Here is a 96,207-nt window from a genome sequence, read left to right on the forward strand (position 1 = left end):
AGTAATAATGATTTTTAGCACTTCTACTACGCTTATTTTAAGAACTATATTAGCTTATGCATTATCAGGAAAGTTTGCACTTGTTGGTATATGGGCATCTATGGGTATTTGCTATATAATAAATACTTTGTTTAGTTTATATTATTATAAATCTAATAAATGGCAGAAAAACTCAAATATTACACGAGAATAATAATAATACTTTATTCTATAAAGATTAATTTTTTAGTATAAGGTATTTGGAATTTCATATTTTGTATTGTAAAAGTTAAAGTAATTTTAGCAGTACAATTAAAGCTTTTATTTTTTATGCTTCCAAAGGCTGTAGTAAATACATCAATATATTTAGCATTAAACTCCATATCAATATCTTCTGATTGTTTTGAAGGTATTTTTAGAGTTTGAACAGTATTAGCAGTTGCAAAGACTTTATTGTCTGAATTGATTAATTCTACATCTATTCTATCTAATGGAAGTTCAAAAGGAAAATTATTTTTTATATTTAGAAGCACATCTAAAGTAATATCTTTAAAAGTTATGCTGGCAATAGAAGCTTCTTTTACTTTTATATCTGGTTTATTTTCTTCTATATATTCTCTTGTAATTTCTTTTGCTGTATTTTGTAATGTTTCGCATGAAGATAATATAAATAATAAAGATATTAATACGATAGAGATTTTTTTCATAGATTGAACTTCCTTATATTCATTTTTTGTTATTCAGCTTAAAAAATCTATTTTTATTAAATTATATATAATTTATAATAGTATTGCAACTTTTGTATATTAAGATTTCATATTTAAATTTATTTTTTATGATATGTTAATAATATTTAATAAAAATTTTTACTATACTTAAAAAAGTTAATAAAATTTTATTATTATAGTATTGACATTATTTTTATTTGTATTATATTGAGTTTCATTAAAAAAATAATGCAATAGCTCGAGTAATGGATATTCTTTGCAGGTGTATCTGTTGACTAAGAAAGGCTTATTATTAATTATAATTAGCTAGAACGAAAAAAACCCTATGCGGGTAAGCGACGAGTAAACTGCGTTTTATACGTTAACATGTATATACGTAATTTTACGGAGGCTATTGTAAATATACGCATAGGGGGTCGTGTGATGGGCGATAATATTATCGTATCTTTAAAAAATATCAATGTATCTTATGGTGAAAATACCATACTTGAAAATCTCAATTTAGACATAAAAGACAAAGAGTTTCTCACTCTCTTAGGACCTTCAGGCTGCGGTAAAACAACTATACTTAGAACTATAGCTGGTTTTGTTAAGCCAGATTCTGGAGAGGTATTATTTGACGGCAAGGTGATAAATAATACTCAGCCATACAAAAGGGAAGTAAATACTGTTTTTCAAAGATATGCTTTGTTTCCGCATCTTAATGTGTTTGAAAATATTGCTTTTGGTCTTAATCTCAAAAAGGTTCCTAAAGCAGAAATTAAAGATAGAGTTCATCAAATGCTAAAGATGGTGAACTTAGAGAATTATGGAAATAGAAATATCAATAATTTATCAGGCGGTCAGCAGCAGAGGGTAGCTATTGCAAGGGCCTTAATAAACAAGCCTAGAGTTTTACTTCTTGATGAGCCTTTGGGGGCGTTGGATTTAAAACTTAGAAAAGAGATGCAAATAGAGCTTAAAAAAATTCAGCAGTCATTAGAGATTACTTTTGTATATGTTACTCATGACCAAGAAGAAGCTTTAACTATGAGCGATACAGTGGCAGTTATGAAAGACGGAGAGATACTTCAGATTGGCACTCCGCAGGATATATACAATGAACCAAAAAATGCATTCATAGCAGATTTTATTGGAGAGAGCAATATTATAGATGGTATTATGCATGAAGATTATTTGGTTGAGTTTGCTGGTTATGTATTTAATTGTGTTGATAAGGGTTTTGAAAAGTTAGAGAAAGTTGATGTTGTTATTCGCCCTGAAGATATAATAGTAGTTCCTGCAGAAGATGCTAATATATCTGGACTTGTGGAATCTGCTATATTTAAAGGTGTTCATTATGAGATGATACTCGATGCTCATGGTTATAAATGGATTATACATTCTACAGAAAAATGGGAAGCTGGTACAGAGATTGGCATTGATGTGGCTAAAGAAAATATTCATATAATGAAAAGAGAGGAAGAGGAGGTACTTTTATGAAAACAAAAATACCTGCTATACCTTATCTTATTTGGACTTTAGTTTTTATATTAGTACCTTTGGTTTTGGTTATATATTTTGCTTTTACTAATCAGAGAGGCGATTTTACTATAAAAAATTTTGCAGATGTTTCTACATTTGCCCCTGTTATAATGCGTTCTGTTATGCTTGCTTTTGTGTCTACTTTGGTATGTTTGATACTTGCTTATCCATTATCTTATTATATATCAAGACAAAACAAAACAGTTCAGCATGCTTTAATAATGCTTGTAATGCTTCCTATGTGGATGAACTTTTTATTGAGAACTTATGCTTGGATGACTATATTAGAACAAAATGGTTTAATTAACAAGGCTTTAATTTTTTTCGGACTTTCACCTGTAAAACTTATAAACACTCAATGGGCTGTGCTTATAGGAATGATATATAACTATTTGCCTTTTATGATACTTCCTCTATATTCTGTAATGACAAAGATACATAAAAGTTTAATAGAGGCTTCTCAAGATTTGGGTGCTAATTCTTTTAATGTATTTACAAAAGTTGTTTTTCCTTTAAGTTTGCCTGGTATGGCTTCTGGTGTTACTATGGTATTTGTTGCAGCAGTAAGTACATTTGTAATTTCTCGTATGCTTGGTGGTGGTTCAAACATACTTATAGGTGATTTGATAGAGATGCAATTTTTAGGAATGTCTTATAATCCTAATTTGGGTTCTGCTATTAGTTTGGTTTTAATAGTGATTTCATTATGTGCTATACTTCTTATGCAGCAAATTGATGATGATGACGATGTGGAGGGTATGCTATTATGATAAAAAAAATACTCTCTAGAACATATATTGCTTTTATATTTTTATTTTTATATGCTCCTATAGCTATATTAATATTTTTCTCTTTCAATAAAGCAAGAGGACGAGGTGTTTTTACAGGGTTTACTTTAGAATGGTATAATAGACTTTTTTCAAATGATTTGATATTAACTTCTTTTTTAAACACAATTATAGTAGCTGCTGTTTCATCTGTACTTGCTACAATTATAGGAACTATGGCTGCTATTGGAATAAGTTCTTTTAACAAAAAAGTGAAAAGTGCTATTATGGGGGTTACATACATATCTATAATTAACCCTGAAATAGTAACTGGTGTTTCATTAATGCTTTTATTTGTAATAATGAAATTAAAATTCGGCTTTACAACTTTGATACTTGCTCATATTACTTTTAATATACCTTATGTAATATTGAATGTTCTTCCAAAATTAAGACAGCAAGACAGCAGTTTATATGAAGCGGCATTAGATTTGGGATGCACTCCAACTTTAGCTTTTTGGAAGGTTGTAATTCCTGATATATTTCCAGGTATTATAGCAGGTTTTTTAATGGCACTCACTTATTCTTTAGATGATTTTGTTGTTAGTTATTTTACTTCTGGAATCACTTCGCAAACTCTTCCTATAACAATTTATTCTATGACTAGAAAAAGGGTAAGTCCGGAAATTAATGCTATATCTACTGTAATATTTACTATAGTACTTATCACTTTAGTAGTTATTAATATTAAAGAGATAAAGAAAGAAAAATATTTAACGCAGCTCAAAAGAAAATTTAATAAAAATAATTAATAGTTAAAAGGAGAATAACAAAAAATGAAAAAATTATTTTTTAGTTTTGCATTAGTTTCTATGTGTTTTTATTCATTGAATGCACAGACACTTGATACTAGCAAGCTCGATTTAAATTATTATCAGAAGTTTAAAGATAAAAATATGTCTTTAAACGTATACAACTGGGGTGAGTATATATCTGATGGTTCTGATGAATCTATGGATATTAATAAAGAGTTTGAAGAGCTTACAGGTATAAAAGTAAATTATTCAACTTTTGCTTCAAATGAAGAGCTTTATGTAAAATTAAAAGTTGGAGGTATTGCTTATGATATAATAATACCTTCAGATTATATGATAGCAAAATTGATAAAAGAAAAACTTGTACAAAAGATAAATTTCAATAATATACCAGCTGCAAAAAATATAGATAGCAGATTTTATAAACAACTCTATGACCCAACAGGCGAATATTCTATAGCATATACTTGGGGAGTAAATGGAATAATATATAATACAAAAAAAGTAACAGAAGATATAGTAGATTGGAATATACTTTTTAATGATAAATATAAAGGTCAAATACTTATGTATTATAATCCAAGAGATGCTTTTGGAGTAGCACAGGCTTATTTAAATTATTCATTAAACACTACTAATGAAATGGAATTAAGAGAGACTGCAAGAATATTAAAAGAGCAAAAACCTTTAGTTCAGGCTTATGTAATGGACGAAATATATGACAAAATGGAATCAGGAGAAGCTGCTATAGGGGTTTATTATGCTGGAGATTCTCTTTCTATGATAGACAATAATCCTGATTTAAAATTTGTTATACCAGAGAAGGGAGCTAATTTATTTGTAGATGCTATATGTATACCTTCAAATGCTCAAAATGTTGAGGCTGCTGAGCTTTATATAAATTTCTTATGCGAGGCAGAAGTTGCTTTAGCTAATATAGAATATATTAATTACGGCTCTCCTAATAATGCTGCTATAGAGATTATGAGCGAAGAGGTAAAAAATAATCCTTTAATATATCCTCCAGCAGAAGTTCTTGACAATTGCGAAGTTTATATAACATTACCAGATGAAACAAACTTACTTATGGAAGAGCTTTGGAATGAGATATTATCAGATGATTCAACTTACGGCGGTTGGGTTGTTCCTATATCTTTGATTGTAGTTGTAGCTTTATGTGTAGCTATAATAGTCTTGAGAAAGAAGAAGAGAAGAGAAAATTAATAATTATTTTCATAGAAAACAAAAGCATGTATTTTGATGTACATGCTTTTTTATTGCATTTTTATTTTATAAATATAACTATTTTAAAATCTATTCACAAAGATTAATTATTATATATTGTATAAATTATGATTTTAGTGTGTAAAATTGCAGTCTTTTTGGTTCTTTGTGCCAATACCGAAGGCACTTCCTACGGTCGCAAAAGAACTGGGGGTGCTGCACGGTGTGTGCTTCGCAAGGGGCTAGTCCCCGCAAATATTAAAATAAAAAATATATTTTTTAGGAACTTAAAAAAATTTAGTATATCTTTATAAGAAACAACTATATTTTGTTATATAAGTTTATTTTATTCAACTTTTTCCCGCCTTCGTACCAATACCTAAAGATACTTCTTTCAGTCGCAGGCACTTCTTTCGGTCGCGGTGCGGACTTCGTAAAAGTTTTCGACCTTCGGGCACGCTTTGCGAAAGTGCAAATACTTTAATTTTATATGTTTGGAATATAAATAAAATAAAATATAAGATAATACCTGTATTTTAGTTTAAGAAATGCAGTCCTTTTGCTTCTTTGGGTCACCAAAAGAAGTGGGGTGCGGGGCAAAGCCCTGCAAATAATTAAAATAAAAAAGTTAAAAATTATTAGTGCATATTAAAACTATTATTTTTTATCAACTTTTTCCCGCCGCAAAAAGTTGCAAAAAGTGCAAGTATTGTTATTCTATATGTTAATAATATATATAAAATATTAGATAGAAGTGTGTCCTTATTAAATCACATTATGCCCATCTTCTTTCTTTGCGATAACTTAAATCCATAAGCATCATGACCTGGATAAAGTAACGTATCATCTGGAAGTTTGTATATAATATTTGTTATGCTGTTTTCAAGCTCTGCATAATTTCCTGTAGCTAAATCGTATCTTCCTATTCCATAAGCAAATATAGTATCTCCGCAAAATAAATGACCTTCTGTATAATAGCAAACTCCTCCTTTTGTGTGCCCTGGAGTATGTATTACCTTAAACTCTTTGTCTTTTAATTTGAAAGTATCCCCATCATTAAACTTTATTTCTGGACTTTGGCATTTAATTCCTTTTCCAAAATATCCGCTTGCATTTAATTCAGCATCTTGAAAGAAGTCATAATCATCTTTATGTACAGCATGTTTTGTATCTTTATAAATAGTTCTTATATCATCAGCACCAGACATATGGTCAAAGTGCCCATGTGTAAATAATACATTAATAAGTTTTTTGCCTTCTAATAGTTTTGTATAATCATCATATCCAAATGAGAGTTTAGCAATATCTATTATAATAGCTTCATCTTCTACAGAAACTATATAAGAGTTCATTCCATACATATTTGTATTAATACAGCTTACTTTTAATTCACTCATTATTTTACTCCATAATTTTTTTATTTAGATTTATAATCAGTTAAATATATATCTATATTATCAAACATTCCAGTAATAGAATTATATTTTATTATTTTTCTTGAATCATCATTTTCTTCTATATATGCTCCCATTTTTGGAAGGAATATAGAAAAAGGTATGCCTTCAATTTTTACTTCCATCTCATAAGCATTTTTTTGATTATTATTAACGTCTATTTTTTTTATTCCATTATATACAACATAGGCTCTAATTTTACTGTCTGGGCTTGATGTTGGCATAATGATACTCATTTGATTGGTAGAACCTATTGGATAAGCCCTTGCAATTTGATATATTCCATACATAGAAAATATTGCTAAACTTCCAGAATTATTTGCATAATTTATTTTATTTCTTATATCAAATGTATATTCAGTATTTCCAAACTCATAATAATCTATGTTTTTAGCATAAACTGTACGCATATTTTTTAAATCTATTGTGGAGTAAGTTTCTGACTTTCTTACATTAGTTAAAAAACTTTCTTTTAATTTAAAAGGGTCTTTTAATTTATTTGTTACATTTCCTCTAATATAAGTTTCTTTTATATTCCAGTAATTTTTATCAATAGAGGTTTCTGTGTATATAATTATTGCTTTATCTTTTTTTGAAGATATTCCTTTGTAGGTAAAATATTCATTTTTAGGTAAATTTTTTATGTTTGTATATGAGTAATATTGTGCATTTAGAATATTAAATGTAAATACTGCAAAAATAATTATTAATTTTTTCATTGCTATATAATAAACTTAATAGTACAAATTTCAATATACAAAATAGAAAAATATTTACTCCATTACCGCACGCAGAGTGTGTTTTAATATATAAGTTGATTAATAATGATAATTTTTTTTATAAATAAAATATATCTACCGTGCGTTAAACATAATTATAATAACTAATAAAAGCTTGGGCGGGTTTTGCATTTTTTAATGAAACAATAAGAAAAAGTTTATTTATTATTTAAAAATGAAGCAAAAAATATATAGGGTGGGGGATGTAAATAAAATTTATTATATTTAATTGACATATAATAAAAAAGTATTATACTATGTAAAATCAAAATATTTTATACTTATATAAGTTCATAATACGGTTGAACGCTCTACCAATTACCAAAAAATAATTGACTATAAGTTTTTATATCATCATAAAAATAAATGGAGGAATAAAAATATGTCAAGTATTTTTATCAAAAATATTTCTTCTATAGTTACTTGCGATAACAATGATACGGTTCATAACTACACTAATCTACTAATAGAAAATGAAGTTATAACCTATATTGGCAAAGAAGAAAAAAAAGCTGATAAAGTTATTGATGCTTCAGGCTGCTTTATGTATCCCGGACTTATCAATACACATCATCATTTGTATCAAATATTCAGTAGAAATCTGCCTCAAGTACAAAACATGGAATTATTTGACTGGCTTAGAACTTTATACGAAATTTGGAAAAATATAAATAATGATGTTGTTTATTATAGTTCTATTGCTGCAATGGGTGAATTATTAAAAACAGGCTGTACTACTTGTTTTGATCATCATTATGTGTTTCCAAGTAATAACTCTGAAACATTATTAGATTCTCAGTTTGCTGCTGCTAAAGATTTAGGAATAAGAATGTATGCTTCAAGAGGAAGTATGGATTTAAGCAAAAAAGACGGCGGACTTCCTCCTGATTCTGTTGTTCAGTCATTAGATGAAATTTTAAAAGATTGCCAAAAAGCAGTGGAAAAATACCATGATTCTTCACGCTATTCTATGAATATGGTGGCATTGGCTCCTTGCTCACCTTTTAGCGTTACAGAAGAATTATTAAAGCAATCTGCAATATTAGCAAGAGATTTAAAAGTAAGACTTCATACACATTTATGTGAAACTAAAGATGAAGAAAGATATGTTAAAGAAAAATTTAATATGCGTCCTTTGGAATATATGGAATCTTTAGGCTGGGTTGGTAATGATGTTTGGTATGCTCATGGTATTCACTTCAATGAAAAAGAATTAAAATTTTTAGCTGATACTCAAACAGGAGTAGCACATTGTCCTATATCAAACATGAAGTTAAGTTCTGGAGTTTGCAAAATACCTGAAATGCTTGAATTAGGAGTACCTGTTGGACTTGCTGTTGATGGAAGTGCAAGTAATGACGGATCTAGTTTGCTTGAAGAGATGAGAGTTTGTTATTTACTTCATAGACTTAATTCAAGCGATAAAGCTCCTTCAGCTTATGATATATTAAAAATTGCTACTAATGGAAGTGCAAGAGTTTTAGGCCGTGACGATATAGGAAGTTTGGAAGTGGGTAAGGCAGCTGATTTATTTATGATAGATATGAGAAGATTAGAGATGGTTGGTGCTAACTTTGACCCTAAATCGTTATTCGGTACTATAGGCTGGAAAGGAAATGTTGATTATACTATAGTTAATGGAAAAGTGGTTGTTGAAAAAGGAAGACTAATTACTATAGATGAAGAAAAGATGTACAGACTTGCAGATGATATTGAAAATAAATATTTAGATAAATCTAAATAATAAAAGTATTTATTATCCAACAATTTCTCATATATAATAATAAGCACAGTTTTAATATTTAAGGCTGTGCTTTTTTATATATTAATAACTCAATATATTTAGAAAAATAAACTAAATCTAATTATTTAATAATGTAAATTTTAATAATCTTAATTGACATAAAACAGAAATCTTTTATAATATCATTTAGGCAGTTTTACATACTTATATAAGTTCATAATAGGCTGAACGTTTCTACCAATTACCTCAATAATTGACTATAAGTTGCCTTATCTTAAATCAATTGGAGGTATAAAATATATGTCAAGTGTTTTTATCAAAAATGCTTCTTCAATAGTTACTTGTGATGATAATGATGCAGTTCATAGTAATAGTAATATTTTGATAGAAAATGGTGTTATTACTTATATTGGTAAAGAAGAAAAAAAAGCTGATAAAATAATTGATGCTTCAGGCTGTTTTGTATATCCGGGGCTTATTAATACACATCATCATTTATTTCAAATATTTACAAGAAACCTTCCTCAAGTACAGAATATGGAATTATTTGAATGGCTTACAAATCTCTATGAAATTTGGAAAAACTTAAATCATGATGTTGTTTATTATAGCTCTATTACAGCAATGGGAGAGTTATTAAAAACAGGCTGTACTACTTGCTTTGACCATCATTATTTATTTCCGCAAAAAAACTCAGAAATGCTTTTAGATTCTCAATTTAGAGCAGCTAAAGATTTAGGAATAAGAATGTATGCTTCAAGAGGAAGTATGGATTTAAGCAAAAAAGACGGCGGACTTCCTCCTGATTCAGTTGTTCAGTCATTAGATGAAATTTTAAAAGATTGCGAGAGAGTAGTAAAAAAATATCATGACCCATCAAGATATTCTATGAGTATGGTAGCATTAGCTCCTTGTGCTCCTTTTAATGTAACTGGAGAGTTAATGAAGCAATCTGCAGTATTAGCAAGAGATTTGAAAGTTAGACTTCATACACATTTATGTGAAACTAAAGATGAAGAAGTATTTGTAAGAGAAAAATTTAATATGCGTCCTTTAGAATATATGGAAACATTGGGTTGGGTTGGTGAAGATGTATGGTATGCACATGGTATTCACTTTAATGATAAAGAGTTAAAATATTTGGCTGATACAAAAACAGGAGTAGCTCATTGTCCTATATCAAACATGAAGTTAAGTTCTGGAGTTTGCAAAATACCTGAAATGCTTGAATTAGGAGTACCTGTTGGACTTGCTGTCGATGGAAGTGCAAGTAATGACGGTTCTAGTTTGCTTGAAGAGATGAGAGTTTGTTATTTACTTCATAGACTTAATTCAAGCGATAAAGCTCCTTCAGCTTATGATATATTAAAAATTGCTACTAATGGAGGAGCTAAAGTTTTAGGACGTGATGATATAGGAAGTTTGGAAGTGGGTAAGGCAGCTGATTTGTTTATGATAGATATGAGAAGATTAGAGATGGTTGGTGCTAACTTTGACCCTAAATCTTTATTTGGTACTATAGGCTGGAAAGGCTCTGTTGATTATACTATAGTTAATGGAAAAGTTGTTGTTGAGAAAGGAAAACTAATAAGCGTAGATGAAGAGAAAATGTACAAACTTGCAGATGAAACAGAAAATAAATATTTGTCTATAATATAAATTATGTAAAAATATGTTTAAAAATAAATATTTACAATATATATTTTTTTGTACATAATTTATAAAGTTATTATAATAAAAAAACAGAAAGGAATATTATTAATCCTTTCTGTTTTTTAGTTTTATATAAAAATTAAAATCTAACAATATCTCTGTTTATTTCTTTTAGGCTATGAACACCGCACATTGTCATAGCATCTTCAAGCTCAGCGCCCAATTGAGCAGTGTAAGATTTAACACCATCTTCTGCCCCGCCATATACAGCTATAACAAAAGTTCTTGCAATAACAACACCATCAGCACCAATAGCGAGAGCCTTTAATACATCAGCACCGCTTCTAATACCTCCGTCTACTAATATTTTGATTTTTCCTTTAACAGCATCAACAATTTCAGGTAAAACTTCAGCAGTAGAAGGACATTGATCAAGTACTCTTCCTCCATGATTTGAAACTATTATCGCATCAGCTCCAGCCTCAACAGCCTTTTTAGCCCCTTTAACAGTCATTATTCCTTTTATTATAAACGGCCTATTAGCAATTTCTTTTATTTGTCTTAATTCATCAACTGTTTTACTTCCAGCTTTTGGAGTGAGGTTTTTCAAAAAAGGCAGCCCAGCAGCATCAACGTCCATAGCAACAGCAAATGCATTAGAATCTGCAACCAACTTCATTTTTTCTTTTATAACATCCATATTCCAAGGCTTTACAGTAGGGATACCTATACCATTTTGTTTTTTTATCATAGTAGTAGCAGCTATCATTACATTAGGATTAGTTCCATCACCAGTAAATGCGGCGATTTCTGCTTCATTGCATGATTTTACTAATATATCATTATATTCTTCTTCAGTGTATTTTTTCCCATAATGAAGCTGAACTGCTCCAACAGGGCCAGCAAATATAGGATACTTAAATTTTTTTCCGAATAACTCAAAAGAAGTATCAACATCTTCATTTGAAGATATTGTATCCATATTAAGTCTTATATCTCTCCATTTGTCATAGTTTCTAATGGCAACATCTCCAATTCCTTTGGCGCCTGGTCCTGGCATACAGTCTCTGCATACTCTGCCATTACATGTAGCACAAGCCTTACAAAAACCCATGCAGTCTTTTGCAACTTCTATAATCTCTTTATATGTCATAAAAAATTCCTTTAATTAAAACTATATTTTATAATTATATAATATTGAATAAAAAAATAAATAAAATAGTTCTTTAATTAAAAAAATTATTTTTGTTTTAATATATCAATCATTTCTTTTATGAGATTTTTTTCGCTCATAGCAGTCATTAAATGATCTTGGGCATGTACAAAAAGCATAGTAATTTCTATTTTCTCACCATCTGCTTCTCTTGTTATAAGGTTTGTTTGAAACTCATGAGATTTTAAAATGATAGCATCTGCTTCTTTCATTTTTTCTTCTGCTTCATCGAATTTTTTTTCTTTAGCGAGTCTCAAAGCTTCATAAGCCAAACTTTTACTTTCTCCTGCTAAACTAATAATAGGAAACACATTTTCTTCCATAAATTTTTCTTGTTCTTCAGTCATAATCAAGCTCCTAATATAAATTATTTATTTTTATAAAATTGCGGTAAATATTCTTTATTTTGTTTTATTATTTCATCGAGGATAGTTTTAGCAACTTTTCCGCTTACGACTAATGGATTGATAGTTAATGCTTGAAGTGCCTTACCATAATCTCCATGAACAGCAGCCTCTACCGTTAATTGTTCAAAGTTTTTCATAAGCTGCAATAATCCTCTCGCTTCAAGAGGGAAAGGCTTTTGTTTAAGAGGTTTTAATTCATCTTTATAAACATTAACAGTGATTTCAACAGCACAGTCATCTGGCAAACAATCAATAGTACCGTTATTTCTTGTAGATATTATCATTTCAGTACCTGCATTGTTGTATAATGAACTTATAAGCTCGCATGCAGAATCAGAATAATACTTTCCGCCTCTATTATTTAATTCTTCTGGTTTTGTATTCAAATCAGGATTTTTATAAATTTCAAATAGTTTTTTCTCTATTGCTTTTACTTGCTCTCCTCTTGTACCTTTTCCATCTCTATACTCTGCTAATTCTTCTCTAAGCATCTCATCTGTAAGATAATAGTATCTATGATAAGGACAAGGTATCATTTTAGTATCAAGCACCTGTTCTTTTATCCAAGCTATTTCAGTATTAATATTAGCAGGACCATTTTCAAAACCATCTAAATATTTTTCTAAAACTTCCTGAGTTCTATCAACACCTTTATGTATTACTTCTCTTCCCCATAAGAAATGATTTACTCCTCCGGCAACAAAAGTAATTTCTTCATCAGAAACTTTCAATATTTCTGCTACACTTTTTTTCATGTTTACAGGAACATTACAAAGCCCTATCATTTTTATTTCTGGGTGATATTTTAAAACTGCTTCTGTAACTATTCCAGATGGATTAGTAAAGTTTATAAGATAAGCATTTGGAGCTAATTCTTTTATATCCTTACAAATATCAAATATAACAGGTATAGTTCTTAATGCCTTAGCAAATCCTCCCGCACCATTAGTTTCCTGACCTATCATTCCATAACTTAATGGTATCCTTTCATCTCTTATTCTTGCCTCTAATAAACCAACTCTTAACTGAGTAGTTACGAAGCTTGCATCTTTTATAGCTTCTCTTCTATCTAAAGTTGTGAATATTTTGAACTTATCTTTTAATCCTGCTTTTTCTATCATTCTTTTTGAAAGATTTCCTACTATTTCTAATCTTTCTTTTGAAGGTTCTATATCAACAAGCCAAAGTTCATCTACCGGCAATTTGTCGTATCTCTTTATAAATCCTTCTATAATTTCAGGAGTATATGAAGAAGCTCCTCCAATAGTAGCTATTTTTAATTTATTTGACATATTTATACCTCCAGTTTTATTAAGCTTCAAAACCTTTATTTTTTACAAGCTCTCTAAACCAATGCCCTGATTTTTTGATTGTTTTCTTACCGCTTTCTAAATCGCAGCGAATAAATCCATATCTATTTTTATATGAATTAAGCCAAGACCAACAGTCTATAGGCGTCCACATTAAATAACCAAGACAATTAGAACCTTCTTCTATTGCTTTATGAAGCCATTTTAAATGTTCTGTTACAAACTCTATTCTATAATCATCTTCTACTACGCCGTCTTTTATAAATCTCTCTTCATTTTCAACACCCATTCCATTTTCTGTTATGAGCCATCTCATATTAGAATAATTATTTTGAATGTTTTTTGCTATATCATAAATACCTTTGTAGTATATTTCCCATCCTCTGTATGGATTCATAAGCCTATTAGGCATTTCATAAGGCTCGAAGAAGTTTTCAGGCATTAAACTATCTGATTTAAACTCTGTCTCTCTTGCCTTGACTCTCCTTGGCTGATAATAATTTATTCCAAGTAAAGTTATAGTATTTTCTTTTAATAATTCTTTGTCGCCTTCTAAGCATATAGGAGTAAGATTATTTTCTTTTACGAATTTTACTAAATCTTCTGGAAACTCTCCTTTAGCAGCAGGGTCTAAAAAACTTCTATTGAACAACAAATCGCATATATGTGATGCTTTTAAATCTTCTTTATTGTTTTCATCTCTTGGGTAAGAAGGAGTTAAGTTTAATATTATTCCTATATCTCCACTCTTTCCAGATTCTTTAAATGCTTTTACAGCTTTTGCACTTGCTAAGTTCATATTATAAGCCACTTGCACAGCTTTTTTAAATGATACCACTTCAGGATAATGTAATTTATATAAATATCCGCATTCAGCAACAACTATAGGCTCATTGAATGTAAACCATTTTTTTACTTTATCTCCATATAACTCAAACATTTTAGCAGCATATTTAGCATAAAGTTCTACAACTTCTCTGTTTTCAAAGCCTCCTATTTCCTGAAGTTTTAAAGGCATATCAAAATGATATAAACACATCATAGGCTCTATATCATTTTTTATAAGCTCATCTATAACATTATTATAAAACTCAACTGCTTTTTCATCTAACTCAAGAGTATTAAAATCTTTTACTATTCTGCTCCATTGTATTGAAGTTCTTAATACATTATGTCCTGTTTCTTTTATTAATTTTATATCTTCTTTATAATCTCTAAAGAAATTAGATGTATATACTGGACCTACTTGATTATGAAATTTTTTTGGTGCTATTTCAAACCAATAATCCCATATACTTTTATTAGCTTTATCATAAAAACCTTCGCTTTGAGGTCCTGATGTAGAGCTTCCAAATAAAAAATTATCTTTAAATTTGTATTGTTTCATATTATAAAAAACCTCATTAATTTATTTATTATTTGCTTCTTCCTTTTCTAAAGATATTTCATAAGCTTTTAGAAAAGGTCTATACATTAAATAAGAAGTAAATATAAAAATTAAACTTAATATCATAGCTCCAAAGTTTAAATTAGTAGCAAGCAATGCTCCTAAAGGTGCAGGAGTTGTCCAAGGTACTAAAGTAACAACATGACCTACAATATTTAATTTTGTTAATATATAAGCTATTGTTATATTTATTATAGGTATAAATATAAAAGGTATCATTAATAATGGATTCATTACTACTGGTGTACCAAACATAATAGGTTCATTGATATTAAATATTGACGGTACCAATGCCAATTTACCAATAGATTTTATATGTTCATTTTTGCTTCTAACCATTGCTATTGCTAAACCTAATGTTGTTCCTACTCCTCCTATAAGTGCATATAAATCAAAGAAACTTCCAGCCCATATTTTAGTGATTTCTTCTCCTGCTTGTAATGCACTTTGATTAAATGCTAAATTTGATAAGCTTATAGAAGAAATTATAGCTCCAAGTATGTTAGTGCCATGAAGTCCGGCAAACCATAATAAATGCACCAAAAATAGTATTAATATTATTGATGGAAGAGAATCTGATATATGAAGTAATGGTTCAAATATTTTCATAAATAAATCAGGAAGCATTAATAATAAACTTTTTTGTATTATAAGATTAATTGTTTGAAATAAAACTATAACTACTGCTACAGGTATTAAAAGCTCAAAAGATTTAGCTATAGCAGGAGGCACAGATTCTGGAAGTGTAATAATTAATTTCTTATGAACCAAAAATCTAAATATCTCTATAGAAATTATTCCAAATATAATAGCTACAAATAACCCCTTAGCGTCCATAAATCTTACGTCCATTACAGGTATAGAGGTATCAGGAGCTACTAAAAATGATTTTGATACAGCTTCTACTATAGGCACATACTCAACCTTTGCAGATACAAGTAAAAAACCAAATAATGATAAAAATCCGCCTGTTATAGAATTAAGATTATAATGTCCAGACAATGAATAGCCTATTCCATAAACTATAAACATACACATTATACCCATACTCACATTAAAAGGCTGTATTAAATCTGCTCTATATTTTGCCATTAAATTAGCATACCATTCAAAATATAGAAAATTATTTTTATCAGTAAGAGGTAAATTTAATATTAAAAGTATAAATGAACCTACAATTAAAAACGGTACAGCAAATACAAATCCGTCTCTTATTGCATTTAAATATCTATTGCTTGCTATTTTTCCAGCTATAGGAAGTACTTTCTCTTCTATAAAATGCATTATTTTATCATTCATTTTTATGCTCCATTTTTTATTAATGATATTATAATTTTATTTATTAGCTGTTTCTTCTTTTTCTAATGATATTTCATACGCTTTTAAGAAAGGCACATAAATTAAATATGATGTGAATATTAAAACTAAACTTAATATCATAGAACCAATATTTAAGTTAGTAGCAAGTAATGCTGCAAGCGGACCAGGAGTTGTCCAAGGTACTAAAGATACAATATGCCCTATAATATTTAATTTAGTTAATATCCAAGCTATAGTGGCATTAATTACAGGAAGAGCTATAAACGGAATCATTAACACTGGATTCATTACCACTGGAGCACCAAACATTATAGGCTCATTAATATTAAATACCGCAGGCACTATTGACAATTTACCAATAGATTTTATATGTTCATTTTTGCTTCTAACCATTGCTATTGCTAAACCTAAAGTAGTACCAACTCCGCCCATAAATACATAAGAATCAAAAAAACCGCCCGCAAATATTTTTGTTACAGGCTCTCCCGCTTGTAATGCGGCTTGGTTTATTGCTAAATTTGATAAAGTGATTGCTTTTACTATAGCATCAACTATGTTAGTTCCATGTAAACCTGCAAACCATAATATGTGTATGATTAATAATAATATTATTATAGAAGGCAAAGAGTCAGATACATGAAGAAGAGGCTCAAATATTTTCATTACTAATTCAGGTATCATCATAATGAGTTTCTTTTGTATAATGATATTTAATGCTTGAAATAAAACTATAACTACTGCTACAGGTATTAAAAGTTCAAAAGATTTAGCTATAGCAGGAGGCACAGATTCTGGGAGTGTGATAATTAATTTCTTATGAACCAAAAATCTAAATATCTCTATAGAAATTATTCCAAATATAATAGCTACAAATAACCCCTTAGCGTCCATAAATCTAACGTCCATTACAGGTATATAACTATCAGCATCAACTAAAAATGATTTTGCTACAGCTTCCACTATAGGCACATACTCAACTTTTGCAGATACAAGTAAAAAACTAAATAATGATAAAAATCCGCCTGTTATAGAATTAAGATTATAATGCCCAGACAATGAATAGCCTATTCCATAAGCTACAAACAATGACATTATACCCATACTCACATAAAAAGGCTGAACTAAATCACCCTTAAAAGCTTTCATTAAATTATCATACCATTCCATATATAAAAAGTTGTTTTTGTCGGTAAAAGGTAAATTTAATATTAAAAGTATAAAAGAACCTATAATCAAAAACGGCATAGCAAATACAAATCCGTCTCTTATTGCATTTAAATATCTATTGCTTGCTATTTTACCAGCTATAGGTAGAATTTTATTTTCTATAAAAGTCATTAATTTATCATTCATTATCAATCTCCAATAATCCTTATTATTATAAAAAAATTATTCTCTTATTTTAAATCTTTGAGCCATGTTTATATAGTCTAATAAAAACAAATATTCTTCATTAACTCTCCCAACAACATTTGTTCTTCCAGTATTTTTCATATCTTTTAATGCTATTTGCATCTCCCCCGCATAACTTCCATATTTTGAAGAGTCAATAAGTATATCTCCTCTTTTAATATCTGCAGCAGCATTAAATAACTTAAAATCATTTCCTTTATATTTTACCCTAGGGTTTGATGACCTAATAAAATACTCGCTTGCATCAGCTCTGTTTTGATGAAGTTCCTCAAGTACAATTTTTCTCTCTATCTCTGGGATATTGTCTAATAATTTAGCTTTTAATGTTATAAGCCTCTTATCTAAGCTTTGAAGTTTTTCAAATGTTGATTCATTAGCATAACAATTAGCAATAAATACAGCATCTGCCCCTAAGAAAAATAATTCCATAGCCTGTATTTCTATAGGCATATTTCTATGTTCTTCTAAAGTACATATACCGTCATCTACAGGCCAAGGACCAAAATCTGCTTCTTTTGCATTAATAAAGGCTGATGATTTTATAGAGTGCTTTTTAAAACGATTCATGCTTTCAATAAATAGTTTTTTATCTAATCCGCTGTAAGCATGAGGATAAAAATTGTAGCAGCCTATTAAATTTTCTTTATTAGGATAATAATTCATTATAGTATCTATATATGAGGTAGAATTACTCATATTTAATTCTATTTTTAAATCATAATCATTATAAGTCATTAAACTCTCTTCATTTCCGCTAAATCCTAAATCTAATCTTATAGCCCAAGCTCCTAATTTATGAAAAAACTCTAAATTATCATAAGATATTTCCAAAGATTTAAATACCGCTGGAGAAATATCTAAAGTAGTTTTTATTCCTTTCTCTTTGGCATAATTTATAACCTCAGAAAACTCTTTTATAATCTCTTCTTTAGAGTGCTCAACAGATAATAAACACATAAAACATCTTGTAAATCCATATTTAGAAGCTAAGTCTATATAAGATTTATTATCTTCCATTTTTGAATGAAATGGATAAATAGAAATACCTAACTCTCTCATAAAAGTATATCCTAATAATTAATTTATTTTTATATATTATTATTGAACTTTTAAGTTTAAAGCGAAATCTAATATTTTCTCACCATTCATCATACCGTAATCTTTAAAATCTATAACATCTAATGGTTTATTCTTTTCTTTAGCTTTTGCTTGGAATTCTTTAAGTTGGAATTTTACTTGCGGTCCAAGTAAAAATATATCGTAACTATCTAAAAGCTCGTTAAATCTTGCAGTAGATACAGCTTCTATTTCTACTTCAATATTCTTTTTTGCAGCGGACTCTTTCATTTTTTTTACAACCATACTTGTAGACATTCCTGCTGAACATAATAATAAAATTTTAGTCATATATATTTACCTCTTTTTTTATTTTTTATATTATAAAGATAACACTTTATATTAATAACTCAAACAATAAAATTTCTACTTTAATCTGGTAATTTTTTGTGTCTTATTTTTAAATAATAATATATAATATTAATATATTATAAGTTTATATGAGTTATGAAAAGTAAATATATAAAAGAACTATTATCCATTATCTCTAATGAATCATATATCACAGCAGAAATGTTAGCAAAAAAATTGCAAATAAGCGAGAAAACTGTAAGAACAAAAATATCAGAATTAAATAAAGAATTAGAAAATACAGGTATTAAAGTAGTTTCCAAAGCCCGATATGGTTATATTTTGGAATGTGACAGTCATAAAGATATATCAAATATTAATTTTAATGCACATATATTTAATGATTTTGAATATAGATTAAAGTATATATTTGAACATCTTATCAATAATAATAACATATATATAAAATCTGATAACCTTATAAATGCATTGGATATATCTAAAACAACTCTCACAAATACATTAAAAATTATAGAAGATAATATTAGATATTATAATCTAAAAATAGAACGCAAGCCAAATTATGGTATTAAATTAATTGGTAAAGAATTTGATATTAGAAATTGTATAATAGACTATTATTTAAAACAACAAATATATGATAAAAAATATATAAATAAAACTATAGAAAATTTAGTAATTGATTTTATAAAAATAAATGATATAAAATTATCTGAAGTAAACTTAGAAAATTTTATATTATATATTTCTGTATCAATAGAGAGAATAAAAGAAAATAAAAATATAAGTGATTATGATGATAGTATATTAAAAGATGTAAAAAAAGAAGAATTAAAATTAGCAAAAAAGTTATCAAATATATTAGAAAAAGAATTAGATATTAAATTAAATGAAACAGAGATAATTTTTATAGCAATTCATATAGCGTCAAAAAGTTTATTAGCAAATAGCGAAAATTACATTATACAAAATAAATTAGATAATGTAGTTCAAGATATGCTTGATTTGATATACAATAATTTAAAAATAGATTTAAGGGATAATTTAAACTTAAGACTGCTTCTTAACCATCACATGATACCGCTTGATATAAGAATAAGATATAATGTTTTACAAAAAAATCCAATGCTTAGCGACATAAAAACTAATTATTCTTTAGCATATCTAATAGCATCAGAAGCCAATACTGTGCTTAAAACATATTATAATAAAGAAATATCAGATGATGAAGTTGGTTTTTTAGCATTGTTGTTTCAAATAGCTTTAGAAGAAAATAGTGAAGAGAAAAAGAAAATCAATATTTTAATAGTGTGCGGAAGCGGAAAAACTACTTCAAAACTTCTTATGCATAAATATAAAAAAGAGTTTTCTGACTATATAGAAAATATTTATACTACAGATTTAATAATGTTAAAAGATTTTGATTTCTCTAAAGTAGATTATATATTTTCTACAGTGCCTATAGTTTTTCAAGTACCTGTTCCTATTGTGCATATAGGATTATTCTTAGAAACCAATGATATTATAAAAGTAAGAAATGTGTTGGATTTATCTGAAAATGATTTTTTAAATAATTATTATAATAAAAAATTATTCTCTACAAATATAAAAGGAAACAGCAGAGAAGAGATTATAAAAAACATCTGTAAAAATATAAAAAAATATATTAATATACCTGATAATTTTTATGATTTAGTAATGAAAAGAGAGAGTTTATCAGAAACGGATTTTGGAAACCTTGTTGCAATTCCGCATCCTTTTGAAATTGTAACTGATGAAACTTTTGTATTTGTTGCTATATTGGAAAAGCCTATTATATGGTATAAAAATAATGTGCAGGTTGTATTTTTAATTTCTATATCAAATAAAAAAGATGATAATTTACAGAAGTTTTATCAATATACGGTTGACTTCTTATTAAATGAAAAAAATGTTATAAAGCTTATAGAAAATAAAAATTTTGAAAATCTAATGTATTTATTAAAAAATTCTTCAGGAGAATAAATGGAAAGTTTTAAATATACTATTAACAATACAAATAATATACATGCAAGGCCTTTAAGTGAACTTGCAAAAATAGCAAAAGACAGTGAATGTGATGTTAATATAATAAAAGATAATACATTAAAAGATATAAAAAAGATAATAGGTATAATGCAATTAGGATTAAAAGTTGGAGATGAAGTTGTTATAAATATAAAAGGCGAAAATAAATCAAAAGAAAATAAAGCTAAAGAAAATATATTAAATTTTTTTAAAACGAATTTTTAATATATAGTTAAACAATTATATTTTGTTATATGATTTTTTATTCAACTTTTTCCCGCATTCGCACCCATACCTAAAGGCACTTCCTTTGGTCGCCCTGAAGGACTCCCTTCGGTCGCACCACAGGCACTTCCTTTGGTCGCAAAAAGAAGTGTGGTGCTGCACGGTGTGTGCTTCGTTAAGGCAAAGCTCTGCAAATAATTAAAATAAAAAACATATTTTTAATAGACTTAAAAAAATTTAATATAAAAAAAGAGGCTATTATTAAATAATAACCTCTTGCTATATTCACAAATCTAAAAGATTAAAATCTCTTCTTCCTGTCATGTTTTCTTTTATTGTTGTTGTTTTCTTCTTCAACATAATCAGCAGGTTTTTCAAGCAAAGCCTTTCTACTTAAAGAGTATTTTCCTCCCTTAACATCTATGATTTTTACTTTTACTTCATCGCCAATCTTTAAAACTTCTTCCACATTCATAACATGCTTATAAGCAAGCTCAGATATATGACAAAGCCCCTCAACACCAGGCAATATTTCAACAAAAGCTCCAAAGTCTTTAATGTCTTTTACAACACCGTCATAAACTTCACCAACTTCAGGGTCTTTAACATAAGAGTTTATAAGACTAATAGTTTTATCTAAAGTAGGAGTATCTGGAGCAAATATATTAATTACGCCGCTGTCTTGTATCTCAACATCACTTCCAGTCTCTTCAATGATAGCTTTTATATTTTTTCCTCCAGGTCCAATCAATACTCTAATTTTCTCAGGGTTTACATCCATAGTTTTATATTTAGGAGCAAAGTCTGAAATCTCATTAGGGTTAGATATAGTAGCTTCAATTTTATCAAGTATAAAATATCTTGCCTTTTTAGCCTGTTCTAATGCCTCTTTTAATATTTGAGTAGATATACCAGTAAGTTTAATATCAAGCTGGAAAGCAGTGATACCTTTACGTGTTCCAGCAACCTTAAAGTCCATATCTCCCAAGTGGTCTTCAACACCTTGTATATCTGTAAGCACTTTATATCCATCTTTATAAGTAGCAAGCCCCATAGCAATACCGGCAACACTCGCATTAAGAGGAACACCAGCTGAAAGAAGCGACATAGTAGAAGCACAAATTGTAGCCATTGATGAAGAACCGTTACTTTCTAATATTTCAGCAACTACTCTTATAGTGTATGGAAATTTATCTTTTGAAGGAAGCACAGCATTAAAAGAACGCTCTGCTAAATTACCATGTCCAATTTCTCTTCTTCCAGGAGAGCCGTATCTTCCAACCTCACCAACAGAGAAAGGAGGGAAGTTATAATGAAGCATAAAAGTTTTATTTTCTTTTCCGTATATGTCGTCCATTAATTGAGCATCTTTCTCGCTTCCTAATGTAACTATAGATAAACATTGAGTTTGTCCTCTTGTAAATAAAGCAGAACCATGAACTCTTGGAATAAGATTAGTCATTGTGCTTATAGGGCGAATCTCATCTAATGCTCTTCCATCTGGACGCATTCCTTTCTCTACTATTGCCTCTCTTACAATCTCTTCTTCTATAGAATGACAAATGCCTTTAACTTGAGATATTAATTTTTCATCTTCTGTTTTAGTTTTAATATACTCTTCTATTTCATTAAAAGCATTATCCATACTTTCATTTCTTTTAGCTTTATCAGGATTATAATTAGCAGCCTCTATTTTTTCTCTTCCGTATTCAGTAACCATTTTTACTAATTCAGCATCATACTCAAATAATTCCTGTTCTATTTTTTGAGTACCGCAAAGAGCAGCCATTTCGTTTTGCATATCAATATATTTCTGCATCTCTTTATGAGCTAACTCTATAGCACCGATAAATACTTCTTCAGAAACCTCTCTTGCCTCACCTTCAATCATAAGTATAGCATCTTTACTTCCTGCCACTATAATATCTAATTCGCTAGAAAGAAGCTCACTGTTTTTAGGGTTAATGATATATTCACCATTTTTGTACCCTATTCTTACAGCTGCCACAGGTCCTCCGAAAGGTATCCAAGAAATAGTAAGTGCTGCAGATGAAGCTATTAAAGCTAAAGCATCTGTAGGCATATCAGTATCTACAGAAAGAACTGTAGGAATAATTTGCACCTCATTTCTAAAACCTTCAGGAAAAAGCGGTCTTAAAGGTCTATCTATTATACGGGAAATAAGTATCTCTTTATCTCTAGGTTTAGCTTCTCTTTTGAAGAAACCTCCAGGAATTTTACCGCCTGCATAATATTTTTCATTATAATTTACAGTAAGCGGGAAAAAGTCTGATTCTAAATTAGGCTCTTTTGCCGCAACAACTGTAGCTAAAATAGTAGTATTTCCTAATCTTAAAGTTACTGAACCATGTGCTTGTTTTGCTAAAAGTCCTGTCTCTAAAATTAATTCTTCTCCGCAAAATACACTCTTAACTGTTACCATATATTCTCCTTATTACAAAATACCATAGACAGTATTAACTATTCACTATTATCAAGCACTATTATTTTCTTATTTTTAATTTCTGTATAAGATTTTTATAAGCTTCAAGGTCAGTTCTTCTTAAATAATTAAGAAGTTTTCTTCTTTTAGCTACCATTTTAAGAAGTCCCATTCTTGAATGATTATCTTTTGTGTGCTCTTGGAAATGTCCTTTTAAATAAGTTATACGATTAGTTAAAAGAGCTATTTGTACTTCTGCTGAACCTGTATCTTTTTCGTTCTTTCCAAATTCTTTAATAATTTTTAGTTTTTCGTCTGCTGTAATAGACATTTTTTTCTCCTTTTGAAATATTTTCTTACATTGTATTCATCTTTTTCTAATAATGATTTCACTTCTTCTATAGAGTTAACTTTAATATTATCTCTAATATATTTAAGAAATATAACTGTTATTTTTTTACCATATATCATTTTAGAAAAATCTAATATATGGCTTTCTACTCTAAGTTCTTTATTAATATTGCTTACACCTATAAATGTTAGAGCTTTATATAATTTAGCATTGTTTCCTATTTTTACTAAAGAGCTGTAAACTCCCATCTTAGGAACAAATATATTCTCATCTAATTCTAAATTGGCAGTAGGATAACCAATCTTTCTGCCTAAAGCATTACCATGTATTATAATGCCGCTCATACTATAGTATCTGCCAAGCATCTTAGAAACACTTTCAACTTCTCCATTAGATAAACAATCTCTTATTTTACTGCTTGATACTTTATCTCCGCAATGATTAAGAAAATTCACTATATTAACATTAATACTCTTCTCTAAAGCATATCGTTTTATAAAATCAATATCCCCAACTCTATCCTTACCGAAAGCAAAGTCTTCCCCTATAACAATTCTCTTCATTCTATAGTATTCTATCAATCTATTAAAGAACTCTTTAGCCTCCATTGTATAAAATTCTGGTAAAAAGTCAATAACTATTATATAATTAACTCCCAAAGCCTTAATAAAAGATATATTTTCTTCCATGTGATAAATAGATACATTCTTCTTTTTTATTACCATAACAACCGATAATAAATTATATTTTTTAGCCGTATTAACAGTATATTTAATAAGCTTTTGATGCCCCTTGTGAACACCATCAAATTTACCTATTGTAACTACACTATTTTTTTTTATATCTATCTTACAAAAATCATTAATAACAACCTGATTCATTCTATCATTCTTCCATTCTATTATTATGCATTAATATAATATTTATAACTAAAGATAATATTATAACTAATAAAGACAAAACACATACAAACATACTAAAATTAATATAATTATCAGCTAAAGAACTATATTTAAATCTAATAAAGAAAAAGACTACACTTATAATTGTATAAATAATAAACCCTAAAACTATATTATGATATTTAAAACTTGAAAATGATAAGGAACTGCTAATCATGTAAATAGATAATAATAATAGAAATAAAGCAATATATAAAGTGCATATAAACAATATAGATAAATTATTAATACTAATATATTTCAATAATCTATCTAAATAAGATGACATATCAAATCCAAATACAATATTTTCTACTATATTATATATAGAGCTATAAATATTATTTCTGTCTAAAGATACCAAATCCTTATTTACAACATCATTGCTATTTATCTCTAAAACCTTGCTCATAATAATATTGTTTTTTGTGATAATCATATTATCTGCAAAATATAGTTTATTAGAATATACAGTATCTATTAATATTGATCTTCCGTATGCCTCATCGGCATGATTAGCCTTTATCAAGTAATTATCAACTTTGTATAAATAATTTGAATCCCTAATGATATATTTATCAATATTTTCTGCATAATTGAAATTACCATTAAAAAATATTAAATAAGACGGATATATTAAAGCTATTATACTAAATATTATTATAGTAATAAAGTTATATATATTCTTTTTTTTATTAGAAACACCTATAAATATAGAGCTGCATAAAAAAGATAAAAATAATATAGAAAAAATATTATTAATACAGAAAGTTTTTAAAACATTTATATTAAAAGTATATGAATAATTATCCAAATATCTAAATAAGTATATACAAGAAAATATTATAAAAAATATAAATGCAGTAAATAAATTTTTAGCAACTTTCATAACATATATATTATACTATAAAGACAAAAATTCAAGTATTAAAAACAATTAAGCTGATTTAGTATGATTAAATATTCCAAAATTATAAAGGGCATCATTTAAACTTTCAAAAGATTCTATTGAATTTGAAAGTTCCATCAAATCATAATCCGATTTAACAGCTCCATTCATATTTGAAAGCACAATATCGCCATAGAAATCATTATTTAGTTCTTTTTTAAAATCTATAAAATAATTCCATATATCCCTTTCAATAAAAGAGCATTCACAAAGATTAAGTATTATATTATTAATACCTTTAGATAAATATTCAAACATTATATCTTTTATTTTAGGAAGCGATTCTAAGCATATATTCTTTTTTAAATATAGAACTATTACAGAATCTTCTTTTATGAGATAATTAATTTCAAATGAATAATCAATCATATTTATATGATAACAACTTTTTATCTTTTGTCAATAAAAATTCAAAAAATAATATTGTTATTAACATTTAATTGACAAATAAGTATTATCTATTATACTTTAAAAGAAATATTTATTTTTATTAACGGAGTTTTTATTTATGAAAAAAGTAATTATTATAGGAGGCGTTGCAGCTGGGATGAGTGCGGCTGCAAAGGCAAGAAGATTAGATAAAGATGCTGTTATAACAGTTTATGAAAAAACTGAATATGTGTCTTGGGGAGCTTGCGGTATGCCCTATTATGTTGGTGGGTTTTTTGATAATTCTAGTACTATGATAGCAAGAACTGCCGAAGCTACTATAAAATCTGGAATAAACTTAAAAATTAAACATGAAGTATTAAAAATTGATGCTAATAATAAAAGAGTAATAGTAAAAGATTTGGAAAGTAATAAAGAGTTTGAAGATAGTTATGATTCTTTACTTATAGCTACTGGAGCAAAATCTATAATACCAAAAATAGAAAATATTAATATTGGGAATGTGTCTACACTTAAAGAGTTTACAGATGCACTTAATATGAAAGAAAAAATGAAAGATGGAAATATAAAAAATGTAGTTGTACTTGGAGCAGGTTTTATAGCTATAGAGGCAGCACATAATATAAAGCATCTTGGAAAAAATGTGAGAATAATACAGCGTTCTGATAGAGTATTTGGAGCGAAATTTGATAAAGAGTTTTCTGATTTAGCTATTGAAAACATAAAGGCACATATTGATTTAAACTTAAACGAAAAAGTTTTATCATTAGAAGCTGATAGTAATAACAATGTTAAGGCTGTTATTACAGACAAAGGTAAATATGATGCTGATTATGTTGTTGTTGCTATTGGAGTTACACCTAATAGCGATTTAGCTAAAGAGGCTGGGATTAAATTAATGGAAAATGGGGCAATACTTGTTGATAGAGAAGGAAAGACTAATATTGATTCTATATATGCTGCGGGGGATTGTGCTGGAATATATGACAGGGTATTAAATGATGTAAGTTATGCTGCTTTAGCTACTGGTGCTAATAAACTTGGAAGAATGGTTGCTTCTAATTTAATTGGAGGAAATGAAAAGTTTATTGGAAGTTTAGGAAGTGCCTGCATACTTTGTTTTGATTTAGAGATGGCGAGAACTGGTATTACAGAAGAAGAGGCTAAAAAGAGAAATGTTAATTATAAAACTGTTACAGTAAAAGATATTGACCATACACATTATTATCCGGATTATCAGGACTTGCATATAAAATTAGTATATTCTGCAGAAAACAGAAAAATATTAGGAGGGCAAATTGCCGGAAAAAGAGGTGCTGTGCTTAGGAGTGATGTAATAGCTGCTTGTATACATGCTGGACTTACTGTCGATGAACTGGGTATGCTTGATTTATGTTATGCGCCGCCTTTCGCGCGTACTTGGGATTCTTTGAATGTTGTAGGTAATGCTGCAAAATAAAATAATTATAATAACTTTTTTAATATAGGGACAAAGAAATAATATTTTTGTCCTTATATTTTTTATATTTTCAATAATTTTTAAATGCAGGATTTTATTAACCGCACGGTAAACTGATTATGAAAAGCATCTAAATTATAATTATTAAAATACTTTATTTTAAGGCTTTATTATACGTGCGTTAAATTTATTCTTATTTTATTAATACGTTATGTATGTATTATAAATATACTTGAAATAAAAATCAATTTATGATAAATATGTTTTTGTTTGTAGTATTATTTAAAAGGTATTGTAATGAAATTCTATGTCTTAGCATTTATAATAATTACTCTTTCTCTTATATTTTATAATGAAATGACAAAATATTATTTTAATAAAACAATAATAGAAGAAAATGAAGAAAACAATATTTATAACGCAAACTATATGGTAACTGATAATGATATTATTTTAGAAAATAGTTGTAATAACAATAATGTAGAAACTAAACAAATTAAGCGAAGATACTTTGAATTTAGAAGCGATGATAATTACAATATAGATTTTAGAGAGATTTCACAATATTTATTTGCAAGATTAGTAATAATATTTATGATAGGGGCTGCCATACTAGGTATTTTAACAGAGATACTATTTTTTAAAAAAGACTCTTATAAATATTATATTATTGTACTTGCTTTAATTATTATAATGAGTTTAGTTATTATTTATAAAATAAATGAAAACTTGGCTATTCTTAATATGGCTGGAAGTATAGAGAGCATACTAGAATTATCAGCATTCTTTTTAGGCGGTGTAATATCTTTTATAGTATTGCTTATTAGTAAACACCTTAGGGATAAAGATAATAAAAAAAATAATGAATAATTATAAAGATTTAATTCTTATATGATTGATGTATAATAGGATTTGTTTTTCTTATATTCATTTTCTAATTTTTTTAAACACATAACCAGCTATAATTATTAATAAAATTAAAATTAATCCTATAATTAAAGCATCTTTTAATGTAATACCTCCAAATAAAACCATAGTAAAAATATTTGAAGGCCCTAAAATAGTTTCAATAATGTCTTTTTGAATTGATAAAGTTGATTTTAAATTATTAGTATAATTATTTGTTTTATTGCTTATATAGGCATCATTTATGATTGGCGGAGCATTAAAAAAGGCTGCATATAAAAGTATAAGAAAAAATACAAAAGCAACAAGCAATGTCTTTTTTATGTTATCTTCATTTATATTGAATAATGCCGTTATAATACCAATGGCTATAAATATATATTCATAAGTATTTTCAATATTTTTTATTATAAAAAATCCTGACACTCCAAAAAACGCTATTATTAATATTATAGCTATTGCCAAACCTATTACACTATCACTATCTCCTACTGTTTCACCAATTCCTTTAATTAAAAGCAATATTAAAAATACTATTATAAAAGAGCATAAAAATAATGCTGCTATTCTAAATAAATCATTTTCTGGTATATTGATTTTGTATATTAAATTAAAAACAATATCTTTCATAAATATTTTCTTCTTTATCTTTTCTCTTTCTTATCATAACTGCCTTATATTTTTACTATGAATATCTTTCTAAGAAAGTATCTAATATTTTTCTAAAAATTATTGCACTAAATGCTAAATATTCTATTTTACTTTTAGCATTAATAACGCATAAAACTACTATAGTAATAACATTTGCAAATAAAAAAAGTGTGAATAGCAAACCTTTTTTATCCTCTTTCATTGTTCTGTAGAATTTCTTAATTTCATTCTTTGTATTTGGTATAATACCTGTAAATATAGCCAATATAGCATATAGCAAAGAAACTCTCATAAATATAGTATTAAAAAAAGCTTTTGCCGTATAATATCTTATAAAGAAACTATTTTTTATATACGTTGTAAAGTTCACTTTCTTTTCTTCTTTTGATATATTTTTTAAATAAGTTGTTTCTAAATCATTTTTTATATTTATTTCTACTTCTTTTGCAAATCCTATATTTGTATCTCTGTAAGAAAATAATATTATAAGAGCAGGAGGTATTATAATAGGTGAAAACAAAAATATTGCAAAAATTATTATAGATTTTGCAGATTCTTTTTTACTCATTTTTAAACCTTTATAGATATTATGGTTAGAAAAATATAAAGACAATACTTTTTTATTTATGAATATATAAATATTTATATTAGTATAATTTTACTTTTCCATAATCCTCGTCATTATATTATTATATATACCTTTTTTGTCAATACGGTATATATGTTTATTGAATTATAAATTGACTTAATTTATTGTAAGCGTAAAATAAAACTATTAAACAAAAAATTGAAGTAAATATAAAAATGCAATATAATAATTTGATATATATAATTATTAAAATAAAAAAATTAGCATATACTTAAACAACTATATTTTGTCAAAAATAATTTTTTTAAATTCTAAATATCTGCAGGGCTTTGCCCCGCACCCCACTTCTTTTGCCGAATAGGCACCTACTTGGTGGTGCCCCAAAGAAGCAAAAGGGCTATATTTTATCTTAAATTAATAATTTATATTACATGCAAAACAATTTTAGTATGATTTAGTACTAATTTTATATCTTGCACTTTTCGCGAAGCGTACCCGAAGGGTAAAAACTTTGATGAAGTCCGCACCGCGAAGGCTGGAAAAAGTTGATAAAAAATAGATGAAATTAAAATTTTTTAGAATAGTAATAAATTTATGATATTTTCCTAATGATAATACAGGCTATAAAACCAAAAATCACTCCGCTGAAAGCTAAATATTCTCTATTACTTTCCATATATATCACTATTGCTATTAAAACGAATGCTATTAATACCAGAGTAATCAACACTACTAATATTGTTTCTATAGTCTCTCTAATATCTTCTTTTAGTTTTAGCTCTTCATGATAATATTTTTGGGCTATAATTGCGGTAATTGCAAGCGATAATACATAAGTCAGTGTATATACAATTAATACTCTCACACCAATAATTTTCAAATCCACTTTTGAGCTGCTATATTTAGATAATAAAGTTCCTTTTAATAATATTGTTATTGTTTCTTGAAGTACTTCTTCTTTTTCAAAATTTGATGCATTAGTTTGTTTATTATTATCTATTATTTCTTTTTTTTCTTGTATATTTTTATCAGCCTTAGCAAAAAATGATATTGCAGTAGGAGGTATAGTACAAGATAAGAAGAGATATATTATTAAAGCTATTACATTAACTTTGCTGTCATTTTTTTTCTTTTTAATTTTCATTTAACTACTCTTTAATTAAAATTATTTTTTATCATATATAGTTTTTCAATTTTAATGTATATAGTTTTTTTGTAAATACAGTATAGATGTTATTGAATTATAAATTGAGTTAGTTTATTGTAAGCGTAAAATAAAACTATTAAACCAAAAATTGATAAACTTAAAAAATTAAGTATATATTTTTAGAATACTAATAAATTTATGTTATTTTCCTAATGATAATACAGGCTATAAAACCGAAAATCACTCCGCTGAAAGCTAAATATTCTCTATTACTTTTCATATATATTACTGCTACTATTAAAATGAATGCAATTAATGCCAGAGTAATCAACTCTACTAATATTGTTCCTATAGTCTCTCTAATATCTTCTTTTATTTTTATCTCTTCATGATAATATTTTTGGGCTATAATTGCGGTAATTGCAAACGATAATATATAAGTCAGTCCATATACAATTAATACTCTTATACCAAGAATTCTCAAATCCACTTTTGAGCTGCTATATTTAGATGATGAAGTTCCTCTTAATAATAATGTTATTATTTTTTGAAGTATTTCTTCTTTGTCAAAATTTGATGCATTAGTTTGTTTATTATTATTATTATCTATTATTTCTTTATCATTATATATTATTTCTTTTTTTTCTTTTATATTTTTATCAGCCATAGCAAAAAATGATATTGCAGTAGACGGTATAATTAAAGATAAGAAGAGATATATTATTAAACCTATTATATTGATATTGTCTTTGCTATCATTTTTTTTCTTTTTAATTTTCATTTTTATTTAACTACTCTTTAATTAAAATTATTTTATCATATATAGTTTTTCAATTCTAATATATAGACACTTTTTGTCAATGTAAATATATGTTTATAGAATTCTTAACGCACGGTGAATGCCTCTATATATATAATCAAAATAATATTTATAATTAGTTCATTTTTATAATTTAGTTTAGCGTGCGGCAGTATGAATTTTGATTAAAAAAATCATGGAGTACTTTAAAAAACTCTAAAATATATTTGTTTTGTAAACTACAATATATGTTTTATATGTATTATTATATACATAAATATTATTGTTACTACATTAGTAACAATAAATTCTTCGAATTTTATATTGATTTATATAACATACAAATTTATTTTTATAAAAAAAACAAAAAAGGAGATATTATATGAAAGCTATTCAAATAAAAAAATATTCAAAAGATATAAATGTAGAAGTTGCAAATATTCCAATTCCTAATATTTCTGACAATGAAATATTAATTAAAGTAAAAGCAGCAGCAGTAAATCCTCTTGAAATATTAATATTAACAGGTTCTGTAAGACTTATACAGGATTATAAAATGCCATTAACATTAGGCAATGAATGTTCTGGAATAGTTGAAAATATAGGCAAGAATGTAACCGATTTCAAAGTTGGAGATAAAGTTTACACTCGTCTTCCTATATCAAAAATAGGAGCTTTTGCTGAGTATGTTGCAGTAGATAGTAAATTCGTATCACTTATGCCTAGAGATTATGATTTTATTACATCAGCAGCAATACCGCTTACAGCTCTCACAGCCTATCAAGCATTTACTGAAGAATTGGAAGCTAAACAAGGAGAAACTGTTTTAATAACAGGAGGCTCTGGAAGTTTTGGAGAGCTTGCTGTTCCAATTGCAAAATATTTGGGCTTAAATGTTATAGTTTCTGGTAATGAAAGATTAAAAGAACATTTTATTAATTTAGGAACAGATAAATATATTAGTTATAATAAAGAAAATTACTCTGAATTAGTTTCAAATGTTGATTATGTAATAGATACGCTTGGAGCAAATGAATTTGACAAAGAATTATCTGTATTAAAAAAAGGCGGACGACTTTTAAGTTTGAGAACTAGCCCAAATAAAAAGTTTGCTGAAGACAATAATTTTCCTTTTATAAAAAAATTATTATTTTCTCTTGCTGGTTATAAATATGATAAAAAAGCAATGAAAGATGAAAAAGAATATCGTTTTATGTTTGTACGTGCTGACGGAGAACAGCTTCGTAAAATTACAAAAATTGTAGAAGATAAAAATATAAAACCTAAAATATATTCTACAGTATTTAATATAGATAATGCATCAGAAGCTTTAAAAACTGTTATAAAAAAACATACAGACGGAAAAATAATAATATCTATGTAATTGCTTTATATTACTTTTACGCACGGTATGCAGATACTTATACATAATTGAAGTTATAATTTAAAATAAACAAATATTTATAATTCTACTATCCGTGCGGTGAATATATTTTTAAATTTAAATAAATTTAGGGTGGGTATTAAAACAACTGTATTAAATTAACAAAAAAATAATATAAAAACAACTTATAAAAGCAAAAAGCCTAAAGGGTGGGCAGATGTGATTTAAATTTTAAAATCCTTTTTACATACCCCCCTTTATTTTTTATAATTTATTTTGTAATTTACATTTTATTTAAACTTTCTATTTAATTAAAAATTATAGCTCCCGCCCAAGCTTTAATTAAGAATTAGTTTTATCATAAATAATGTTAAGCTTAGACTGCAATGTAACAACAGAATATATATATCCAAAAGGAATTAAAAAAAACAATGACAATACAAGAGCGTTTTCTCCATAACTATCAATATCAGCTTTTTTATACATATCATTAAAAACAATATTTCCATATTTATAAAACCAATATATGTCAAATAATCCGCAAGTTATTATTGATAATATGCAAGCTAATGTTGGAGAGATGTATTCATTTTCCATATAGCTATTAATATCTTTTGTTGTAACGGTAATCCAATAAATCACATATACCCTGCATGTAATTAATGATAATAAAGCAACATTTAATAATGGTTTCTTTTCTATTTTCATAAATATCTCTAAAAGATTTTTTTATTTTAAGTTTAAATAAAAAAGCATATAAGTCAATAATTAATTTTATATTAATTTTTATACTTGTACTTTTTGCTACGGGAAAAAGTTGAATAAAAAAACTTATTATATATTTGAAAACTTTTAAGTTTATCAATTTTTGTTTTTATATTTTGGGGACTAGTCCCCAAACCCCTACTTCTTTTGTTGCCACAAAGAAGCAAAAAGGCTGCATTTTTTAGCTTAAAACGTTGGTATTACAATATAGTTTATACATATTCCAACATACAGAGTAAAACACTCGCACTTTTTGCAACTTTTTGCTGCGGGAAAAAGTTGATATAAAATAATAATTTCAATGTATTCTAAAAATTTTTTAAGTTTATCAAAAACACAATTTTAAATTTATATTATTGTGAGGGCTAGTCCCCACACCCACAGTTCTTTTACGACCAAAGGGAGTCCTTCAGGACGACCGTAGGAAGTGCCTTCGGTATTGGTATAAAAGAACCAAAAGAACTGCATTTAATGAACTATAGCCTTTTATCTATAACAAGATATAAATACTATTTTATATATTCCAAAGATATAGAGCTAAAGCATTTAAACTTTTGATAAGCATAAACATATAACTGAAATAATTTGCACTTTTTGCGACTTTAAAAAAGTCCGCACCGTGACCGAAGGGAGTTCCTGCGACTGAAAGGAGTACCTTTAGATATGGTGCGAAGGCGGGAAAAGAACAACAAAAAATAACAAATTTAAAAAGCATATCTTACAATAATCAATTTTGTGCTTGCAATGTTTAATATATATTGTATCATCATAAAAAAATATTGTATTATAATAATGTCAAAAAAAAATAACTTAGAAAAACAACAACTACTATTACCTATAAGGCATCATTCTCCAGCTTGCTCATATCATTTAAAAAAAGTAATAAATAGTTTTAATCCAGATTGTATATTAATAGAAGGACCAATAGACTCTAATAATTTAATGGAGTTTATGACAGATGAAGAAACCAAAGCACCATTTTGTATATATTCCAGCTATGACAGTGATATTAAATATAGAAGCTACTATCCATTTTTAGATTATTCTCCAGAGTTTGTAGCAATAAAAGAAGCATTTAAAAGAAATATCAACTGCGAGTTTATAGATATGCCGTTTGCTTCTATGATAGAAAATACAGATTATGAATATCAAAAAATAAGCTCTGTATACGATAAAGATGATTTAAAATTTGATATAAATGATTACACAAAAAAACTTACACAAAAATCAGGACTAAGAACATTTCAAGAGCTTTGGGAGAGAGAGTTTGAAATAAACGGCATAGTAAAAACATCAGAAGATTTTTTTAAAAGCGTATATACATTAGGCTATTATATGCGTTTAATAGAACAAGAAGATACAGAAACAAGAAACAGAGAATATTTTATGGCGAGTAATATAAAAAAAGCCATAAAAAAATATAATAGAGTTTTAGTTATTATAGGAAGCTTTCATATGGAAGGCATAATAGCTAAATTAAAAGAAAACATTAATATAGAAGAAAAGCTAAAAAAATATAATAAAAAAAATGCCAATAGCTATTTAATACCATATTCATTTGAAGATGCCGACAGAAGAAACGGATATCAGTCTGGTATAGAGTTTCCTGCATTCTATGATTTTGTTTATAAGAACTTAGAAAAAAATAATTTAAATAGCTATTTAGATACTGTTATGTATTTTATAATAAAAGCTTCAAATATAGATTATAATAATAATAACTCTAGCATATCAGATTGTATAAATGCCTACTACATGGCAGTTAATCTTTCAAAACTAAGAGGCAAAAGCACAGCAGGAGTTTATGAGCTTATAGATTCTCTAAAAACTTCATTTATAAAAGGGGATATTCATTTAGAAAATAAATCAAATATAGATTTTATTATCAAACTACTATCTGGTATAAAAAACGGAAAAGTATCATCAAAAAGTTCAGTGCCTCCTGTAATAATTGACTTTAGAAATTTATGTAAAAAGTTTAAAATTAAATTAGACAACAGCAGCGAAGTAGAAACCATACTTGATATCGTTAAAGATGATACACATTTTCAAAAAAGCAGATTCTTTCATAAAATAAGATTTTTAGATATTGATTTTTGTAGGCTAATAAAAGGACCGGATTATATTAATAGAGTTAATAAAAACTTAGCAAGAGAGATTTGGAAATATAAATATAAAACAAATTCAGAATCTTTGTTAATAGACAAATCAGTTTATGGTGTCACTATAGATGAAGTTTGTATTAATATCATAAAAGAGAAATTAGATAGTAATATAAACTCAAGCGAGATTTCAAAATTAATAATAGAAACTAATATGATGGGAATAGAAGGTTTTTTAGTAAACAACTATTCAAAAATAGAAGATGTCATTTTAAAAGACAGTAATTTTATAAGTTTATGCGAGTGTTTGTATAATTTATATTATTTATTAAATATAGTTGAATATAACAGCATGATAAAAAAAGAATCTTTTGCCAATGACTTAATAAAAAAGCTTTTAAACACAACATTTATTTGTGCTATAAACAATATGGATTATGTAAAGGATTTAGAAGAAGAGGAAGCTATTAAATATTCAAAGCATATAAAAAATCTTTATACTAACATATTAAATGATGCTGATTTAATAGAGGCTTTCACTATAAAAATAAACTCTATATTATCAAACACATTTGGAAGCTCACATATATATGCAGTTTGTTTGGCAATAAAATACAAATTAAAAGCCATCACAACAGAAGAGTTTTCTAACATTATATGCAATTTTTTAGAATCGTCTGACGCCAATGCTATAAGTTATTTTTTATCTGGAATATTTCTTATATCAAGAGACATTTTGTTTGTAAATGATGATATAATAAAAAAAATAGACACTGTTGTAGAAAAGCAAGATGAAGAGAGTTTTTTAAGTATACTTCCAAATTTAAGATACGCTTTTACAAATCTCTCACCAGATGAAATAGACAGGCTTTCTTTATTTTTATCAAAGTTGCATAATAAAAGTAAAGCAGAAGAGATAAATAAAGAATCAGAAGCTGATATATTATTAGACCAAAAAATATTTGAAAAGATGAAAGAATATAAAATATTTAATTAGTAATATTAGTATATACCTAAACAATAATTTTCTATCAACTTTTTTATTGTTCTTTTTCCCGTAGCTACGCGGTGCGGACTTCGTCAAAGAACCAAAAAGTGCAAATGCTATAGCTAATATCTTAGGAATATGTATTAAATATAAAATAATGCTTGTGTTTTAACCCAAAAATGCAGTCTTTTTGCTTCTTTGCGGCAGCAAAAGAAGTGGGGTGCTACCCTACGGGCACGCTTCGCAGGGGGGCAAAGCCCTGCAAATAATTAAAATAAAACACTTAAAAATTTTAGTGTATATTTAGTTTCTCTTCAACGTATTCTTTTTTTATTTTGATAGACTTTTTGTCAGAAGGCAAATCATACATTGAATCAAGCATTACCTTTTCAAATAAAGCCCTTAATCCTCTCGCTCCTGTATGCTCTTCCATTGCCTTTTTTACTATCACTTTTAAAGCCTCATCATCAAAACTCAAATCAACATTATCATACTCAAATAATTTTTTATATTGTTTAATGAGTGAGTTTTTAGGCTCTTTTAATATTCTAATCAAATCCTCTTCTTTAAGCTCTTGTAAAGTAGCAACAACAGGAAGCCTTCCTATAAGCTCTGGTATAAGTCCAAATTTCACTAAGTCTTCAGTTGCAATATGCTTCATTATCTCATCATATTCCAAGTTTTCCATAGAATTAACTTCAGCAGCAAAACCAAGCCCCTTTTTAGAAGTACGCTCTGCAATGGATTTCTCTATGTCTATAAAAGCCCCGCCGCATATAAAAAGTATATTAGAAGTATTTATATCTATATTATTTTGATGAGGGTGCTTTCTTCCACCGTAAGGAGGCACGCTTGATATTGTTCCTTCTATTATCTTTAATAAAGCCTGCTGAACTCCTTCACCAGAAACATCTCTTGTAATAGAACGCGATTCACTCTTGCGAGATATTTTATCTATTTCATCAATATATATTATTCCTTTTTCTGCTAACTTTACATCTCCGTCAGCATTTTGTATAAGGCGAAGAAGTATATTCTCAACATCATCACCCACATATCCGGCCTCTGTAACAGTGGTAGCATCAGCAATAGCAAAAGGCACATTCAAAGCCTTAGCCAAAGTGCGTGCGAGTAAAGTTTTTCCGCTTCCTGTAGGACCTATCAAAAGCACATTAGACTTCTCTATTTCAACATCATTATTAGTGCTGTCTTGCATTATTCTCTTATAATGGTTATATACAGCAACAGATAATATCTTTTTTGCATAATCCTGACCTATAACATATTGGTCAAGTAAAGCTTTAATCTCTTTAGGAGGAAGTATTTTTATATCATATTTTTTATTATTAGTTTTTTGACTGCTATGAGCATTAAAATAATCATTTGCTATGGCAGAACAATCAGAGCATAAATACCCTTCATTTCCTTCTATATATCTGCTTAATTCTTTTAATTCTCTTCCGCATAAAGCACATGCTTCTTTATTAGTTTTCTTAGACATATATCTTCCAACTTTATTATTTGAATTTTATAATATTTTAATTAAGTTAATACATTCTATACTAAAATAAAACTATTTCAATAGAAATTATAAATTATTTATTGTAATTTATTATATCCTTATGTTTTTATTAAATACTACATAGCAGCAAAAGATAATATTTTCATAATTTAATTATATAGCTAAAATGACGAAAATAATTAACTGTATAGTTGTTTAAGGTATAATATGATAAGCATAAAAAGAAGACGTCAAATAAAAGCTACTATTATAGTATCTTCAATAATTTTTATAATTTTAATAGTAACTTTAATAATAGGCTACTATCCTTTTGGGTTACATAAAAAAAATATGAAGAATATAAACATGCCTAAAGATAGTATTATGTATATAAGCGCCAAAAGTATAGATGATAGTATATCCAAATTTACAGGCTCTGTATATGCATATAGAATATCTCATGATGAATCTATGTATGATTTTTCTATAATGATGAGAACTATTGATGCTTTTTTTTATAATTTAAAAAATAATTCAAATTTCTTTATAAAGCAATTTTCTAAAATTTTAACCTCCAGAAATGCTTCCATACTTCTATGGAAATATAATAATAATCTTTCAAATTCAGAATTATTGTATTTTTTTGATGTGGGTAAAATTAATACTTTTTTAGCAAATGTTTTTTTTAATTTGAAAACAGTAAATATAGGAACTATAAAATATGAAATAAAAAAAGAAATGTATAATAATTATAAAGTGTTTGGTATAGTAAACGAAAAACCTTTAGTTTATTTCTCATTTTACAATGGGATTGTAATAATTAGCAAAAATTATTCCAGTATAAAAAAAATTATAGATTTCTTTGATGCTAAAGCGGGGAGCTTTGAAAATATCAGCATATTACAAAACTCATCATTAAATTATAATCCTGATATTTCTTTTTATATAAATAAAAAATCATTTGATGATAATAAATGCGAAGGTTCTATGCTGTTTGCGCCAATAAAATATTTTAAAGATGTATACAACATATATGGAAATATAAAACTGTATGATGATAATGGTAAAATGGATATTTTTGTTGATTATCAATATGGGGCTTCTGATAGGTTTGAACTTTATAATTTAAATAAAAAAATGAATATACAAAATTATTTACCATATCAAAATACTGTTATGTATTTATCTTTAAAATCTTATATATCTGGATTATATCCGCTTGTATATAATGATTTAAAAAATGATAATAATACAAAAATAAAAAAAGAATTATTTAATCTCTTTAATAAAATGAATAACAAATATTCATTTTTAAGTATTATAAGCGATTTATATGGAGAGATGTCATTAGCTTATATAGAATCAAGCAAGATAATTTATCCTGTTATGATATTTAATATAGAAAACTATGACAATATTCTGCCGAAATTAGAAAATGAATTATTAAAAAAATATATTAATATTAGAAAATCAGATAAGCAGTATAATAATAGTTATATATATTCTTATATTTTTCCTAACGGCTCATCTTTATATTATACATTTATAGATAATATATATTTCTTTAGTGAAAATGTGAGAGCTATAGAAGTAACTATAAATAATATGAATAATAAAAAAACTCTAAATGAAATAACAAAGAAGATAGATGATGATAATCCAAACTATATATTTACAATACAATTAGAAAAAGCAAATAATATATTAGAATATTTTAATGTGCCTCTTAGAAATTGGAGTTATCCTAATAATTTAGTAATAGGAAGCAGTATAAACTCAAATCATACACATATAAATATAAACTTTGATGCAAATTTCACAAAATTAAAAAATAATTAATAGTACTATTTAAAATTATAAATTATAATTAATATTATTATTTTTGTTTATAGGATATATAAAAATGTATTTAAAAAATAAGGCAAAAAAAATATGGTTATCCATAGTATCTAATATTGATCATGATAAATTAGAGTCTTTAGTTCTAAAAACTAAAGAAATATTTGATACTATGCAATCATCAGGAAAACTTTATTTGTTTAAAGAGAAAATAGAATTATCTGTTAGTATGATAAAAGACTATGTAAGCGGTAATTATAAAAATGTTCCTTGGAAAGCAATATCGGCAATAGCGGCATCATTAGTTTATTTACTTCTTCCTTTTGATGCTATAGCAGATTTTTTTCCATTAATAGGTTTGCTGGACGATGCTTTTATTATAGGGTTGTGTATAAAACTTTTTAATGATGAGATAGAGAAGTACAGAGAGTGGAAATATGGGATTTACGATTACACAGATATAGATGATAAAAAAGAAGAATATGAAGAAGAAACATCTGAAGAAAACAAAGAATAAAAATTACGCGTCTGAGAGGATTCGAACCCCCAACCGACGGAACCGAAATCCGCTGCTCTATCCAATTGAGCCACAGACGCTTTTTAATTAATAGTAATGATTAATTATCGGTAAATATTGTTTAATCATTAAAAGTTTATAGTTTAGGAGCAAATCTTAAACCTAATTGCAAACCCAAATCAAAACTATCAACGCTGGTATATTCATTATCTATATTACTCTTTTCTGCCAAACCGAAATCATAGCCTAAATAAGCACCAATATTTAACGCCATTTTAGAGCCAAAAAATATAGAATAATCAAAAGTAAGTTTAATATAAGGAATAACATTTCTGCTATACTTTTCTATATCGTTTCTTTTTAAACTTGATGTAACTTTTTCACTTATTCCAAAAATAGTGCCATCCATTTCATAAGTTGCAGTAATAGGTACCTTAACACCCGCGCCAACACCTATAGCAAATTGACCAATATTAATTTTAGGAAGTAAACCAACTTGAAAGCTATGAGTATACATACTTAAATTCATTTCAGTTTTTTGACCTAAAATTTCAGATTCAAGTAAATACATTTTATAGCTGTCATAACTATAACCAAACTCGCCCAATATACTAATACCCAATTTACCAATACCTATCATATATCCAACTTGAGCAGTAACCCCAGAGTCAAAACCAACTTTACCTTTATCAGATAAAGCCTCATAAGTACCTGTAGGCACACCAATAGATAAACCTAAAGGCACATTAATTATAGCTTCGAAGCCGCTTGCGGCAAATACTGTAATATTGCTTATACCTAAAACAGTCAATATTAATAATAGTTTTTTGATTTTTTTCATTTTGTAGCCTCCATAATAGAAATGTTATATTAAAGAGGGAAAATATCAAGTATGATTGTTTTTTTATTTATTATTGCTTTTTTATTAATGAAGGGCGAAAGACGGGACTTGAACCCGCGACATCCAGATCCACAATCTGGCGCTCTAACCAACTGAGCTACATTCGCCATAATAAAGAAAAAAAAGAGTCTTTAATTTAAGACCCTATGCGCGCCAGACAGGAATCGAACCTGTAACCTACTGCTTAGAAGGCAGTTGCTCTATCCAATTGAGCTACTAGCGCATTCGGGATGGTGAGACTCGAACTCACAACCCCCTGCTCCCAAAGCAGGTACGCTAACCAATTGCGCTACATCCCGTTAAATATGTTTTTCAATTATATATTAATTTCTTTTTTTGTCAACTAATTTATTATATTATTTTTATTTGAAAAATATTAAAAACTTGACTTATTGAAAAAAAAATATATCATAAAGCTCTAAAGGTTATAATTATTATGTCTAAATATATAGTTCCAGAAAATGATATTATTAGAACAGCAAATTGGATAAGCAATTTTCTAATAAGAGAAGGTTATAATATAGACTATACTATTGAAAGTTTAAATGAAATTGATAAATTCTTTAAAGAAAAAATAAACAAAATATTAGAAAATGATGACAATAATAGAAACTTTATATTTGCTATAGCGGCATATATTGGTGAAATTATTAAAATACATTTTAATGGTAAGTGGATTATTTCCAGAGAAATTGATTTAGATGATGAAGCTATAGGAATATATTTTAATAATCATGATACTATATATCCGCTTAATATCACATTAGAGTTAATTCAAAAACAATATACTTTAAAACAATATGTAAAAGAAAATTTTAATACAGATATTTGAAAAAGGATTTTCGCTTATGATGAGTTTAAATGAAATTTTAGATAACGTAAAAAAATCGTATATAATGCTTGATTTAAAGGCAAATAATAAACAAGAAGCCATAAGTGAAATGTTAATATATGCAGAGTCTAATGGACTTAGAATAAATATTTCTAAAACTATAGAATGCATGTTTAAAAAGGAAGATATTATATCAAGCGGTTTAGGTTATGGTGTAGCTTTTCCCCATTTAAGGACCAAGGAAGTTCAAGAAAATGAATTAATATTTGCAATATCAAAGCCTGGTATTAATTATTATGCTTTAGACCAAAAACCTGTTCATCTGCTTACTATGTTTTTAACTCCTATAGATAAAAGTGATAAATATTTACAATTATTATCTCTTATGACAAAGATATCAAAATTAAGTATGTATACTGTATTATTATTAGAATCAAAAAGCCAAGAAGAGTTTAAAGATAAATTATCAGATATGGTAAAAGACATTATAGGCGGTAAATAAAATGAAAAAAGTAACAGCTATAATACCTGCAAGATACGATTCTACAAGGTTTCCAAAAAAACTCACTTATGAATTATTAGGCAAACCTATAATCATTGCTGTATATGACAATGTTAAGGCTACTAAAAATATTAATGATGTTATAGTGGCAACAGATTCTAAAGAGATAATGGATATATGCGAAAAGAATAATGCTAAAGCTGTTATGACTTCGGTGCATCATACTTCCGGCACTTCAAGAATAACAGAAGTTGCTAAAAATATAGACTCTGACATTATTATTAATGTTCAAGGTGATGAGCCTTTAATTAATGAAGATGTACTCAAACCTGTTATAGATGCTTTTGATGATGAGAATGTTGATATAGCTACTTTAAAAACAAAAATTGATGATTATAGCCCTTTAATTAAAGATGAAAATGCTGTTAAGGTGGTATGCGATTATAGAGATTATGCGATGTATTTTTCAAGAGCTACTATTCCGCACAAAAGATTTGACCAGGATATATTAGTAAAATATTATAAACATATTGGAGTTTATGCTTTTAGAAGAGAGGCTCTTTTAAAAATAGAAAACTTACAAGAATGTGAATACGAAAAAATAGAAAAGCTTGAGCAGTTAAGATGGCTTTATCATGGAATGAAAATCAAAGTATTAGAGACTAATCATTTTATACATGGAATTGACACAAAAGAAGATTTAGATATTGTTCAAGAGTATTTAAAAAAAGAAGCATTAATAAAATTAGGAAATAATGCTTAAAAAATTTTTTGTTGTTATTTTTAATATACTATTTCCTAATCATTGCATAATATGCAAAAATATTATGCAAAGTGATAATATGAATTATATATGCATAGATTGCATTAACAAATTAAGCTATATTCATAGAGATGATTATATAAGATGCAATCGCTGCGGAAGAATAATAGACACAAAAGATTCAACTTGTATATGCTCATACGAAAACATTTATTTTGATGAATGCAAATCAATGCTTTATTATGATGATAAAACAAGCAATTTAATTCATAAAATGAAGTTTAGCCATAGATATTTAATTTGCAAAGATTTTGCTGCCATGCTTTCTTTTTATTATAAGGACTATATTAATAAATTTGATGCTGTTTCGTTTGTGCCTCTTGGAAAAAATAGACTGCTTGAAAGAGGTTATAATCAAAGCGAACTTATAGCAAAGCACATATCTAAAATAATAAATATACCATTAATAGAAAATATTATAATTAGAAAAAAAGAAAGTAAGCCTCTTAGTATGATAAAAGGAAAAGAGTTGAGAGAGAAAGCAATAAAAAACGCTTTTAAAATAAACAAAAAATATAAATTTGATGGCAACAAAAAGATAAATATTTTAATAATAGATGATGTATTTACAACAGGTTCAACTTTAAATGAGATGTCATTAGAATTAAGAAAATTGGCGTTTATAGAAAGAATAGGAGTACTTACGGTAGCGTCAGCGAGATAGAAACATAAAATAGATTTGTTGCAAAACTTTTTTAGATATTTGCAGAGCTTTGCCTCCCTGCGAAGCGTACCCGTAGGGTAGAACCCCCTACTTATTTTACGACTGAAAGAAATACATATGCTATATACTTAAACAGCTGTATTTTGTAATATAAGTTTTTATTTTATTCAACTTTTTCCCGCAGCAAAAAGTTGCAAAAAGTGCTAATATTTCAATTTTATATGTTTGGAATATTTATCAACAAATATAATATAATACCATTATTTCAAGCCAAAAATGCAGTTCTTTTGCTTCTTTTATACCAATAAAAGAAGTGGGGGTGCGGGGGCTAGTCCCCGCAAATAAAAAAACTAAATATTCATTTCTTTCTTTAAATAATTCGCTTTAATAACAAAGTCCTCATTCTCTCTAAAAAACTCTTCTCTATCCATCTTTAATAATTCACGCATCTCGTCTTTTGCCTTACGCATAATCTCAGCATCTTTTACAATATTTCCAAGCTTAAAATCTGCTATACCGCTTTGCTTATCACCCAAAAATTCACCTGCCCCGCGTAATTCTAAATCTTTTTCAGCTATCCTAAACCCGTCAGTAGTTTCACATATTATATTAACTCTCTCTTTTATTATATCATTAAGCTCGCTATGAAGTATTAAGTAACAATAGCCAAGTTTATCGCCGCGTCCAACTCTTCCTCTAAGCTGATGTAGCTGCGATAATCCAAAACGCTCTGCACCTTCTATTAGTATTGTCGTGGCGTTGGGGTTGTCTATACCTACCTCAATTACTGTTGTTGAAAAAAGCACCTTTATATCACCGCTTGAAAACCTATTCATAATATACTCTTTCTCTTCATCTTTCATTTTGCCATGTATTATTTCTATGTTGATGTTTTCAAAATAGGTTTGCTTGGCTCTTTCAAATTCACTCGATAAAGTTATTATACTGCTGTCATCATTCTCTATAAAAGGAAAAACCACATACCCCTGCTCACCTTTCAATATCCTGCTTTTTAAAAACTTATAACAATGGTCTCTTTCGTATAACTCTTTATATTTTGTAAGCACTCCCTTTCTTCCTTTCGGCATACTCTTAATAATAGATAAATCCAACTCTCCAAACAAAGTTAAAGCTAAAGACTGAGGTATTGGAGTTGCCGTCATTAATAGATAATCAACATTATTTCCTTTTGATAGTAACTTATTTCTCTGATTAACTCCAAATCTCTGTTGTTCATCAACTATTGCATAAGAAAGATTTTTAAATACAACTTCGTCATATAGTATAGAGTGAGTGCCTACTAATATATGCGTTTTGCCTTCTCTAAGTCTTTTTAATGTATATGCCCTTTCATTTTGACTAACAGAAGAAGTAAGTATATCAATCTTAATAACATCTTCTAAGTTAGCATTTTTTATTATTTTTTTAAAAGTATAATAATGCTGAAGTGCTAATATTTCTGTGGGAGCTAAGAAAGCTGTTTGAAAATTAGATTCTGTTGGTATTAATGCTGTTAGAAATGCCACAATAGTTTTTCCAGCCCCAACATCTCCCTGAAGAAGCCTAAATAATTGCCTATTAGAAAACATATCTTTTTTTATCTCTTCTATAGCATTATTCTGGTCGTCTGTAAGTGTAAAACCTAAACTTAATTTTACTTTATCTAATAAATTACTGCTATTATACCTTTCTTCTTTTATAAGTATATTTGGTCTTCTCTCGCTTAAATGTATATACTGAAAAGTTAAAAACTCTTCAAATACTAAACTCTCTCTTGCCTCTTCTAATGCCTCAAAAGATGTAGGAAAATGCATCTCCATTATAGAGCTTACAAAACTTTTTAATCTGTATTTTTTCTTAATAACCTTTGGTATATCATATTGCATATTCTTTTCAAATTTTTCTAATTCGCTTACAATTAAAGTTCTTAATTTTTTTTGAGATAGCCCTTCTGTAAGCGGATATATAGGCACTATTTTTCCGTAGGATAAAGAATTAGAAGAAGGCTTTTCAAACTCCACAAACCTGCATTGCACTTTACCTCTCATATTACGTACAAACTTTCCCGTGAGATACAATTTTGCTCCTTTAGATGCACCTGCAGGAACTCGTCCTCCATATATTGGCACTTCGCATAATGTGATGCCGTCTGTAACTATAATCAATGGCTTTTTTCTAAACTGAAAAGTAAAACTTCCCACATCTATAATTTCAACATACACTACAGAGTTTTTATCCGGATTTTTTAATGCTTCATTTATCTTTAATGTGTTTCTTCTGTCTTCATAAGCTCTTGGAAAAAATGTTATTAAATCATAAAGTGTGAATATATTTTTTTTAGCGAGTGTTTCTGCGTATTTCGGTCCTACACCTTTTATATATTTTATATCTGTAGTGAAAATCTCTTTATTATAGTCTTTCATATATTATCAACCGTTTTGTAGTAAATATATATTATTTCAGCATAAAATTCTATAATAATAAATATAGTATTTTATTAAAAATAAGTTAAAATAAAAAAAATTAGTAATTCTAATACATTAATTTTTATACTTTTCAATAACTCCTAAACATAAAATACATATAATTCAAGTTGATTTTTTATGTATACTATTATATAATTCTACATTAATATTTAGAGAAGGTGCTTATTTTATGGAAAACCCTATAAAAAATATTACAGATATCATAATAGGCGAATGCAGAACTTTTAAACATACACTAAAAGAAATTTTATACGCAATAGTAATAGTGCTGATTATAAACACATTTTTAATACAAAACTATCAAATTCCAACAGGCTCTATGATACCAATTATCATGCCTGGAGACAGATTATTTGCAAATAGATTTGTTTACGGTGTGAAACTTCCATTTACAGATGGGCTTTTAGGTTATAGACTTCCTAAAATAAAATCGCCTCAAAGAGGAGACTTAGTTGTATTTAGAGCACCTCCTTCATCTACTTTTGGATGCGAATCTTCTATGCCGTATTATGAACCTTCTCCTTTTGTGCAGATGCTGAAATTACCTGTAATGATATTTTCACTTACTCCTTTTAATTGGGACCCAAGATTTTTAGTTGCAGATTTTTTAGGCGAAAAACTCACAGGCGGAAATCATCTTGCTCCTGCTAAGTTATTTTTTGGGCTTAAAGCTGTAGATTTAGACCCTAGAAAAGAGTTTGTTAAGAGGGTAATTGCTACTGCTGGTGAAACTGTAGAAATTAGAGAAAAAAAGATAATTATAAATGGAGATGAAATAGAAGATAAATGGGGGTATTTCTATTATGGAGAGAGAGACTTTGTGCCTATTATAGATATATATGGACCTGTTTATGTGCCAAAAAAAGGTGATGTTATAATATTTAAAAAGATAGTCGATAGAGAAGATTATTATAATGACCTTAAATCTTTTGAAGTATATATTAATGATAAAATAGTTAGCGATGATATAAAACTATTTTTCTGGATGAATATATATATACCTTATGCTAAAGACAGACCTGATGAATATATATACAATGTCCCTGAAGATTATTTCTTTGTAATGGGAGATAACAGAGATCAAAGCTGTGACAGCAGAATGTGGGGACTTGTGCCTTATAGACTCATTAAGGGGCAGCCTATGATTGCTTGGATACAATCAAAAAGACCTGATGATGTACCTCAAGGTTTCTTCAAATACTTTATTATAAAATAAGTGAATATATATTATGTATAGCCAAATATCAAAAGATACATTAAAAGAGTTGTTAAAAATTTGGAAAGCAAAAAATATAGATGATTTAAAAAATAAAACTGATAATATATCTTTAATTTCATATAAGTTTTTTCTTTTAAATAAAGAAGAAAAAGAAATAGTTTATTTTGTTATTAACAATTATGATAAAGAAATAAATTCTATAGATATTGCATATTCGCTTAAATATACTCAAAAACAATTACCAGTATTTTTTAATTATATAGATGATATAAAAAAATCTGGGCTTCTATATTTAAAAATGAAAAGAAGAAAGCTTAATGCTAATGATGATACATTAAATTTCTTGCCGAATATTAAAGAATTATTAGAAACAATTATTTTAAAAGAAAACACAAAAAAAATAGAAAATTACATAGATGTTAAATACAACATAGCAACATATAAAAAATATCTAAAGAAAATAATATCCATATACGAAAACGGCGGTATAATAGAAAATACAAAAATAAAAATTACAAATGATGAATTATTAGATTTGTGTAAGGCTAATATAGTTACATTATATTTTGCAAAAGAAAATTCAAAGGCATTTATAGCAATCAATAATATTAATGTGATAAATACAATAGAAAAATCTTTAGAAGATAGTGTGTCTTCTTCTATTTTTATATATAATCATCTTAATATATTAAATGATATAGAAAATTTTATTTATGAAGTAGATATTCAAAAAATAAATGTAGAAAATATTAATTTAGAGTTTTTGAGTAATAATATAAACTATAATACAATAGTTGATATTTGCCTAAAGCTTGATTTGATAATAATAGATAATAAAGGCTTTATATCTTTAGAAAGTGATAATGTAAAGACATTTATATCACTTGATATAGAAAAAAGAAGAGATACTATATTAAAACAAATTTTTAAAAACCATCTGGAATATCAAAACAAAATATTTCAAATATTAGAAGATAATGAAAGCATATCTAAAACTAAATTACTATTAGAATTAAAAGAAAAAAATAATATATCTCCAGAAACTTATAATAATATATTATATACAATGTTTATTTTTGGACTTGTTGAAGCTTCTTTTTATGAGGGAGCTATTATTGCATTAAAAAGCATAAAAGATATAAAAAATAATTCAAAAAAATGTTTTATTAACAGCAATTTTGAAATAACTTTAATTAATCATAATGCTTTTGATGATGATTTTATTTATATGTGTAATTTATATTTTGAGCTTGAAAAAAATGAAAGTGTTTATACTTATAAAATCACAGAAGATAAAATATTAAAAGCAAAAACTATTATAAATGATACTAATTCTAAGTATAGTTTCAACAATTTTTTAGTCAAATTAAAATCTGTATTAAATGAATATTCTCTTACAATTCCAAAGCATGTAGAGAGTAATATTAACAGATGGTATGAGAGAGGAATTATATCTTCAATATATGAAAACATTACTTTGATAAATATAAAAGATAAAGACAAACTTGAAGAGATAGTTTATGAAGCAAACAGAAAAGGAATGAATATAAAAAAAATTAATGATGAATATGCTATATTAAAATATAATTCTGTAAGCAAAAAGACTTTAACAAAATTTTTAAGACAAAGAAGAATAATAGTAACTTTTTAATTTTTGTTATTTATATAAACAATTATATTTTTTAATACAAGTTTTTTATTCAACTTTTTCCCGCCTTCGCACCACAGGCACTTCCTTCGGTCGCTCTGCGGACTTCGTCAAAGTTTTCGCCCTTCGGGTACGCTTCGCAGGGGGCAAAGCCATGCAAATAACTAAAATATAAAACAAATTTTGACAAACTTAAAAAATTTAAGTATAATTTTTCGTAAAAGAGAAATATTTTTATGATAGATTATTTAAATAGAGAAACTTATAATTTTTATTTACCAGAAAATTTAATAGCAACCACTCCAAATTATGAGAGAGACCATTGCAAGTTAATGACAATTAGTAAAAACACAGGAGAAATAGAGCATAGAATTTTCTCAGATATTATTAATTATTTAAACAAAGATGATATATTGGTTCTTAATGACAGCAAAGTAATACCTGCAAGAATATACGCTAAAAAAAATACAGGCGGAAATGCAGAGATACTTCTTCTAAATAAATTCAATAACAGCGAAGATTTATGGGAATGCTTAATAAAAGGAAAAAATATAAAAGAAAATGATGTACTGTATTTGGATTATAGTCATATAGAAAGCATCGGAATAATTGAAGCTTCTATAATAAAAGATAATATATCAACAAAATTAATAAAGTTTTCAAAACCTCTTACTTCCAGTATATTAGATACAATCGGTAAAATACCTCTTCCTCCGTATATAATACAAAGCAGAAAGAAAAAAGGCGAAGACGAATATAATGAAAAAGATAAAGAGTTCTATCAAAATGTATATGCTAAAAATGAGGGAAGTATTGCTTCACCTACTTCAGGACTTCATTTTACCAAAGAACTTTTAGAAGGAATTAAATCTATTGGTGTTACAATTTGCTATGTTACTTTGCATGTTGGCTTTTCCACTTTTAACCCTATAAAAGAAGAAGATTTAAAAAAACATGTTATGCATGAAGAAAAATTTTCTATACCAAAAGAAACTGCAAGTATAATAATAAATGCTAAAAAAGATGGGAGAAGAATAGTGTCATGCGGAACTACTGTGGCAAGAGTTTTGGAAAGTGAATATAATGATTTTAATTTTAATAGATTAGAAGGCTCTACAAATATTTTTATATATCCACCGTATAAGTTTAAATGTGTAGATGCTCTTATTACAAACTTCCACACCCCGCACTCTACGCTTCTTGCTATGGTTAGTGCTTTTGCCGGTTATGATAATATTATGAATGCATACAAAATTGCCGTGGAAAATAATTATCGTTTTTTCTCTTATGGAGATGCTACTTTTTTGTATTAGATATAATTTTGGGATACTTAGTTTTAAAAACTTTAAATATTTAGTTTTGAAACAAGTCTAATATATAGCTAAAAAAGTATATTTTGTTATATGATTTTTTTATTCAACTTTTTCCCGCCGCAAAAAGTTGCAAAAAGTGCAAAATATGAAATTAATATTAAATAATACTAATTATATTTTATAAATATCTAAGATAAAATTATATATTTCAGTTAAAATAAAGCCTTTTGGTTCTTTATGGCAATACCTAAATGTACTTCCTTCGGTCGCCTTGAAAGACTCCTTTCAGTCGCAAAAGAAGCGGGGGCTACACTACGGGCACGTTTCGCAGGTGGCAAAGCCCAGCAAATAATTAAAATAACAAACTAAGTTTTGACAAACTTAAAAATTTCCAGCATATACCTAAACTATACCTAAACAAATTACCATTTGACTTTTTGTATAATTGATTTATCATAATACACAATGCATTTATTGAATATTTTTTATTAGAGGAAAATATGGAAAAGATAAAGATAGAAAATGTAGAGCTTACATTATCTCACCCAGATAATTTAAATATAAAATGGACAGGACAAAATGATTTAGTAAGGCAGATAATGGCTTCTTGGCATATAATATCCGAAGATGACATACCATTGAATCCAAGAATTGTGGGTAAGCCCGGAGCTGGAAAAACTACTCTTTCATATTATGTTGCTAAAGAGCTTCTTAAAAGAGATGTTTATATATTTCAATGTACAGTAGACACTAGACCAGAGGATTTAATAATAATACCTGTAATATCAGAAAATAATACTATAAGCTATCATGCTTCAAGTTTGGTTACTGCGATGATTAAGGGGGGGGTTGCCATACTCGACGAAGGAAACAGAATGAGTGAGAAAACTTGGGCTTCACTTGCTCCGCTCCTTGATGACAGAAGATATGTTGAAAGTGTTATTGCGGGTATAAAAATTAAGGCTCATCCAGATTTTAGAGTGATAGTTACAATGAATGATGATGCGAGTACTTTTGAGCTTCCTGAATATATACACTCTCGTTTGCAGCCTACAATAGAGCTTCCTTTTCCAGATGTTAAAGAAGAGTATGATATATTAAAAATGAATCTTCCTTTTGCTGATGATGAAATATTAAAAATTACTGTTGGTTTTTTACAGAAGTCGCATATACATAATGCTTCTTTTTCTGTGAGAGATGGTATTAGTATGGCAAGGTATGCTATGAAGCTTTATAACAGTAATATTGCTCATAGCAAAGATTCTGCTTTTTTAATAGCTTTAAAATCTGTGCTTGGAAATGAAGGTATTAGAATATTATCACTAAATATTGATGAGAATAACAAAGATGAATAATTTTAAAAATTTAAAAAACAAAAAAGATAAAAGAGATTATTTAAAAGAGAATTATTTTAATAAGTCTATATACTGCGTTACTGCTGAAGATTTTTCTAAGGGAAGAAACAATATTGAAGTAGTAGGCTCTATGCTTGAGGCGGGTATAAAGATTATTCAATATAGAGAAAAAGAGAACCCTAAAAAATATATGCGTGAGAAGTATGAAGAGTGCGTTAAGATAAGAGAGATGACAAAAAAGAGTAATGCATTATTTATAGTAGATGATTATGCTGATTTGGCTTTGGCAGTGGAAGCTGATGGGGTGCATATTGGGCAAAATGACATGCCAATAGAAGTGGTTAGAAAGATTGTTGGCGATGATATGATTATAGGGCTTTCTACAAAAAATATTGATGAGGCTAATGAGGCTTTTAATAGCAGTGCTGATTATATTGGGGTTGGTCCTATATTTGACACTAATACTAAAATTGATGCTGATAATGCTGTGGGTTTTGAGTATTTAGATTATATTGCTAAAAATATTGATATGCCTTTTGTTTGTATAGGAGGCATTAAACTTAATAATATGGATTTGCTTATAGAGCATAATGCAAAATGTTTATGCATGCTCACTGAGATTGTTGCTTCTGATGATATTAAAAATAAATGCGAAACTTTAATAAAAAAAATGCATTCTTAATAATAATATTTTTTATTGTTTTATTTGTTTTTCTATGTATTCTAAAAAATGATAAAGAGGCTTTGTTTATAGATGAGGCTTCTATTGAGGCATTTATTAAAAACTCTAACACTCAAATAATATATGATTATATAAAGTTTAGAGAAGATGTTTTTGTTGTTGGATATAATAATAAAGATTATATAAAAAATGTTTTTCCAAGTGCTAAGTTTATAAGCGAGTTTCGTTTTAGAATATATTCAAAATTAAGAAAAAATATATTATGCTTTTTTAGCGATGATAGTTTAATAGAATATGCTTACAAAAATAAGATATACTATTATAAAGTTGTACTAAATATTAATGACATAAAAAAAGAAGAATATATTACATTAAAAGATTCTAATAATTCAAAAATTTTTTTATCTGTTACAAATAATAATTATACTGAAAATAATATTGATAAAGATTTGATAAAAGTTTTGGACGGCGACACTATAACATATAATAATAATGTTTACAGGTTTATAGGAATTGATGCTCCAGAATTGGAACAAGTTTATGGAAAAGAGGCTAAAGATTATGTTTCTAATTTAATAAAAAATAGTGAAAAAGTGTCTATGCTTGTTTCTTCTTATGATATATTTGATAGGATATTATGTCATATTTTAGTTGATGATGTGCCTTTAGCTTATTATATGATAGAAGAAAAATTAGCAAAAGAGACTGTATTGAAATATGGAGATAATGGTTTTAGTGAAATTGGAAGTAATATAGTTTATTTATCTAAGTTTCAGGAAAGGAGAAAGTTTATAGACCCATCGAGATACAGAAGAGAAAATAGATAGTTTTGTTAATTACTACTTAAAACAATGATTTTTTAGTATATATAAACAATCATATTTTGTTGTATAAGCTTTATTTTATTCAACTTTTTCCCGCCGCAAAAAGTTGCAAAAAATGCAAGTTCTTCTGTTATAGAACAATAAAAAATTGAAAAAATATAATCATTTCAATATATACTAAAATCTTTAAGTTTATCAATTTTTATTTATTTGAAGGCAAAAATATAGTTTATTAACAATATTATAAGTTGTTAATAAAAGTAAGCAATATCATACTGAAATGTGCTGAATCTTGCAGTTGACAAACTTAAGACTTTTAATATAAACTAATATTATGAATAAAAAAATTTTATACTGCAATAAAAATGAATACCCTGCTTTTCCTTCTATAGTGAAATTAGAAAAAGATAAATATTTAGTGAGTTTTAGACTTGCTCCAAAAAATAAAAAAAATTATTCTCATCTTCATTCTTTAAGTAAAGCTATTGTATTGACTTATTATAAAGGCAAAATAATTAATACTACAGAAATAGCCAAAGAAGATGAAGCAGCAAAACAAGATGTGCAGCTTTTTAGAGTTGATGATAACACTATAATTGCCTACTATTTTAGATATACTTTTCACCCGCAAAGCGAAATTGATTTATTAAAAGAAAATACTTTTTTGGAATATAATAATACAATAGCATTATTAAGCGGTATAGGGTACTGTATTAGTTATGATAATGGTAAAACTTTTTCAAAGGCTAATACTATTGTATTAAAAAATGGAATGAAAAACTTTGCGGTAAGAGGCAGCATGGTTAAAGTAAATAATGAAATACTTATGCCTATATATGCTTACAAAAAATATATAAACAAAAATAATTCTAAGTATCAATGCTATATTATATATACTAAAGATTTAATTAATTGGGATATAAAGAGTTTTTTGTGTGAAACTGAATATAGAAAAATTGAAAATAAAAAAAGCAAAATAGAATATGTTGAACCTTCACTTATATATTATAATAATATATTATGGGCATTTATAAGAACGCATGTTAATAATGAATATGCTTTTACTTCTTTAAGTTATTCTCTGGACAATGGAAAGAGTTTTACTAAGCCTCATTTTACGAATATTAAAGGCTATCCTTTGCATCCTTTAAAGATTGATGATGAGAGAATTTTATTAACTTATGGATACAGATTAAAGCCTTATGGGGTTAGAGCAATTTTACTAAACGACTTGAATGATTTAAAAAATTACTCTGATTATGATATACAAAAAAAAGAGATAATTATAGAAGATAAAATGAAAAGTACTGATTGCGGTTATCCTTGGTGTGCTAATAACAACAACAGTATATATTGTGTTTACTATGGATATGATAATAGAGATAAAATAAGAAAAATATTTTTAACTGTATTTACTTTAGATTAAAAATATAGTAGACTTTGTTTTAATATAGGGAGAGAGATTTATGGACGATAAAGATATAATGAACCCTGAAATCTATGAGATAAAACCAGATAATTGGGAAGTTTTAGAAGATGATAAAAATATTAGCTATAGGCTTCTTGCTTATAAATTATCATCTTGGAGTGAAGATACTCATTTAATAGTAAATGTTAATAAAGAAAATAAAACTATTATAATTAATTGGAATAGTAAAGATTTTGTATTTCCTTCTCATAAAGCTTTTTTTAGGTTTGATGATGATTTGCCTGATAATTTAGATTGTAAGGCAACAGAAGATAAACTTTCTTCTATTATATTAGACAGCGATTATGTTTATGAGAGTTTGCTTAATCATAAACTTCTTATAGTAAGAGCATCGCTTGAAAAAAGTAAAACTACAAGAGTTTTTAATATTTCAAAGTTTGCAGAAGTTGTAAGAAAGTAAGTGATAGTAAATAAATATACTTACAAATAAAATATAAAATCATAAAATACTATTTAACAAATTAAAATTCATTTAATTTATTTATATATATTTGAATTATAATAACATCAAAAATAAAAAATATCTTAATTTATTATTTACTTTAAAATCATTTATGATATAACTTCATTATTAATCATTATAATAAAGGATTGTTATGGATTTAGAAAAGAAATTGGAAGAATTTTATAGAGATGTAAGAATGCCTATGAAGCAGGCTGAAGCTAGTAGAAATTTTACATCAATACCTATTTGGGGACTTTCATTAGCTTATAAAATGAATGATATAATTAAATGCTACTGTGAAATAGAAGAAGATAATAAAGAATTAAAAGACAGATACAAACACTTATTAAAAATATATTATTATAATGAATATAAGGAAAAAGATTACAGAGAAAGTTTTGTAATTCCCCATTTAATATTATTTGGAAATTTAGAAAAAGCATTACAAAATATAAATTACAGCACCTATGAATCAGATAAATGCAGACAAATGTATTTTCAAAGACCTATACATAAAATATTTGAATTATTAAATCAATATTTTAATAAAGAGTTTACTGAATATGTTAATAAATATGTAGATATAATAAATTCTAAAGATGCAGAAAAAACATTTAAAGATATGAATAGAGATGCAGTTATACCATTATTTGCATTATGTACTATGGCAAACACTGAAGATAAATATGTAGATATTATTATCAAAGCATTAGATTATATGCCCAATAAACTTGATGCTTTAAATGTTATTGGTCCTATTATAAATAAACATAAATCATTAAGAGATAAATTTGTAGAAATAAATGATGACTCTTTAATTATAGATATTGGTATAGAGTTTGGGCACTATTTTCATATACTAGCTTTTTCAGATAAAGATAAAATGATTGATAAAATATATAAAGATCTTGATTTTCCAAATTATTTTTCAGTTATTGCTAAATATTTTGAAGATTACTTTAATATACGTAAAATACATAACTTCAAAAAACTTTATTTAAATGATAAAGAGGCTTTTTATAAATTATATAATCTTTTAAAATTAGAAAAATACATAACAAGGAGAAATATAAAAATTATATTTATTTTATTTAGTGCAATTTTACTAGAGCATAATGATAATAATTTTGATTTAGAAACATTTAAATTATGCTATCAAATAATACCTAGTATAATTTTAAAATGCTTAAAAAAAGAAGGCAAAAGAGATATTAAGAAAATATCTGATAATATTAAAAATTTAGAAGATGTATTTGATAAAGATAAAAATAAAACATTTAATAATTTAATAGACTATTACACAGGAAAAAAATCTTCAGACATGCTTTACAGATTTAGAGCAACTTATCCTGAAATTAGTTTGAATACAGATATAATGTATGTATTTGCATTATTTAATTTTGAAGATTTATGCGAAGAAACAAAATCATCAAAAAAATTCTGTATAGATGTATTAAAACATTTAACCATACAGCTTGGAATTAGAAAGTACATAGAAACTCAATATGCCCTAACTTCAAAAACATTCAGAGAAATTGTTGATTCGCTTATAAATAATGAAGAATTAAATATAACATTAAAAGAAGTACTTCTTTCATACTATTATGATTATGGTAATTACTATGTGCCGCCTCCATCATTATATAATGATTTAACAGATGAAAAAGATAATACAAAAACTTTAAAAGATTTATTAATAGAAAATTACAGTGAAGAATTAAAAAATATATTAGATGATACAAATTTCATTAAAAAAGAATTAAGCAATGAAAAATTGGCTATTTTAGATATATTAAAATGGGCATATAATCCTAGTTTCAATTATAATAATTTTGAATTAGTTTATACAGTTCTTGAAAGCACTAAAAAAGTAGAAGTTAAAAGAGTTTGTTTAAAAATCATATCTAATAATGAAAATATAACAAGGGAATATGTTGAAAAAGCTATTGATAAGGTAAGAGCTTCAGATTTAAAAGGAGCTTTAAAAACAATACTCAAAAATTGGAACTTAAAAAAATACGGCGATAAATTTAATAGTATTGATGAAGCAATTGAATTTATTAATACATACTATAATACAAGCTATGAAAACAGTATTAAGTTTTTAGAGAATCTCAAATTAGATAAAGTATTATATAAAAATGGAAATAAGGCAGATGAAAGAATTATTAAATATATTTTAATGGAGTATATGAATCTAACAGAGCCTGCAAGACTTAAAGACTGTGATATGCTTGCTGATTTATTAGAAACTAACTCTTTTGAAAAAGTATTAAATGATATATTTGATTATTGGAAAGATACTAATTATGACAGTAAGGAAAAAAATATTTTAATGCCTTACTGTATATACTCTGATAATTCAAAAATAGATGCAGTATATACATTAATAAAAGAATTTGCTAAAGGTTCAAGAACTATATTGGGAGCATTTATTGTAAAATGCATTGCATTAAACGGCAAAAATTATGCTTTAATATTGATTGATAATCTAACAAGAAAAGCACCTACTGCCAAAATTAAAGAAACAGCAAATGAAACTATGAAAAATGCTGCAGAGATTTTAGGTATTTCTACCGATGAACTTTCTGACATAATTATTCCTGATTTTGGTTTTGACAGAAAAGGAAATAAAGTTCTAAGTTATGGAGGAGAAGCAAAGAGAACATTTACTTTAAATATAGATAATAATTTAGAATTAACGATTAAAGATGATGAAAAAAATAAAATCATAAAATCACTTCCAGCACCAAACAGCAAAGATGATAAGGCAGCAGCAGACTTAATTAAAAAAGAATTTAGTACTCTAAAAAAAGAAATAAAAACTTTAATACAATCTCAAAAAATAAGACTTCAAAAAGTTTTAATGAACGGCAGAAAATGGAGTTATGAGAGTTTTAAGAATGTATTTGTTAATAATAGCATTATGAATATATTTGCCTTAAAATTAATTTGGGGTGTTTATGATGATGATAATAAATTAATTAAAAGTTTCAGATATATGGAAGACGGCACTTTCAATACTGCCGATGAAGAAGAATATAAACTTGAAGATACAAACAAAAAAAATATTAGTTTAGTTCACCCTATGGAATTAGATGAAAATACTTTAAATAAATGGCAACAGCAATTATCAGATTATGAAATTACTCAGCCTATAGATCAGCTTAATTTTTCATCTGAAACTTTTGAAACTATAAAAGAAAAAGATATTCAAAATGATGAGCTAACTTCATTTGACGGAGTAACCGTTAAAGTAGGAACTTTGATGTCGCTTGCAAATAAATATGATTTTGAAAGAGGAGAAACAGAAGACGGCGGAGGCTACAGTGAATATATTTTGAAAGATAGTTATTTACAAATTTCAGTACATATAACATTTGACTATATATATTTTGGAATTGAGCCTGATGAAGATGTTAATTTAAATAATATTATTTTCTATGATGAAAGCGATGAGATTCAACCTGTAAAAACTAATCCTTTAAAATTAAATCAAAGGTTTGTTAATTCTGTTTATAATATAGTAAAGAATAATATATAAAAAATAATAAAAAGTAGTACATAAAAAAGGCATTAAATTTATATATAAAAAAATTAATGCCTTTTTATGAATGATTTATAAAAAATTAAAACTCTTTTATTTTTTCACTATTTAAAGTTTTTATTAATGCTTTAGCTATCTCTATAGAAGCAACTACATCATCATAAGAAGCATAACAATAATGACTATGAGCATATCTCGTAGCAACACCCAAAACAACACTAGGACTTCCAAAATTAGTTTTATGATATATTGCACCATTAGTAGAGCCTTTTTCACGCACTATTACTTGATGAGCAATATTGTTTTGTTTTGCTATATTTATAGTGTATTTATTTAATCTTGGGTTTGTAATCATGCCTCCGTCTATTACTCTAAGCTGAGAGCCTTTTCCAATAGCTCCATGTGCTCTCTCTCCATAATAAAAAGTATCATCAGCAGGTGAGCCCTCAAATACTATAACTAAATCAGGCTTTACTTTGTTAGCTGCCACAGAAGCTCCTCTTGCCCCAACTTCCTCTTGAGCTGTCATCATACCAACCAAATTAACATCTAATTTCTCGTCTTTTAATGCTTTTAAAGTCTCTATCACACATACAGCACCAACTCTGTTGTCTATAGCCTTAGCACAAAAACTTTTAGTTCTCTCATCATATCTGAAATCAACATCTGGTACAATAGGGTCTCCTATGCATATTCCAAATATATCTTCTGTTTCTTTTTTAGTTCTAGTACCCACATCAATATACATATCTTTTAATGTAGGCAATTTTTTTCTGTCTTCATCTGTCATAAAATGGGGCGGCTTTGAACCTATAACACCTTTAACATGCTCCCCACTTGATGATTTTACCACCACAGAATTTGATACAATGTTTGGTATATGCCAGCCTCCAAGAGGTATAAAAGATAAAGTTCCATTTTCATTTATATGCTCTACCATAAAACCAAGTTCATCTATATGGCAGTCTAATCCTACTATAGGTTTGCTTTTGTCAATATTTTTTAAACCTAAATACAAATTATTAATAGAATCTCTTTCACTATCTATAAAATTTGCTTTTTCTCTTATAACATTTATTACATCATCTTCAAAACCTGATGGTCCGAATGCATTAGTTAAATCTTTTAATAATGTTATTATATTATTATCCATAAAAAATCCTGAAATAAATTTATGATTAATGATAAATCATTTAAATAAAATATCAATATCTTGTTAATATAATATGTATTAATTTATTTTTTTGATAATTTGATTTTTTAAAATAGTTATTTCTGAAATATGAATTTAAAACTACAATCTAATTTTATAAAATCTGTATTAAAAAGAGGTATTAAATTACTTTAATACCTCTTTTTATTTTTTATGCCTTAGCTAATTCTTCACCTAATTTAATGCATTCATTAATTGCATTATCATCTGGAGTAAGATTTGTAATTAAACCATCTTTTATTAAAGAAGCTCCTGTACTCTTTACGTCTTCCTGCCAATTTCTCATCCATTCACCATCGCCCCAATCATAAGAGCCAAATAAAGCTATCTTTTTATTGGAAAGCTTATCTCTTATTGCATCATAAAAAGGCTGAAACTCGGATTCTTCTAAAACTTCAGCCCCCATAGCAGGACAGCCTAACGCTAATTTTGAATAATTATCTATATCTGAAGTATTAAAATTAGATACGCTAAATGTATCAACCTCTCCTCCAGATTTTTTAATGCCTTTTTCTACATTTTGTGCCATAAGCTCAGTATTGCCTGTAGCACTCCAATATATTACAGCTATTTTATCACTCATTTTATCCCCCATAAATTTAATATTTTATTTACTGTAAGCATACTCTTTATAATCATCCATTATCTCCAATATTCCCTTCCCATTTAAAAATGTAGTTGTATAAAAATCTCTGCATCTATTATAGCTTTCGAAAGTTTTTATAGCTTCATTTTTATTATGATATACTTTCCAGTATCCAGCGTATAAACTATTTTTCCCATAATTATTTATAAAGCCGTATATATCCATAAGAGGATATCCTAAAAATATACCTATCTCATGAGGAAAATCTTTATTATACTGCATCCTATCTTTTAATAGTTCGATACACTTATATAGATTTTTCTCTTCATATCCATAATCTTCTAAAAAATCAAAAATCTCATCATTAAAAATGTATTCCTCAAGCCTTTTTTTGTCATAAACATAAACTATCACTTTATTATCATAATCTTTTATAATAGACACATTTATATTGCGGCTGTTTAATATTTTATTGTATGATGCTATTTTTTTGTAAACATCTTTTTTAGAGTTGTATTGATATGTAAAGATGTTTGCTATTTTTATACCAGAAAGTGTTGGTGCACAGTGGTTAATAATCAATGTATCAAAATTATGCTCTTTCATTGTTAGAGTATTCTAACATATATTTTAAAATTGTCAATAGTTTTGTTAGTATATTCTAACTTTTTAACGGTTTTTTAAATATACCAAAAATATTATATAAAACTTATTATAACACATAGTATTAATGATATTATTATTTGCAATGATAAAAAACCTGATATGAGTTTATTAACTTTTTCATTATCACTATACATTAGTAATATAAAAGGTGAAGGAGATAAAAAATATATAATCATAGATTTTATAAAAATTATATTAATATTTATAATTTTAGAGATAACAAATAAAGTTAGAGAGATTAATACTGCCATAGTAGCAAATCTTACAAAGAATAATTTAATAGCTTTTTTAAATATATTTGGTTTAAATTCAAGTTCAGCCCCTATGCATAATAATATCATAGGAGATAGTGGTTCTGTTAAAAAGGATATTATTCTGTTATATGTTCCTAAGAAATTTGAATTATCTATTTTTTCACCAAGATTAAATAATGCACCTATTATACCTAAAATAAGGCTTATTATTATTGGGCTTTTTATTATAGAGTTTATTATTTGTTTTGTATTTTGTTTTTTTCCTGATATCAAAGTTAAACCTGTTGTAACTACAGTAAAAACGAATATATTATTTACCATATCTATTTGTATTATTGGAAATAGATTATCTTTTCCTATTATTATATTAAGTATAGCTAATGCAAACATTCCGCTTTCAATGCAAGTATTAGTATATGGTATATATTTTTTTATATCATCGCTGAATAATGGTCTATACAAAAATCCTAATAAATATGCTGCAAATATTATTATAAATCCTGCTGCTATTAATACTATAGAATCTTTATTAAATGTGCCATAAATAAGTATATTAAAAAAAGTGAAGGGAAGAAATAAATTAACTGCTAAATTTTTTATAGTTTTTATTCCATCACTGCTAATGATATTTATTTGTTTTAATATTTTACCTAATGCTATTAAAATAAATATTGGAAGTATTAATTCTATGATAGTATACATTTTGATTTCCGTTAATACTTTTTCTATAATATTATAACATAAAAATTATTAATTTTTAAACATAAAAAACTAAAGTTATAAACTATATTTTTAAATAAAATTTCTTTTATCGTGTGTACTTCTTTAAGGGCAAAGTCCTGTAAATAATTAAAATAAAAGAGCTAAAAATTTGTCAGTACATATTAAAACAATAGTTTTCTATCAACTTTTTTATTACTTATTTAAAATAATATATATATCACATAAATAAGCATCAAGTTTTGTTTCATCAATAAACTTAGGATTAGTTTTTATATCTTCATCTTTTATTATAAAGTATTTTAGCCCTATTTTATTAAAAAGTTTTTCTCTAACCATATCATTATTTTTTACTTTTTCTTTTAGTGTTTCAGTATCTCCAAAATGTCCTTTACCATGATATTCTATTACAGCAACAGGTTCATTTATTTTATTTCCTCTTTTATATGTTATTAAATAATCACAATAAAAATCTCTGAATGTTCTCCAAGCATAAGAATCTTCATCAGACTTTAAAAATGCTTTGAAAGATACTTGAGGATGTACATTATAATCTTTAAATGCTTTCACCATAGAATAAAATATTTTAGTTTCTTCTATGTTCATGATTTTTTTAGTAGATATATTTCCAGTTTCCATATCATGGAGTCTTTGCTCTGTTATGTCTTTTGTTTGGTATTCATATTTTTTATTATAATTATTATATCTTTTATTATAGTTTCTATATTCTCTATAGTAATTAGAATCTCTTCTTTTAAAGAAAAATATAAATATTACAATTAATATAAAAATTAATCCAATTAAACTTTCCATAAATAAAAACTCCAATATACTATAAAGTATAGTTCTGTGAAATTATTATTCAAGTATAAATTAGATTTTTATATTATATTTTTCAAATAATTAGTATTTTATTTTTATAAATATATTTGAATTTTTTTATTTTTCTTTTATAATATATTAAACTTTATTTTAGACTTTATATATTCACTTCAATACTTTTTATATATTTAATCTTTAATCCGTATAAAGAATTTTTATAAAAACCTATAAAGGAGAGTTTATTATGGCAGAAAAACAAATACTTAATTTTGAAGCCGAAACAAAACAGATATTAAATTTAATGGTGCATTCTATATACACTCATAAAGAAATATTTTTAAGAGAACTTATATCAAATGCAAGCGACGCTTTAGATAAAGCAAGATTTGAATCTATAACTAAAAGCGATAAATATACTGATATAGATAATTTAAGAATAAAAATAGAAATAGATGAACAAAATAGAACATTGAGTATTATAGATAACGGAATTGGTATGACAAGAGAAGATGTTATCAATAATATAGGCTCTATTGCAAGAAGCGGTACTAAAGCATTTTTGGAGAAAATACAAAAGGATAAAGAAGCTTCAAAAGAAAGCGGAATAGATTTAATAGGGCAATTTGGTGTTGGATTTTATTCTGCATTTATGGTTGCTGATGATATTATAATAGAGACTAAAAATGTTGATAGTGAAAAGGGTGTTCGTTGGGAGAGTAATGGAGACGGTTCTTATTCTATAGAAGATATTGATAAACAAGACAGAGGAACAAAAATTATACTCAAGTTAAAACCAAAAGATAAAAAGTTAGAAGAAGACGGATTTGTTGATGATGATTATTGCAACAGATACACTTTAGAAGGACTCATTCATAAATATTCAAACTATGTTCATTATCCTATTATTATGGATATGCCTATACCAAAAAAGGACGAAAAAGAAATTCAGCAATATGAAGAGAAAACTATTAACTCAATGGTGAGTATATGGCAAAAATCAAAAAGCGATGTTAAAACAGAAGAGTATAATGAGTTTTATAAAGAGCATTTCCATGATTATGCAGACCCATTTGAAGTAATACATACAAAGGCAGAAGGTACTATAGAATATACTGCACTTTTATTTATACCTTCAAAAGCACCTTTTAATTTCCTACACCCAGATTTTGAGAGAGGTTTAGAGCTTTATTCAAGAAACGTGTTTATAATGGGTAAATGTAAAGACTTGCTTCCTGAATATTTAAAATTTGTAAGAGGTTTGGTTGATTCTCCTGACTTCTCACTTAATATTTCAAGAGAGATTTTACAGCATAGCACTCAATTAAAAAGAATAGCATCAAATGTTGAAAAAAAGGTTTTGGAAACTTTAGAAAATATATTAAAAAATGACAGAAAAAGATACCAAGAGTTTTTCAAAGAGTTTGGCGAGTCTATAAAAATAGGAATATATTCAGACTTTAGTAAAAAAGATAAGCTATCTAATTTATTATTATTTGAATCATCAGAAACATCTGACGGAGAATATACAACATTAGCAGAATATAAATCAAGAATGAAAGAAGGTCAGGAGTTTATATATTATGCAGCTGCTAAAGATAAAGCTACAATAGAAAAACTTCCTCATATGGAGGGTATGAAAGATAAAGGTTATGAAGTGCTTTATTTTACTGACAGAGTTGATGAGTTTATGGTTAATATGATGAGAGAGTTTGACGGCACTAAACTTTATTCTATACTTCAGGCTGACAACAATACAGAAAATAAAGATGAAAACAAAGATTCTACTAATAAAGATGTACTTAATGCTATAAAAGAAGTATTAGGTGCTGATAAGGTTGCTGAGGTGAGGGAGACTAATAGGCTTAAAGAGAGTGTTGTATGTTTATCAAATAAAGAAGATTCTATAAGCTTTAATATGGCTAAGGTACTTGCTGAAAGCGGCAATCCTATGTTTGCTATGAAGCCTGAGAGAGTATTAGAAATTAATACTTCGCATGATGTATTTAAAGCAATAGAAAAAGAGTATCAGGCTAATAAAACTTCTGATTTATTTAAGGAGTATAGCGAACTTCTTTATGATGAGGCTTGTATACTTGAAGGACTTCCACTTGAAGACCCTAAATTATTTGCAAGCAGAATGAGTAAGTTAATGTTAAAGTTATAATTAGTTGATTATATTTTTATTGAAGATAGAAATTGGGAGAATATTTTTAAATATTATATTTTTTCAATTTTTATCTTTTAAGAATTTTATTGTAAATTTTTTGAAGCATATGTTTAACATATTTCGTAAAAATAGTTATAATATATTAAAATAATTATTTTCTATCAACTTTTTCCCGTAGCAAAAAGTTTTTACCCTACGGGCACGCTTCGCAGGGGGCAAAGCCCTGCAAATAATAAAAATAAAGAAAGCTAAAAAATGCAGTATTTTTTAAATATATATATTAAATATTGGAGTTAATTTATGAGATTAAAAATTATTACTTGTTTAATGATGTTATCTGTTTTATTAGCATCTTGTTCTAATAATAATGAATCATCTGATAACACATTAAATATCAACCTTGGTCCGCAGACAAAAAGTATAGACCCTGCTATAAGCTCTACTGTTATAGGTTCATACTATATCACTCATGCTTTTGAGGGTTTAACTACAATAGGTAAAGACGGAAAAATGTCTGGCGGAGCTGCTGAAAGCTGGGAGGAGCTTGATGGCGGTTTGAGATACATATTCCATTTAAGAACTAATGCTAAATGGAGCGATGGAAAAAATGTAACTGCTGAAGATTTTGTATATTCTTGGAGGAGAGTTGTTGATCCAAAAACTGCAAGCGATTATGGATATCAATTTGCTCCTGTAAAAAATGCAGAAAAAATTATAGCTGGAGAATTACCTAAAGAAGAATTAGGAGTTAAGGCTATAGATGATTATACTTTAGAAGTTATATTAGAAAGACCTACTGTTTATTTTTTGGATTTGGTTGGTTTTACTACATTCTATCCTGTAAGAAAGGATATTATAGAACAATATGCTGATAAATGGGAAGTAAATGCAGAAACTTATATAGGAAATGGTCCTTTTACAACTATAGAAATTTCTCCTGATGATAGAATAGTAATGGTAAAAAACACAAATTACTGGAATTATAAAGAAGTGTTGCCCGAAAAATTAAACTTCATAATGATGCAAAACCCTACTGCTTCTGTTGCTGGTATAAAAGACGGAACATTAGATTTTTCTAAAGTAGTTCCTACGCAAGATATACCTGTATTAAAGGAAGAGGGTATATTGCAAATAAAACCTTTATTAGGCTCTTACTATTATTGTTTCAGCACTACTAATGAAATTTTAAAAGATGTGAGAATACGCAAAGCTTTAACATTAGCTATTGACAGAAAATATATAGTTGAAAATGTTACAAAAGGCGGAGAAGTTCCTACTAGTGCTTTCGTGCCTTATGGTGTTAATGATGTTGATGGGGGAGATTTTAGAGAGAATGGCGGAGAGTTTTTTGATATAAATGATTATGCTAAAAATGTTGAAGAAGCTAAAAGATTATTAGCAGAGGCTGGATATCCAAATGGTGAAGGTTTTCCTGTTTTAGAGTTTAATACAGACAGCGGATTAAATGTTACAATATTTGAAGCGGTTCAACAGATGTGGAAAGAGAATTTGGGCATAGATGTTCAAATAGTTCAAGAGGAATTAGCTGCTTTCTTTAGTAATAGATATAGCAGATTATTTACTATAGTGAGAGGTGGGTGGTATGCAGATTTTAATGACCCTATTAATTTCTTAGATTTATTTACTACTCCAGCACCTTTAAACTTCCCAACTTTTAGTAATAAAGAATATGATGAATATTTGAGAGTGGCTTTAACTTCTTCCGATAAAAATCTTAGAATGGACGCTATGCATAAAGCTGAAAAGATATTGATAGATAGTTATGCTATAATGCCTATGTATTTCAATACTGAGCCTTTGCTTGTATCAGAAAAATTAAAAGGTGTATATTATAATCCTCTTTCAATACATAGATTTACTTATGCTTATAAAGAAAAATAATTTTTAATAAATTGTATTTTTAATTAAGTTCTTTTACTGCTAAATGAAGTACATACGGTAGTAAAAGGACTTTAATTTTTTTATTACAGTTCTAAAAATGCATATTCTAATATTTTAGAAATATGTATTATAATACCTATATTTTAGACTAAAAATTAAGTTCTTTGTGAATCCTAAACAAAAAAATTAAAAACTAAATTTTGATATACTTAAAGTTTTTAATGTATATAAAAACGATTATTTTATATCAACTTTTTTATTGTTCTTTTTCCCGCATTTTGTTATATGATTTTTTATTCAACTTTTTCCCGCCGCAAAAAGTTTTCGCCCTTCGGGCACGCTTCGCGAAAGTGCAATTTATATGTTGGAATATGTATTAATATAAAATAATATATGATTTTGGATATGCTTAAAAGCTAGTTTTTTTTAATGCAGTTCTTTTGGTTCTTTTATACCAATAAAAGAACTGGGGGTGTGGGGGCAACGCCACCACAAATAAAAAACTTAAAAAATATTTTATTTTCAAGAAAAAAATTAGCACACACCCATTGAGGCAAATCACACAACGCACGCAGAACATAATTTTAACATATAGTAAGTCTAAAATTATAAAGCAGATTTGTAAATAGAATTTAGTTTAACGTGCGGTTAAAATTTTAATTTTTTTAGGTTAATTATCAATTCTATTAATAAGCATTTGTTGAGTTTTGAACTTCTTCAAGTTTATTAATAGCATCTCTAAACATAGTAAAATTGCTTTGCCAGTTGCTTGTTGCTGTGGGTGATATTGATATGTCTTCGTAGGTGTTTTCATTGAAATTATTAATAAAATTAAATCTTATATTTGATATGCTTTTTGTAGTAAAATTGTCAAACTCATTATCATTATTAAATTTATATCTTACTTCTATATCATAATATTTTAAATTACCCATTGTAAATGGAGTGAATACTGTTTTTTGTATGTTTGTTAATTCTAAAGAGCTTCCGTCATCAAACATAAATATTATAGGAGTTGAGCTTGCTACTTGAAAATAGTATGGATATCTATATCTAAACTCTAATGTTAAAGTTCTTCCATATCTTTTGAAAAATCTAAAACTATTTTCACGCATATATTTTTGAGTGTTTTTCCAAGAGGTGAATATATTTATTTTTGATGTGAGTTTATCTCTTTCTGTGATATATGCTCTATTTTTTATAGTATCGTATATTATACTATTAGTGTCCATATTGTTTTGAGCAGATAGCATTAGAGAGCTAAACACTATTAAAATGAATATATACCTATACATAAAAAACTCCAATTTTAAACATTATAACTCCATATAATAAGACGGAATTATAATATGTAAAATTGAATGCAAATATATATTTTTTAATATTCATAAAAATATTTGTTAATAAAGATTTTGATTATTATAAAAAATATAATATTGTTGTTATAAAACTTTTAATATATTTTATAATTTTTTTGACAAATTTTAATTAATTGTGTATTATGTTAATCTAATAATTTAAATATTGGAGTAAAATTATGGATATGTTAGAAAAATCTGAAGATATAATAGCTTATATAAAAAATTCAACAAAAAAAACACCGGTTAAAGCATATATAAAAGGAACTTTATCAAATATAAAAACCAATGCTAAAATTTTTTCTTATGGGGATTTTAATTTTATAGTTGGTGATTATGAAGAGATAAAAAAAATATTAGAAGAGTATAAAGAATTTATAATGGATTATTATTTAGAAAATGACAGAAGAAACTCTGGAGTACCTACTTTAAGTTATTTTAATATTAATGCGAGAATTGAGCCTGGTGCTATTATAAGAGACAAAGTAAAAATAGGTGATAATGCTGTTATAATGATGGGAGCTATTATTAACATTGGTGCTGAGGTAGGAGATGGAACTATGATAGATATGGGTGCTGTATTAGGAGGACGAGCTATTGTTGGTAAGAATTGTCATATTGGTGCTGGGGCAGTATTGGCTGGAGTAATAGAACCTCCTTCTGCTAAGCCTGTTATAGTTGAAGATAACGTTGTAATAGGAGCTAATGCTGTTGTATTAGAGGGAGTTCATATTGGTAAGAATGCCGTTATTGGTGCTGGTGCTATTGTTATAGAGGATGTAGCAGAAAATCAAGTAGTTGCTGGTAATCCTGCTAAAGTTATTAAAGAAAAAGACAGTAAAACTATTGATAAAACAAAATTAGTTGATGATTTGAGAAAATAATTTTAGTTTATTAAATATTTAAATATATATTTTGTTATAGAAGTTTTTATTTTATTCAATTTTTTCTGTTCTTTTTCCCGCAGCTCGCGGTGCGGACTTCGTCAAAAGAACAAAAAGTGCAAGCATTTTTACTCTATATGTTGGAATATGTATTAATATAAAATAATACTTGTATTTTAAGTATAAAAAATACAGTCCTTTTGCTTCTTTGGTTGGGGCACGCCTCCGGCACTCCCTACTGTCGCCCTGAAGGACTCCCTACGGTCGCTCTGAAGGACTCCCTACGGTCGCAAAAGAAGTGGGTGCCACCCTACGGGCACGCTTCGCAGGGGGGCAAAGCCCTGCAATAATTTGAATTAAAAAATTAAAATTTTAGAAAGTGCAATCATTTTTATATTTTATTATTTTTATGAGAGGTTAAATATGCAAAGTTTTAATTTACAGCTTCCTACTAAAGTTATATTTGGAAAAAATGCTCAAGAGAATACTGCTTCAGAAATAAAAAAATTAAATGCTAAAAAAATATTTATTGTTTATGGTTCTAATAGAATAAAAGAAAATGGTTTATTAGATAATATAGAAAACATGTTAAAAAAAGAAAATATTGATTATACTTTTTTTAATAATGTAAAAGCAAATCCTTTACTTTCGCATGCTAGAATTGGAGTAAAAAAGGCTATAGAGTTTAACGCTGATTTAATTTTAGCTATAGGCGGTGGAAGCGTAATAGATACTGCAAAAGCAATAGCTATAGGAGCAGCTAATCCTGATATTGATATTTGGGATTTTTGGACTAATAAAAAAACTTTAGAAAAAACTATTAATGTAGGATGCATACTTACAATTTCTGCTGCAGGAAGTGAAACTAGTACGTCAGCAGTGCTTACTAATGATGAAACTTTAGAAAAGAGGGGACTTAATACAGAGTTTAATCGCCCTAAATTTGCTATAATGAATCCTTCTTTTACTTTTACTTTGCCTTATTATCAAGTGGCATGCGGAATAGTGGATATTATGATGCATACTTTAGATAGATATTTTGCTGATAATTGCTGTAATGAAACTACAGATGCTATTGCTGAGGCATTACTTAGAGTTGTTATAAAAAACGGTGCTATAGCTATGAAAGATAAAACTAATTATGATGCTATGAGTGAGCTTATGTGGTGCGGAAGTTTGTCTCATAACACTTTAACAGGTTTAGGCAATGAGTTTGATTTTATAGCACATAAATTTGGTCATGAACTTAGCGGGCAGTTTGATGTGGCACATGGAGCTAGTCTTTCTACTGTTTGGGGTCATTGGGCTAAATATTGCTATGATTATTCTGATTATACTAAAGAGAGATTTAGAAAATATGCAAAAAATGTGTGGAATGTAGATGATGCTCTTGAAGGAATAAATAAAACTATAGAATATTTCAAACAAATTAATATGCCTACCAATTTTACAGAATTGGGAGTAGGAATTCAAGATGATGATATGCTTGATTTACTTAGCAATAGAACTACAAAAAATGGCAGTTTAACTTTTAAACATTTTAGAGCTTTAAATAAAGATGATGTGTTTAATATATTTAAAAGCTGCAATGTTTGATATTCATTAACAATTTTTAACTTTTTTATTATTTGTGGTGGCGTTGCCCCATGCGAAGCGTGCCCTTAGGGTACACGCCCCCAGTTCTTTTTGTGACCAAAAGAACCAAAAAGACTGCAATTATTTAGCTTAAAATGTTGGTATCATCTTATTATGTATTCCTAAGATATTAGCTATAATATTTGTACTTTTTGTTACGGGAAAAAGTAGAATAAAAAAATTATATGATAAAATATAGTTGTTTTTTATTTTCTTAAAATATATTTATCAATATTCCTTAAATGCTCTTCATAAGTTACAGAGAAAGCATGTTTGCCTGTGCCGTCTGCTACAAAAAATATGTAATCTGTTTTAGCAGGGTTTAATGATGCCTCTATAGCTTTAGCACTGCTTGAGCATATTGGTCCTGGAGGAAGGCCTGTATTTTTATAGGTGTTGTAAGGGTGAACCATACGCAAGTCATCATATTTTAGATTTGGTTTTTCTATATAATCGCCTTTTACCAAAGTCATAGCATAAATTGTTGTAGGGTCTGCCTCTAGTCTTTTATCAATATTTAATCTATTATAGTATACAGAAGCTATTAATTTAGGGTCATCATTAGGGCCCATTTCTTTTTCTACAATAGAAGCCATAGTTAATACTTCATGTACAGTTCTTCCTATTTTTTTGGCTCTATCTTCCAAATCTGGAAACTGTTTGAAAAGTGAATCTATCATATGAGTAACTAATACTTCTGCAGGATTACCCTTTACTATATAATATGTAGAAGGGAATATATATCCTTCCACACTATCAGAAGGAATACTATATTTTTCTAATATTTTTTTATCATGGCATACTTTTAAAAATTCTTCTTTTGTAGTAAAGCCTTGAGTTTCTAAATAGTTAGCTATTTCGTATATATTTTTTCCTTCTGCAATAGTGAGCCTTACCATAGCTTGTTTTCCGCTATTTAAATGCTTCATTATATCTATCATGCTCATATTTTTATTAAGCTCATAATAACCGCTTAAAAGTTTTCTGTCATATTTTAAATGTTTAGCTAATACAACGAATAGTCTTGAATTTCTTATAAGTCCTTGCTCTTGCAGTTTTTTTGATATATTGTAAGCACCTTCACCTTGTTTAATTTCAAAATATACTTTTTGAGAATCTTTTGCTACTGGTGAAGTTGTATATATTATTAAACTAACTATTGATATAGCAAATATTATAGCTATAGAAACTATTATAATTAAAGCTCTTTTCATAATTTTGCATAAACCTTTATATAATTAATTATTGATTAATAATTATAAACAAATAAGCAAAAATTGTCAAAATAATATTTTTGTTTTAGAAGATAGATTATTTAAATTATAATTGTTATAAATTTATCTATTCTATATAAAAAATATTTAATTAGTATAAATATTATTGACAAATAAAAAGCTATAATATAAAATTGGTAAACCATATAATCTTGGTGTATTTATGAACACAACACAACACAACACAACACAACACAACACAACACAACACAACACAACACAACACAACACAACACAAAATAAAATAATTTATTATTTCAATTTTTTAAACAAAATTACTTTTTACCCTTTAATTTTAAAAATCTATTTTACAACTTTATCTTTGTATTATATAAAAAAACACTATCTTTTAATATTCTGTATAAATAATCATTAATATAAATATTTTAGGACTTTAGGTATGAAAAAAATACTATTTACTATTTTACTTATTATAAGTTTATTTGCTTTATCTTGTAAAAATAATTCATCATCTTCTATTGGCAAAATTGGAGAAATTGTGGTTAATCCTTATGGAGTAACACCATTATCAGCAGTTTATACAACAGAAACAGTTAATGCTGCCCCTATAACAGTAACAGTTAAAGGACTTTATGGGGAGCCTGATATAATACATACTTATCCAGCAGGTTATGGCACGGAGTTTGAAATACATGGCATGTTTCCAGAATCTGAAAATATTATTGAAGTTAATGATGGCGGAAGGATTATAACTAAGAATGTCAGTATTGGAACTATATCGTATAATAATATTAATATACAAAAGAAATATGATGTAGAGATTAACAATCTACCAGAGGAAAAATATCCTAATAACCCTGAATTATATTTTATTTATCTTTCTCAACCAAGATTTAATATTGCAATATCTCGTAATGGAATAATAAGATATGTTGAAAATGGATCTTATACTTATAAGATATTAAAAAAAGGTAATGGTTTTATAAAAGCTAGTATAGATAATGATATATATGATTTTTTAGGTAAAAAAATTATAAATTTACAAAATAAGTCTCATCATGATATAATTATAAAAAATAATAATTATGTTTATTTTTCTACTTCCACTTTTGGATCTGAAGATAGATTAATAGAAATTGATAATTCAGGTAATATAATTAAAGAACTTAGTTTTGCTAAATTAATAGAAAATTCATTAGATTTACAAAAATATCCAGAAGACGAAGTAATATTTAAACAAATAGTATTTGGTGAGGATGTAAATAATATATATATAAATAATAATGGACAAAACCAAAGTATAGATTGGTGTCATGCTAATTCTTTGGTTTATGATTCAGAAACTGATATTTTATATGTATCATCAAGGCATAGAGGAGTATTGTCTATAGATTATAGTGAATGGAAATTAATATGGTGGATGGCCGATGAAACATTAGCAACTAAAATATTAGTTGGTTATGGAGGTATACCGTACAATATTCATTTTAAGGATTTAAAATCATTAGAGGCATATAGAGTTAAAGGTGATGCTATAAATGATGGTCCTAAGAATCAACATGCTCTATTTTTACATAAAAATGGTAATTTAGGAATGTTTGATAATCAGGGAGATGAGGATAGTAATCCCAATGGTTCAAGATATGTAGAATATAAAATAATAGGCACTTATGGAAATTATCAAGCCAAAAAAGTTTATGAATATAGATATCCTTCTTTATATTCAAGAATAACTTCAGATGTAGATTTTACAGGTGAAAATTATCAAAATATGATTATAACTTATGGTCTATCTAAAACAGTTATAGAAATACATAAAGATACAAAAAATATTTTGTTTAAATTTATAGTAAATATAACAGATCCAACCTATTTGTATAGAGCAGATAAAATGCCGTTATATTATGATGAGGGAAGAGTTTATTCAGAGGATTGTAATTTGAAGAATCCTAATTAATTTTAATTTTATAAAATAAATGAAGGCTTGATTACAATATCGTGATTGAGCCTTTTTTATCATTCTATATGTAATAATTACATGAAATCATTGACAATTTATAGGTTTTATGATATATTGCATAACTGTATAATTTCTAACAAAATTCAAAAAATAGGGTAAGTATATGAAATACGAAATTTTAGCTCAAAATGCCCGCTTTTTTACAATATCAGCGGCAATTCTAACATTAGCTTTTGCATTCTATTTCTATAAATGGATGCGTAAACAAGATGAAGGTACAGAAAAAATGAAAGAAATAGCTTCGCATGTTCGCTCTGGTGCTATAGCTTATCTTAAACAACAATATAGAGTTATAGCTTTCTTCTTTGCTGGAGCTTTCATAATTTTTGCTATTCTTTCTTATGCTTTAAAAGTACAAAATCCATTCATTCCTATAGGTTTCTTAACAGGAGGTTTCTTCTCAACACTTTCTGGTTTCTTAGGTATGAAAACTGCTACTTATGCATCAGCAAGAACTGCTAATGCTGCTAGCAAATCACTAAACCAAGGTTTAACTATAGCTTTCCGTTCTGGTGCTGTTATGGGGCTTACTGTTGTTGGTTTAGCTTTATTTGATATATCTATGTGGTTTATAATACTTAATGCTTGGCTTGATAATAGTTGGTTTAATACTGACTTCTTGGCTTTAGGTAATATTGCTCGTGATTCTTCAGAGTTTATTTCTGCTAAGATGCACTTTGTTACTACTACAATGCTTAGCTTTGGTGTAGGTGCTTCTTTCCAAGCTTTATTTGCTCGTGTCGGCGGCGGTATATTTACTAAAGCTGCTGACGTTGGTGCTGACTTGGTAGGTAAAGTTGAAGCTGGAATACCTGAAGATGACCCAAGAAACCCTGCTGTTATAGCTGACAACGTTGGTGATAACGTGGGTGACGTTGCTGGTATGGGTGCTGACCTTTATGAATCTTATGCAGGTTCTATACTTGCTGCTATGAGTTTAGGTTCTGCTGCTTTTGGTTATATTAATCCTGATATTAGCCCTATATATGCTGTATCTCTTCCTATGATACTTGCGGCAATTGGTACTCTTTCTTCTATAATAGGTGTATTCTTCGTTAAAACTAAAGAAGGTGCTACTATGGGAGAATTGTTAAAATCTTTAAGAGTTGGTGTTTATGTGAGCAGTGCTATAATAATAGTAGTTGCTTTTATATTAGTAAAAATGCTTCTTCCAAACAATTTAGGTTTATTTGTTTCTATAATTGTAGGACTTATAGCTGGTAACGTTGTTGGTTTCTTTACAGAATATTACACTGCTGCTGAATACAGACCTACTCAATGGGTTGCTGAACAATCTAAAACTGGTCCTGCTACTGTTATAATCGGAGGACTTGCTGTTGGTATGCAATCTACTTTAATACCTGTTGTTACAGTAGTTGTTTCTATTATATTAGCATTTGGTTTTGCTGGAGGTTTCGGTTCTGGTGCTTCTGCATTCTCTCAAGGTTTATATGGTATTGCTTTAGCTTCTGTTGGTATGTTATCTACTTTAGGTATTACATTAGCTACAGATGCTTATGGTCCTATAGCTGACAATGCCGGCGGTAATGCTGAAATGTCTGGTCTTCCTGAGAGTGTTAGAGAGAGAACTGATGCTTTAGACTCTTTAGGTAATACTACTGCTGCTACTGGTAAAGGTTTTGCTATATGTTCTGCTGCTTTAACTGCTATGGCTTTGATTGCTGCTTATATAGAAGAGATTAAAGTTTCTTTGGGCAGAATGATTAATACAGGTAATTTAACTTCTATTAATATCGGTACTATAGAGTATACTGCTAATACACCTGCAGAATTATACCAAAAAATAGTTTACAGCTTACACATGAATGAGTTTATGAATGCTTTCAATATTCACTTGATGAACCCTAAAGTATTAGTTGGTATATTTATCGGTGCTATGTTAGTATTCTTCTTCTGTGCTTTAACTATGAAAGCTGTTGGTCGTGCTGCTGCTGGAGTTGTTGAGGAAGTTAGAAGACAATTTAGAGAGATTAAAGGTCTATTAGCTGGAGAGGCTGGAGTAAAAGCTGATTATGAGAAAGCTGTTCAAATCTGTACTAAATCTGCTCAAAAAGAGATGATTGTTCCTTCTGTACTTGCTATAGTTGTACCTGTTGTTGTTGGTTTTATATTTGGCGTACCTGCTGTTATAGGTATGTTAGTTGGCGGTTTAACTTCTGGTTTTGCTATGGCTGTTATGATGTCTAATGCAGGCGGTGCTTGGGACAATGCTAAAAAATACATTGAAGCTGGTAATTTAGGCGGTAAAAAGATACTTGATGAAAATGGTAATAAAATCACTAACCCTAATCATGCTGCTGCTGTTATAGGGGATACTGTTGGTGACCCATTCAAAGATACTTCTGGACCAAGCTTAAACATTCTTATTAAACTTATGAGCTTAATAAGTGTTGTATTTGCTGGTGCTGTTGTTGCTTTCTCACCAAAAATTCAAGCTTTACTTGGAATAGCTGACCAAATTATTAAGTAATAAATTTTATTAAAAATATAAGCTGTCTGACTTTTATTAGTTAGGCAGCTTTTTTATTTACTATAATTCTTTTTATTATACAATAATTGTTAAATAATGGTAATTTTTATTTATTTATAATACTAATCATACTTAATATTATTAATTTTAGGTATTTACGATATCATTTTTGTTTTGTTATTTTTAATATAAAGTTTCTTGGATTTATTATGAAGTTTGTAAAATATTTTTTATTTGTAACAATTTTAATTATAACTATTACATACAGTGCATTTGCAAGTTTAGAGATAAATTTTCAAGGACATTATGGAATTGCTTTTCCATTTAATTCTATAAAAGTAAATGATAATTATAAAAACACTATTTATGACAGCGTTGATGGTACTTTAGGTTTTGAAGGAACTTTGTTTTTCCAAATAGGAAATTACTTTAAATTATTTGAAGATGATTATACAAGCATTATTAAAGGTGTGAGTTTATTTGGAGATATTGGTTTTAGTATTAATGCTTTGATGTCTGATTATAAAGAGAATAATAATAAATATACAGAGGTACTTGGATTTTATTCTATGCTGGTTGGGGCAACTGTTAAATTAAATTTCAGTAAAATGTCTATAGGATTAGGTACAGGAATAATAGCTCCTTTATATGCTATGGTCGCTTCAAGTAAATATGGCGGGGTTATGTCAGCACCTGATGATTTAGATAATTGGAATGTTAATGATATGAGAAATCTATTTAAAGCTCCAATAATGCCTTATGTAAAACTCACTATTGAAGGATTTTTGTATTTAGTTCCTAATTTTGCTGTTACTCTTGGAGGCTATATGATGTATAATTTTGGTATGCAGTACAAAACAGATGTTGTTAATAATAATTTAGGCGGTAATATATATAATCAATATAATTTCTCTGATTTTTCTATTGGTTTAATTTTAGGTATATCTTTTGGAAGAAGCGACGGATATAATTAAAAAGCTAGGTCATTAGAAGAAAGCATTAAGTTTTTTAAAATTACAAAATAGTAAATTATAGTAAGAATTAAGGCTGCTTAACTTTAATAAAAGTTGGGCGGCTTTTTTATGTGTAAAATTCCAATATTTATAATAATAAAATAAATGTAGTGTATTATATTTATATAATATAAAAATAAAAAATACATATTATATTCTTGACATTAAAGAAATTTTAATATAAACTCGCAAACTACAACAACAATATAAGGATACATTATGAAAAATAGACATTCCATTAGGGTGAAGATGCCTATAGTGATTAGTTTGCTCAGTACATTTTTTTTAGTTTTAATAGTTGTTATATTATCGTTGAGGTCTAACAAAACAATAAAAGAATCTACGTTATCTGGATTTAATAGCACAGTTACTGGTTATAAAGAGATGTTGGATACTTGGTTAGATGACCAGAGAAATTTGATAAGAACTTATGCAGTATCTCCTGTTGTAATATCATATCTTTTAAATAGAGATGCTGTTGATATTAGACCTGTGCTTGCTGAGTTTGAGGCAATTAATGATTTGGTTTTAGATATAGGTTTAACTGATACAAATGGTATAATATTGGATAATGTGAATGGGGTAAAAATAGGGGAAAATATTATTACCATTAGAACTAATATTTTAAATATATTAAAAGCTAACAATAACAAAGCTTCTTTTGATGATCAATTACAAAAATCTGTTGCTGATAATAAATGGTCTTTAGCTGCTCTTTCTGGTGTATTTTATAATGGGGAGCATATAGGAAATGTATATATTATTATGGATTGGGAAGATTTATCTGTGAGGCTTCAGAATTTAAAACTTCCTGAAAGAACAAGGATATTTGCCGTAGATGATGATAGAAATATAGTTTTAGACACTAGAAATGAGCTTAATACCAAAGCTAATGAGGCTTATGAACAAATTATTAATTCTAATCAATTATCTGGGTATATGACTTATATATCTTCTGTAAGTCATGATTCAAGAACGGCTGTTTATACAAGGATAGATAATGTGCCTTGGTATTTAATTATGGCAATGGATGATAAAATTATTTATCAGGCTAATAATGATTCTATAAAGATATCAATAGTTATTTGTATATTATCTATCATTTTTATAAATATTTTTACTTTTTTATATATTAAGAGAGTTACAAACCCATTAAAAGATTTAATGATTCATGCTACGAATATATCTAATGGAAATATAAAAGAAAATATTAGAGTAAATTATAGAAAAGATGAGTTTGGAGAATTAGAAAGAGTTTTTGATTTGATGAGCAGACGATTATCTGAAGTAGTGTCTAATGTAAACAAAGCTTCTGATGAGATAATAGAGGCGGCAGAAAATATGATGGAAAGCAGCAATGAATTGTCTGAAAGAACAGATTCACAGTCATCAAGTTTAGAAGAAACGGCAGCTAGTATAGAGGAAATGGTTTCTAGTATTAAGATATCAGCAGAAAAATCTGTAGCGGGTAAGAATATGATGTCTGAGTCTATTATATTTATTGAAAATGCTGCCAATATAATATCAAAAACAGCTTCTAATGTTGAAGAGGTTTATCATTCCAGTGAAAAAATTAAGGATATTACTAAGATAATTGAGGATATTGCTTTTCAAACTAATATACTTGCTCTTAATGCTTCTGTTGAGGCGGCACGTGCAGGAGATCAGGGTAAGGGTTTTGCCGTTGTTGCTTCTGAAGTAAGAAACCTTGCTCAAACTACTCAGGCTTCTGTAAAAGATATTACTGATTTAGTAGATAATACCACACAAAAAGTTGCTGTGGCTACAGAAACAGCTAAAGAATCCCAAAAGATATTTATTGATTTACAGAAAAAAGTATCTGAAACTTCTGAGCTTATGGAAACTATTACATCTAATGCTTTAGAACAGGAATCTGGTACTAATCAAATAAGTATAGAGGTAAATAATATGGAAAGCGCTACTGCGCAAAATGCAGCATTGGCTGAAAATTCAAATGAAATATCAAAGAGTTTAGTTGAAAAGGCTAGATCATTAGAAGAAAGCATTAAGTTTTTTAATATTATAAAATAGTAAATTACATAATAATTAAAGCTGCTTAACTTTAATATGATGTTGAGCGGCTTTTTTTATTAATTTTGAAATTTGTTTTAAAACAGTAAATATTTGTATTGTTTTAATTTTATTATTTGTATAAGTTTTATTCAACTTTTTCCCGTAGCTAAGCATATAAAGATACTTCCTTTAGTTGTCTTGAAGGACTCTGTCAAGGTTTTACCCTTCGTGTACGCTTCGCAGTAGGCTATCCTCCAAAATATAAAAACAGAAATTGATAAATTTAAAATTTTTTAGTGTTTATAAAATAAATAAAATTAATGAACTTTCTCTTTTACAATACCGTTTCTATAAGCATTGAGTAATTCTTCTAAATCGTTTATTCGTTTATTTAATTCAATGCCTATATCAGTTTCGCCAACTGTAATTCTGTTTACAAATCTATCTACTATAGTGGTTTTTGGAGATATTCTAAAACCAGACTCTACTACTTCAGCAAAAGGTCTATGCTCTGCTATAATCATATCATTAGAGTTCGATATTAAAGTGTATCCTCCTATGCCTGTGCTTTTATGATAAGCCTTAGAAAGACCTCCGTCTATAACCAAAAGTATGCCTCCGCCTTTTATTGGGCTTTCTCCTTTATGAGTCTTTACTGGTACATGTCCATTAACTATATGAGATTTATGTGTATCCAAATCAAACTCTTTTAATATACTCTCGCAATAATCTTTTTTATCTATATGATAATAATATGAATTATAACTTTCTTTATGAGTTTCTTTATCTTCTATAAAATATCTTTCAAAAGTTGTCATTTTATTTTTGCCGAATAATGGAGATTTTGGCCCGCACCATAAATACCAGCAATAATCCAAAGCATTAAGCTGTTCTTCGCTTCCAACTTCGCAGTAAAATGCCTTACGCACCTTATCTTCAACTTGCTGTAAATATCTTTTCCCAGATAAATATTGACCGTCTATATATACATCATCAAAACTGCCGTCTTCTTTTGTGGGTATGCATCCATGATAAAGAAGATTTCCATTAAATATTTTATATATTCCGCCTTTAGCATAAATATAATTAGTATGCTTTTGAAGCGTTGGGCTATTAATAAAAGAAAAAGCTAAACTCTGTATTAAAGTGTTTTCTCCTTCTGTAAGCTCAAATGGTTTTTTAGGATTTATTGTTGGGAAGTTTTTATCTTTAAGCTTATAGATTTTACCGTCAATATTAATAGTGCCTTTTTTATAATCAATCTTATCTAAAAGTATTCGTTCGTCCATAGCATAATTTGGGTGTCTTTTTATAAGCTGACATTCTAACTTAAATTGTATTATTGAAATTGCCTTATGCATCTTTGAAGCTAAATCTTTATCAACTTCATCATATATATTTTTATCTAAAGTATTAGGCTTAAACACTTCGCAAGGGTCATCTTTGTAAACCTCATTAGCAAATGATGATAAAGCCCTTAAATTAATTCCATAACTATATTCAAGTAAATCAAAATTATTATACCTCACGGCTAAACGAACAGCATTAGCAACACAAATTAAACTCCCCTTAGCAGCTCCAAGCCAATGTATATCATGATTTCCCCAAGCCATATCAACTTCATTAAAGTTCATTATACTCTCTATTACTTTATCTGGGTGAGGTCCTCTGTCATAAATGTCGCCTACAATATGAAGCCTGTCTATACTGCATTTTCTTATTAAAGCACATAATGCTATAATAAACTTTTCTGATGCAGATACATCTATTATAGAGTCTATTATAGAAAAATAATAATTTTCTTTATTATCTTCAACAGATGTTTGTAAAAGCTCATCAAGTATATAAGCAAAGTTTTGAGGCATCTTCTTTCTAATCTTTGACCTTGTATATTTGCTTGTAACAAGTTTGCATATTCTAATGAGCCTATATATAGTTATTCTGCACCAATCATTAAAGTCTTCCATTGCAGATTTTTTATTAATCATATTCTTTGTATCTACTATAAGTATTTGAAGTTCTATTCTCTCATTTTCTGTTAAAGTATTTCTGAATAATGTTTCTATTTTTTCTTTTATCACTCCAGATGAAGTGCCTATTAAATATTCAAAACCTTCAAATTCCCCATGTATGTCGCTTAAAAAATATTCTGTACCCTTTGGTAGTTTGCATATTGCTTTTAAGTTAATAATTTCAACAGAAGCATCGTCTATAGTTGGGTATTTTTGAGATAATAATTCTAAATAATCCTTATCTTTCATAATAAAAAATCTCCAAAATATTATTTAAAACACAAAAATATATATGAAAATATGTTTTTATTGTAGAATAACTCCGATATAGTATAAGTATATACAAAAAATAATATTAATCTATTATAATAAAAATATAATAGTAAATTTGATTAATTTTTTATATAATAGGGATATAAGTTAAATATAGTAAAGAGTAATTTTTATGACAGAAACTAAAAATATTAAAATATTCCATTCTATAAGGGGCGTTTCTCAAAATTTTGGAGAGATTCCGCAAATTGATTTGGAAATAGATTTGGATAAAGAATATAATATATATAAAAATAATGATAATGTTATAAAAAAACTAAAAAATATTATAATATCAAAATTAGAAGAGTCAAATATTACAAAACAAGATAAAATAATACTTTATGCAATAGCACCAAATAGCATACTAGTGTCTATAGCATATATATTAGAAAAATATAAATATAATTTTGATTTTTTACCAAAACCTAAAGATTCTCTTATATGGGGTTATAGAGATATTGATATTAGTGATCCTGAATTAACTAATTTTATAGATAGTAAATCAACCCAATTAAGAATATCGAATATAAATCAGCCAATAGGCATAATATTATCCGGCAGATCTAATATAGATAATATAGAAGAAGTTTATAAAGATAATGAAAACCTAATTATAAATAAGGGTTTCGATTATTCATACACAAATATTATTACAATCACCCATGAAATAAGATTACAAGAAAACTCTGATAAAAGTTTAGTAAATAAAAAATGCTATGACATATTTGTAAGTGAAATAAACTCTATTTTTAATGATATAGTTTCATACGAAAATATTAAAGAAGTTCATATATTAAGTTCTATACCTGCGAATGGGCTTTTATATTTAGGGAAAAAAATGGCTAGTTATAAAAATAATCATCTAACATTTTATATTTATAATTATAGCAGCCATAATAATAGATATGAATTAGGGGCAATATTAAATAGTAATTTGATTGATGAATATTAATTATATTTTTACTACAAGGTCATTTATTATTTTTATAATTAATAAAAGCTATATTAGCCATAATTATTATTTTAGAGCAAATAAAGAAAAATTAAAGTTAGACAAAGAGCAGTATAATAATATTAGAATATCTAATTTCAACAGTTTTCTTATTTTCGCAATTTTTACAATTTATAAAAAATTACAAAAATTGTAATATAAACTAATCAATACTATTAGCTATAACTCTAATATTTTCTCCATAACTCCATTTAGTATTACTGCAGTCATAATTAGTGAAAGATAAATCAGGCGCAATAAAAGTTTTTATTCCAAATAATGCAAATGGTATAATATTTTTTAAATTAGGCATGCATCCTTTTAGTATAAATGATTTTAAATAAATATTATCTTTATTCACATTATAATTACTATATTTTATATCTATTATATTAAATTTAGTATTTTTTAATAAAATACTTAAGTTACTTGGGCTAAAATTAACGGTATGCTCAGTAGTCAAATAATCAATTAATACATCTTTGCTAACTTCGTCAATCATTGGAGAATTAGGAACTTCTATATAAAGAACCCCATTAGAATTAAGCATAGATTTAATTTTTAATAATATATCCTTAGGTTTTATAAAATGTTCTAAAATATGAGAGAGTATTATAACATCGTATTTTTCATTATCTGTTAAAAAATTTGATTTCAATTTTATATCATATTTATTTTGAGCATATTCTCTGGCATAATCATTAAGCTCATATCCATAAACACTAAACCCATTATCTTTAAATATTTTTAATAAAAGACCATCAAAAGCACCTATTTCACATATTTTTATATTATGTTTATTTTTTATATCTTTAAATAAAGAATTAATAAATTTAAATTGTGATAAACTTCTTGAATAACGTATTTTAAACTTAGCATACTCAAATATTTTATTTTTTATTTTGTTTTTTCCATTATGGTATAACCAATATTTATGGTATTCATTTTTATATAAATTATTCATTTCATCTTCAGTAGGATATTCTATATAATATAATTTGCAATTATTACATTGATAAACTTTTTTATCATTCTGCCATATATTTTTTATAATACCTATTTCAGTATAATTATTACTACCGCAAATACCGCATACCATATAAATATGCTCCATTATTCAAAAGAAAGCTCAATGCCGCATTTAGGACACTTAGTCATATCTTCAGTAATGCTAGAGCCGCAGTTAGGACATTCATAAACTTCTATTTCCTCAACAACCTCTTCAGCTATTCCTTCATAATTTTCATCAGTCTCTTCTACAACACTTACAACTTCTTTAAGCACATTTATTATATTATTAACAGTTTCTTCATCGAGATTAGTTTTTTCTATAATATCTTTAGCATTCATTCCATAAAGCTCTTCTATAGAATTAATACCTCCATCAATAAGAGTTTTTATAACATCTTTATCTATATCAGTTAATGAATATAAGTTGCTTACCACCGCCTCTTGAGTATCTTCAGTATTAGTTATAACCTCTTCATTTTCTGCATTTTCTTCAACATTTTCAGCAAATATTTGATTCAAAGGAACTATATCTTTTAATAGTTCAGGATTTTCTTTAATATCAGTTTCTGTTTTAAGGTCAAAAGTATAACCAGTAAGCTGAGAAGCCAATCTTACATTATATCCGCTTCTTCCCAAAGCAAGAGATAATTGATCATCAGGTATAATAATCATAGCTTCTTTTTTGTCAGGGTCTGTAATAATTATTCTGGTAGGTTTAGCAGGAGCAATGGCCTCTGAAATATACTCTCTAATGTCTTTAGACCATTTTACAACATCAATCTTCTCGCCTTCAATTTCTTTTATAATAGCTTGTATCCTCATACCCTTCTGTCCAATACAAGCTCCTATTGGATCAACTTCAGGCTTATTTGATACTACTGCTATTTTTATTTTTAATCCAGGCTGTCTTACAACATTCTTTATCTCTATAGTGCCGTCAGCAATCTCTGGAATCTCTAATTCGAATAATTTTTTAATAAAATCAGCTTTAGTTCTTGTTAAATATATGGTAGGGTGTCCTGACCTGTCATTTTCTACCTTGTATATGTATGCTCTTATTCTGTCACCTGCAGCATAATGCTCTCTTGGAGATAAGTCTTTTTTTAGTAAAACACCCTCAGTCTTACCTAAATTCACATATATATTGCCTCTGTTTTCTCTTTGGAAATACCCATTTACTAATTGATTTTCTCTTCTTTTGAATTCATTATATATAATATTTTTTTCAAGCTCAGAAATCTTTTGAAAGAAAGTAGTTTTCGCAGCAGTACTCTCTATTCTTCCAAAATCGCCAACATGATCAACTAATATTAAAACCTCATCGCCTAAATTAATATCACTATCAAGTTTTTTAGCCTCTTCTAAAGATATCTCTTTTCTGTCGTCTTTTACCTCTTCAACAACATTAACTCCTCTATATACTGTAGGGTTATTATTATTATCAAAATTAATATGGAAGTTTACATTATCTCCATATTTCTTTTTTAAAGCCAAAATCATAACAGATTCTACAACCTCTTTAAGCAAATCAATACTTATATCTTTTTCCTCAGATAGCATTTGTAAATAAGTACCAACATTTTCAAACATAGTTTTAATTCTCCATTTTTGTTTTTTACTAGCAATTTAATCTAGTTTTTATAATATTAGATTTTAATATCTTTATATCAATGTTATCATCATTTGTTATAATAATATAATCATCTTTAGCTTCTTTTAATATAGCCGTAGTAGTAATATAATTGTCATCATCTATCTTGTATTTAATCTTTATAGGCATATCCTCAAAAAGCTCATAATTATCATCAAATTTCCATCTAAACCCAGCAGAAGATACAGTAATAGTATAATCACCCTCATCATAACCATTATTTTTTATCACTTCTTGAATTACTCTTGTAGCTTCAATACAATGATTATGTGAAACACTCTCTTTTTTCTTAAATATAACAGCATAAACTTTTTTATTATCCTTAACAGCAAGTACTTTTAAATCCAATAAATAAATATTATGCTTTTCTATTAGCTTTTTAGCATTCTCAAAAAGCAACTCTTGGTCTATTACTTTAACTTCATCTTTTTTAACAGGTTTAACTTTTTTCTTTTTAGCATCTCTGCCGTATTCTTTTTGCCTTTGAGGTCTTCTGTTGTTTTTTTCGCTCATAATACCATACTACTATTATTAATTGTTAACAAAAAAAGAGGGTCAGTTTTTCCCTTTTGGGAGATAAACCAACACTCTTTTATTAAAGTCCTATTGATTATAAAATTAATTCTATATCAATAAATATTTTTGTCAAGCAATTTTTAAAAATTAAAGATGAGATAAATACTCAGTAACTCTTACAGCTGCCACTGCACCCTCACCAACAGCATTAGCAACTTGTCTTACAGGCTTAAATACAGAATCTCCGCAAGCAAAAACTCCATCTATATTAGTAGCCATAGTAGACATATCAACTATAATGTGTCCGCTTTCTTTCATAGCAATACCAGTATCTTTTAATATACTTGTAGCAGGCTCTTGACCAACAAACACAAACACCCCATCTACAGCTTGTTCATGTATAGAATTATCTAATACATTTTTGATTTTTATATTAGTAACCTTTCCGTCTCCGCAAATCTCATCTATCACACTGTCTAATACATATTCTACTTTGCCAGTATTAGTTAAATGTTCTATATTGATAGCATCAGCTCTAAACTCTTTTCTTCTATGAACCAAATATATTTTATTAACAAATCTAGTAAGGAAATAAGCCTCATCAAAAGCACTGTTTCCGCCTCCAACTACAGCAACAGTTTTGTTTCTGTAAAAAGCACCATCACAAGTAGCACAGTATGAAACACCTTTTCCAGCAAAATCTGCTTCGCCTTTAGTGCCTAATTTCTTAGAAAATCCGCCCATAGCAAGTATTATTGTTTTAGTTTGATAAGTTTTTCCATCTGCAGTATGTATTGTTTTTACTTTATCTTTAATATTTTCTATCTTTGTTACCTCATCATAAACTATAGGGTTTTTAGAAAATTTTTCAGCATGCCTTTGCATTCTATCAACAAGTTCAAAAGAAGTCATCTCCTCTGGAAAACCTAAATAATTTTCAACAGTATCAGTACTCATCATCTGTCCGCCAATACCTTTCTTCTCTATAAGTAAAGAATTAGTTAAAGCTCTTCCCAAATAAAGCAAAGCTGAAAGACCGGCAGGACCTCCGCCTATAACAATAGAATCATATATATTATTTGACATAATAGAACTCCTTTTTTATTAGTAATAATTATTATATCGTATTTTTTAAATTAGTCAAACATTTTGTTATAGTATTATAACTTTTTGAAATGCTTATTAATATAGGCTATTATCTCGCTTGTGTTTGCTATTTCCCGAGATGAATTTCCAACTCTAATAAAGAATTTTTCCTCTTTAAGGCCCTGTTTATTAGTAATTTTACTGTATACAGGCTCTCTGCTCTTACTTATATAAACAATACATATATCTTTTCCTTCTTCTTCAACAAAATCTATCCTAATATTTTCAGCAGAAAAAGCATTGCCATAGTATGTTTCAACCAAAGTTCTAAGATGAAGCTCAAAGAAATCTTTATTAGGCTGTTTTAAAGTAGAATAATCATGGTCAAGCCCTATAATTTCTCCGTCATTAGTAATTCCTATAAATAGCCTTCCGCCTTCAGTATTAGCAAATGCCGCAATAGACTTCATTATCACTTCTTCTAAAGACTTATTTATTTTTTCTGTATTGCTGTCGTATCTTAAAGTAGACTTAAACTCTATATTTGTACTTTCACCTTCTTTAATAATATTTTTAATATTCATATGATTGTTTCTCAAATCTTCTATTATCTTTACATAATGAGCAGAGAACATTACTATCAGACCTATTGTAAGAACTACAAATATAACAAAGAAAAGTATTATAGGTATTTGTATTTTGTTTATCAAAGACTTCTCTGGTATTATAATGCCTATTTCAACTTTATTTTCTGATACACTAAAATTACCCTTATATCCCCAATAATGCTTATTATTATAAATTACTTTAGCTATATCTTCGCTTTCATTCTTTTGAAACTCATAATTAAGCATATTTGCTATTTCAACAAAATCCATAGGGTTTTCATTGGTATTAGATAAAGATACTGGGAAAATTATTCTGCTGTTTCCAGTAACCAAATAAGCATATATATTATTCATATTTTTTATATCTAAATTATCAAACTTTACATTAAACTGAGAAATATATTCGAAAGCAACATTCTCACTTGCAATATAAATTAAATGTATATAAGGCTTACCATCTTTAACATAAAATGAGTCTATACTAAGCTGCTCCATTGGTATTGCGGAGTATTTTTGCATATTATTCGTGGCAATAGTACCTTGAACCTTATAACCATTACCTGATTTGGTAATGGACATATAACTGTCTCCAAATTGCATAGCTGCTTTTTCTATAAAAGTATGCTTTGGAAAGAAATTAGTTATTAAAACCTTATAAACGTCAGGAGCCTGATTGATTATATCAAATATAGGCGTCATCTGCATAGAAAAATAGTAGGTTGGATAATATATTTTAGAATATTCCTCTACTACGCTGTTTTTTACATCTTGAAAAAGTGATTTAAAAAGAAACTTTACAGGCACAGGACTACGCATTTGAAAATATACAAAGCCTGCTACAGATAAAAACAGAAATACTAATAGCACATCTTTAAGTATCTTATTACGTAATTCAGATTTCGAGATAAATCTTCCAGATATTATTTTCATGCCATATCCATAGTACCTATTTTTTTCTTAATCATCATACTATAATAACATAATATAATTATAATATCAACCTGTAAAGAAAAAATAAAAATAATAATATTTTCATAAATTGCAAAAAAATATTTTTTATTTTATCATATATTAATTATTTTTAAGAGGTTAATAAAGTATGGATTATAATGAAAAACTATACAATGTATTTTCAAACAAAGAACATAGATTAGAATCTTGGATGGCAGCAGTATTTTCTAAAGAATATGACCACAATGTAACTATAGATGAGCTTAAAGAAATTTTGGCAGAAGAAAACAGCTTTATAGTTACAGAATTTAAAGAAGTAGAAAAAGAGAATTATATAAGAGAAAACTCGAAATGGGAAGTAATATTAAAAGCAGAATATATAGAAGAATATGATGACGAGTGTGAAGAGTGTGATGATGAATGCGATAGCGATTGCTCTTGCGAAGTACATGAATGCTCACATAATCATGAAGAAGACCATCAATGCTCATGCGTACATCACCATGAGGAAGACCATCAATGTTCTTGTTCTCATAAACACAGTGAAGACCATCAATGCTCTTGCGGCAGTCATAATGATGATAACATAAAACAAAATGATGAACTAACCTTCTACATTGCATTAATAGATGCAAAAACTATAACAGAAAATGTACCTGAAATATTCTCAGTTAATACAATAAAAGAAGAAAATTATAAAGAAGCATTAGAAGTAAATTATGCCATACATATATCAACAGTATTTCAAAATTATCCGCTTACTGATTATCAAAGACAATTACAATTATTAAACAGCATAGTAGCAGATGCTTCATTATTTTTAGATATGTCTTGTTCTACTGCACGTTCTGGAGATTGGCTTGCATACACTGCAACATTCCAGCTTTTACCTTCACTAGACTATCTTTACACTATTCATGCTATATATGATGATGATAAAGACCCAAGCAAAGTAGAATATTGGTTTCATACGCATGGATTATACAGAGCTGGTGTGATAGAATTAGAAATAGTTGGAGTAGAGGATTCTAATGCCTACTATGGAGAATTATTAAACACCGTAGCAAAACTATTTATAGAGAGAGGAGTCCCTGAAAAAGGATTTAAATTTACTCCTGCTTATGGCGTTAGTGTTTGCTGGCTTCCTTGGCAAGAGGCTTTAGAAAAACTTAATATTGATAAAGATTTTTCTGGAAGCTATAAAGACAGAAATGATAATATACATAACACTCCTTCCGGCGTATTAGTGGCAGTAGATGAAAAAGGAAATTATCATACTATGGACTACTATAAAGATAAACTTACAGATAATCCTATTTTTATGCTTAGCAATTTTGAAACTGCTATAATGAGAGAAGCTGCTTTTGATAAGATTGAATACTTTATAGAGTTATTAACAAAGAAAAAGAAAGATGAGGATACTTCGTTTTTAGTAAAATTAGGTTATACAAAAGAAGATGAAGACCCTAATGATTTGGAGCATTTATGGTTTGAGGTTCATGATTTTACTGATGACGGGTATTTTGATGCTACATTAATAAATGAGCCTTATAAAGATTTGAATATGCATGAAGGAGACAGAGGAATGCATAGCATAGAAAATCTTACAGATTGGATAATATACTATAAATCTGTACATTATGACTCTAAAAATATATATTTATTATTTGAAGATTAAATTTATAATTTCTTGACCTTATATAGAAATAATGATATCATTAATAGCATATAATAGTTTTTTATAGATAAGAAATGAAAGAAAAAATTATTTGTCTATCTTTTATTTTATTGGTTTTTTTATTTGGTATTATGATTAATACTTTTTATAATAATACTAATAATAAAACATATATAAAAATAACTATAAAAGGCGCTGTAAGGCATGCAGGTGTGTATTTTTGTGAATATGGTTCTTCTTTTGCTAAATTAATTGAAATAGCTGGAGGAATCACAGAAAGAGGATATTTGCCTGAAGGATTAGATTACAATATGCCGATTACAAATGATATAACTATAAATATACCAACTAAGTATTATAGCATTAAAAAAAATACTGAAGGGAGATAAAATTGAAATTAAATAATTCAAATATTTTTGATGATGATAATGATATCTCTCTTGATGAATATGATATAGATTCTCTTGTAGATAAAAACATTGAAATTAATGAAAACAATTTCCCAACTGTATCTATAGGCAGTGAATCTCCAACTATACATAGCTCTATAATAGATGATAGTATAACATCTACTGCAGATGAAAATATAGCAACAGAAAATAATAATCAAGAAACAACTGTAGAAGCATATACTGAAGAAGAAAATAAAATATATAATGAAATAGAGAGTAGTATTGGAATATCTGAAGATGAATTAAATGCTATAAGTGATGTTAATGATTTTAATTTAGAGAGTCATTTTCAAAATAATGAAATAAATGATAGTGAAACTGTAGAGGCATATACTGAAGAAGAAAATAGAGCATATAATGAAATAGAAAGCAATATTGGAATATCTGAAGATGATTTGAATGCCATAAGCGATGTTGAAGATTTTAATTTAGAGAGTTTCTTTGCTAATAACACATCTACTAACACAGAAGATGCATCAAATGATATTATTGTAGAAGAGCCTATAAATAATGAAGAGCTTATTAATATTGATGAAAATACTGAGAATGATACATCATATAATGATATTAACAGTGAAATTGTAGAGGCATATACTGAAGAAGAAAATAGAGCATATAATGAAATAGAAAGCAGTATTGGAATATCTGAAGATGATTTGAATGCTATAAGTGATGTTGAAGATTTTAATTTAGAGAGTTTTTTTGCAAATAGTGCGTCCAGTATAGAAGATGTATCAGATAATATCACAGATGATACTATCAATAATAAAGAAGCTATTAATATAGATGAAAGCTCTGAAACTAATGATAATTTAGAAAATAATGTAGAAAGCGTTGAAGAAAATAATGATATTGTAGTTAATGATGATAATATTACTGAAAATGATAGTACTTTTGAAACTACAGTTAATGATGAAATTAATAATACTTTAGATAATTATTTAGAATCTGAAAGCTCTGAAACTAATGATAATTTAGAAAATAATATAATAGAAAGCGTTGAAGAAAATAATGATATCGTAGTTAATGATAATAATATTACTGAAAGTGATAGTACTTTTGAAACTACAGTTAATGATGAAATTAATAATGCTTTAGATAATTATTTAGAATCTGAAAGCTCTGAAACTAATGATAATTTAGAAAATAATATAATAGAAAGTGTTGAAGAAAATAATGATATCATAGTTAATGATGATAGTATTACTGAAAGTGATAGTACTTTTGAAACTACAATTAATGATGAGATAAATAGTATTTTAGATAATTATTTGGAATCAGAAAATGAAATCAATTTAGATAACGCAGAGAGTGAAGAGAATATTGATGATTCTGATATAAACGATGAAGTAATTGAGGAATTAGAGCAATTAGATAATTTAGTTGAGAGTGTAGAAGAGATAGAAAATATAGACAATAATGATGATATAGCTAATATAGTATCACAGGGATTGTCTGAAATAGAGAATCTTGAATATGCAGAAAATAATGTTTTAGAAAATGATGATAGTGTAGTAGAAGTTATTGATGAAGAGAATTGCACTGATGAAAATATAATAAATGACACAAATATCATTGAAGAGAATAATACTTTTGAAACTACAGTTAATGATGATATAAATAATATTTTAAATAATTATTTGGAATCAGAAAATGAAATCAATTTAGATAACGCAGAGAGTGAAGATAATATTGATGATTCTAATATAAACGATGAAGTAATTGAGGAATTAGAGCAATTAGATAATTTAGTTGAGAGCGTAGAAGAGATAGAAAATATAGACAATAATGATGATATAGCTAATATAGTATCACAGGGATTGTCTGAAATAGAGAATCTTGAATATGCAGAAAATAATGTTTTAGAAAATGGTGATAGTGTAGTAGAAGTTATTGATGAAGAGAATTGCACTGATGAAAATATAATAAATGATACAAATATCATTGAAGAGAATAATACTTTTGAAACTACAGTTAATGATGAGATAAATAATATTTTAGATAATTATTTGGAATCAGAAAGTACTGGAATTTCTGAAGATAATAATAATTTAGAAAATATAGAAGAGAATATTGGTGATTCTTTCACAAATAATGAAATAGATAATGAATTAATTGATGAGCTGAAAGAGTTAGATAATTTAGTTGAAAGTGTAGAAGAAATTGATGATATTGAAAATAGCAATATAGCTGATATAGTGTCTCAAGGTTTATCAGAAATAGAGAATCTTGAATATGCAGAAAGCAATGTTTTAGAAAATGATGATAGCAGCGTAGTAGAAATAGTTGAAGAAAAAAAATATATTAATGAAAATAATGAAAGTACTGAAGACAATACTTCAAATAATACAATCGGAGAAAATATTCATAACATTGATGTGCCTGATATTGATGATGTAGATTATATAGATGAATCAAATTATATTAATGAGAATAGTAATCAAGATGATATTATAGAATTATCTGGAAATGAGCTTGATTTAATAACTAAAGATGAAAATATTGAATATAAATATATACAAAATAATAATAAAGAGTATATGGATATGAATAAAATAAAAAAAGATATAGAAGAATTAGAAATAGATGAATTATCTAATGAAGAAAATAATATATATAATAATCAGATATCAAATGAAGATAGCAATGAAGTATATGAATTAACAGATGAAGAAGTAAGTATGTATAAAGACTATATAGAAAATAATGAATTAGATGATAATGATCTTTCTAATGAAGAAATAGATATGTATAAAAGCTATATAGAAGGCAAAGAATATAATAATATTTCAGAAAATGTTGCTAACTTGGAAGATACTGATAAAGAAGATGTTAATGAACTTACAGAAGAAGAAATAAATATGTATAAAAATTACATAGAGAAAGATTCGTCTGAAGAGAAAACTGATGATTTAACAGATGAAGAAGAATTAATGTATAAGGCTTATATAGAAAATATAGGTTCTGATGATTCTCTTGATTCTGCCAATTCTACAGAAGAAGAAATATTAATTAATGATTCATCTAGTGCATATATTGAAAAAGAAGAAGCAAATAATAATGCAGTAGAAGAATTAGCAGAAAAAGAAGTTCAAAATGAGATAATAGAAGAAAATAAAATAGAAAACAAAGAAGAAGAGAGTAACGATTTTTTAGCTAAATTAAAACAAATGAATGAAGAATATAGAAAAGAAGAAGAGGATAAGAAAAAAGAACAGAATAAAGAAGAAGAGAGTAACTATTTTTTAGCTAAATTAAAACAGATGAATGAAGAATATAGAAAAGAAGAAGAGGATAAGAAAAAAGAACAAAACAAAGAAGAGGGTAGTAGCGATTTTTTAACTAAATTAAAACAGACAAACGAGGAATATAAAAAAGAAGAAGAAAATAAAGCAGCAGAAGAAGAACAAATTAAAAAAGAAGAAGATAATAATGATTTTTTAGCTAAATTAAAACAAATGAATGAAGAATATGGAAAAGAAGAAGAGAATAAGAAAGTAGAGCAAGAAGATAGTAATGACTTTTTGGCTAAATTAAAGCAAATGAATGCGGAATATGTAAGGGAAGAAGAGGAAAAAAAAAACGAAAAACTAACTAAAAAAAAAGCTGAAGATATAGAAGAAAGTATAAACGGTGATACTTTGATAGAAAATGATGAAGCAGATGAGGTAATAGCAGATAATAATGCTTTAATAGGAGCAGCAGAAGAAGAAACAGTTATAGATGATAATGCTTTAATAGGAGCAGCAGAAGAAGAAACAGTTATAGATGATAATGCTTTAATAGGAGCAGCAGAAGAAGAAACAATTATAGATGATAATACTCTAATAGGTGTCGAAGAAGAAGAGACAGTTATAGATGATAATGCTTTAATAGGAGCAGAAGAAGAAGAAACAGTTATAGATGATAATGCTTTAATAGGAGCAGAAGAAGAAGAAACAGTTATAGATGATAATACTATAATAGGTGTCGAAGAAGAAGAAACAGTTATAGATGATAATACTATAA

The 96,207-nt window shown here is 27.2% G+C and carries 77 protein-coding genes, 4 tRNA genes and 2 riboswitches (1 of these 83 running past the window's edge); of the genes, 40 read left to right on the forward strand and 41 right to left on the reverse strand.

What is annotated here, in order from left to right; all coding sequences use genetic code 11:
• A protein-coding gene (locus R4I97_RS04945; protein ID WP_335783971.1) for an MATE family efflux transporter crosses the window boundary here: on the forward strand, positions 1 to 193 show its 3' end. Its footprint begins 1,172 nt before the window's first position; only the last 193 of its 1,365 coding nucleotides appear in the window; its start codon lies off the left edge, out of view; the stop codon is at positions 191 to 193.
• 10 nt (positions 194 to 203) lie between these two features.
• Here R4I97_RS04945 and R4I97_RS04950 read toward each other — a convergent pair whose 3' ends face one another.
• On the reverse strand, positions 204 to 686 hold the full coding sequence (locus tag R4I97_RS04950) for an LEA type 2 family protein (RefSeq protein WP_335783972.1): 483 nt from the start codon (positions 684 to 686) through the stop codon (positions 204 to 206).
• A 444-nt stretch (positions 687 to 1,130) separates the two neighbouring features.
• On the opposite strand from R4I97_RS04950, the gene R4I97_RS04955 reads away from it, so the two are divergent.
• Genes R4I97_RS04955 through R4I97_RS04970 form a run of 4 tightly spaced genes read left to right on the forward strand, consistent with a single transcriptional unit; the run spans position 1,131 to position 5,037 of the window.
• The gene (locus tag R4I97_RS04955; protein WP_335783973.1) at positions 1,131 to 2,189 is read left to right on the forward strand and encodes an ABC transporter ATP-binding protein; all 1,059 of its coding nucleotides are present in this window, start codon (positions 1,131 to 1,133) and stop codon (positions 2,187 to 2,189) included.
• Entirely contained in the window at positions 2,186 to 3,001 is an 816-nt protein-coding gene (locus R4I97_RS04960; protein ID WP_013244593.1) for an ABC transporter permease, read from the forward strand. Before R4I97_RS04955 ends, R4I97_RS04960 begins: the two co-directional genes overlap by 4 nt.
• On the forward strand, positions 2,998 to 3,810 hold the full coding sequence (locus R4I97_RS04965) for an ABC transporter permease (RefSeq protein ID WP_335783974.1): 813 nt from the start codon (positions 2,998 to 3,000) through the stop codon (positions 3,808 to 3,810). Before R4I97_RS04960 ends, R4I97_RS04965 begins: the two co-directional genes overlap by 4 nt.
• 24 nt (positions 3,811 to 3,834) lie before the next feature.
• A complete protein-coding gene (locus tag R4I97_RS04970) occupies positions 3,835 to 5,037 on the forward strand; it encodes a spermidine/putrescine ABC transporter substrate-binding protein (protein ID WP_335783975.1) in 1,203 nt (400 codons plus the stop codon).
• 770 nt (positions 5,038 to 5,807) lie between these two features.
• Here the strand turns inward: R4I97_RS04970 and R4I97_RS04975 are convergent.
• On the reverse strand, positions 5,808 to 6,434 hold the full coding sequence (locus tag R4I97_RS04975; RefSeq protein ID WP_335783976.1) for an MBL fold metallo-hydrolase: 627 nt from the start codon (positions 6,432 to 6,434) through the stop codon (positions 5,808 to 5,810).
• Positions 6,435 to 6,454: 20 nt separating this feature from the next.
• Positions 6,455 to 7,210 (reverse strand): hypothetical protein, encoded by a 756-nt coding sequence (locus R4I97_RS04980; protein WP_335783977.1) that lies wholly within the window; start codon positions 7,208 to 7,210, stop codon positions 6,455 to 6,457.
• A gap of 321 nt (positions 7,211 to 7,531) precedes the next feature.
• A riboswitch (purine riboswitch) is annotated at positions 7,532 to 7,629 on the forward strand.
• 23 nt (positions 7,630 to 7,652) lie between these two features.
• Between R4I97_RS04980 and R4I97_RS04985 the strand changes: the two genes are divergently transcribed.
• Complete coding sequence (locus R4I97_RS04985) at positions 7,653 to 9,014, forward strand: 8-oxoguanine deaminase (RefSeq protein WP_335783978.1); 1,362 nt, start codon at positions 7,653 to 7,655, stop codon at positions 9,012 to 9,014.
• Between the two features lie 184 nt (positions 9,015 to 9,198).
• Positions 9,199 to 9,294: riboswitch (purine riboswitch) on the forward strand.
• 20 nt (positions 9,295 to 9,314) lie between these two features.
• Complete coding sequence (locus R4I97_RS04990) at positions 9,315 to 10,673, forward strand: 8-oxoguanine deaminase (protein WP_335783979.1); 1,359 nt, start codon at positions 9,315 to 9,317, stop codon at positions 10,671 to 10,673.
• Between the two features lie 133 nt (positions 10,674 to 10,806).
• Here the strand turns inward: R4I97_RS04990 and R4I97_RS04995 are convergent, their stop codons facing one another.
• From R4I97_RS04995 to R4I97_RS05030, 8 genes are all read right to left on the reverse strand, one after another.
• The gene (locus tag R4I97_RS04995; RefSeq protein WP_335783980.1) at positions 10,807 to 11,820 is read right to left on the reverse strand and encodes an alpha-hydroxy-acid oxidizing protein; all 1,014 of its coding nucleotides are present in this window, start codon (positions 11,818 to 11,820) and stop codon (positions 10,807 to 10,809) included.
• An 86-nt stretch (positions 11,821 to 11,906) separates the two neighbouring features.
• Positions 11,907 to 12,227, reverse strand: a complete 321-nt coding sequence (locus tag R4I97_RS05000) for a PTS lactose/cellobiose transporter subunit IIA (RefSeq protein WP_335783981.1) — start codon at positions 12,225 to 12,227, stop codon at positions 11,907 to 11,909.
• A gap of 20 nt (positions 12,228 to 12,247) precedes the next feature.
• On the reverse strand, positions 12,248 to 13,579 hold the full coding sequence (locus R4I97_RS05005; protein WP_335783982.1) for a 6-phospho-beta-glucosidase: 1,332 nt from the start codon (positions 13,577 to 13,579) through the stop codon (positions 12,248 to 12,250).
• 19 nt (positions 13,580 to 13,598) lie between these two features.
• Positions 13,599 to 14,984, reverse strand: coding sequence for a glycoside hydrolase family 1 protein (locus R4I97_RS05010; protein WP_335783983.1), 1,386 nt, complete (start codon positions 14,982 to 14,984; stop codon positions 13,599 to 13,601).
• Between the two features lie 21 nt (positions 14,985 to 15,005).
• Entirely contained in the window at positions 15,006 to 16,343 is a 1,338-nt protein-coding gene (celB, locus tag R4I97_RS05015) for a PTS cellobiose transporter subunit IIC (protein WP_335783984.1), read from the reverse strand.
• Positions 16,344 to 16,379: 36 nt separating this feature from the next.
• Positions 16,380 to 17,717 carry a PTS cellobiose transporter subunit IIC gene (gene celB, locus R4I97_RS05020; protein ID WP_335783985.1) on the reverse strand — a complete coding sequence of 446 codons (1,338 nt, stop codon included), beginning with the start codon at positions 17,715 to 17,717 and terminating at the stop codon, positions 16,380 to 16,382.
• A 36-nt stretch (positions 17,718 to 17,753) separates the two neighbouring features.
• Entirely contained in the window at positions 17,754 to 18,836 is a 1,083-nt protein-coding gene (locus tag R4I97_RS05025; RefSeq protein WP_335783986.1) for a DUF871 domain-containing protein, read from the reverse strand.
• 39 nt (positions 18,837 to 18,875) lie between these two features.
• Complete coding sequence (locus R4I97_RS05030) at positions 18,876 to 19,184, reverse strand: PTS sugar transporter subunit IIB (RefSeq protein ID WP_335783987.1); 309 nt, start codon at positions 19,182 to 19,184, stop codon at positions 18,876 to 18,878.
• 156 nt (positions 19,185 to 19,340) lie between these two features.
• Between R4I97_RS05030 and R4I97_RS05035 the strand changes: the two genes are divergently transcribed.
• A complete protein-coding gene (locus R4I97_RS05035; protein ID WP_335783988.1) occupies positions 19,341 to 21,209 on the forward strand; it encodes a BglG family transcription antiterminator in 1,869 nt (622 codons plus the stop codon).
• On the forward strand, positions 21,210 to 21,476 hold the full coding sequence (locus tag R4I97_RS05040) for an HPr family phosphocarrier protein (protein WP_335783989.1): 267 nt from the start codon (positions 21,210 to 21,212) through the stop codon (positions 21,474 to 21,476).
• A 301-nt stretch (positions 21,477 to 21,777) separates the two neighbouring features.
• Here the strand turns inward: R4I97_RS05040 and pnp are convergent, their stop codons facing one another.
• The 5 genes from pnp to R4I97_RS05065 all read right to left on the reverse strand — a co-directional run bounded on the left by pnp (position 21,778) and on the right by R4I97_RS05065 (position 26,530).
• Positions 21,778 to 23,919 (reverse strand): polyribonucleotide nucleotidyltransferase, encoded by a 2,142-nt coding sequence (pnp, locus tag R4I97_RS05045; protein WP_335783990.1) that lies wholly within the window; start codon positions 23,917 to 23,919, stop codon positions 21,778 to 21,780.
• A gap of 61 nt (positions 23,920 to 23,980) precedes the next feature.
• On the reverse strand, positions 23,981 to 24,250 hold the full coding sequence (gene rpsO, locus R4I97_RS05050) for a 30S ribosomal protein S15 (protein WP_013244557.1): 270 nt from the start codon (positions 24,248 to 24,250) through the stop codon (positions 23,981 to 23,983).
• A complete protein-coding gene (locus R4I97_RS05055; protein ID WP_335783991.1) occupies positions 24,223 to 25,152 on the reverse strand; it encodes a bifunctional riboflavin kinase/FAD synthetase in 930 nt (309 codons plus the stop codon). Before R4I97_RS05055 ends, rpsO begins: the two co-directional genes overlap by 28 nt.
• 4 nt (positions 25,153 to 25,156) lie before the next feature.
• Positions 25,157 to 26,101: a hypothetical protein gene (locus tag R4I97_RS05060; RefSeq protein WP_335783992.1), complete on the reverse strand. Its 945-nt coding sequence runs from the start codon at positions 26,099 to 26,101 to the stop codon at positions 25,157 to 25,159.
• Between the two features lie 48 nt (positions 26,102 to 26,149).
• A complete protein-coding gene (locus R4I97_RS05065) occupies positions 26,150 to 26,530 on the reverse strand; it encodes an STAS domain-containing protein (RefSeq protein WP_335783993.1) in 381 nt (126 codons plus the stop codon).
• Between the two features lie 139 nt (positions 26,531 to 26,669).
• On the opposite strand from R4I97_RS05065, the gene R4I97_RS05070 reads away from it, so the two are divergent.
• Together R4I97_RS05070 and R4I97_RS05075 are read left to right on the forward strand one after the other, a co-directional pair.
• The gene (locus R4I97_RS05070; RefSeq protein ID WP_335783994.1) at positions 26,670 to 28,010 is read left to right on the forward strand and encodes a CoA-disulfide reductase; all 1,341 of its coding nucleotides are present in this window, start codon (positions 26,670 to 26,672) and stop codon (positions 28,008 to 28,010) included.
• A gap of 297 nt (positions 28,011 to 28,307) precedes the next feature.
• A complete protein-coding gene (locus R4I97_RS05075; protein WP_335783995.1) occupies positions 28,308 to 28,880 on the forward strand; it encodes a hypothetical protein in 573 nt (190 codons plus the stop codon).
• 57 nt (positions 28,881 to 28,937) lie between these two features.
• Here R4I97_RS05075 and R4I97_RS05080 read toward each other — a convergent pair whose 3' ends face one another.
• The 4 genes from R4I97_RS05080 to R4I97_RS05095 form a co-directional block, all read right to left on the reverse strand.
• Positions 28,938 to 29,546, reverse strand: a complete 609-nt coding sequence (locus R4I97_RS05080; RefSeq protein WP_335783996.1) for a hypothetical protein — start codon at positions 29,544 to 29,546, stop codon at positions 28,938 to 28,940.
• Positions 29,547 to 29,601: 55 nt separating this feature from the next.
• Complete coding sequence (locus R4I97_RS05085) at positions 29,602 to 30,135, reverse strand: hypothetical protein (RefSeq protein WP_335783997.1); 534 nt, start codon at positions 30,133 to 30,135, stop codon at positions 29,602 to 29,604.
• Positions 30,136 to 30,748: 613 nt separating this feature from the next.
• On the reverse strand, positions 30,749 to 31,300 hold the full coding sequence (locus tag R4I97_RS05090) for a hypothetical protein (RefSeq protein WP_335783998.1): 552 nt from the start codon (positions 31,298 to 31,300) through the stop codon (positions 30,749 to 30,751).
• 199 nt (positions 31,301 to 31,499) lie between these two features.
• Positions 31,500 to 32,084: a hypothetical protein gene (locus R4I97_RS05095; protein ID WP_335783999.1), complete on the reverse strand. Its 585-nt coding sequence runs from the start codon at positions 32,082 to 32,084 to the stop codon at positions 31,500 to 31,502.
• A 400-nt stretch (positions 32,085 to 32,484) separates the two neighbouring features.
• On the opposite strand from R4I97_RS05095, the gene R4I97_RS05100 reads away from it, so the two are divergent.
• Positions 32,485 to 33,486: an NADP-dependent oxidoreductase gene (locus tag R4I97_RS05100; protein WP_335784000.1), complete on the forward strand. Its 1,002-nt coding sequence runs from the start codon at positions 32,485 to 32,487 to the stop codon at positions 33,484 to 33,486.
• Between the two features lie 342 nt (positions 33,487 to 33,828).
• Here the strand turns inward: R4I97_RS05100 and R4I97_RS05105 are convergent, their stop codons facing one another.
• Entirely contained in the window at positions 33,829 to 34,194 is a 366-nt protein-coding gene (locus R4I97_RS05105; protein WP_335784001.1) for a DUF4234 domain-containing protein, read from the reverse strand.
• Positions 34,195 to 35,043: 849 nt separating this feature from the next.
• Between R4I97_RS05105 and R4I97_RS05110 the strand changes: the two genes are divergently transcribed.
• Positions 35,044 to 37,350 (forward strand): DUF5682 family protein, encoded by a 2,307-nt coding sequence (locus R4I97_RS05110; protein WP_335784002.1) that lies wholly within the window; start codon positions 35,044 to 35,046, stop codon positions 37,348 to 37,350.
• Between the two features lie 283 nt (positions 37,351 to 37,633).
• On the opposite strand, the gene clpX is transcribed toward R4I97_RS05110, so the two are convergent.
• Positions 37,634 to 38,842, reverse strand: a complete 1,209-nt coding sequence (clpX, locus tag R4I97_RS05115) for an ATP-dependent Clp protease ATP-binding subunit ClpX (RefSeq protein WP_335784003.1) — start codon at positions 38,840 to 38,842, stop codon at positions 37,634 to 37,636.
• Between the two features lie 228 nt (positions 38,843 to 39,070).
• On the opposite strand from clpX, the gene R4I97_RS05120 reads away from it, so the two are divergent.
• A complete protein-coding gene (locus tag R4I97_RS05120; protein WP_335784004.1) occupies positions 39,071 to 40,681 on the forward strand; it encodes a hypothetical protein in 1,611 nt (536 codons plus the stop codon).
• Positions 40,682 to 40,745: 64 nt separating this feature from the next.
• Positions 40,746 to 41,198, forward strand: coding sequence for a YkvA family protein (locus tag R4I97_RS05125; RefSeq protein WP_335784005.1), 453 nt, complete (start codon positions 40,746 to 40,748; stop codon positions 41,196 to 41,198).
• A 6-nt stretch (positions 41,199 to 41,204) separates the two neighbouring features.
• Here the strand turns inward: R4I97_RS05125 and R4I97_RS05130 are convergent.
• The 5 genes from R4I97_RS05130 to R4I97_RS05150 all read right to left on the reverse strand — a co-directional run bounded on the left by R4I97_RS05130 (position 41,205) and on the right by R4I97_RS05150 (position 42,398).
• Positions 41,205 to 41,278, reverse strand: a tRNA-Arg gene (locus tag R4I97_RS05130).
• A gap of 56 nt (positions 41,279 to 41,334) precedes the next feature.
• Positions 41,335 to 42,039: a hypothetical protein gene (locus R4I97_RS05135; protein WP_335784006.1), complete on the reverse strand. Its 705-nt coding sequence runs from the start codon at positions 42,037 to 42,039 to the stop codon at positions 41,335 to 41,337.
• A gap of 92 nt (positions 42,040 to 42,131) precedes the next feature.
• Positions 42,132 to 42,207: transfer RNA gene (locus tag R4I97_RS05140), tRNA-His, on the reverse strand.
• Positions 42,208 to 42,248: 41 nt separating this feature from the next.
• Positions 42,249 to 42,322 (reverse strand) — tRNA-Arg (locus tag R4I97_RS05145).
• Between the two features lie 2 nt (positions 42,323 to 42,324).
• Positions 42,325 to 42,398, reverse strand: a tRNA-Pro gene (locus tag R4I97_RS05150).
• 137 nt (positions 42,399 to 42,535) lie between these two features.
• On the opposite strand from R4I97_RS05150, the gene R4I97_RS05155 reads away from it, so the two are divergent.
• The 4 genes from R4I97_RS05155 to R4I97_RS05170 are packed head-to-tail and all read left to right on the forward strand — an operon-like array spanning position 42,536 to position 44,920.
• Entirely contained in the window at positions 42,536 to 42,931 is a 396-nt protein-coding gene (locus R4I97_RS05155) for a hypothetical protein (protein WP_335784007.1), read from the forward strand.
• 16 nt (positions 42,932 to 42,947) lie between these two features.
• Positions 42,948 to 43,433, forward strand: a complete 486-nt coding sequence (locus R4I97_RS05160; protein ID WP_335784008.1) for a PTS sugar transporter subunit IIA — start codon at positions 42,948 to 42,950, stop codon at positions 43,431 to 43,433.
• A gap of 1 nt (position 43,434) precedes the next feature.
• Entirely contained in the window at positions 43,435 to 44,196 is a 762-nt protein-coding gene (gene kdsB, locus R4I97_RS05165; RefSeq protein WP_335784009.1) for a 3-deoxy-manno-octulosonate cytidylyltransferase, read from the forward strand.
• The gene (locus R4I97_RS05170) at positions 44,189 to 44,920 is read left to right on the forward strand and encodes a ComF family protein (RefSeq protein ID WP_335784010.1); all 732 of its coding nucleotides are present in this window, start codon (positions 44,189 to 44,191) and stop codon (positions 44,918 to 44,920) included. Before kdsB ends, R4I97_RS05170 begins: the two co-directional genes overlap by 8 nt.
• Before the next feature lie 350 nt (positions 44,921 to 45,270).
• Here the strand turns inward: R4I97_RS05170 and recG are convergent, their stop codons facing one another.
• Positions 45,271 to 47,343: an ATP-dependent DNA helicase RecG gene (recG, locus tag R4I97_RS05175; RefSeq protein WP_335784011.1), complete on the reverse strand. Its 2,073-nt coding sequence runs from the start codon at positions 47,341 to 47,343 to the stop codon at positions 45,271 to 45,273.
• Between the two features lie 232 nt (positions 47,344 to 47,575).
• Here recG and lepB point away from each other — a divergent pair, with 232 nt between their 5' ends.
• The 9 genes from lepB (at position 47,576) to R4I97_RS05220 (ending at position 59,925) form a co-directional block, all read left to right on the forward strand.
• On the forward strand, positions 47,576 to 48,622 hold the full coding sequence (gene lepB, locus R4I97_RS05180; protein ID WP_335784012.1) for a signal peptidase I: 1,047 nt from the start codon (positions 47,576 to 47,578) through the stop codon (positions 48,620 to 48,622).
• 13 nt (positions 48,623 to 48,635) lie between these two features.
• On the forward strand, positions 48,636 to 50,276 hold the full coding sequence (locus tag R4I97_RS05185; protein ID WP_335784013.1) for a hypothetical protein: 1,641 nt from the start codon (positions 48,636 to 48,638) through the stop codon (positions 50,274 to 50,276).
• Between the two features lie 233 nt (positions 50,277 to 50,509).
• On the forward strand, positions 50,510 to 51,586 hold the full coding sequence (gene queA, locus R4I97_RS05190) for a tRNA preQ1(34) S-adenosylmethionine ribosyltransferase-isomerase QueA (RefSeq protein WP_335784014.1): 1,077 nt from the start codon (positions 50,510 to 50,512) through the stop codon (positions 51,584 to 51,586).
• A gap of 500 nt (positions 51,587 to 52,086) precedes the next feature.
• A complete protein-coding gene (locus R4I97_RS05195; protein ID WP_157151617.1) occupies positions 52,087 to 52,941 on the forward strand; it encodes an AAA family ATPase in 855 nt (284 codons plus the stop codon).
• The gene (thiE, locus tag R4I97_RS05200) at positions 52,934 to 53,623 is read left to right on the forward strand and encodes a thiamine phosphate synthase (protein ID WP_335784015.1); all 690 of its coding nucleotides are present in this window, start codon (positions 52,934 to 52,936) and stop codon (positions 53,621 to 53,623) included. Before R4I97_RS05195 ends, thiE begins: the two co-directional genes overlap by 8 nt.
• The gene (locus R4I97_RS05205) at positions 53,590 to 54,450 is read left to right on the forward strand and encodes a thermonuclease family protein (protein ID WP_335784016.1); all 861 of its coding nucleotides are present in this window, start codon (positions 53,590 to 53,592) and stop codon (positions 54,448 to 54,450) included. The genes thiE and R4I97_RS05205 overlap by 34 nt, the downstream gene beginning before the upstream one ends.
• Before the next feature lie 331 nt (positions 54,451 to 54,781).
• Positions 54,782 to 55,873, forward strand: a complete 1,092-nt coding sequence (locus tag R4I97_RS05210) for a sialidase family protein (protein WP_335784017.1) — start codon at positions 54,782 to 54,784, stop codon at positions 55,871 to 55,873.
• A 40-nt stretch (positions 55,874 to 55,913) separates the two neighbouring features.
• The gene (locus R4I97_RS05215; protein WP_335784018.1) at positions 55,914 to 56,336 is read left to right on the forward strand and encodes a hypothetical protein; all 423 of its coding nucleotides are present in this window, start codon (positions 55,914 to 55,916) and stop codon (positions 56,334 to 56,336) included.
• A gap of 196 nt (positions 56,337 to 56,532) precedes the next feature.
• A complete protein-coding gene (locus R4I97_RS05220) occupies positions 56,533 to 59,925 on the forward strand; it encodes a DUF4132 domain-containing protein (RefSeq protein ID WP_335784019.1) in 3,393 nt (1,130 codons plus the stop codon).
• Positions 59,926 to 60,010: 85 nt separating this feature from the next.
• Here R4I97_RS05220 and R4I97_RS05225 read toward each other — a convergent pair whose 3' ends face one another.
• The 5 genes from R4I97_RS05225 to R4I97_RS05245 form a co-directional block, all read right to left on the reverse strand.
• Positions 60,011 to 61,081 carry a M42 family metallopeptidase gene (locus R4I97_RS05225; protein WP_335784020.1) on the reverse strand — a complete coding sequence of 357 codons (1,071 nt, stop codon included), beginning with the start codon at positions 61,079 to 61,081 and terminating at the stop codon, positions 60,011 to 60,013.
• Positions 61,082 to 61,292: 211 nt separating this feature from the next.
• Positions 61,293 to 61,724, reverse strand: coding sequence for a flavodoxin (locus R4I97_RS05230; RefSeq protein ID WP_335784021.1), 432 nt, complete (start codon positions 61,722 to 61,724; stop codon positions 61,293 to 61,295).
• Positions 61,725 to 61,748: 24 nt separating this feature from the next.
• Positions 61,749 to 62,333: a DUF3793 family protein gene (locus tag R4I97_RS05235; RefSeq protein ID WP_335784022.1), complete on the reverse strand. Its 585-nt coding sequence runs from the start codon at positions 62,331 to 62,333 to the stop codon at positions 61,749 to 61,751.
• Positions 62,334 to 62,425: 92 nt separating this feature from the next.
• Positions 62,426 to 63,349 (reverse strand): AEC family transporter, encoded by a 924-nt coding sequence (locus R4I97_RS05240; protein WP_335784023.1) that lies wholly within the window; start codon positions 63,347 to 63,349, stop codon positions 62,426 to 62,428.
• Between the two features lie 213 nt (positions 63,350 to 63,562).
• Positions 63,563 to 64,180 carry a DUF2726 domain-containing protein gene (locus R4I97_RS05245; protein ID WP_335784024.1) on the reverse strand — a complete coding sequence of 206 codons (618 nt, stop codon included), beginning with the start codon at positions 64,178 to 64,180 and terminating at the stop codon, positions 63,563 to 63,565.
• A gap of 253 nt (positions 64,181 to 64,433) precedes the next feature.
• Between R4I97_RS05245 and htpG the strand changes: the two genes are divergently transcribed.
• Positions 64,434 to 66,353, forward strand: a complete 1,920-nt coding sequence (htpG, locus tag R4I97_RS05250; protein WP_335784025.1) for a molecular chaperone HtpG — start codon at positions 64,434 to 64,436, stop codon at positions 66,351 to 66,353.
• A 303-nt stretch (positions 66,354 to 66,656) separates the two neighbouring features.
• Complete coding sequence (locus R4I97_RS05255) at positions 66,657 to 68,258, forward strand: peptide ABC transporter substrate-binding protein (RefSeq protein ID WP_335784026.1); 1,602 nt, start codon at positions 66,657 to 66,659, stop codon at positions 68,256 to 68,258.
• 686 nt (positions 68,259 to 68,944) lie between these two features.
• Here R4I97_RS05255 and R4I97_RS05260 read toward each other — a convergent pair.
• Positions 68,945 to 69,553, reverse strand: a complete 609-nt coding sequence (locus R4I97_RS05260; RefSeq protein ID WP_335784027.1) for a hypothetical protein — start codon at positions 69,551 to 69,553, stop codon at positions 68,945 to 68,947.
• Positions 69,554 to 69,795: 242 nt separating this feature from the next.
• Between R4I97_RS05260 and dapD the strand changes: the two genes are divergently transcribed.
• Together dapD and R4I97_RS05270 are read left to right on the forward strand one after the other, a co-directional pair.
• Positions 69,796 to 70,500 (forward strand): 2,3,4,5-tetrahydropyridine-2,6-dicarboxylate N-acetyltransferase, encoded by a 705-nt coding sequence (dapD, locus tag R4I97_RS05265; protein ID WP_335784028.1) that lies wholly within the window; start codon positions 69,796 to 69,798, stop codon positions 70,498 to 70,500.
• A 423-nt stretch (positions 70,501 to 70,923) separates the two neighbouring features.
• Entirely contained in the window at positions 70,924 to 72,096 is a 1,173-nt protein-coding gene (locus tag R4I97_RS05270) for an iron-containing alcohol dehydrogenase (protein WP_335784029.1), read from the forward strand.
• A 245-nt stretch (positions 72,097 to 72,341) separates the two neighbouring features.
• On the opposite strand, the gene mltG is transcribed toward R4I97_RS05270, so the two are convergent.
• Positions 72,342 to 73,349, reverse strand: coding sequence for an endolytic transglycosylase MltG (gene mltG, locus R4I97_RS05275; RefSeq protein ID WP_335784030.1), 1,008 nt, complete (start codon positions 73,347 to 73,349; stop codon positions 72,342 to 72,344).
• A gap of 460 nt (positions 73,350 to 73,809) precedes the next feature.
• Here mltG and R4I97_RS05280 point away from each other — a divergent pair, with 460 nt between their 5' ends.
• The 4 genes from R4I97_RS05280 (at position 73,810) to R4I97_RS05295 (ending at position 80,946) form a co-directional block, all read left to right on the forward strand.
• Positions 73,810 to 75,327 (forward strand): aryl-sulfate sulfotransferase, encoded by a 1,518-nt coding sequence (locus R4I97_RS05280; RefSeq protein WP_335784031.1) that lies wholly within the window; start codon positions 73,810 to 73,812, stop codon positions 75,325 to 75,327.
• A gap of 166 nt (positions 75,328 to 75,493) precedes the next feature.
• Positions 75,494 to 77,881 carry a sodium-translocating pyrophosphatase gene (locus R4I97_RS05285; protein ID WP_335784032.1) on the forward strand — a complete coding sequence of 796 codons (2,388 nt, stop codon included), beginning with the start codon at positions 75,494 to 75,496 and terminating at the stop codon, positions 77,879 to 77,881.
• 209 nt (positions 77,882 to 78,090) lie between these two features.
• Positions 78,091 to 78,855, forward strand: coding sequence for a hypothetical protein (locus R4I97_RS05290; RefSeq protein WP_335784033.1), 765 nt, complete (start codon positions 78,091 to 78,093; stop codon positions 78,853 to 78,855).
• Between the two features lie 258 nt (positions 78,856 to 79,113).
• Positions 79,114 to 80,946: a methyl-accepting chemotaxis protein gene (locus R4I97_RS05295; protein ID WP_335784034.1), complete on the forward strand. Its 1,833-nt coding sequence runs from the start codon at positions 79,114 to 79,116 to the stop codon at positions 80,944 to 80,946.
• A 299-nt stretch (positions 80,947 to 81,245) separates the two neighbouring features.
• Here the strand turns inward: R4I97_RS05295 and R4I97_RS05300 are convergent, their stop codons facing one another.
• The gene (locus tag R4I97_RS05300) at positions 81,246 to 83,189 is read right to left on the reverse strand and encodes a fructose-1,6-bisphosphatase (RefSeq protein ID WP_335784035.1); all 1,944 of its coding nucleotides are present in this window, start codon (positions 83,187 to 83,189) and stop codon (positions 81,246 to 81,248) included.
• Between the two features lie 196 nt (positions 83,190 to 83,385).
• Between R4I97_RS05300 and R4I97_RS05305 the strand changes: the two genes are divergently transcribed.
• Positions 83,386 to 84,207, forward strand: a complete 822-nt coding sequence (locus R4I97_RS05305; protein ID WP_335784036.1) for an SAVED domain-containing protein — start codon at positions 83,386 to 83,388, stop codon at positions 84,205 to 84,207.
• A gap of 202 nt (positions 84,208 to 84,409) precedes the next feature.
• On the opposite strand, the gene R4I97_RS05310 is transcribed toward R4I97_RS05305, so the two are convergent.
• From R4I97_RS05310 to R4I97_RS05330, 5 genes are all read right to left on the reverse strand, one after another.
• Positions 84,410 to 85,345 carry a class I SAM-dependent methyltransferase gene (locus R4I97_RS05310; protein WP_335784037.1) on the reverse strand — a complete coding sequence of 312 codons (936 nt, stop codon included), beginning with the start codon at positions 85,343 to 85,345 and terminating at the stop codon, positions 84,410 to 84,412.
• 14 nt (positions 85,346 to 85,359) lie between these two features.
• Positions 85,360 to 86,847, reverse strand: coding sequence for a transcription termination factor NusA (gene nusA / locus R4I97_RS05315; protein ID WP_335784038.1), 1,488 nt, complete (start codon positions 86,845 to 86,847; stop codon positions 85,360 to 85,362).
• A 28-nt stretch (positions 86,848 to 86,875) separates the two neighbouring features.
• Complete coding sequence (locus tag R4I97_RS05320) at positions 86,876 to 87,421, reverse strand: ribosome assembly cofactor RimP (protein ID WP_335784039.1); 546 nt, start codon at positions 87,419 to 87,421, stop codon at positions 86,876 to 86,878.
• Between the two features lie 150 nt (positions 87,422 to 87,571).
• Entirely contained in the window at positions 87,572 to 88,510 is a 939-nt protein-coding gene (trxB, locus tag R4I97_RS05325; RefSeq protein ID WP_219709005.1) for a thioredoxin-disulfide reductase, read from the reverse strand.
• Positions 88,511 to 88,584: 74 nt separating this feature from the next.
• Positions 88,585 to 90,048, reverse strand: a complete 1,464-nt coding sequence (locus R4I97_RS05330) for an ATP-binding protein (RefSeq protein WP_335784040.1) — start codon at positions 90,046 to 90,048, stop codon at positions 88,585 to 88,587.
• Between the two features lie 169 nt (positions 90,049 to 90,217).
• Here R4I97_RS05330 and R4I97_RS05335 point away from each other — a divergent pair, with 169 nt between their 5' ends.
• From R4I97_RS05335 to R4I97_RS05345, 3 genes are all read left to right on the forward strand, one after another.
• Positions 90,218 to 91,747, forward strand: a complete 1,530-nt coding sequence (locus R4I97_RS05335) for a DUF4026 domain-containing protein (RefSeq protein ID WP_335784041.1) — start codon at positions 90,218 to 90,220, stop codon at positions 91,745 to 91,747.
• 74 nt (positions 91,748 to 91,821) lie between these two features.
• Entirely contained in the window at positions 91,822 to 92,136 is a 315-nt protein-coding gene (locus R4I97_RS05340) for an SLBB domain-containing protein (RefSeq protein WP_335784042.1), read from the forward strand.
• 2 nt (positions 92,137 to 92,138) lie between these two features.
• Positions 92,139 to 96,207, forward strand: a 4,069-nt coding sequence (locus R4I97_RS05345) for a hypothetical protein (RefSeq protein ID WP_335784043.1), incomplete at its 3' end; no start/stop codon positions are given.

This window comes from Brachyspira pilosicoli, from assembly GCF_036997485.1.
GTDB lineage: Bacteria > Spirochaetota > Brachyspiria > Brachyspirales > Brachyspiraceae > Brachyspira > Brachyspira pilosicoli_C.

Excerpts from the sequence above, each read along its gene's own strand:
- R4I97_RS05215 (WP_335784018.1), top strand. The coding sequence starts at position 55,914 with ATGGACGATAAAGATATAATGAACCCTGAAATCTATGAGATAAAACCA.
- R4I97_RS05160 (WP_335784008.1), top strand. The coding sequence starts at position 42,948 with ATGATGAGTTTAAATGAAATTTTAGATAACGTAAAAAAATCGTATATA.
- R4I97_RS05035 (WP_335783988.1), top strand. The coding sequence starts at position 19,341 with ATGAAAAGTAAATATATAAAAGAACTATTATCCATTATCTCTAATGAA.
- R4I97_RS04995 (WP_335783980.1), bottom strand. The coding sequence starts at position 11,820 with ATGACATATAAAGAGATTATAGAAGTTGCAAAAGACTGCATGGGTTTT.
- R4I97_RS05335 (WP_335784041.1), top strand. The coding sequence starts at position 90,218 with ATGGATTATAATGAAAAACTATACAATGTATTTTCAAACAAAGAACAT.
- dapD (WP_335784028.1), top strand. The coding sequence starts at position 69,796 with ATGGATATGTTAGAAAAATCTGAAGATATAATAGCTTATATAAAAAAT.
- R4I97_RS05135 (WP_335784006.1), bottom strand. The coding sequence starts at position 42,039 with ATGAAAAAAATCAAAAAACTATTATTAATATTGACTGTTTTAGGTATA.
- R4I97_RS04980 (WP_335783977.1), bottom strand. The coding sequence starts at position 7,210 with ATGAAAAAATTAATAATTATTTTTGCAGTATTTACATTTAATATTCTA.
- R4I97_RS05295 (WP_335784034.1), top strand. The coding sequence starts at position 79,114 with ATGAAAAATAGACATTCCATTAGGGTGAAGATGCCTATAGTGATTAGT.
- R4I97_RS05280 (WP_335784031.1), top strand. The coding sequence starts at position 73,810 with ATGAAAAAAATACTATTTACTATTTTACTTATTATAAGTTTATTTGCT.
- R4I97_RS05080 (WP_335783996.1), bottom strand. The coding sequence starts at position 29,546 with ATGAAAGATATTGTTTTTAATTTAATATACAAAATCAATATACCAGAA.
- lepB (WP_335784012.1), top strand. The coding sequence starts at position 47,576 with ATGGAAAACCCTATAAAAAATATTACAGATATCATAATAGGCGAATGC.
- queA (WP_335784014.1), top strand. The coding sequence starts at position 50,510 with ATGATAGATTATTTAAATAGAGAAACTTATAATTTTTATTTACCAGAA.
- R4I97_RS05095 (WP_335783999.1), bottom strand. The coding sequence starts at position 32,084 with ATGAAAATTAAAAAGAAAAAAAATGATAGCAAAGACAATATCAATATA.
- R4I97_RS04960 (WP_013244593.1), top strand. The coding sequence starts at position 2,186 with ATGAAAACAAAAATACCTGCTATACCTTATCTTATTTGGACTTTAGTT.
- R4I97_RS05285 (WP_335784032.1), top strand. The coding sequence starts at position 75,494 with ATGAAATACGAAATTTTAGCTCAAAATGCCCGCTTTTTTACAATATCA.
- R4I97_RS04985 (WP_335783978.1), top strand. The coding sequence starts at position 7,653 with ATGTCAAGTATTTTTATCAAAAATATTTCTTCTATAGTTACTTGCGAT.
- trxB (WP_219709005.1), bottom strand. The coding sequence starts at position 88,510 with ATGTCAAATAATATATATGATTCTATTGTTATAGGCGGAGGTCCTGCC.
- R4I97_RS05005 (WP_335783982.1), bottom strand. The coding sequence starts at position 13,579 with ATGTCAAATAAATTAAAAATAGCTACTATTGGAGGAGCTTCTTCATAT.
- R4I97_RS05205 (WP_335784016.1), top strand. The coding sequence starts at position 53,590 with ATGCGAAACTTTAATAAAAAAAATGCATTCTTAATAATAATATTTTTT.
- R4I97_RS05060 (WP_335783992.1), bottom strand. The coding sequence starts at position 26,101 with ATGAAAGTTGCTAAAAATTTATTTACTGCATTTATATTTTTTATAATA.
- R4I97_RS05210 (WP_335784017.1), top strand. The coding sequence starts at position 54,782 with ATGAATAAAAAAATTTTATACTGCAATAAAAATGAATACCCTGCTTTT.
- kdsB (WP_335784009.1), top strand. The coding sequence starts at position 43,435 with ATGAAAAAAGTAACAGCTATAATACCTGCAAGATACGATTCTACAAGG.
- R4I97_RS05300 (WP_335784035.1), bottom strand. The coding sequence starts at position 83,189 with ATGAAAGATAAGGATTATTTAGAATTATTATCTCAAAAATACCCAACT.
- R4I97_RS05155 (WP_335784007.1), top strand. The coding sequence starts at position 42,536 with ATGTCTAAATATATAGTTCCAGAAAATGATATTATTAGAACAGCAAAT.
- R4I97_RS05110 (WP_335784002.1), top strand. The coding sequence starts at position 35,044 with ATGTCAAAAAAAAATAACTTAGAAAAACAACAACTACTATTACCTATA.
- R4I97_RS04955 (WP_335783973.1), top strand. The coding sequence starts at position 1,131 with ATGGGCGATAATATTATCGTATCTTTAAAAAATATCAATGTATCTTAT.
- R4I97_RS05065 (WP_335783993.1), bottom strand. The coding sequence starts at position 26,530 with ATGATTGATTATTCATTTGAAATTAATTATCTCATAAAAGAAGATTCT.
- nusA (WP_335784038.1), bottom strand. The coding sequence starts at position 86,847 with ATGTTTGAAAATGTTGGTACTTATTTACAAATGCTATCTGAGGAAAAA.
- R4I97_RS04970 (WP_335783975.1), top strand. The coding sequence starts at position 3,835 with ATGAAAAAATTATTTTTTAGTTTTGCATTAGTTTCTATGTGTTTTTAT.
- R4I97_RS05120 (WP_335784004.1), top strand. The coding sequence starts at position 39,071 with ATGATAAGCATAAAAAGAAGACGTCAAATAAAAGCTACTATTATAGTA.
- R4I97_RS05330 (WP_335784040.1), bottom strand. The coding sequence starts at position 90,048 with ATGAAAATAATATCTGGAAGATTTATCTCGAAATCTGAATTACGTAAT.
- celB (WP_335783985.1), bottom strand. The coding sequence starts at position 17,717 with ATGAATGATAAATTAATGACTTTTATAGAAAATAAAATTCTACCTATA.
- R4I97_RS04950 (WP_335783972.1), bottom strand. The coding sequence starts at position 686 with ATGAAAAAAATCTCTATCGTATTAATATCTTTATTATTTATATTATCT.
- R4I97_RS05240 (WP_335784023.1), bottom strand. The coding sequence starts at position 63,349 with ATGTATACTATCATAGAATTAATACTTCCAATATTTATTTTAATAGCA.
- R4I97_RS05310 (WP_335784037.1), bottom strand. The coding sequence starts at position 85,345 with ATGGTATGCGGTATTTGCGGTAGTAATAATTATACTGAAATAGGTATT.
- R4I97_RS04965 (WP_335783974.1), top strand. The coding sequence starts at position 2,998 with ATGATAAAAAAAATACTCTCTAGAACATATATTGCTTTTATATTTTTA.
- R4I97_RS05040 (WP_335783989.1), top strand. The coding sequence starts at position 21,210 with ATGGAAAGTTTTAAATATACTATTAACAATACAAATAATATACATGCA.
- R4I97_RS05125 (WP_335784005.1), top strand. The coding sequence starts at position 40,746 with ATGTATTTAAAAAATAAGGCAAAAAAAATATGGTTATCCATAGTATCT.
- R4I97_RS05000 (WP_335783981.1), bottom strand. The coding sequence starts at position 12,227 with ATGACTGAAGAACAAGAAAAATTTATGGAAGAAAATGTGTTTCCTATT.
- R4I97_RS05320 (WP_335784039.1), bottom strand. The coding sequence starts at position 87,421 with ATGAGCGAAAAAAACAACAGAAGACCTCAAAGGCAAAAAGAATACGGC.
- R4I97_RS05070 (WP_335783994.1), top strand. The coding sequence starts at position 26,670 with ATGAAAAAAGTAATTATTATAGGAGGCGTTGCAGCTGGGATGAGTGCG.
- R4I97_RS05255 (WP_335784026.1), top strand. The coding sequence starts at position 66,657 with ATGAGATTAAAAATTATTACTTGTTTAATGATGTTATCTGTTTTATTA.
- R4I97_RS05260 (WP_335784027.1), bottom strand. The coding sequence starts at position 69,553 with ATGTATAGGTATATATTCATTTTAATAGTGTTTAGCTCTCTAATGCTA.
- recG (WP_335784011.1), bottom strand. The coding sequence starts at position 47,343 with ATGAAAGACTATAATAAAGAGATTTTCACTACAGATATAAAATATATA.
- R4I97_RS05225 (WP_335784020.1), bottom strand. The coding sequence starts at position 61,081 with ATGGATAATAATATAATAACATTATTAAAAGATTTAACTAATGCATTC.
- R4I97_RS05090 (WP_335783998.1), bottom strand. The coding sequence starts at position 31,300 with ATGAAAATTAAAAAGAAAAAAAATGACAGCAAAGTTAATGTAATAGCT.
- R4I97_RS05305 (WP_335784036.1), top strand. The coding sequence starts at position 83,386 with ATGACAGAAACTAAAAATATTAAAATATTCCATTCTATAAGGGGCGTT.
- R4I97_RS04975 (WP_335783976.1), bottom strand. The coding sequence starts at position 6,434 with ATGAGTGAATTAAAAGTAAGCTGTATTAATACAAATATGTATGGAATG.
- R4I97_RS05025 (WP_335783986.1), bottom strand. The coding sequence starts at position 18,836 with ATGAGAGAGTTAGGTATTTCTATTTATCCATTTCATTCAAAAATGGAA.
- mltG (WP_335784030.1), bottom strand. The coding sequence starts at position 73,349 with ATGAAAAGAGCTTTAATTATAATAGTTTCTATAGCTATAATATTTGCT.
- R4I97_RS05105 (WP_335784001.1), bottom strand. The coding sequence starts at position 34,194 with ATGAAAATAGAAAAGAAACCATTATTAAATGTTGCTTTATTATCATTA.
- thiE (WP_335784015.1), top strand. The coding sequence starts at position 52,934 with ATGAATAATTTTAAAAATTTAAAAAACAAAAAAGATAAAAGAGATTAT.
- R4I97_RS05085 (WP_335783997.1), bottom strand. The coding sequence starts at position 30,135 with ATGAGTAAAAAAGAATCTGCAAAATCTATAATAATTTTTGCAATATTT.
- R4I97_RS05055 (WP_335783991.1), bottom strand. The coding sequence starts at position 25,152 with ATGAATCAGGTTGTTATTAATGATTTTTGTAAGATAGATATAAAAAAA.
- R4I97_RS05290 (WP_335784033.1), top strand. The coding sequence starts at position 78,091 with ATGAAGTTTGTAAAATATTTTTTATTTGTAACAATTTTAATTATAACT.
- R4I97_RS05270 (WP_335784029.1), top strand. The coding sequence starts at position 70,924 with ATGCAAAGTTTTAATTTACAGCTTCCTACTAAAGTTATATTTGGAAAA.
- R4I97_RS05010 (WP_335783983.1), bottom strand. The coding sequence starts at position 14,984 with ATGAAACAATACAAATTTAAAGATAATTTTTTATTTGGAAGCTCTACA.
- R4I97_RS05195 (WP_157151617.1), top strand. The coding sequence starts at position 52,087 with ATGGAAAAGATAAAGATAGAAAATGTAGAGCTTACATTATCTCACCCA.
- R4I97_RS05170 (WP_335784010.1), top strand. The coding sequence starts at position 44,189 with ATGCTTAAAAAATTTTTTGTTGTTATTTTTAATATACTATTTCCTAAT.
- celB (WP_335783984.1), bottom strand. The coding sequence starts at position 16,343 with ATGAATGATAAAATAATGCATTTTATAGAAGAGAAAGTACTTCCTATA.
- R4I97_RS05185 (WP_335784013.1), top strand. The coding sequence starts at position 48,636 with ATGTATAGCCAAATATCAAAAGATACATTAAAAGAGTTGTTAAAAATT.
- R4I97_RS05235 (WP_335784022.1), bottom strand. The coding sequence starts at position 62,333 with ATGAAAGAGCATAATTTTGATACATTGATTATTAACCACTGTGCACCA.
- R4I97_RS05245 (WP_335784024.1), bottom strand. The coding sequence starts at position 64,180 with ATGGAAAGTTTAATTGGATTAATTTTTATATTAATTGTAATATTTATA.
- R4I97_RS05075 (WP_335783995.1), top strand. The coding sequence starts at position 28,308 with ATGAAATTCTATGTCTTAGCATTTATAATAATTACTCTTTCTCTTATA.
- R4I97_RS05220 (WP_335784019.1), top strand. The coding sequence starts at position 56,533 with ATGGATTTAGAAAAGAAATTGGAAGAATTTTATAGAGATGTAAGAATG.
- clpX (WP_335784003.1), bottom strand. The coding sequence starts at position 38,842 with ATGTCTAAGAAAACTAATAAAGAAGCATGTGCTTTATGCGGAAGAGAA.
- R4I97_RS04990 (WP_335783979.1), top strand. The coding sequence starts at position 9,315 with ATGTCAAGTGTTTTTATCAAAAATGCTTCTTCAATAGTTACTTGTGAT.
- R4I97_RS05100 (WP_335784000.1), top strand. The coding sequence starts at position 32,485 with ATGAAAGCTATTCAAATAAAAAAATATTCAAAAGATATAAATGTAGAA.
- pnp (WP_335783990.1), bottom strand. The coding sequence starts at position 23,919 with ATGGTAACAGTTAAGAGTGTATTTTGCGGAGAAGAATTAATTTTAGAG.
- R4I97_RS05030 (WP_335783987.1), bottom strand. The coding sequence starts at position 19,184 with ATGACTAAAATTTTATTATTATGTTCAGCAGGAATGTCTACAAGTATG.
- R4I97_RS05230 (WP_335784021.1), bottom strand. The coding sequence starts at position 61,724 with ATGAGTGATAAAATAGCTGTAATATATTGGAGTGCTACAGGCAATACT.
- R4I97_RS05340 (WP_335784042.1), top strand. The coding sequence starts at position 91,822 with ATGAAAGAAAAAATTATTTGTCTATCTTTTATTTTATTGGTTTTTTTA.
- htpG (WP_335784025.1), top strand. The coding sequence starts at position 64,434 with ATGGCAGAAAAACAAATACTTAATTTTGAAGCCGAAACAAAACAGATA.
- rpsO (WP_013244557.1), bottom strand. The coding sequence starts at position 24,250 with ATGTCTATTACAGCAGACGAAAAACTAAAAATTATTAAAGAATTTGGA.